This is a genomic window from Nonomuraea guangzhouensis, assembly GCF_019396345.1.
Taxonomy (GTDB): Bacteria; Actinomycetota; Actinomycetes; order Streptosporangiales; family Streptosporangiaceae; genus Nonomuraea; species Nonomuraea guangzhouensis.
On the sequence record NZ_JAHKRM010000025.1, the window covers coordinates 57,672 to 168,551 of the forward strand.

112 protein-coding genes and 1 pseudogene (1 of these 113 cut by a window edge) are annotated in these 110,880 nt (G+C 70.0%); 52 read left to right on the forward strand and 61 right to left on the reverse strand.

Going from position 1 to position 110,880, the window contains the following annotated elements:
- Positions 1-115 precede the first annotated feature (115 nt).
- From KME78_RS42220 to KME78_RS42245, 6 genes are read right to left on the reverse strand one after another with little or no spacing between them, the layout of a single operon-like run.
- The gene (locus tag KME78_RS42220) at positions 116-1,150 is read right to left on the reverse strand and encodes an ABC transporter ATP-binding protein (RefSeq protein WP_219535144.1); all 1,035 of its coding nucleotides are present in this window, start codon (positions 1,148-1,150) and stop codon (positions 116-118) included.
- Positions 1,143-2,135, reverse strand: a complete 993-nt coding sequence (locus KME78_RS42225; RefSeq protein WP_219535145.1) for an ABC transporter ATP-binding protein — start codon at positions 2,133-2,135, stop codon at positions 1,143-1,145. The genes KME78_RS42220 and KME78_RS42225 overlap by 8 nt, the downstream gene beginning before the upstream one ends.
- The gene (locus tag KME78_RS42230; protein ID WP_219535146.1) at positions 2,132-3,055 is read right to left on the reverse strand and encodes an ABC transporter permease; all 924 of its coding nucleotides are present in this window, start codon (positions 3,053-3,055) and stop codon (positions 2,132-2,134) included. Before KME78_RS42230 ends, KME78_RS42225 begins: the two co-directional genes overlap by 4 nt.
- Positions 3,052-3,978, reverse strand: coding sequence for an ABC transporter permease (locus KME78_RS42235; RefSeq protein WP_219535147.1), 927 nt, complete (start codon positions 3,976-3,978; stop codon positions 3,052-3,054). Before KME78_RS42235 ends, KME78_RS42230 begins: the two co-directional genes overlap by 4 nt.
- Positions 3,979-3,989: 11 nt before the next feature.
- On the reverse strand, positions 3,990-5,549 hold the full coding sequence (locus KME78_RS42240; RefSeq protein ID WP_219535148.1) for an ABC transporter substrate-binding protein: 1,560 nt from the start codon (positions 5,547-5,549) through the stop codon (positions 3,990-3,992).
- 45 nt (positions 5,550-5,594) lie between these two features.
- Positions 5,595-6,527 (reverse strand): 5-dehydro-4-deoxyglucarate dehydratase, encoded by a 933-nt coding sequence (locus tag KME78_RS42245; protein WP_219535149.1) that lies wholly within the window; start codon positions 6,525-6,527, stop codon positions 5,595-5,597.
- 93 nt (positions 6,528-6,620) lie between these two features.
- Between KME78_RS42245 and KME78_RS42250 the strand changes: the two genes are divergently transcribed.
- Complete coding sequence (locus tag KME78_RS42250) at positions 6,621-7,406, forward strand: IclR family transcriptional regulator (protein WP_219535150.1); 786 nt, start codon at positions 6,621-6,623, stop codon at positions 7,404-7,406.
- Here the strand turns inward: KME78_RS42250 and KME78_RS42255 are convergent, their stop codons facing one another.
- Positions 7,407-8,141 (reverse strand): NADPH-dependent F420 reductase, encoded by a 735-nt coding sequence (locus tag KME78_RS42255; protein WP_219535151.1) that lies wholly within the window; start codon positions 8,139-8,141, stop codon positions 7,407-7,409. It lies immediately after the preceding gene.
- Between the two features lie 92 nt (positions 8,142-8,233).
- Here KME78_RS42255 and KME78_RS42260 point away from each other — a divergent pair, with 92 nt between their 5' ends.
- Entirely contained in the window at positions 8,234-8,836 is a 603-nt protein-coding gene (locus KME78_RS42260) for a TetR family transcriptional regulator (protein ID WP_219535152.1), read from the forward strand.
- On the opposite strand, the gene KME78_RS42265 is transcribed toward KME78_RS42260, so the two are convergent.
- On the reverse strand, positions 8,833-9,615 hold the full coding sequence (locus KME78_RS42265; RefSeq protein ID WP_219535153.1) for a DeoR/GlpR family DNA-binding transcription regulator: 783 nt from the start codon (positions 9,613-9,615) through the stop codon (positions 8,833-8,835). The genes KME78_RS42260 and KME78_RS42265 overlap by 4 nt on opposite strands.
- Positions 9,616-9,853: 238 nt before the next feature.
- Between KME78_RS42265 and KME78_RS42270 the strand changes: the two genes are divergently transcribed.
- The 3 genes from KME78_RS42270 to KME78_RS42280 are packed head-to-tail and all read left to right on the forward strand — an operon-like array spanning position 9,854 to position 12,896.
- Positions 9,854-11,158, forward strand: a complete 1,305-nt coding sequence (locus KME78_RS42270) for an extracellular solute-binding protein (RefSeq protein WP_219535154.1) — start codon at positions 9,854-9,856, stop codon at positions 11,156-11,158.
- Between the two features lie 8 nt (positions 11,159-11,166).
- Positions 11,167-12,087: a carbohydrate ABC transporter permease gene (locus KME78_RS42275; protein WP_219535155.1), complete on the forward strand. Its 921-nt coding sequence runs from the start codon at positions 11,167-11,169 to the stop codon at positions 12,085-12,087.
- Positions 12,084-12,896, forward strand: coding sequence for a carbohydrate ABC transporter permease (locus KME78_RS42280; protein ID WP_219535156.1), 813 nt, complete (start codon positions 12,084-12,086; stop codon positions 12,894-12,896). The genes KME78_RS42275 and KME78_RS42280 overlap by 4 nt, the downstream gene beginning before the upstream one ends.
- Before the next feature lie 2 nt (positions 12,897-12,898).
- On the opposite strand, the gene KME78_RS42285 is transcribed toward KME78_RS42280, so the two are convergent.
- From KME78_RS42285 to KME78_RS42295, 3 genes are read right to left on the reverse strand one after another with little or no spacing between them, the layout of a single operon-like run.
- Positions 12,899-14,137 carry a metal-dependent hydrolase family protein gene (locus tag KME78_RS42285; protein WP_219535157.1) on the reverse strand — a complete coding sequence of 413 codons (1,239 nt, stop codon included), beginning with the start codon at positions 14,135-14,137 and terminating at the stop codon, positions 12,899-12,901.
- The gene (locus KME78_RS42290; RefSeq protein ID WP_219535158.1) at positions 14,121-14,561 is read right to left on the reverse strand and encodes a GAF domain-containing protein; all 441 of its coding nucleotides are present in this window, start codon (positions 14,559-14,561) and stop codon (positions 14,121-14,123) included. The genes KME78_RS42285 and KME78_RS42290 overlap by 17 nt, the downstream gene beginning before the upstream one ends.
- A complete protein-coding gene (locus KME78_RS42295) occupies positions 14,558-15,949 on the reverse strand; it encodes an MFS transporter (RefSeq protein ID WP_219535159.1) in 1,392 nt (463 codons plus the stop codon). Before KME78_RS42295 ends, KME78_RS42290 begins: the two co-directional genes overlap by 4 nt.
- A 143-nt stretch (positions 15,950-16,092) precedes the next feature.
- On the opposite strand from KME78_RS42295, the gene KME78_RS42300 reads away from it, so the two are divergent.
- Entirely contained in the window at positions 16,093-16,989 is an 897-nt protein-coding gene (locus tag KME78_RS42300; protein WP_219535160.1) for a MurR/RpiR family transcriptional regulator, read from the forward strand.
- Between the two features lie 6 nt (positions 16,990-16,995).
- On the opposite strand, the gene KME78_RS42305 is transcribed toward KME78_RS42300, so the two are convergent.
- A complete protein-coding gene (locus KME78_RS42305) occupies positions 16,996-19,032 on the reverse strand; it encodes a spermine/spermidine synthase domain-containing protein (RefSeq protein WP_219535161.1) in 2,037 nt (678 codons plus the stop codon).
- Positions 19,033-19,215: 183 nt separating this feature from the next.
- On the opposite strand from KME78_RS42305, the gene KME78_RS42310 reads away from it, so the two are divergent.
- Positions 19,216-20,580, forward strand: coding sequence for a S8 family peptidase (locus KME78_RS42310; RefSeq protein WP_219535162.1), 1,365 nt, complete (start codon positions 19,216-19,218; stop codon positions 20,578-20,580).
- A 53-nt stretch (positions 20,581-20,633) separates the two neighbouring features.
- Here KME78_RS42310 and KME78_RS42315 read toward each other — a convergent pair whose 3' ends face one another.
- The gene (locus KME78_RS42315) at positions 20,634-21,359 is read right to left on the reverse strand and encodes an ABC transporter permease (protein ID WP_219535163.1); all 726 of its coding nucleotides are present in this window, start codon (positions 21,357-21,359) and stop codon (positions 20,634-20,636) included.
- Entirely contained in the window at positions 21,359-22,099 is a 741-nt protein-coding gene (locus tag KME78_RS42320) for an ABC transporter ATP-binding protein (RefSeq protein WP_219535164.1), read from the reverse strand. Before KME78_RS42320 ends, KME78_RS42315 begins: the two co-directional genes overlap by 1 nt.
- A 67-nt stretch (positions 22,100-22,166) precedes the next feature.
- Between KME78_RS42320 and KME78_RS42325 the strand changes: the two genes are divergently transcribed.
- Positions 22,167-22,865, forward strand: a complete 699-nt coding sequence (locus KME78_RS42325) for a TetR/AcrR family transcriptional regulator (protein ID WP_219535165.1) — start codon at positions 22,167-22,169, stop codon at positions 22,863-22,865.
- On the opposite strand, the gene KME78_RS42330 is transcribed toward KME78_RS42325, so the two are convergent.
- Positions 22,800-23,105 (reverse strand): DUF4190 domain-containing protein, encoded by a 306-nt coding sequence (locus tag KME78_RS42330; RefSeq protein WP_219535166.1) that lies wholly within the window; start codon positions 23,103-23,105, stop codon positions 22,800-22,802. The genes KME78_RS42325 and KME78_RS42330 overlap by 66 nt on opposite strands.
- Before the next feature lie 92 nt (positions 23,106-23,197).
- Between KME78_RS42330 and KME78_RS42335 the strand changes: the two genes are divergently transcribed.
- A complete protein-coding gene (locus KME78_RS42335; protein WP_219535167.1) occupies positions 23,198-23,674 on the forward strand; it encodes a nitroreductase family deazaflavin-dependent oxidoreductase in 477 nt (158 codons plus the stop codon).
- A 54-nt stretch (positions 23,675-23,728) separates the two neighbouring features.
- Complete coding sequence (locus KME78_RS42340; protein WP_219535168.1) at positions 23,729-24,520, forward strand: ion transporter; 792 nt, start codon at positions 23,729-23,731, stop codon at positions 24,518-24,520.
- 24 nt (positions 24,521-24,544) lie between these two features.
- On the opposite strand, the gene KME78_RS42345 is transcribed toward KME78_RS42340, so the two are convergent.
- Together KME78_RS42345 and rpsD are read right to left on the reverse strand one after the other, a co-directional pair.
- Positions 24,545-25,765: a low temperature requirement protein A gene (locus tag KME78_RS42345; RefSeq protein ID WP_219535169.1), complete on the reverse strand. Its 1,221-nt coding sequence runs from the start codon at positions 25,763-25,765 to the stop codon at positions 24,545-24,547.
- A 2-nt stretch (positions 25,766-25,767) separates the two neighbouring features.
- A complete protein-coding gene (gene rpsD / locus KME78_RS42350; protein ID WP_219535293.1) occupies positions 25,768-26,382 on the reverse strand; it encodes a 30S ribosomal protein S4 in 615 nt (204 codons plus the stop codon).
- A 76-nt stretch (positions 26,383-26,458) separates the two neighbouring features.
- Here rpsD and KME78_RS42355 point away from each other — a divergent pair, with 76 nt between their 5' ends.
- Positions 26,459-27,160, forward strand: coding sequence for a DUF2470 domain-containing protein (locus tag KME78_RS42355; RefSeq protein WP_219535170.1), 702 nt, complete (start codon positions 26,459-26,461; stop codon positions 27,158-27,160).
- A gap of 89 nt (positions 27,161-27,249) precedes the next feature.
- Positions 27,250-27,759 (forward strand): hypothetical protein, encoded by a 510-nt coding sequence (locus KME78_RS42360; RefSeq protein ID WP_219535171.1) that lies wholly within the window; start codon positions 27,250-27,252, stop codon positions 27,757-27,759.
- A gap of 84 nt (positions 27,760-27,843) precedes the next feature.
- Here KME78_RS42360 and KME78_RS42365 read toward each other — a convergent pair whose 3' ends face one another.
- Positions 27,844-29,034, reverse strand: coding sequence for an ROK family transcriptional regulator (locus KME78_RS42365; RefSeq protein WP_219535172.1), 1,191 nt, complete (start codon positions 29,032-29,034; stop codon positions 27,844-27,846).
- A 142-nt stretch (positions 29,035-29,176) separates the two neighbouring features.
- On the opposite strand from KME78_RS42365, the gene zwf reads away from it, so the two are divergent.
- The 4 genes from zwf to eda are packed head-to-tail and all read left to right on the forward strand — an operon-like array spanning position 29,177 to position 34,310.
- On the forward strand, positions 29,177-30,652 hold the full coding sequence (gene zwf / locus KME78_RS42370) for a glucose-6-phosphate dehydrogenase (RefSeq protein ID WP_308127339.1): 1,476 nt from the start codon (positions 29,177-29,179) through the stop codon (positions 30,650-30,652).
- 58 nt (positions 30,653-30,710) lie between these two features.
- Positions 30,711-32,651: a phosphogluconate dehydratase gene (gene edd, locus KME78_RS42375; protein WP_219535173.1), complete on the forward strand. Its 1,941-nt coding sequence runs from the start codon at positions 30,711-30,713 to the stop codon at positions 32,649-32,651.
- A gap of 40 nt (positions 32,652-32,691) precedes the next feature.
- Positions 32,692-33,702, forward strand: a complete 1,011-nt coding sequence (gene glk, locus KME78_RS42380) for a glucokinase (protein WP_219535174.1) — start codon at positions 32,692-32,694, stop codon at positions 33,700-33,702.
- On the forward strand, positions 33,699-34,310 hold the full coding sequence (gene eda / locus KME78_RS42385; protein ID WP_219535175.1) for a bifunctional 4-hydroxy-2-oxoglutarate aldolase/2-dehydro-3-deoxy-phosphogluconate aldolase: 612 nt from the start codon (positions 33,699-33,701) through the stop codon (positions 34,308-34,310). The genes glk and eda overlap by 4 nt, the downstream gene beginning before the upstream one ends.
- A 228-nt stretch (positions 34,311-34,538) precedes the next feature.
- Here eda and tnpA read toward each other — a convergent pair whose 3' ends face one another.
- Positions 34,539-34,841 (reverse strand): IS200/IS605 family transposase, encoded by a 303-nt coding sequence (gene tnpA / locus KME78_RS42390; protein WP_308127347.1) that lies wholly within the window; start codon positions 34,839-34,841, stop codon positions 34,539-34,541.
- A 54-nt stretch (positions 34,842-34,895) separates the two neighbouring features.
- Between tnpA and KME78_RS42395 the strand changes: the two genes are divergently transcribed.
- The gene (locus KME78_RS42395; protein WP_219535177.1) at positions 34,896-36,212 is read left to right on the forward strand and encodes an RNA-guided endonuclease InsQ/TnpB family protein; all 1,317 of its coding nucleotides are present in this window, start codon (positions 34,896-34,898) and stop codon (positions 36,210-36,212) included.
- A 123-nt stretch (positions 36,213-36,335) separates the two neighbouring features.
- Positions 36,336-36,716 carry a hypothetical protein gene (locus KME78_RS42400; RefSeq protein ID WP_219535178.1) on the forward strand — a complete coding sequence of 127 codons (381 nt, stop codon included), beginning with the start codon at positions 36,336-36,338 and terminating at the stop codon, positions 36,714-36,716.
- Between the two features lies 1 nt (position 36,717).
- Here KME78_RS42400 and KME78_RS42405 read toward each other — a convergent pair whose 3' ends face one another.
- Positions 36,718-37,872, reverse strand: a complete 1,155-nt coding sequence (locus KME78_RS42405; RefSeq protein WP_219535179.1) for an RtcB family protein — start codon at positions 37,870-37,872, stop codon at positions 36,718-36,720.
- A 258-nt stretch (positions 37,873-38,130) separates the two neighbouring features.
- On the opposite strand from KME78_RS42405, the gene KME78_RS42410 reads away from it, so the two are divergent.
- Positions 38,131-39,867, forward strand: a complete 1,737-nt coding sequence (locus KME78_RS42410) for a serine/threonine-protein kinase (RefSeq protein ID WP_219535180.1) — start codon at positions 38,131-38,133, stop codon at positions 39,865-39,867.
- Here the strand turns inward: KME78_RS42410 and KME78_RS42415 are convergent.
- The 3 genes from KME78_RS42415 to KME78_RS42425 all read right to left on the reverse strand — a co-directional run bounded on the left by KME78_RS42415 (position 39,854) and on the right by KME78_RS42425 (position 42,292).
- Positions 39,854-41,137: an MFS transporter gene (locus tag KME78_RS42415; protein ID WP_219535181.1), complete on the reverse strand. Its 1,284-nt coding sequence runs from the start codon at positions 41,135-41,137 to the stop codon at positions 39,854-39,856. The two genes, KME78_RS42410 and KME78_RS42415, sit on opposite strands and share 14 nt — an antisense overlap.
- A 238-nt stretch (positions 41,138-41,375) precedes the next feature.
- Positions 41,376-41,783: a nuclear transport factor 2 family protein gene (locus tag KME78_RS42420; RefSeq protein WP_219535182.1), complete on the reverse strand. Its 408-nt coding sequence runs from the start codon at positions 41,781-41,783 to the stop codon at positions 41,376-41,378.
- Between the two features lie 26 nt (positions 41,784-41,809).
- Complete coding sequence (locus tag KME78_RS42425; protein WP_219535183.1) at positions 41,810-42,292, reverse strand: DUF3237 domain-containing protein; 483 nt, start codon at positions 42,290-42,292, stop codon at positions 41,810-41,812.
- 127 nt (positions 42,293-42,419) lie between these two features.
- Between KME78_RS42425 and KME78_RS42430 the strand changes: the two genes are divergently transcribed.
- The gene (locus KME78_RS42430) at positions 42,420-43,073 is read left to right on the forward strand and encodes a winged helix-turn-helix transcriptional regulator (protein WP_219535184.1); all 654 of its coding nucleotides are present in this window, start codon (positions 42,420-42,422) and stop codon (positions 43,071-43,073) included.
- A 69-nt stretch (positions 43,074-43,142) separates the two neighbouring features.
- Positions 43,143-43,730 (forward strand): maleylpyruvate isomerase N-terminal domain-containing protein, encoded by a 588-nt coding sequence (locus KME78_RS42435; protein ID WP_246653141.1) that lies wholly within the window; start codon positions 43,143-43,145, stop codon positions 43,728-43,730.
- An 18-nt stretch (positions 43,731-43,748) separates the two neighbouring features.
- On the opposite strand, the gene KME78_RS42440 is transcribed toward KME78_RS42435, so the two are convergent.
- From KME78_RS42440 to KME78_RS42455, 4 genes are all read right to left on the reverse strand, one after another.
- Positions 43,749-44,771 carry a WD40 repeat domain-containing protein gene (locus KME78_RS42440; RefSeq protein WP_219535185.1) on the reverse strand — a complete coding sequence of 341 codons (1,023 nt, stop codon included), beginning with the start codon at positions 44,769-44,771 and terminating at the stop codon, positions 43,749-43,751.
- Between the two features lie 117 nt (positions 44,772-44,888).
- Entirely contained in the window at positions 44,889-45,512 is a 624-nt protein-coding gene (locus KME78_RS42445) for a response regulator (RefSeq protein WP_219535186.1), read from the reverse strand.
- A gap of 67 nt (positions 45,513-45,579) precedes the next feature.
- Positions 45,580-46,587 (reverse strand): sensor histidine kinase, encoded by a 1,008-nt coding sequence (locus KME78_RS65180; RefSeq protein ID WP_219535187.1) that lies wholly within the window; start codon positions 46,585-46,587, stop codon positions 45,580-45,582.
- A gap of 10 nt (positions 46,588-46,597) precedes the next feature.
- Positions 46,598-47,542: a GNAT family N-acetyltransferase gene (locus KME78_RS42455; RefSeq protein ID WP_219535188.1), complete on the reverse strand. Its 945-nt coding sequence runs from the start codon at positions 47,540-47,542 to the stop codon at positions 46,598-46,600.
- A 134-nt stretch (positions 47,543-47,676) separates the two neighbouring features.
- On the opposite strand from KME78_RS42455, the gene KME78_RS42460 reads away from it, so the two are divergent.
- Positions 47,677-49,245: a serine/threonine-protein kinase gene (locus KME78_RS42460; protein WP_219535189.1), complete on the forward strand. Its 1,569-nt coding sequence runs from the start codon at positions 47,677-47,679 to the stop codon at positions 49,243-49,245.
- 166 nt (positions 49,246-49,411) lie between these two features.
- Here KME78_RS42460 and KME78_RS67525 read toward each other — a convergent pair whose 3' ends face one another.
- From KME78_RS67525 to KME78_RS42490, 5 genes are read right to left on the reverse strand one after another with little or no spacing between them, the layout of a single operon-like run.
- Positions 49,412-50,884, reverse strand: coding sequence for a PfkB family carbohydrate kinase (locus tag KME78_RS67525; protein WP_308127340.1), 1,473 nt, complete (start codon positions 50,882-50,884; stop codon positions 49,412-49,414).
- A gap of 55 nt (positions 50,885-50,939) precedes the next feature.
- Entirely contained in the window at positions 50,940-51,713 is a 774-nt protein-coding gene (locus tag KME78_RS42475; protein ID WP_443687881.1) for an amino acid ABC transporter ATP-binding protein, read from the reverse strand.
- Positions 51,710-52,360: an amino acid ABC transporter permease gene (locus KME78_RS42480; RefSeq protein ID WP_219535190.1), complete on the reverse strand. Its 651-nt coding sequence runs from the start codon at positions 52,358-52,360 to the stop codon at positions 51,710-51,712. The genes KME78_RS42475 and KME78_RS42480 overlap by 4 nt, the downstream gene beginning before the upstream one ends.
- The gene (locus KME78_RS42485) at positions 52,360-53,103 is read right to left on the reverse strand and encodes an amino acid ABC transporter permease (protein WP_219535191.1); all 744 of its coding nucleotides are present in this window, start codon (positions 53,101-53,103) and stop codon (positions 52,360-52,362) included. The genes KME78_RS42480 and KME78_RS42485 overlap by 1 nt, the downstream gene beginning before the upstream one ends.
- 46 nt (positions 53,104-53,149) lie before the next feature.
- Positions 53,150-53,956 (reverse strand): ABC transporter substrate-binding protein, encoded by an 807-nt coding sequence (locus KME78_RS42490; protein ID WP_219535192.1) that lies wholly within the window; start codon positions 53,954-53,956, stop codon positions 53,150-53,152.
- Positions 53,957-54,250: 294 nt separating this feature from the next.
- Between KME78_RS42490 and KME78_RS42495 the strand changes: the two genes are divergently transcribed.
- On the forward strand, positions 54,251-55,081 hold the full coding sequence (locus tag KME78_RS42495) for an IclR family transcriptional regulator (RefSeq protein ID WP_308127341.1): 831 nt from the start codon (positions 54,251-54,253) through the stop codon (positions 55,079-55,081).
- Positions 55,082-55,114: 33 nt separating this feature from the next.
- The gene (locus KME78_RS42500; protein WP_219535193.1) at positions 55,115-56,251 is read left to right on the forward strand and encodes a ligand-binding sensor domain-containing protein; all 1,137 of its coding nucleotides are present in this window, start codon (positions 55,115-55,117) and stop codon (positions 56,249-56,251) included.
- Between the two features lie 53 nt (positions 56,252-56,304).
- On the opposite strand, the gene KME78_RS42505 is transcribed toward KME78_RS42500, so the two are convergent.
- The gene (locus KME78_RS42505; protein WP_219535194.1) at positions 56,305-57,168 is read right to left on the reverse strand and encodes a PfkB family carbohydrate kinase; all 864 of its coding nucleotides are present in this window, start codon (positions 57,166-57,168) and stop codon (positions 56,305-56,307) included.
- Positions 57,165-58,190 (reverse strand): LacI family DNA-binding transcriptional regulator, encoded by a 1,026-nt coding sequence (locus tag KME78_RS42510; protein ID WP_219535195.1) that lies wholly within the window; start codon positions 58,188-58,190, stop codon positions 57,165-57,167. Before KME78_RS42510 ends, KME78_RS42505 begins: the two co-directional genes overlap by 4 nt.
- A 351-nt stretch (positions 58,191-58,541) precedes the next feature.
- Between KME78_RS42510 and KME78_RS42515 the strand changes: the two genes are divergently transcribed.
- Together KME78_RS42515 and KME78_RS42520 are read left to right on the forward strand one after the other, a co-directional pair.
- Positions 58,542-59,825 (forward strand): ABC transporter ATP-binding protein, encoded by a 1,284-nt coding sequence (locus KME78_RS42515; protein WP_219535196.1) that lies wholly within the window; start codon positions 58,542-58,544, stop codon positions 59,823-59,825.
- Positions 59,826-59,903: 78 nt separating this feature from the next.
- On the forward strand, positions 59,904-60,374 hold the full coding sequence (locus tag KME78_RS42520) for a hypothetical protein (RefSeq protein ID WP_219535197.1): 471 nt from the start codon (positions 59,904-59,906) through the stop codon (positions 60,372-60,374).
- 18 nt (positions 60,375-60,392) lie between these two features.
- Here the strand turns inward: KME78_RS42520 and KME78_RS42525 are convergent, their stop codons facing one another.
- A complete protein-coding gene (locus tag KME78_RS42525; RefSeq protein ID WP_219535198.1) occupies positions 60,393-61,007 on the reverse strand; it encodes a TetR/AcrR family transcriptional regulator in 615 nt (204 codons plus the stop codon).
- A 67-nt stretch (positions 61,008-61,074) separates the two neighbouring features.
- Here KME78_RS42525 and KME78_RS42530 point away from each other — a divergent pair, with 67 nt between their 5' ends.
- Positions 61,075-61,650 carry a DUF2867 domain-containing protein gene (locus tag KME78_RS42530; protein WP_219535199.1) on the forward strand — a complete coding sequence of 192 codons (576 nt, stop codon included), beginning with the start codon at positions 61,075-61,077 and terminating at the stop codon, positions 61,648-61,650.
- On the forward strand, positions 61,647-61,925 hold the full coding sequence (locus KME78_RS42535; RefSeq protein WP_219535200.1) for an antibiotic biosynthesis monooxygenase family protein: 279 nt from the start codon (positions 61,647-61,649) through the stop codon (positions 61,923-61,925). Before KME78_RS42530 ends, KME78_RS42535 begins: the two co-directional genes overlap by 4 nt.
- Positions 61,926-62,397: 472 nt before the next feature.
- On the opposite strand, the gene KME78_RS42540 is transcribed toward KME78_RS42535, so the two are convergent.
- Both KME78_RS42540 and KME78_RS42545 read right to left on the reverse strand, forming a co-directional pair.
- The gene (locus tag KME78_RS42540) at positions 62,398-63,105 is read right to left on the reverse strand and encodes a GNAT family N-acetyltransferase (protein WP_219535201.1); all 708 of its coding nucleotides are present in this window, start codon (positions 63,103-63,105) and stop codon (positions 62,398-62,400) included.
- Positions 63,106-63,181: 76 nt separating this feature from the next.
- Positions 63,182-63,422, reverse strand: a pseudogene (locus KME78_RS42545) (IS30 family transposase); the annotation flags it as partial.
- Positions 63,423-63,701: 279 nt separating this feature from the next.
- Here KME78_RS42545 and KME78_RS42555 point away from each other — a divergent pair.
- From KME78_RS42555 to KME78_RS42580, 6 genes are all read left to right on the forward strand, one after another.
- A complete protein-coding gene (locus tag KME78_RS42555) occupies positions 63,702-64,325 on the forward strand; it encodes an FMN-dependent NADH-azoreductase (protein ID WP_219535202.1) in 624 nt (207 codons plus the stop codon).
- 383 nt (positions 64,326-64,708) lie between these two features.
- Entirely contained in the window at positions 64,709-64,948 is a 240-nt protein-coding gene (locus KME78_RS42560; RefSeq protein ID WP_219535203.1) for a hypothetical protein, read from the forward strand.
- Between the two features lie 25 nt (positions 64,949-64,973).
- Positions 64,974-65,447 carry a DUF6879 family protein gene (locus tag KME78_RS42565; RefSeq protein WP_308127342.1) on the forward strand — a complete coding sequence of 158 codons (474 nt, stop codon included), beginning with the start codon at positions 64,974-64,976 and terminating at the stop codon, positions 65,445-65,447.
- A 15-nt stretch (positions 65,448-65,462) separates the two neighbouring features.
- On the forward strand, positions 65,463-66,314 hold the full coding sequence (locus KME78_RS42570; RefSeq protein WP_219535204.1) for a helix-turn-helix domain-containing protein: 852 nt from the start codon (positions 65,463-65,465) through the stop codon (positions 66,312-66,314).
- Positions 66,315-66,378: 64 nt separating this feature from the next.
- Entirely contained in the window at positions 66,379-66,756 is a 378-nt protein-coding gene (locus KME78_RS42575) for a hypothetical protein (protein ID WP_219535205.1), read from the forward strand.
- A complete protein-coding gene (locus KME78_RS42580) occupies positions 66,753-67,391 on the forward strand; it encodes a hypothetical protein (protein WP_219535206.1) in 639 nt (212 codons plus the stop codon). Before KME78_RS42575 ends, KME78_RS42580 begins: the two co-directional genes overlap by 4 nt.
- Before the next feature lie 253 nt (positions 67,392-67,644).
- Here the strand turns inward: KME78_RS42580 and KME78_RS42585 are convergent, their stop codons facing one another.
- Positions 67,645-69,588 (reverse strand): caspase, EACC1-associated type, encoded by a 1,944-nt coding sequence (locus tag KME78_RS42585; protein ID WP_219535207.1) that lies wholly within the window; start codon positions 69,586-69,588, stop codon positions 67,645-67,647.
- Positions 69,578-69,928 carry an effector-associated constant component EACC1 gene (locus KME78_RS42590; protein ID WP_219535208.1) on the reverse strand — a complete coding sequence of 117 codons (351 nt, stop codon included), beginning with the start codon at positions 69,926-69,928 and terminating at the stop codon, positions 69,578-69,580. Before KME78_RS42590 ends, KME78_RS42585 begins: the two co-directional genes overlap by 11 nt.
- A gap of 241 nt (positions 69,929-70,169) precedes the next feature.
- On the opposite strand from KME78_RS42590, the gene KME78_RS42595 reads away from it, so the two are divergent.
- The gene (locus KME78_RS42595) at positions 70,170-70,514 is read left to right on the forward strand and encodes a VOC family protein (protein WP_219535209.1); all 345 of its coding nucleotides are present in this window, start codon (positions 70,170-70,172) and stop codon (positions 70,512-70,514) included.
- 15 nt (positions 70,515-70,529) lie between these two features.
- Here KME78_RS42595 and KME78_RS42600 read toward each other — a convergent pair whose 3' ends face one another.
- The 3 genes from KME78_RS42600 to KME78_RS42610 are packed head-to-tail and all read right to left on the reverse strand — an operon-like array spanning position 70,530 to position 72,789.
- Entirely contained in the window at positions 70,530-71,774 is a 1,245-nt protein-coding gene (locus KME78_RS42600; protein WP_219535210.1) for an FAD-dependent oxidoreductase, read from the reverse strand.
- Positions 71,771-72,151: a hypothetical protein gene (locus KME78_RS42605; RefSeq protein WP_219535211.1), complete on the reverse strand. Its 381-nt coding sequence runs from the start codon at positions 72,149-72,151 to the stop codon at positions 71,771-71,773. The genes KME78_RS42600 and KME78_RS42605 overlap by 4 nt, the downstream gene beginning before the upstream one ends.
- Positions 72,148-72,789, reverse strand: a complete 642-nt coding sequence (locus tag KME78_RS42610) for a sulfotransferase family protein (RefSeq protein ID WP_219535212.1) — start codon at positions 72,787-72,789, stop codon at positions 72,148-72,150. Before KME78_RS42610 ends, KME78_RS42605 begins: the two co-directional genes overlap by 4 nt.
- Before the next feature lie 90 nt (positions 72,790-72,879).
- On the opposite strand from KME78_RS42610, the gene KME78_RS42615 reads away from it, so the two are divergent.
- Positions 72,880-73,653 carry a TetR/AcrR family transcriptional regulator gene (locus KME78_RS42615; protein ID WP_308127343.1) on the forward strand — a complete coding sequence of 258 codons (774 nt, stop codon included), beginning with the start codon at positions 72,880-72,882 and terminating at the stop codon, positions 73,651-73,653.
- A gap of 12 nt (positions 73,654-73,665) precedes the next feature.
- Here KME78_RS42615 and KME78_RS42620 read toward each other — a convergent pair whose 3' ends face one another.
- A complete protein-coding gene (locus KME78_RS42620; protein WP_219535214.1) occupies positions 73,666-74,571 on the reverse strand; it encodes an NmrA family NAD(P)-binding protein in 906 nt (301 codons plus the stop codon).
- 752 nt (positions 74,572-75,323) lie between these two features.
- Here KME78_RS42620 and KME78_RS42625 point away from each other — a divergent pair.
- On the forward strand, positions 75,324-75,878 hold the full coding sequence (locus KME78_RS42625; RefSeq protein ID WP_219535215.1) for an RICIN domain-containing protein: 555 nt from the start codon (positions 75,324-75,326) through the stop codon (positions 75,876-75,878).
- Positions 75,879-76,285: 407 nt separating this feature from the next.
- On the opposite strand, the gene KME78_RS42630 is transcribed toward KME78_RS42625, so the two are convergent.
- Positions 76,286-77,044, reverse strand: a complete 759-nt coding sequence (locus KME78_RS42630; RefSeq protein ID WP_246653143.1) for an IclR family transcriptional regulator — start codon at positions 77,042-77,044, stop codon at positions 76,286-76,288.
- Between the two features lie 75 nt (positions 77,045-77,119).
- Here KME78_RS42630 and KME78_RS42635 point away from each other — a divergent pair, with 75 nt between their 5' ends.
- The gene (locus tag KME78_RS42635; RefSeq protein WP_219535217.1) at positions 77,120-77,914 is read left to right on the forward strand and encodes a cyclase family protein; all 795 of its coding nucleotides are present in this window, start codon (positions 77,120-77,122) and stop codon (positions 77,912-77,914) included.
- Positions 77,915-77,927: 13 nt separating this feature from the next.
- Positions 77,928-79,328, forward strand: a complete 1,401-nt coding sequence (locus tag KME78_RS42640; RefSeq protein ID WP_219535218.1) for an MmgE/PrpD family protein — start codon at positions 77,928-77,930, stop codon at positions 79,326-79,328.
- Positions 79,329-79,402: 74 nt separating this feature from the next.
- Here KME78_RS42640 and KME78_RS42645 read toward each other — a convergent pair whose 3' ends face one another.
- A complete protein-coding gene (locus KME78_RS42645) occupies positions 79,403-80,248 on the reverse strand; it encodes an alpha/beta fold hydrolase (protein WP_219535219.1) in 846 nt (281 codons plus the stop codon).
- Between the two features lie 65 nt (positions 80,249-80,313).
- On the opposite strand from KME78_RS42645, the gene KME78_RS42650 reads away from it, so the two are divergent.
- A complete protein-coding gene (locus tag KME78_RS42650; protein ID WP_219535220.1) occupies positions 80,314-80,865 on the forward strand; it encodes a helix-turn-helix domain-containing protein in 552 nt (183 codons plus the stop codon).
- Positions 80,866-80,926: 61 nt separating this feature from the next.
- On the opposite strand, the gene KME78_RS42655 is transcribed toward KME78_RS42650, so the two are convergent.
- Positions 80,927-82,009: a slipin family protein gene (locus KME78_RS42655; protein WP_219535221.1), complete on the reverse strand. Its 1,083-nt coding sequence runs from the start codon at positions 82,007-82,009 to the stop codon at positions 80,927-80,929.
- A gap of 33 nt (positions 82,010-82,042) precedes the next feature.
- Positions 82,043-83,218, reverse strand: coding sequence for a cysteine--tRNA ligase (locus KME78_RS42660; protein ID WP_219535222.1), 1,176 nt, complete (start codon positions 83,216-83,218; stop codon positions 82,043-82,045).
- Positions 83,219-83,306: 88 nt separating this feature from the next.
- On the opposite strand from KME78_RS42660, the gene KME78_RS42665 reads away from it, so the two are divergent.
- Positions 83,307-83,828: a hypothetical protein gene (locus KME78_RS42665; RefSeq protein WP_219535223.1), complete on the forward strand. Its 522-nt coding sequence runs from the start codon at positions 83,307-83,309 to the stop codon at positions 83,826-83,828.
- On the opposite strand, the gene KME78_RS42670 is transcribed toward KME78_RS42665, so the two are convergent.
- Entirely contained in the window at positions 83,761-84,954 is a 1,194-nt protein-coding gene (locus KME78_RS42670; RefSeq protein WP_219535224.1) for an acyltransferase family protein, read from the reverse strand. The genes KME78_RS42665 and KME78_RS42670 overlap by 68 nt on opposite strands.
- Positions 84,955-84,997: 43 nt before the next feature.
- Complete coding sequence (locus KME78_RS42675; RefSeq protein ID WP_219535225.1) at positions 84,998-86,080, reverse strand: cation diffusion facilitator family transporter; 1,083 nt, start codon at positions 86,078-86,080, stop codon at positions 84,998-85,000.
- A gap of 49 nt (positions 86,081-86,129) precedes the next feature.
- Between KME78_RS42675 and KME78_RS42680 the strand changes: the two genes are divergently transcribed.
- Positions 86,130-86,486, forward strand: a complete 357-nt coding sequence (locus KME78_RS42680) for an ArsR/SmtB family transcription factor (protein ID WP_219535226.1) — start codon at positions 86,130-86,132, stop codon at positions 86,484-86,486.
- A gap of 10 nt (positions 86,487-86,496) precedes the next feature.
- On the opposite strand, the gene KME78_RS42685 is transcribed toward KME78_RS42680, so the two are convergent.
- The 3 genes from KME78_RS42685 to KME78_RS42695 form a co-directional block, all read right to left on the reverse strand.
- Positions 86,497-87,660 (reverse strand): acyl-CoA dehydrogenase family protein, encoded by a 1,164-nt coding sequence (locus KME78_RS42685; protein ID WP_219535227.1) that lies wholly within the window; start codon positions 87,658-87,660, stop codon positions 86,497-86,499.
- Positions 87,661-87,960: 300 nt separating this feature from the next.
- A complete protein-coding gene (locus KME78_RS42690) occupies positions 87,961-88,593 on the reverse strand; it encodes an ACT domain-containing protein (RefSeq protein WP_219535228.1) in 633 nt (210 codons plus the stop codon).
- Between the two features lie 194 nt (positions 88,594-88,787).
- Positions 88,788-91,901: a bifunctional cytochrome P450/NADPH--P450 reductase gene (locus tag KME78_RS42695; RefSeq protein ID WP_219535229.1), complete on the reverse strand. Its 3,114-nt coding sequence runs from the start codon at positions 91,899-91,901 to the stop codon at positions 88,788-88,790.
- 55 nt (positions 91,902-91,956) lie between these two features.
- Between KME78_RS42695 and KME78_RS42700 the strand changes: the two genes are divergently transcribed.
- The 3 genes from KME78_RS42700 to KME78_RS42710 all read left to right on the forward strand — a co-directional run bounded on the left by KME78_RS42700 (position 91,957) and on the right by KME78_RS42710 (position 95,112).
- A complete protein-coding gene (locus KME78_RS42700) occupies positions 91,957-92,514 on the forward strand; it encodes a TetR/AcrR family transcriptional regulator (RefSeq protein WP_219535230.1) in 558 nt (185 codons plus the stop codon).
- 101 nt (positions 92,515-92,615) lie between these two features.
- Positions 92,616-93,740: a S1 family peptidase gene (locus KME78_RS42705; protein ID WP_246653144.1), complete on the forward strand. Its 1,125-nt coding sequence runs from the start codon at positions 92,616-92,618 to the stop codon at positions 93,738-93,740.
- Between the two features lie 220 nt (positions 93,741-93,960).
- Positions 93,961-95,112 carry an NAD(P)/FAD-dependent oxidoreductase gene (locus KME78_RS42710; RefSeq protein ID WP_219535231.1) on the forward strand — a complete coding sequence of 384 codons (1,152 nt, stop codon included), beginning with the start codon at positions 93,961-93,963 and terminating at the stop codon, positions 95,110-95,112.
- A gap of 455 nt (positions 95,113-95,567) precedes the next feature.
- On the opposite strand, the gene KME78_RS42715 is transcribed toward KME78_RS42710, so the two are convergent.
- A complete protein-coding gene (locus KME78_RS42715; RefSeq protein WP_219535232.1) occupies positions 95,568-96,545 on the reverse strand; it encodes an aldo/keto reductase in 978 nt (325 codons plus the stop codon).
- 68 nt (positions 96,546-96,613) lie between these two features.
- On the opposite strand from KME78_RS42715, the gene KME78_RS42720 reads away from it, so the two are divergent.
- Positions 96,614-97,285, forward strand: a complete 672-nt coding sequence (locus KME78_RS42720) for an O-methyltransferase (protein WP_219535233.1) — start codon at positions 96,614-96,616, stop codon at positions 97,283-97,285.
- A 108-nt stretch (positions 97,286-97,393) separates the two neighbouring features.
- On the opposite strand, the gene KME78_RS42725 is transcribed toward KME78_RS42720, so the two are convergent.
- A complete protein-coding gene (locus tag KME78_RS42725; protein WP_219535234.1) occupies positions 97,394-98,290 on the reverse strand; it encodes a TetR/AcrR family transcriptional regulator in 897 nt (298 codons plus the stop codon).
- A gap of 98 nt (positions 98,291-98,388) precedes the next feature.
- Between KME78_RS42725 and KME78_RS42730 the strand changes: the two genes are divergently transcribed.
- The 3 genes from KME78_RS42730 to KME78_RS42740 all read left to right on the forward strand — a co-directional run bounded on the left by KME78_RS42730 (position 98,389) and on the right by KME78_RS42740 (position 100,288).
- Positions 98,389-98,913: a hypothetical protein gene (locus tag KME78_RS42730; RefSeq protein WP_219535235.1), complete on the forward strand. Its 525-nt coding sequence runs from the start codon at positions 98,389-98,391 to the stop codon at positions 98,911-98,913.
- 250 nt (positions 98,914-99,163) lie between these two features.
- Positions 99,164-99,415, forward strand: coding sequence for a peptidase inhibitor family I36 protein (locus tag KME78_RS42735; RefSeq protein WP_281429028.1), 252 nt, complete (start codon positions 99,164-99,166; stop codon positions 99,413-99,415).
- A 15-nt stretch (positions 99,416-99,430) separates the two neighbouring features.
- Complete coding sequence (locus tag KME78_RS42740; protein WP_219535236.1) at positions 99,431-100,288, forward strand: hypothetical protein; 858 nt, start codon at positions 99,431-99,433, stop codon at positions 100,286-100,288.
- A gap of 90 nt (positions 100,289-100,378) precedes the next feature.
- On the opposite strand, the gene KME78_RS42745 is transcribed toward KME78_RS42740, so the two are convergent.
- Positions 100,379-100,987, reverse strand: coding sequence for a nucleotidyltransferase domain-containing protein (locus tag KME78_RS42745; protein WP_219535237.1), 609 nt, complete (start codon positions 100,985-100,987; stop codon positions 100,379-100,381).
- A gap of 139 nt (positions 100,988-101,126) precedes the next feature.
- Here KME78_RS42745 and KME78_RS42750 point away from each other — a divergent pair, with 139 nt between their 5' ends.
- A complete protein-coding gene (locus KME78_RS42750; RefSeq protein WP_219535238.1) occupies positions 101,127-102,140 on the forward strand; it encodes a LacI family DNA-binding transcriptional regulator in 1,014 nt (337 codons plus the stop codon).
- A gap of 30 nt (positions 102,141-102,170) precedes the next feature.
- Here the strand turns inward: KME78_RS42750 and KME78_RS42755 are convergent, their stop codons facing one another.
- On the reverse strand, positions 102,171-103,781 hold the full coding sequence (locus KME78_RS42755) for a glycoside hydrolase family 43 protein (RefSeq protein WP_219535239.1): 1,611 nt from the start codon (positions 103,779-103,781) through the stop codon (positions 102,171-102,173).
- Between the two features lie 126 nt (positions 103,782-103,907).
- Between KME78_RS42755 and KME78_RS42760 the strand changes: the two genes are divergently transcribed.
- Positions 103,908-104,408, forward strand: coding sequence for a SigE family RNA polymerase sigma factor (locus tag KME78_RS42760; protein ID WP_219535240.1), 501 nt, complete (start codon positions 103,908-103,910; stop codon positions 104,406-104,408).
- A complete protein-coding gene (locus KME78_RS42765; RefSeq protein WP_219535241.1) occupies positions 104,405-105,529 on the forward strand; it encodes a hypothetical protein in 1,125 nt (374 codons plus the stop codon). The genes KME78_RS42760 and KME78_RS42765 overlap by 4 nt, the downstream gene beginning before the upstream one ends.
- Positions 105,530-105,569: 40 nt before the next feature.
- Here KME78_RS42765 and KME78_RS42770 read toward each other — a convergent pair whose 3' ends face one another.
- The 5 genes from KME78_RS42770 to KME78_RS42790 all read right to left on the reverse strand — a co-directional run.
- On the reverse strand, positions 105,570-105,740 hold the full coding sequence (locus KME78_RS42770; protein ID WP_219535242.1) for a hypothetical protein: 171 nt from the start codon (positions 105,738-105,740) through the stop codon (positions 105,570-105,572).
- Between the two features lie 79 nt (positions 105,741-105,819).
- Complete coding sequence (locus tag KME78_RS42775) at positions 105,820-107,064, reverse strand: right-handed parallel beta-helix repeat-containing protein (RefSeq protein ID WP_246653146.1); 1,245 nt, start codon at positions 107,062-107,064, stop codon at positions 105,820-105,822.
- A 56-nt stretch (positions 107,065-107,120) separates the two neighbouring features.
- Entirely contained in the window at positions 107,121-108,896 is a 1,776-nt protein-coding gene (locus KME78_RS42780; protein ID WP_219535243.1) for a glycoside hydrolase family 13 protein, read from the reverse strand.
- 6 nt (positions 108,897-108,902) lie between these two features.
- Positions 108,903-109,742 (reverse strand): sugar ABC transporter permease, encoded by an 840-nt coding sequence (locus KME78_RS42785; protein ID WP_219535244.1) that lies wholly within the window; start codon positions 109,740-109,742, stop codon positions 108,903-108,905.
- Positions 109,739-110,880, reverse strand: partial view of an ABC transporter permease subunit gene (locus tag KME78_RS42790; protein ID WP_219535245.1) — the 3' portion only. 427 nt of this gene lie beyond the right edge of the window; 1,142 of the gene's 1,569 nt are visible here — the last part of the coding sequence; its start codon lies beyond the right edge, outside the window — the gene reads right to left on this strand; its stop codon occupies positions 109,739-109,741. Before KME78_RS42790 ends, KME78_RS42785 begins: the two co-directional genes overlap by 4 nt.

Below are 110,880 nucleotides of genomic sequence, written 5' to 3' on the forward strand. Positions count from 1 at the left end.
ACTGTGCCGTCGCCGCCCGCCGCGCGGCAGGGCGAGCTGTGCCGGGGAACGCTGTTCAGGGGTGCGACACGGCCCCCCAGGATGCGCCGGCGCTTGGCGGCGCATCCTGGACACTTCACCGGGTGGCAGGCTCCTGGAGGGGGAAGTGGCAGGCGGCCGCGTGCCGCGGCTCGTCACCGGACGGCTCCAGGGGCGGCGCCTCCTGGGCGCAGATGTCCTGCGCCTTCCAGCAGCGGGTACGGAACCGGCACCCCGACGGCGGGTCGAGCGGGGAGGGCACCTCGCCCTTGAGCAGGATCCGGTCGCGCCGCGCTCCGGAGGTGACGTCGAGCACCGGCGCCGCCGACATCAGCGCGGCGGTGTAGGGGTGCCGCGGCTGATCGAACACCTGCTTCGTCGGGCCCGTCTCGACGATCCTGCCGAGGTACATGACCGAGACCCGGTCGGCGACGTGCCGGACGACGGACAGGTCATGGGAGATGAACACGTACGACACGCCCAGCCTGGCCTGCAGGTCGGTGAGGAGGTTGAGCACCTGCGCCTGGACCGACAGGTCGAGCGCCGACACCGGCTCGTCGCAGACGATGACGTCCGGTTCGAGGGCGAGCGCGCGGGCGATGCCCAGCCGCTGACGCTGGCCGCCGGAGAACTCCTGCGGGTAACGGCGGACGTCACTCGCCCGCAGCCCGACCATCTCCAGCAGTTCGGCCACCCGCTTGCCGCGCTCCTTCGCCGGCACCAGGTCACGGTGCGTACGCCATGGCTCGGCGATGATGTCCTCGGCGCACAGGCGGGCGTTCAGCGACGCGAACGGGTCCTGGAAGACCATCTGAACCCGGCGGCGCCACTGGAGCAGTTCCTTGCCGCGCAGCGCGAACGGGTCCGTGCCCTCGAACCTGACCTGGCCCTGGTCCGGGCGCTCCAGCATGAGGAGCACCCGGGCGAGGGTCGACTTGCCGCAGCCGGACTCCCCGACCAGGCCCAGCGTCTCGCCGCGCTCCAGCCGCAGGTCGACTCCGTCGAGCGCGCGCAGGCGGTTGCGACCGGACGGGCCGCGGGCCACGTGGAAGGTCTTGCTCAGCCCTGCCACGTCCAGCAGGGGAACGGCCGACTCCTTCGTGGCGAGGGCCGGCGTGGCGGGCTCAGTCATCGGTCAGCTCCCTCCAATGGTGACAGGCGGACAGGCGCCCGGGTCCGGCCTCGACGAGGACGGGGCGCTCCTCCGCGCACACGTCACTCGCCATCGGACAGCGCGCGCGGAAGGCGCAGCCCGACGGGATCGAGTGCAGGTCGGGCGGGCTGCCCGGGATGGACTTCAGAGTGGTTCCGCGCGCCACCTCGGCCGGCACCGAGTCGAGCAGCCCTTGGGTGTACGGGTGGCGGGGCCGGGCGAACACGTCCGCCACCCGGCCGGTCTCGACGATGTCGCCCGCGTACATGACGGCCACGTGGTCGGCCTGCTCGGCCACGACCGCGAGGTCATGGGTGATCAGGATCAGCGCGGTCTGCTGCTCGGTGCGCAGCTCGCGCAGCAGCTCCATGATCTGGGCCTGCACGGTGACGTCGAGGGCGGTGGTGGGCTCGTCGGCGAGCAGCACCTTGGGGTGCAGAGCCATCGCCAGCGCGATGAGCAGCCGCTGGCGCATGCCGCCGGAGAACTGGTGCGGATAGGCGCCGACCCGGGCGGCGGGCTCGGGGATGCCGACCCGTTCCATCAGCTCGACGGCCCGCTGTCGCGCCGCGCGGCGCGACAGTCGCTCGTGGATCCTGAACGGCTCGGCGAGCTGGGCGCCGACCGTCTGGACGGGGTTCAGCGCGGTGAGCGCGTCCTGGAAGACGATGGACAGGCCCGGACCGGCCAGCCGCCTGCGCTGCGCGGGCGACAGGGTGAGGACGTCGGTCCCGTCCAGGCGTACGGCGCCGCCGGCCACGTGGGCCACCGGGTCGAGGAGGCCGACGATGGCCTGCGCCGTCATGCTCTTGCCGCAGCCCGACTCGCCCAGGAGCGCCAGTGTCTCACCGGAGCGGACGGAGAAGCTGACCTCGCGTACGGCGCGTACCGTCCCCGCGGGGGTCCGGATGTCGACCGACAGCCGATCCACCTCCAGCACAGGGGACCCGTTCGACTCGCTCACGCCCGCACCTCCTTGATCTTGCGGCGCGAGCGGGGCAGGGTGAGCCGCCACCGCTGGCCGGGGTCCATGGCCAGGCGGGCCCAGGACGCGAGTACGGTCGCCGAGACGGTGGTCACCACGATGGCCAGGCCCGGGAAGACGGCGATCCACCAGGCGCTCTGCAGCACCTGCCGGCCCTGGGCGACCATCAGGCCCCAGCTCATGTCGGGCGGCTGGATGCCGATGCCCAGGAAGCTCAGCGACGATTCGGTCAGCATCACGAAACAGAAGTCCAGGGTCGCGACGGTGAACAGGGTGGGCAGCACGGTCGGCGCCACGTGCCTGGCGATGATCGCCCAGCTCTTGGTGCCGAAGGTGCGGGCCGCGTCGACGAACAACCGGCTCTGCAGCTCGGCCGACTCCGCCCGGGCGGCTCGCAGGTAGATCGGGATCCGCGCGATCGCCAGGACCAGGACGATGTTCCCGGCGCTGGGCGAGAAGACGTACAGCACGACCACGGCCAGCAGCAGCGAGGGGAAGCTGAGGATGACGTCGGCGACGCGCATGGAGACGTTCTCCCGCCAGCCTCGGTGATAGCCCGCCCACATCCCCCAGATCGACCCGACGACGAGGGAGACCACGACGGCCGGGACGGCGACGGAGAGCGTCGTGCGGCTGGCCACGATGAGCCTGGCGAGCAGGCTGCGGCCGAGCGAGTCGCTGCCGAGCAGGAACGCCCAGCCGTCGTCGAGGCTGAACGGCGGCCGGTTGACCGCCCGCAGGTTCTGCTTCACGGCCAGATCGCCGAGCAGCAGCGGCCCGATGAGGGCGGAGACGGCCACGAGCAGCAGGATCACCACCGCCACGCAGGCGAACCGGTCCCGCAGCAGCAGCCGCCACCAGGTGGCCCGCGAGACGGCAGGAGTGTCAACGGAAGTCATGTCGTCACCCCCTGGCGGACCCGCGAGTCCAGAAGCGCGTAACAGGCGTCGATGATGATGTTGAGCGCGAAGATGGTGATCGCGGTCACCAGGACCGCGGCCTGCAGCACCGCGAAGTCGCGCTGCAGGATCGAGGTGATCATCAGCTTGCCGATGCCCGGCCAGCCGAAGATGGTCTCGACGACCACGGCCCCGTTGACCAGCCCGACCGTCAGGTCGCCGGCCACGGTGAGCGCGGGCGGCGCGGCGTTGCGCAGCGCGTGGCCGAAGACCACCCGCAGCTCCCCCGCGCCCTTGCTCCGGGCGACCTTGATGTACGGCGCGGACAGCGCCGTGACCATCGCGCCGCGCACCACCTGGACGAGCACGCCGAACGGCCGGATCAGCAGGGTGAGCACCGGCAGCACCCACGCCGCCGCACCCTCCGTGCCCGAGGTGGGCAGCCAGCCGAGGGCCACGGCGAAGACCAGGACGCCCATGATGGCGAACCAGAAGTCCGGCATGCTGGCCGCGGTCGTCGAGGTGAAGCTGGCGACCCGATCGGCCAGGGAGTTCGGGCGGTAGGCCGCCCAGCTCCCGACGACGATCGCGCCGAGGATCGCCAGGATCATCGTGGCGCCCGCCAGCTGCAGCGTCGCGGGGAAGGCCCGCAGCACCGCGTCGGCGGCGGGTTCGGCGGTCCGCAGCGACTCGCCGAAGTCCAGCCGGAACACCTGGGCCAGGTAGTCGCCGAACTGGACGAGCAGCGGCTGGTCGAACCCGTGCCGGGCGGCGAACTCGGCCCGCATCTCCGGAGTGGCGCTGAGGGGCAGGTAGAGATTCGACGGGTCGCCGGTCAGGCGCGCCAGGTAGAACACGCCGAGGATCACGACGACCAGCGGGATCGCACTGGAGGTGATGCGACGCCGCAGGAAGGTCAGCACACCTGTTCCTTTCAGCCGGCCGGGTGCATCTCGGCGAGGCGCATCTCGTCGTTCGTGGCGGCGTTGGGCTTGTAGGTGACCTTCTTCGACAGGGCGAGGATGCCGGTCATGTGCGCCATGACCGCGTCTCGTACGACGTCCTTGTTCTGGTAGTCCAGTGCCTTGGCGAACGCCGTCTGGCGCTCCTCGCCCGAGGCCTGCTCGCCGGCGCTGATGAGGTCGTCCAGTTCGGGGGTGCCGAAGCTGCTCTGCGCGCCCTTGCTGCCGTAGATCTGGCCCATGGTGAAGGCCGCGTCACCGGCCTGGTTGCCGTGCTGGGCCTGCAGCAGGGTGGGGCCGGCGTCCTTGGGGAACGGGCGGAGCAGGTACTCCAGCCAGGCGTTCACGTCGAGCATCTGGATCTTCACCGAGAGCCCGGCCTCGTTCAGCGAGTTCTGCACGACCTCCATCGCCTCGGCGGCCTTGGGGTAGATCCCGTTCCGGCCGATGATCGTGATGGCGGTGTCCGTGGGGACGCCGGCCGCCTTGGCCTCCGCGATCAGCTTCTTGGCCTGCGCCATGTCGAACGGCCAGGGCTGGATGGCGGTGCTGTGACCGGTCACGCCTTCAGGAACGAGCTGACCGGCCGGCTTGCCGAGCCCGGCGAAGACCGAGGCGACGAGCCCGTCCTTGTCGATGGCGTAGTTGATCGCCTGGCGCACGCGCAGGTCGTTGAGCGGCGGCTTGGCGGCGTCGATGCGCAGGTAGGAGGTCTCGTTGTTGGGGAACTGCACGGCGGAGTCGCCGGCGCCGTCCTCGGGGGCGAGACCGACGGCGAGGTCCGCCTCGTCGCTCTTGACCATGGCCGCGCGGATGCTTCCCTCGCCGCGCCAGACGTACTCCGCCGAGGCGAACTCCGGCGCCTTCCCCCAGTACCCGGTGAACCGCTCCAGGCGCAGGCTGCGACCGGCGTCCCACTTGGCGATCTTGTACGGGCCGGTGCCGACGGGCTCGCGGACCTTGCCGGTCGCGCTCGTGGTGGCCGGCACGATCTCGACGAAGGACAGCCGCAGCGGGAGGATCGGGTCCGGCTTGGCCGTCTTCACCTTGAGGGTCGCGTCGTCCACGGCCGTCGCCGTGAGCTTGATGCCGCCGAAGACATAGCCGTTCACGTTGCAGTCGACCTTGGCGCCGACGGCGCGGTCGATGGTGAAGGCGGCCGCCTTGGCGTCGAACGTGGTGCCGTCGTGGAACTTCACGCCCTTGCGCAGGGTGAAGGTCCACTCGGTCGGCGAGTCCTGCTTCCATTCCGTGGCCAGCGCCGGCTGGAGCTGCCCGGTGCTCGGGTCACGCTCGGTGAGCGCCTCGGTGATGTTCGCCCGGGTGACGCGTCCGGTCGCGGTGAGGGAGGCGTCGCACGGCTCCAGAGTCGGGGGCTCTTCGGGCAGCACGATGCGGACGGTGTTCGCCGCCGCGCCGGACGCCTTGGGCTCCGGGCCGCTGTTCGCGACCGAGCAGGCGCCGGCCGACAGCAGGGTGCCGAGCGCCAAGAGGGCGGACGCCGCCTGACGGCGGCGGGGGGTGGTGATCATGATTCCTCCGAGATCGCCTGCTCCGGGTGCCGGGCAGGCGAGGTGTTAGGCGACAGGCGTCGCGCTGAGAGCGGCGAGGCCGCGGTCGATGATGCGGGCGAGCTGCTCGCGGTGCTCCGGGGTGACCTGCGCCAGTGGCGAGCGGACGGGCCCGGCGGTGCGGCCGCGGATGTCCAGACCCGCCTTGACGAGGGAGACGGCGTAACCGGGAGTCGTGCGGCGCAGTTCGGCGAGGGGGGCGTAGAACTCGCGCAGCAGGAGCTGCTGGGTCGCGTCGTCGCCGTTCTCGAACGCCTCGAAGAACGCGACCGCGACCTCCGGGACGAAGGCCAGCGCCGCCGAGGAGTAGGCGCGGGCGCCGAGGCCGGCGTAGGAGCGGGCGAAGACCTCGGCGGTGGGCATGCCGTTCAGCAGGGGGAGCCGGCCGCCGGTCGCGGTCTGAATGAGCTGGAGCAGCTCCATGTCGCCGTGCCCGTCCTTCAGGGCGACGATGTTGTCCACCTCGGCGAGCTCGACCACCGCGTCAGGGGTGAAGACCGCCGTGCCCCGCTGGTAGAGGATCACGTCCAGCTCCGTGGCGGCGGCCACCTCGCGGTAGTGCGACACCAGCCCGGCCGGCGGCCCGACCTGCAGGTACGGCGGCAGCGCCAGCAGGCCGTCGGCTCCGGCGGCCCGCGCGGCACGGGCGAACTCCACGGCCGTCCGCGTGCCGCCGCCGATCCCGGCGAGCACGGGGACCGCTCCGGCCACGTGCTCGGCGGCGGCCTTGACCACCGCCTGGTGCTCGGTGCCCGTCAGTGACGCCAGCTCCCCGGTCCCGCAGGCGACGAAGATCGCGGCGGGCTTCGCGGCGAGCACGTCGGTGAGGTGCGTCCTGAAGCGGGACAGGTCCACGTCCCCCGATTCCGTGAACGGCGTGACGGGGAAGGCGAGCAGGCCGGACAGGGAGGCGGCGACTCGCGTGGGGGTGGCGGACATCAACAGCAACCTCTTGTCTACATATGGAGACGGCGTCTATATTTGTAGCCGAGACATTAAGTCTGTGTTTCCGTACACGTCAAGAGGTGATCGATGACGCAACCCGTCCTGGAGTCATCGCATCCGTCCGCCGAGACCGGCGGAGGCGTCCGCAGCGTCAAATCGGCCGAGCGGACCATCGCGGTGCTCGAATATCTGAGCTCCGCCCCGCGGGCGTGCTCACCGCGGGAGCTGACCACCGCCCTGGGCCTGCCTCGGGCCAGCGGTTACGCGCTGCTCACCACGCTGGTGAGCACGGGCTGGGTCGAGATCGACGGCGCCGGCGGCTACCGCATCGGCATCCGCGCGCTCCGCGCCGGGGCCTCGTACGTCGAGCGGGACGACGTCGTCCAGCGGGCGCAGCCGGTGATGAACGAGCTGAACGACCAGCTCGGCGAGACCGTCCACCTGGCCCGCCTCGACGGCGCGGAGATCGTCTACCTGGCCACCAACATCTCCCGCCACTCCCTCACCGTCGTCAGCCGGCCCGGCCGGCGCCTGCCGTCATGGGCGACCGGACTCGGCAAGGCGATCCTCGCCGGACACCCCTGGGAGGAGGTCGACGCGCTCCTGCCGGAGACCCTGGAGGCGCGCACCGTCCACACCTTCACCGACCGGGCGGCCCTGCGCGCCGAGCTCGAGGAGACCCGGAGGCGCGGCCACGCCATCGACGACCAGGAATCGACCATCGGCCTGCGCTGCTTCGCCGTCGCCCTCGACTTCGCCGCACCCCCGAACGAGGCCCTCAGCTGCTCCGTCCCCATGGTCCGTCTCGACCCCGACCGCGAGGAGGCGATCGTGTCCGCCCTGCTCCGCGCCCGGGCGCGCATCATCCGCTGATCAGCCGCGGACGGCCGCCTCGGCCAGCTCCTTGATCCGGTCGGCGGGCACCGGGGCTCCCGGGGTGTCCAGGAACCAGCGGAACGCCTCTTCCTGGCTCGTCCCCTCGGGCCGCCGCGCCGGGAAGTAGGGCTCGACGTAGACCGGGGTGCCGGGTTCGCTGCGCCAGCTGTCGGCGAGCGTGCCGATGTCCACCGCATCGTAGCCGAGGGTGTCCATCAGCCGCGCCACCCGCTCCTTCGCGGCGTCGTCGTCGCCGGCGATGGGCAGGGCGGCGCGGCCGGGGGCGCCGGAGGGGCGGGCGAGGGTGAACAGGCGGTGGAAGTCGATGTTGTTGAACGCCTTGACCACCTGGGAGCCGGCCAGGTGCCGCTGCACCAGGGCACTGGAGGTCGCCGTCCCGCCGTCCAGCTCGGCGAGGCGGCCGTCGCGGTCCGGGTAGTAGTTCATCGTGTCGATGACGACCTTGCCCGCCAGGGCCGTGGCGGGCAGCCGGTCGTAGGCGTGCAGCGGGACGGTCGCCACCACCAGGTCGCCCGCCTGCGCGGCTTCGGCGGGCGTGGCCGCCCGGGCGTGCTCGCCGAGTTCGGCGACCAGCTCGGCGAGGGTCTCGGGGCCGCGGGAGTTGCTGAGGACGACGTTCAGGCCGGCGGCGACGGCGAGGCGGGCCAGCGCGCCGCCGATCATGCCGCTGCCGATGAGGCCGAGAGTCTGGGTCATGGTGCTCTCTTTCATGAACCAAGGGTTCGATTGTGAAACTAAGTGTCATATTAGCGTCCGTGCTTCATCCCTGCGATCCAGGGTCACGTGCGCGGTAGAATCGCGGGATGAGCGGAGCAGCGCGTACGAGCACGCGAGACATCGCACGGGCCGCCGTCCGGGTCGAGCTGGCCCAGGTGGCCTTCGACCTGTTCCGCCGCGAGGGCTTCGACCAGGTCACCGTGACCGACCTGGCCGCGGCCGCCGGCGTGTCGCGCAGCACGTTCCTGCGCTACTTCGGCAGCAAGGAGGAAGCCGTCCTCGGCGCCTTCGACGCCCAGGCCGCACAGGTCGCCGACGCGCTGCGTGCCCGCCCCGCCGACGAGGACGACTGGACGGCGCTACGGCGTGCGCTCGACACGGTCATCGAGCACTACCACCAGGACCGAGGCGGCGCTCTGGCGCTGACCCACCTCGTCCGGGGCACCCCGGCCCTGTGCTCGCGGCAGTTGGAGAAGCAGCACGGCTGGTGCCCCACCCTGGCCCAGGCCCTCGCCGAACGCGGTGGCTCCTCGCGACCGGTGACCCTGGCGCAGTCCGTACGGGCCACCGCCGCACTCGACTGCCTGAACGTCGCCCTCGATCACTGGACCGCCTCCGAGGGCGAGCTGGACCTGGTCGACCTCCTGGACGAAGCCTTCGCCGCGCTGAGCGCCAACGGACCCGGCTAGCCCGCCACCTCGACGTTGTACCGCCGTTCGCGCAGCCGCTGCACCGTCTCGGCCGGCGCCTGCGCGTCGACCACGATGACGTCGAACTTCTCCAGCGGCGCCACCCGGTGCAGCGCCACCCGGTCGAGCTTGGTGTGGTCGACCGCCAGGACGCAGCGCGTCCCCGCGGCCACCATGGCCCGCTTCACCAGCACGATCTCCTGCTCCTGGTGGAAGGCGTGCCGGTCGGAGATGGCCGAGGTGGAGACGATCACCGTGTCGGTGTTCATCGCCTCGACCGCGTCGACGCAGCCGACGCCCAGGAACGAGTCGTGCGTCGGATGGTATTCGCCGCCCAGCGCCATGAGCCGGATGCCGGGCACGGGAGCCAGCAGCTTGATGGCTTCGAGGAAGTTCGTCACCACGGTCAGCGGGGCCACCTCGGCGAGATGCCGGGCGACGGCCAGCGCGGTCGTCGAGTCGTCGATCATGACCGAGCTACCCGGCTCGATCAGCCCCACCACGTGCCGGGCGATCGCCTCCTTCTCCGCGATCTGGGCCGTCAGCCGGTAGGCGATGTTGCTCTCGAAGACGCTCGACGCCTGGGCGCTGGCGCCGCCGCGGTATTTGCGCACCATGCCCTGGAGTTCGAGCTCGTCGAGATCGCGGTGCACAGTCATCACACTCACGTGGAAGACCTCCGCGAGCTCGCTCACCGAGGCAGAGCCGTGCCGCATGAGATGCTCCGCCATCGCCTGGCGCCTGGCGACTCCCCTGTCCGCGTGCTGACGTGATTTCACCTGCGCTCTCCCCGTGTCGACGCCAGCGCATCGTAGCGCGGCCCACACCCTTGACACCCCTGCGGAACGACTCGTAGTCTCCTCGCACCTTCACAACTTCACACGATTTAACGTTAGATATAACGTACTTCACGACGTCCGTTATTAAAACGTTCGCATTCGTGTCCGGCGATCAGATCCGCCCCGCCGGGTGCCCTCGGGGGACCCCCCATTTCGAGTTAGACCGAGGAGACAGAGCATGACCGAGCTGCGCGATGCCAGGATGAGCCGCGTCCAGTTCTTCCGCATGATGGGCGGTCTCGCGGTCGCCGCCGCGGCGACCGCGTGTTCGACCAAGCCGCAGGCCACCGGCTCCACCGGTCAGGGGCAGGCGTCCGCCGTCGAGCTGAGATTCGTCGGCGTGGCCGACCAGAAGGCGCCGATGGACGAGTTGGTGGCGGCCTACAAGCAGGCCAAGCCCGGCGTGACGCTGGCCACCTCGTTCGCCCCTACCGACCAGGTCATGACCTCGGTGCGTACCCAGCTCGGCGCGGGCAACTCGCCCGACCTGCACGTGGTCTACCCGGGCAACGGCAGCGCGATGTCGATGGACCAGATCGCCGGGGCCGGGCTGCTGGCCGACCTGTCCGACCAGGCGTGGACGCAGACGATCCCGACCGGTTTCAAGCCCGCCTTCCAGAAGGACGGCAAGACCTACATCTACTCGGCCGGCTCCTCGGTCATCGGCGCGATCTACAACAAGAAGGTGTTCCAGGAGGCGGGCGTCGACGCGCCGCCGACCACCTGGACGGAGTTCCTGGCGGTCTGCGACAAGCTGAAGAAGGCCGGCAAGGCGCCGATCGCGCTGGGCGCGCAGACGCCGTGGGTCACCCAGCTCATCACCTACGCCCTCGTCCCCTCGACCGTGTACGCCAAGGACCCCACCTTCGACGACAAGCAGGCGGCGGGCCAGACCAGCTTCGCCAAGTCCGGCTGGCGCGACGCGATGGAGATGTACCTGGAGCTGCAGAAGCGCGGCTTCTTCAACGACAAGCCCAATGGCACCACCTTCGAGCAGCAGATCTCGATGGTGGCCACCGGCAAGGCGGGCATGGCCATCCAGGTGTCCGCGGTGCTGCCGGACTTCCGCAAGGCGGCGGGCAGCCCCGACGACCTGTCGATGTTCCCGGTCCCCGGCGCGGACGACGCGGCGCAGGTGTGGATCCCGGCCGGCGTGGTGGTCGGCCTCGGCGCCGCCGCCAAGGGCAAGAACCTGGCCGAGGCCAAGGCGTTCATCGACTTCCTCGGCAAGCAGGAGAACATCAACCGCTGGGCCAAGGCGATCGCGGCCATCCCGCTCACCCAGGACGCCTCCTCCACCATCGACCCCGCGGTGCAGTCGTTCCTGCCCTTCACCAAGGACAAGGCCGTGCCGTTCATGGACCAGCGCTGGCCGAACGCCGAGGTGCAGCCGGTCCACTTCGCGGTCATCCAGGACCTGCTCGCCGGCAAGATCAAGATCGACGAGGCGTTGCAGAAGATGGACGAGGCCTACGCCAAATGACCCGGCAGATGACCACGACAGCGACGCCTGTCGGACGACACACCGCCGCGGCCGGCCGGCCGCGGCGGCGGTTCGCCTCGCTCTCGCCCTCGTGGCTGTTCGCGGCGCCCGCCCTGGTGGTGTACGCCGCCGTCGTGCTCTACCCGAGCCTGGCGGGCATGCTGTACGCCTTCACCGACTGGAGCGGCATCGGCGCGGACAAGTCGTTCGTCGGTCTGGCGAACTTCCAAAAGCTCCTGCACGACGACCAGGCGATGGACTCGATCGGCAACACCCTGCTGCTGACCGTGGCGATCGTCGTCGTGCAGAACGGCGTGGGGCTGCTGCTCGCGCTCGGCGTGCACGTCAAGCTGAAGAGCAGGGCGCTGCTGCGGGTGATCTTCTTCGCGCCGGTCGTCGTCAGCCCGGTCATGGTGGCCTTCCTCTGGAAGTACATCTACAACCCCGACCCGTCCGCCGGGCTCAACGGGCTGCTCGGCCTGAAGATCGACTGGCTGGGCGACCCGTCGCTCGCGCTGTGGTCGATCGCGGGCACGGTCGTGTGGCAGTACGCCGGCTACTCCATGGTCATCTTCCTGGCCGGGCTGGAGGGCGTGCCGAAGGAGCTGCACGAGGCGGCGATGATCGACGGCGCGGGAACGCTGCAACGCTTCCGGTACGTCACCTGGCCGCTGCTCGCCCCGGCCCTGACGATCAACCTGATGCTCTCCACGATCGGCGGTCTCAAGCTGTTCGACCAGATCTTCGCGGCGACCAACGGCGGCCCCGGCTACGCCACCGAGACGCTGTCGACCGTGCTGTACAAGCAGGCGTTCGTGTTCGGCAAGTTCGGCTACAGCACGGCGATCGCCCTGGTACTCGCCCTGTTCGTGGCCGCGGTGTCGCTCGTGCAGGTCTACTACCTGCGCGGCCGGGAGGTGGCCCAATGAGGCGGACGTTCCTGCTGGAAATCGTCATGATCCTGGTGGCGGTGGCGTTCCTCTTCCCGGTGTACGCGCTGATCACGCTGTCGCTGAAGGACCCGGCGCAGATCTCCCAGACACCGCTGGCGCTGCCCGCCCCGCCCACGACGGCCAACTTCACCAAGGCGTGGTCGGCCGCCGCGCTCGGCCCGTCCCTGATGAACAGCACCGTGATCACCGCGGTCAGCCTGGTCGCGCTGATCGCCCTCGGCTCCTTCGCCGCCTACTACCTGGCCAGGGTCAAGAGCCGGCTCGGCTACGGGCTGTACGTGCTGTTCCTGCTCGGCATCGTGCTGCCCTTCCAGCTCGGCATGATCCCGCTCTACCAGATGGTGACCGACCTGGGGCTGATCGGCACGCACGCGGGGATGATCCTGTTCTACACGGGGATCCAGCTGCCGTTCACGGTGTTCCTCTACACCGGGTTCATCCGCGCGCTGCCCCGGGACTACGCCCACGCCGCCCAGATCGACGGCGCCTCGCATCTGACCGCGTTCACCCGGGTCGTCTTCCCGCTGCTGCGGCCGATCACCGGCACGGTGCTGATCCTCAACGCCGTCTTCATCTGGAACGACTTCTTCACCCCCCTGCTCTACCTGGGCGGATCGGGGTTCGAGACCGTGCCGGTGAGCGTCTTCGCCTTCGTCGGCCAGTACGTCTCCGACCACGGTCTCGTCTTCGCCGGGCTGGTGCTCGGGGCGCTGCCGATCGTGGTGATCTTCCTGCTGCTGCAGCGCTATGTGATCAAGGGCTTCTCCAGCGGCCTGAAGGGCTGAGGTCAGCCGGAGACGACCTGGCCGCCCTGGACGACGTGGCGGATGTGCTTGGGCTCGGCGAGCACCCCGAGGTCCCGCAGGGGGTCTCCGTCGAGCACGAGCAGGTCCGCCCGCGCGCCCACCGCGAGCGTGCCGATCTCGCCGGCCAGCCCGACCAGGTCGGCCGCGTTGACCGTGGCGGCGCGCAGCACGTCGATCGGCTGCTGCACCTCGCCGCGCAGCCGGAACTCCTGGTTCTGGTGCCGCTGCATGCCGCCCAGGAGGTCGCTGCCGTAGGCCAGCCGCACACCCGCGCGGGCGGCCCGCTCCAGCGCCTGGAGCCCGGCGCCGAGCACGTCGTCGACCTTGCGCCAGTTCGACTCCGACAGGCCGAAGCCCCGGCCCTCCTTCTTCAGCGCCCAGTACGTCACCAGCGTGGGCACCAGGTAGGCGTCGTGCCGCAGGAACAGCTCCACGCTGCGGTCGTCGAGCAGGTTGCCGTGCTCGATCGACCGTACCCCCGCCTCCAGGGCGCGGTTGATCGCGCGGGCCGTGTAGGCGTGCGCGGCCACGTAGCGGTTGGCGGCCTCGGCCTCCTCGACGATCGCGCGGAGCTCGTCCATGGAGTACTGGGTGGAGTCGACGCGGTCCGTGGGCGAGGCGACGCCGCCGGAGGCCATGACCTTGATGTGGTGGGCGCCCTTGCGCAGCTCGTCCCGCGCGGCGGCGCGCACGGCGTCCACGCCGTCGGCGATCCGGCCGACACCGGCGCAGCAGGGGTGGTCGTCGCGCCCGTTCTGGCCGCGTCCGCGCTGGTCGCCGTGGCCGCCGGTCTGGCTCAGCGCCTTGCCGCAGAACAGCAGCCGCGGCCCGCGGATCAGCCCCTCCTCCTGGGCGTCGCAGAGCCCGTAGTCCGCTCCGGAGGCGTCGCGGACCGTGGTGAAGCCGCGGTCCAGCATCTGCCCCATCAGGCGGGCGCTGTGCGCGGCGACGTACGAGGGCGACATGGCGGACAGGCTGCCCAGGTCGGCGGTCGAGGCGGTGACGTGCACGTGCGCGTCGATCAGCCCGGGAACGACGACACCGCCGCCCACGTCGATCACCCGCCCGTCCGCGGGCCCGGTCAGCCCCGGCCCGGCCTCGACGACGCGGCCCTCTTCACAGCGCAGGTCACCTTCGGCGTACTCGCCGGTGACCACGTCGAGCATCAGGGCGTTACGCAGCAGCAGACTCACTTGGTTCCTCTCATTCGGCGGCTTCATGAACGGCGGCCCGCAAAGCGGGCACCGCGAGCGGGGCCAGGGACTGGGCGACGACGACGGACTCCTCGTCGTAGCGCCCCTCGGCGTCCAGGATGTTCAGTACCCCGAGCACCTTGTCCCCCTCCACCACGGGCACGTTGATGATGGCCCCGCACCCCAGGCTCTCGATCAGCTCGTGGTCGGCGAACACCGCCCGCACGGCGGCCCGGTCCGGGCCGAGGTACGGCTCCCCCGCCTCGATGCAGCGGGCCAGCCAGCCGCGGGCGACCTCGACCGTCTTCTCCCCGCCCACGGGATAGCGCGCGGGATCGCTGCTGTGCACGCGGCGCAGCGCCTGCCGTTCGGGGATCCAGGCCAGGACCGTGAACAGCCGCACGCCCAGCGACTCCCGGACCTTGTTCTCCACATCCGCAAGGTCGGTCATTTCGCCATCTCCCCCGCGGTGTCGGCGGGATCGCCCCGCTCGGTCAGCTCCTCCAGCGAGCGGCCGGCCGTGGCCAGGCCGAAGACGACCACGCAGATCACCCCGGCCACCAGCACGGCCGTGGTGAGGCCGAACACGCCGGCGAATCCCCAGCTCGCGGCCGTCAGGCCGATGATCGTGGGCGCGAGGATGCTGCCGAAGCGGCCGAACGCGCTGGACAGGCCGGTGCCGGTGGCCCGGATCCAGGTCGGGAACAGTTCCGGCGTGTAGGAGTAGACACCCGCGTACGTCCCGTTGAGGAAGAAGGACAGCACCGCGCCCGCGGTCGTGATGGCGACCGGCGTGTCCACCTGGGACAGCCAGAGCGCGCTGATCGCCGCGCCCGTGAGGTAGAGCGCGATGGTGTTCTTGCGGTCCAGCCGCTCCAGCAGCCAGGCGCCGGAGAAGTAGCCGGGGATCTGCGCCAGATAGATGATGATCGAGAACTCGAAGCTCTTCGTCACCGTGATGCCGCGGTCCACGAGCAGGGTCGGGATCCAGGAGAAGAACCCGTAGAAGGAGAACGTGATCACGAACCAGATCAGCCAGATGACGGCGGTCCGCTTGGCCATGGCCGGGCTCCACAGGAACCGCAGCGCGCTGAGCAGGTTCACCTTGGGCGTGGCCGTCGCGGGCTGCACGGTGTCTTCGGGCACGGGCGGGAGGACCTGACCGGTGGCCCGCTCGACGCGGCGTTCGAGATCGACGACCACCGCCTCGGCCTCCGCGTGGCGGCCCTGCTGGAGCAGGAAGCGCGGCGATTCGGGCAGCGAGCGCCGCCACCACAGCAGCATCACGACCGGCACGGCGGTGATCAGCTGCGCGACGCGGAAGCCGTCGTCCATGGTGGGCACCACGAAGCGGCCGATCAGCGCGGCCATGACGAAGCCGAAGGAGAAGAACCCGGCCAGCGCGCCGATGAACCAGCCGCGCCGCTTGGCCGGGACGAACTCCGACAGGAACGGCGCGATGATCGCGCTCTCGGCCCCGGCGCCCGCCCCGGCGAGGACCCTGGAGCCCAGGAACGCCTCGTAGTTCGGCGCGAACGCGGCGACCACGGAGAAGAGCGCGTAGAAGGCCAGCGCGTACATCATGACCTTCTTGCGGCCGATGCGGTCGCCGAGCATGCCCGCGGCGATCGCGCCGAACAGGAACCCGAACGGGGTCGCGGACCCGATCAGCCCGAGCTGGCCGGCGTCGAGGCCCCACTCCGCCCGGGCGCTGGGCAGCAGGAAGGCGACCACGGCGCCGTCCATGCCGTCGAAGGTGTAGCCGAGTCCACCGATGAGAAGCAGGAGATAGTGCGGACGGCTCAGGGGGAGCCGGTCCAGACGGGCCAACAAGGTCATGCCAACGCACCTTCCCAAGGTCACAGCCCTGCAGAACGATTGCCTGGCAACGTATAGTGCAAAACACTAAAATTGCAATGTTCTTTGCACATTCTTCCTGCCGAGCACGCGTAGCATGTCTGCCAGCCATGGGAGAGGAACACGTGACAGAGGACGCCGCCGACAGCTTCCAGGACTGGCTGCGCGAGCGGGCGCCCGAGCGCGGGCTGCGCCCCAAGTCGGCCGCGGTGCTGCGGATGCTGCTGTCGCAGCCGCGACGGGCGTCGTTCGGCTCGGCCGCGGAGCTGGCCCAGCTCGCGGGCGTGAACGTGGCGACCGTGACCCGCACCGCGCAGGCACTGGGCTTCGCCGGGTGGCCGGCGCTCCAGCAGGAGCTGCGCGCCCGCTACCTGTCCTCGCTGAGCGCGCCCCAGGTCGCCGCCGAGCACAGCGGTGAGGGCTCGCCCAGCTCCCGATCGCTCCGGCACGACCTGGACAGCCTCGCGCAGCTGAGCAGGCGCCTGGACGAGGACGCGCTGCGTACCATCGCCGAGGCCGTCGCCGCCGCGAGACGCACGGTGATCATCGCGGACGGCAGCTACGCGGCGGTCGGCATCGCGCTCGCGCACAACGCCCGGCTGGCCGGATACCCCGTCGCGGCGATCACCAGCGGCGACGCCGAGCTCGCGAACTCCGTCGCGGCGATCGGCCCGGGCGACGTGCTGATCGCCATCAGCTTCTGGCGGCTGTACGAGAGCACCGTGCTGGCGGCCAACGAGGCGCGGGCCCGCGGCGCCCGCGTCTTCGCCCTGACGGACGTGGCCGTCCCCGCCCTGGCGAACCCGGCCGAGGAGGTGGTGATGGTCCCGGCCGAGGGGGTGGCGTTCTTCCCGTCACTGACCGCCGGCATGGCCGTCGCACAGGCGCTGGTCACACAGCTCGCCACCGTGGATCCGGCCCGGACGAGCGCGTCCATCGAGAAGGCCGAGGCCATGTGGTCGAAGTTCGGCCTGCTGCACCGCCGCCCCGCCCCGCCCGCCCCCGGCGACGAACCCGGCTGACCGTCGTTACGTCACCGCCGCCTTGCGCGGCAGCAGGAGGAAGGCGCCCAGGTACAGCACGGCGGCCACGATGAGCAGGCCCTTGTAGCCGATCACCAGCGCCAGGTACTCCAGGCAGCCGCCCACCATGGCCCCCAGCAGGTTCGCGCCGAAGGACGTCGTGGCGTCCGCCGAGTCCGAGAAGCGTTTGGCGAAGACCACGTTCGCCGCGAAGATCGGCAGGAACGCCACCGTCACCGCCGCCACCGCCCGCAACGGGAGCGGCAGCGACAGCAGCCACGTGTTCGGCACCAGCCAGGCCAGCAGCAGCCCGCCGAACAGCACCGCGTACATGACCGGCAGCGGCGGGGTGCGGAAGCGGCGGGTGATCTCGACCGCGGCGAGCACGGCGACCAGCACCCCGGCGAACACGATCGCGTTGACCACCCACGTCGTGCCGAACAGCAGCGCGAAGCCCGTCACGCTCTTGGTCTCCAGCAGCAGGAACGCCACCCCGAGCAGGAACAGGTCGGCGTACGGGCGCATCCGCCGGTAGGGGCCGGCCACGACGCGGACGGCGATCAGGCTGACCGCGAGGATCAGGCCGAGCGTGATGAGGTAGAGCGACGGGATGTCGCCGTCCTTCAGGTAGAGGAACGGCCGGTCGTCGCCGGTCGGCGGCGGCGTGCCGGCCGCGGCGCCCGCCCACTCCCCCGCGCACCGCTGCGCGGCCGGCGTCGCGCCCGCCGTGATCACGGCCTGCTGGCCCGCCGTGCTGACCACGTCGACGCACGGCTTGTGCCCGAAGGCGTTCTGCATGGTCGAGGCGAGCCGGTCGACGAGCCAGCTCTCGCGGTAGTAGTTGTACATCGAGAAGGTTCCGGTGGGCTTGAGGTGCGCGCGGGCGGCCCGCATGGCCTCCTCGGTGAACAGGTAGCTCTCCAGCCGCAGCGAGCTGGCCCCGGACACGAGCGTGAGCGAGTCGGGCAGGGCGAACAGGATCAGGTCGTACTTGTCGCCGGTGCGTTCCAGGAAGGCGCGGCCGTCGGTGACGTGGGTGGTCACCCGGGGGTCGTCGTAGGGCCGGTCGGGATGCAGGGAACCGCCCAGTTCGCGAAGCTTGGGGTCGATCTCGACGGCGTCGACGTGGGCGGCGCCCTTGGACAGGGCGATCGCCACGTCCGTGCCGCTGCCCGCGCCGACGATGAGCACGTCCTTGGGCGGCGTGCTCGCCCGCTCGTACGGCAGGCCGTACTGGCGCTCCCACTGCAGCCGGGCGGCGGCGGGCACGGCCTGCTGGTGCGGGATGCCGTTCACGGAGATGTCGGTGACGGGCACGCCGAGCTGCAGGAACTGCTTGTAGGTGACCTTGTAGTAGGGCGACCAGAACGCCCCGGCGGTCAGCGTCTCGGCCAGCAGCAGCCCCACGACCGCCAGCGACGGCACGGTGACGAGCCCGAGGTAGATCACCCGCGGCCGGGGCACCAGCAGCACCCCGTAGGCGATGGCCGCGATCAGCCCCCAGAACACCGGCGGCGCGCTCAGGAACGACAGCGCGGTGAACAGCGCGATCCCCGAGAGGCTGCCGATCAGGTCATAGCGGTAGGCCTCCAGGCGGGGCAGCTCGGGAAAGCAGCGCCCGACCAGCTCGGCCGGGCCCATGAGCACCAGCGCGGCCGCGCCGAAGATCACCGGCAGGATCAGCCACGCGGGCGGTCCCGTGGTCGACAGGCTGGTCCAGTACAGGACGCCCTCGGTGTTGCGGTCGACGGTCACGGGGAAGGTCAGCACGATGAAGACCAGGCCGAACAGGATGACCGGCGAGTAGTACGGCTGCCGCCGCGCCCGCCCCACGCGCAGGAACCCCAGGCCGATGCCGAGGAACGAGCCGAGCAGCACGAAATTGGTGAAATAGCTGAGATGCACGATGTTCGAGCCGGTCCACCGGATCAGCGCCAGCTCCAGGAACAGCATGAACCCGCTGGCGAGAATGAGCCTCGGTCGCACCGCAAGCCAGTGGCCGCCGTCCTCGCCTGCGACCGTCTTCTGTTCCTGGAGCGTCATGCCGCCTCACGCTAGTGAACGAACGGGGATCAAGGAAGCCTGGCAGCGGGAATGAATATCGTCCCCTTGGCCCTTTTTACGGCATTTCAGCAGGTCAAAGCCTATGAGATGCGCTGGACACGCCCGGACAGATGAAGGAATCTTGGGAGGTTCAATTCCCTCCGAACATCCCGGTGGTGCCCCATGCGCGTTCTGATCCAGCTGCGCCCCTCCCCCGATCTGGTCACGGCCGTCGCCGATCCCGGCCAGACCGCCACCACTGCCGACGTCGCGGACGGACTGCCCGGAGTCGAGCTCGACACCGCCTTCACGCCCGTGGCGCTGCCCCGGCCGGTCCCCGCGGCCGGCGGCGACCCGCTGTCGCTCAACCAGCCGCTGGACTTCTCCCTGGCCGCCGAGGACGCCTCGGTGCTGGTCCGCGGCACGATCTCGGACGACGAGCTGACGACCCGCGTGGCCCTCCTGCCCACCCTCCGGCCCGACGTCGTCGGCGTCTACTCCGATCCGGTCGTCGAGTCCTCGCTCACCTGCGGCGGCGACGCGCCCTTCGGCGACTGGCATGACGTCGAACGGCTGCTCAACGTCCCCGGGCTGCACGCCGAGGGGCTCGACGGCACGGGGGTGACCCTGGCCGTGCTCGACACCGGCATCAACGCCGCGCACGTCGCCCGCCAGCTCGGCCGGGGCGTCACGCTCGACGCCCAGCGGAGCTGGAACCCCGCGGGCGTCGACGGCCGGCCGGGCGAGTTCGAGGTCGACCACGGCACGATGTGCGCCTTCGACACCCTCATCGGCGCGCCGCAGGCGTCACTGATCGACATCCCGGTGCTGCGCTCCACCCGTCCAGGGGGCACGGCGCTGGACGGGCTGCTGTCGGACGCCGTGGCCGCGTTCGCGCACCTGCGCCTGGTGCTCGCCCTGCAGCCCGAGGCGTCGAGAGCGCTGGTGATCAACAGCTCGTGGGGGTCGTTCTCCCCCGAATGGGACTTCCCGGTCGGCCATCCGGGCAACTATTCGGACAACGCGGCGCACCCGTTCAACCTGATGGTCGCCAGCCTCGACAACGCGGGCGCAGACGTGCTGTTCGCGGCGGGCAACTGCGGGCGCGAGTGCAGGGACGGCCGGTGCGCCTACCCGAACCGGCCGATCGCCGGCGCCAACTCACATCCCCGGGTCCTGTCGATCGGCGGCGTCGACGTGAGCGGCAAACGGGTCGGCTACTCCTCGCAGGGGCCGGGACGGCTGACCGCCCGCAAGCCCGACATCTGCGCCTACACCCACTTCTCCGGGTCCAAGGCGTTCGGCGACACCGAGCCCGACTCGGGCACGTCGGCCGCGACCCCGGTCGCCGCCGGGCTGGTCGCGGCGATCCGTACGCTCTGGCCGGCCTCGCGGCTGCGGCCCGCGCAGCTGCGCGCCCTGCTCCGCCGTACGGGTGAGGACCGCAGTGAGGTGGGGTTCGACTACGACTACGGCTACGGGATCGTCGACACCGCCGGGATCATCGCCGCGCTCCAGCGCCGGGCCCGGGCGTGTCCTGACGCCTAGCGGATCGAGGCGGCGAGCGCGGTTGTGGCCGCGCCCGCCGCCCGGCGCGGTGTCTAGGCGTTCTCCCGGTTGAAGACCCGTGTCCCGATCGTGACGCTGACCAGGGCGAAGACCACGGTCACCGCCACGCCGACGCCGACCGTGCCGGTGGCGTAGTGCCCGGCGAACAGGTCGCGCAGCGCCTCCAGGACGTAGCGGAACGGGCTGATGTGCGAGAGCGCGTCCAGCCAGCCGGGCGCCATCGACATGGGCAGGAACGCGCCCGACAGCAGGACCAGCGGCACCACCACGGTGCTCATCACCGGCGCGAAGAGCTGGTCGCTGAGCGTCAGCGCGATCGCGTACGACAACGCCGCCAGGCTGAGCCCGAGCACGATCACCAGGACGAGCCCGGCCAGCACCCCGGCGGCCGGGGCACGCAGGCCGAAGGCGTAGCCGACCGCGACCAGCAGCACGGTCTGCAGGATGAGCGTGACCGCGTTGTTGAGCACCCGGCCGAGCAGCAGAGCCAGGCGGCTGGCCGGGGTGACGCGCATCCGTTCGAGCACGCCCGAGCGTTTCTCGAAGACCACCCCGAACCCGGCCATGCCCGTGCTCATCAGGCCGAGCTGGACGATCAGGCCGGGCACCAGCGTCTCCCAGGTGCCGATCGTGGCGAAGATCGGCCCGAACAGCACGAGGAAGAGCAGCGGCTGGATGACCCCGAAGATGAGGGCGACCTTCTGCCGCAACGTGAGGCGGAAGTGGTAGCGGAACAGCAGATAGGTGTCGCGCGGCATCAGACGCCCGCCTCCTCGCGCAGGGACCTGCCGGTGATGTCCAGGAACACGTCATCGAGCGTGCGCCCGCCGGTCTTGAGCTCGGCCGGGGCGCCCTCGGCCACGATGCGGCCGTGATCGATGATCAGCAGCCGGTCGCACAGTGCGTCGGCCTCGTCGAGGTAGTGCGTGGTCAGGAAGACCGTCACGCCGTGCTCGGCGCGCAGCGCCCGGATGTGCTCCCACAGGTTGGCCCGGCTCTGCGGGTCGAGCCCGGTCGTCGGCTCGTCCAGGAAGAGCAGCGCCGGCCGGTGCAGCAGACCGAACGCGATGTCGAAGCGGCGGCTCTGACCGCCCGACAGTGCGGCCCCCGGCCGCGTCTCCAGGCCCTTCAGGTCGAGCTGGGCCAGCACCTCGCTCACCCGGGTGCCGGCCTCGGCGCGGGGCAGGCCGTACAGCATGGCCTGGAGTTCGAGTTCCTCGCCGAGCGGCGCGAACGGGCTGATCCCGCCGCTCTGCGACACGTAGCCGATGCGGCGCCGCACCTCGCGGGCGTCGGCCAGCAGGTCATGGCCCGCCACCGTGGCGGTGCCCGACGTGGGCCGGAGCAGTGTGGTCAGCATGCGCATGGTCGTGGTCTTGCCGGCGCCGTTGGGGCCGAGGAACCCGACGATCTCGCCTGCCGCCACCGATATGTCCACGCCTTTGACGGCTTCCACGCCGCCTTCGAAGGTCTTGCTCAGACCTGCGGTCTTGATCATTTTCATCGCCTCCAAAAATAGAGTAACCACAAGTTTGGTGCGACTGCAATATTGGTAGCATGGAGGCATGGAAGAGGGGCTGCGCGAGCGGAAGAAGCGTGAGACCAGGCAGCGCATCGCCGACGTGGCGATGGGGTTGTTCATGATCCACGGGTTCGACAACGTCACCGTCGCGCAGGTGGCGCGGGCCGCCGACGTGTCGGTCAACACGGTGTTCAACTACTTCGGCACCAAGGAGGACCTGTTCGCCGACCGGCAGAACGAGGTGGTGGACCTGTCGAGCAAGGTGGTGCGTGAGCGGCGGCCCGGCGAGAGCATCGTGGCCGCCTTCCGGCGCGACTTCGTCGACGCGCTCGAGACCGGCGACTGGCGCTACGGGATGAACGAGGGCGCCGAGGTGTTCGGCCGGGTGGTCGAGGAGAGCCCGGCGCTGATCGCCAGGATGCGCGAGGTGGAGAACCTGTCCGGCGCCAACCTGGCGGCCGTCATCGCCGAGGAGACCGGCGCCGGGCCCGACGACCTCACGCCGCAGCTCGTGGCGGACCAGATCCTGAGCACGACGCGGCTGCTGGCCCGGCACGCGATACGGCGCAAGATGGCGGGCGAGCAGTGGCCGCAGATCTGGGCGGACGTACGCGCGCAGGCGGCAGGGGCGTTCGACCTGCTGGAGTCGGGGATCGGCGGCTACGGCCGCCGATCGCTACTGGCTGAGGCTGCTCAGCAGGGCGAATCCGCCGAAGAGCACGACGAAGCCGAGCGTCGCTAGGAACAGGCACGTGCTGACGATGCCGCAGACGCGCCCGGCCTGCACCATGCCGCGGTTCTCATAGACATAGCCGCTGTTGTCGATCTCCCGCAGCGCCTTGTTGCCCATCGCCCAGGCGAACGGGCCGAGGATCGAGCAGATGACCAGGCTGAGGATGCCCATCACCAGGATCGAGGTGCCGTTGGGATGGGTCTGAGGTGGCGGCCCGTAATAGGAGGGACCGTAGTTGGGATAGGACATCGGTGCTCGCCCCCGCTTGTCGTTTCAGCGGCTTTTTATACCACAGGCCGACCCCGGGCCGCAGTTGACCAAACGCTTGCTACACTCGCCGCATGCTCCGGGTTCTGAGGCTCTTCCTACAACGGCTGGCGGCGGCCGAGTGGTTCATGAGAGCCGGCCCCAAGTTCATGCCGCAGCTCGATCGGACCGTGCACCGGCTCACCAGGGGACGACTGCTCAGCAACAACCCGGTCATCCCCACGCTGGTCCTGGTCACCACGGGCGCCAAGTCCGGCCTGCCGCGCAGCTCGCCGCTCGCCTGCCTGCCCGAGCCCGACGGCACCCTCCTGGTGGTGGGCAGCAACTTCGGCCAGGCGCACCACCCGGCGTGGAGCGGCAACCTGCTCAAGACGCCCACGGCCACGGTGAGTTTCAGGGGTCACGACTTCCCCGTCACCGCCGCGCTGCTGACCGGCGCCGAGCGGGCGGCCGCGTGGCCGTCCCTGATCGAGCGGTGGCCGCTCTTCGACCGCTACACGGAGAAGTCCGGACGGGAGCTGCGGGTCTTCCGGCTGACGCCAACGCGCTGATCAGCCTGCGTCATCATGGTGGGGCAACTTTTCCCTCCTGAGGAGCCCCTTCCCGTGCGTGAACGCGCCCGAGCCTTTATCGAGCACCCCCGCTTCCAGCAGTTCATCGTCGGCGTCATCGTGCTCAACGCGGCCACACTCGGCCTCGAAACCGTGCCCGCCGTGGTCGAGCACTACGGTCACCTGCTGACCGCGGTCGATCATGTGGCGCTCTACGTCTTCGTGGCCGAACTGGCCGCGAAGATCTACGTCGAGCGGTCGCGCTTCCCGCGCGATCCGTGGAACATCTTCGACACCGTCATCGTGGGGGTCGCCCTGGCCCCCTTCGCGGGCGGCCTGTCGGTCCTGCGCTCGCTGCGCATCCTGCGGGCGCTGCGCCTGCTGTCGGTGGTGCCCAGCCTGCGCCGGGTCGTCTCGGCCCTGCTGCGCGCGATGCCCGGCATGAGCTCGATCGTGCTGCTGCTCTCCCTGGTCCTGTACGTGGCCGCCGTCATGGCCACCAAGTTGTACGGGGACACGGCGCCGACCCGCTTCGGCAGCCTGCCCACCTCGCTGTTCACCCTCTACCAGACGATGACGGGCGACGACTGGGGCAACATCGCGAGAGAGGTGATGCGCAACCACCCCAGCGCCTGGGTCTTCTTCACGATCTTCATCCTGGTCTGCACGTTCGTCGTGCTCAACCTGTTCATGGCGGTCGTGGTGAGCGCGATGGACGAGGAGTCGGCCGCCGAGCGCGCGGAGCAGCACGACGACAACGCGGCCTCGACCGAGCTGATCCTGTCCGAGCTGACGGCGCTCCGCAAAGAGATCGCCGAGCTGCGCGAGCAGAAGGTGCTCGACTAGAGCCGCCGGCGCGCCTGGAAGGCCTCACACGCTATCGGTCCGGGCGATCACGGCCGCCTTGGGCTTGTAGGCCACCCGCCAGAGGGTGACGGCCAGCAGCAGCGCCACCACGCTCCACGCCGGCACCAGCCCCGCGAGTCCGGCGATCGCCGGCGGCAGCACGATCGAGGGCACGGCCCAGCCCCAGATCCAGCGGCGTCCGGCGCCGCTGGCCAGGCCGAGCACGGTGGAGGCGGCGAAGTAGATGGCCAGGCCGCCGCACAGCACCCACTGGACGCCGCCGTGCAGGTGCTCGGCGGGCTCGGCGGCCACCGCGCCGAGCCCCGCCGCCGTCGCGATGATGCCCGCCGTCATGGCGTAGTGCGCGGGCAGCGCGACGAACGGCTTGAGCCCCCGCTCGTGGATCTCGGGCACGGCGCTCAGGCCGTACTGGAGGGTGAGCCACCACAGCGACACGATCAGCCCGAAACCGGCCACGGCGGCCAGGCCGAGATAGCGGTCCCAGCTGAGCCCCGAGGAGGCCATCACGACCTGCATGACCGCCTCGCCCAGCACGATGATCACGAACAGCCCGAGCCGCTCGCCGAGGTGGCCAGGGTCGAGCACGGCGGCCTTCGGCTCCTCCAGGTAGCGCGCCTCCAAGAGCCGCCCGGACCTGGCGGCCCGGCGCAGCTCGCGCGCCCTGAGCCGCCCCGCCTGCGCCTTGAGCTCGCTGACCAGGCGTTCCGGCCGCCGGCTCTGCGCGATGGAGAAGGCGATGTCGAGCGCGATGCCGATACCCCACAGGTAGTAGCGCCACTCGTCGTCCATCCCGAGCGAGGCGATCCACGGCGTGATGCCCGCGCCGAGCTGGGCCGCGGGCCAGGAGGTCATCACCGTGCCGGCCGCCTGGATCGACCGGGAGGCGCTCATCCGGCAGGTGACGTAGGCGGCGATGAACCACTCGTCGTGCGTGCCGACACCGGGGATCGCGTGCGCGACGTCGGGGGCCGCCGCCGCCATGACCGCGATGCCGAACATCCCGATCAGCATGCTGCGCAGGTGCGTCTTCTCGGCGCGGACGTTGGAGTAGAGCGTCAGGGACGTCCAGACGCTCCACACCGCGTAGTAGAGGATGGCGAATAACGCCACGTCACCCCAGGTCGGATGCTGGAGGCGGTGCGCCAGCTGCGCGACCGCCACCACCACGACGAGGTCGAAGAACAATTCCAGCCAGCTGGCGTGCCGCTCACCCGCATCACTCACGGCTAACGAGAATAGAACTCCACGACCAACTGCTCGTCCACCGGGACGTTGATCTGCTCGCGCAGGGGCCTGCTGACCAGCGTGAACCGCAAATCAGAGTGGTCGACGGAGAGATAGGGCGCGATCCGCTCGTCGGCGTGCACGCCCTCCTTGGCGGCCACGAACGGCTGCATCCCGCGCGAGCGCTGCCGCACGCTGACGACCTGGCCGGGCTTGACCAGATAGCTGGGGATGTCCACCTTGCGGCCGTCGACGGCGATGTGGCCGTGGTTGACGTACTGCCTGGCCGCGTAGATCGACGGCGCCAGCCCGGCGCGCAGCACCAGGGAGGCCAGGCGGGTCTCCAGTAGCGCGACCAGCTCGGCGCCCGACGCGCCCGGCTTGCGCAGGGCGAGGTCCCAGTAGCGGCGCAGCTGCCGCTCCGACACGTCGTAGTACCAGCGCAGCTTCTGCTTCTCCAGCAGCCGCATCCCGTAGTCGCCGGAGTTGCGGCGGTTGGTCTTACGGCCGTGCTCGCCCGGCGGGTAGGGGCGCTGCTCGAAATAGCGGACGGCCTTCTTGGTCAGCGGGACGCCCGCGCGACGTGACAGTCGCACCTTCGGACCGGTGTAGCGCACGTTCACCTCATGTGATTAGGTAGTCCTTACTTAGGCAAGGCTAACCTACTGCTGGCTGTGATCTCAAGGAGGCGCCATGCTCACGATCCCCGAGCGGATCCGCACCCTCGCCGCGTCGGCGAGCGTCGCCCGGCTGTCCGTCGACGGCACCCCCTCGCCCGCCCGCGGCGGGGTCGACGAGCGTGGCCGCCCGGTGCTGCTGGTGCGGCCGGGCGAGGCGCTGCACGGGCTGCGCGACGACGCCGTCGTGGCGGTGAACCTGACCGCCATGCGCGTGCTCGGCCAGGTGGAGCATCCACGCGGGCTGATCGAGGTGCAGGGGTGGGCGCAGGCCGTACCCGAGAGTGAGGCGCGCGGGGCCGCCGTCGCGGTCGCGGCGCACACCGCCGACGAGGCCCTGTTCGACGCGCTGGAGAGGTACGGCCGGCCGGACGCGCCGCGGCTGCTGCGGCTCGACGTCGGCCAGGTGGTGTACCTGACCGGGCGCGACTCCGGGGTGCTGGACGCCGACGACTATCTCGAAGCCACCCCCGATCCGCTGGCCGCCACCGCCGAGCGCGTGCTGGCCCACGTCAACGCATCGCACCGGGCCCAGCTCACGGGCGGGGTGTCCAAGGCCCTGGGCGAGGACGCCGGTGACGTGTGGCTGTGGGAGCTGGACCGCTACGGCGCGACGGTCCGCGTGGACGACCAGCTCCTGCGCTTCCCCTGGCCGACGCCCGCGCACACCGCGCTCTGCCTGGAGACGGCGCTGCGCGGCCTGCTGTGCGCGTGCTGATCGTCACGGGTCCGCGCGCCGCGGGAACTTGATCACGATTCGCTGGGAGTCGCCCGGGATCGGGCGCCGGATCACTATCATCGGCGCCTGTGGATCATACAGAGCGGCGCAGGCGGATTCTGATGGTCACCGGATTACTGGCCGGTGGCCTGATGCTGGCCATCGCGGCGATCCTGGTCGGCGGCGCCTTCACCGGCACGCAGCTCACCATGGCCAGCCTGCCCGACCACGGCCACCCGGGCCCGCACCGGCGCGAGCCGGGGGTGATCGAGTCGAAGCTGGCCCGCTACCGCGTCCCGGTCACGCGTCCGGTCCGCACCACACAGCCCTCCACGAATCCCACGCCCACCCTCCGCACCAGGAAGACCGTCAAGGCCACGCCGACGGCCACCCCCGCCTCCACCCGGCCCACCGGCACCCGGGTGAGCCCCAGCAGCGGCCTGTCACCGGCTCCGTCGCCCCATCGCGGCGCCAGGCCCACTCCGCTCGTGCTGTCCGAGGCGGCCACGGGACGCACTCCGCCGCCGAGCAGCACTCCGCAGAGCCAGAGCCCGTCGCCGCGCAAGACGAAGAAACGCTGGCCCGGCAAGCGCCCTTGACGCCGCGCCGAGATGAACCGGTCTTTGCCTCTTCGCGGCGCTGGGACCGCAACCCAGTCGCGGCGGTCAGCCCGGCGCTGACCGTCAGGAGCTGACTTTGAGGCGGGTGATCATGCTGTCGTCGACGGCGTCGGGCGAGAGCACGTGGTCGAGGACCATGACCGCGCACCCGCTGATGCCCGCCCCGGCCCCCAGCCTGCTGGGCTCGATGCGGAGCCGGCGGGTGGCCAGCGCGGTGGAGCGGCGGTAGACGACCTCGCGGATGCTCGACACCAGTGGCCCGAACGCCTCGGCCACGTCGCCGCCGAGCACCAGGACCGCCGGGTTGAGGATGTTGACGGCGCTGGCCAGGACCTCGCCGATCCGGCGGCCCGCCTCGCGGACGATCGCCATCGTCTCGGCGTCTCCGGCGCGCACCAGGCTGGTCACGTCGGCGATGGTCTTGACGTCCTTGCCCGCGGCCCGCAGGTCGCGCAGCAGCGCGGTGCCGCTGGCGACGGAGTCGACGCAGTCGGTGTTGCCGCAGCGGCAGAGCACGCCGCCGCCCTCGCGTACCGGGATGTGCCCGATCTCGCCCGCCGCGCCGAGCGCGCCGCGCAGGATCTCGCCGCCCGCGATGACACCCGCGCCGATCCGGGTGGACACCTTGACGAACATCAGGTCGTCGAGCTCGGGATAGGCGCCCCGATGCTCGCCGATGGCCAGCAGGTTGACGTCGTTGTCGATCAGTACGGGCACCGGGAAGCGCTCGTGGACCAGCGGCGGGATCACCACGCCCGTCCACGAGGCCATCACCCTGGCGCTCTCCGTGCGTCCCTGCGCGAACTCGACCGTGGCGGGCACGCCCATGCCCACACCGCGCAGCAGTGAGCGCGGCCGGTCGCCGAGCAGTTCGTCCCAGGTGTCCATGACGAGCGGCAGCACCACGTCGGGGCCCTGCTCGACGTCGATGGCGAAGTCGCGGCCCGCCAGCTCGCGGCCCGCGAGGTCGCAGACCGCCACCCGGGTACGGCTGGCACCCAGGGCGGCCACCAGCACCACGCCGCCCGAGGCGTTGAACTCCAGCCGGACCGGCGGCCGGCCGCCGGTGGACGGCGCGTCGGCCCGCTCCACGACCAGGCCGCGCTCCAGCAGCTCGCCGACGCGCAGTTGCACCGCGGGGCGGGACAGGCCGGTCACCCGGCCGAGGTCCGCCCGGGTCACCGCCTCACCGGTGCGGATGAGGCGGAGCACCTCGCCACTCGTGGCGAGGGTCGCGGCGGTACGTCGAGGCATCCGCCAAGTGAATCACAGGAGGTTAGGTAATGAAAAGTCATGACTTTTGCATCTCAAATAGCAAAACTACGCTTGCACACGTACGCAACTCTGGCTAGTGTCCGTTCTGTCCCTGCTTGGCTGATCATCGGAGTTCCCAGCCGTGTCCCCCACCTCAGCTCCCACCGCCGCTTACACCGCCGACCTCGTCGTCTTCGGCGGAACCGGCGACCTGTCCATGCGCAAACTGCTCCCGGCGCTGTACCACAGCGACGTGGAGGGCCGCCTCTCCCCCGAGACGCGGATCATCGCCATGTCCAGGGGCGGGCTGACCGACGAGGACTTCCGCGGCAAGGTGGACGCCGAGGTACGCGACCAGGTCCCGGCCGACCCCGGCGCGTGGCAGCGCTTCCTCGGCCGCCTGCACCACGTGTCCGTCGACGTGGGCGGCGAGAACCGGTCCGGCTGGAGCGCGCTGACCGCGCTGCTGGGCGGGCACGAGCAGCGCGACCGGGTGTTCTACCTGGCCAGCCCGCCGATGACGTTCGGCCCGTTCTGCCGCGACCTGGACAAGGCCGGCCTGGTGACGCCGCGCTCGCGGGTGGTGCTGGAGAAGCCGCTCGGGCGTGACGGGGCCAGCGCGCAGCGGATCAACGAGGAGGTCGGCGCCATCTTCGACGAGGCGCAGATCTTCCGCATCGACCACTACCTGGGCAAGGAGACCGTGCAGAACCTGCTCGTGCTCCGCTTCGCCAATGCCTTCCTCGAGCCGATCTGGAACTCCCTCTGGATCGACCACGTGCAGATCACCGCCGCCGAGACCGTCGGCACCCCCGGCCGGCGCGGCTACTACGACCAGGCCGGCGCGCTGCGCGACATGGTGCAGAACCACCTGCTCCAGCTCCTCTGCATGACCGCGATGGAGCCGCCGGCCCGCAACGACCGCGAGGCGATCCGCGACGAGAAGGTGAAGGTGCTCCAGGCGCTGCGGCCCATCACCGGCACCGAGGTCGACCGCTTCACCGTGCGCGGCCAGTACACCGAGGCGGACGGGATGCCCGGCTACCTGGACGAGCCCGGCTCCACCGCGCCCACCGAGGCCTCGCGCCGGGTGGAGACGTTCACCGCGATCCGCGCCGAGGTCAAGAACTGGCGGTGGGCCGGAGTGCCGTTCTACCTGCGCACCGGCAAGCGGCTGCCGCGCCGGGCGTCGGAGATCGTGGTGCAGTTCAAGGACGTGCCGCACTCCATCTTCCCCGGCGGCTCGCCGAACCGCCTCGTCCTGCGGCTGCAGCCGGAAGAGGGCATCGAGCTGCACATCATGGCCAAGGAGCCGGGAGCGGGCGAGGTGGCGCTCAAGCCGGTGCCGCTGAGCCTCAGCTTCGGCAAGACGTTCACCGCGCGCGTTCCCGAGGCCTACGAACGGCTGCTCACGGACGTGCTGGCGGGCAACCCGACGCTGTTCATGCGGCGTGACGAGGTGGCCGCCGCCTGGCAGTGGATCGACCCGATCCTGGCCTCCTGGGAGTCGTCGGCCGAGCTGCCCGAGCCCTACCCCGCCGGGTCCACCGGTCCCGCGGGCGCCCACGAACTGCTCGCCCGCAGCGGCCGCGTGTGGCACGAAGAGGACCAGGCGTGAGCGAGCGCACCACCGAACACCGCGATTCTGGGTTTGAGGACCCGACGAAGGAGGGTCTGTGAACCCCGTCATCCAGGAGATCACCGACAGGATCACCGAACGCAGCCTGGCCAGCCGCACCGTCTACCTGGCGCGGATCCGGCGCGAGGGGGAAGCCGCCCGCGCCAAGGGCCCGGCGCGCGCGCACCTCGGCTGCGCGAACCTGGCCCACGGCTTCGCCGCCGCGCCCGCCGCCGACAAGCCCCTCCTGATGGGTACGGCCAAGCCCGGCGTGGCGATCGTGACCAGCTACAACGACATGCTCTCCGCCCACCAGCCGTACGAGACGTACCCGGCCGAGCTGAAGGCGGCGGTGCGCGCGGCCGGCGGCGTGGCGCAGGTGGCGGGCGGCGTGCCGGCGATGTGCGACGGCATCACGCAGGGCCGCGCCGGCATGGAGCTGTCGCTCTACAGCCGCGACGTGATCGCCATGGCGGCCGCGATCGCGCTGTCGCATGACATGTTCGACGCGTCGCTGCTGCTGGGCGTCTGCGACAAGATCGTGCCGGGCCTGCTGATCGGGGCGCTGCACTTCGGGCACCTGCCCGCGATCTTCGTGCCCGCCGGTCCGATGACGTCGGGACTGCCGAACAAGGTCAAGGCCCGCACCCGGCAGCTCTTCGCCGAGGGCAAGGTGGGCCGCGACGAGCTGCTCGACGCCGAGGCCAAGTCGTACCACTCCCCCGGCACCTGCACCTTCTACGGCACCGCCAACTCCAACCAGGCGCTGATGGAGGTCATGGGCCTGCATCTGCCCGGCTCGACGTTCGTCAACCCGCACACCGAGCTTCGGCACGCGCTGACCGAGGCGGCCGGGCGCCGGGCGGTGGAGATCACCGCGCACGGCCCCGAGTACACCCCGGTCGGCGAGCTGGTCGACGAGAAGTCGATCGTGAACGCCTGCGTGGCGCTGCTGGCCACCGGCGGCTCCACCAACCACACGCTGCACCTGGTCGCCATGGCCGCCGCCGCGGGCATCGTGCTGACCTGGGACGACCTGGCCTGCCTGTCGAAGGTCGTGCCGTCGCTGACCAAGATCTACCCGAACGGCCAGGCGGACGTGAACCACTTCCGCGACGCCGGCGGCATGCAGGTGCTCATCGGCGACCTGCTGGACGAGGGTCTGCTGCACGCCGACGTGCTGACCGTGGCGGGGCGCGGCCTCGACCACTACCGTTCGGCTCCGACGCTGTCCGACGGGAAGCTGACCTGGTCGCCGGTGTCCGACGGCAGCGCCGACCTCGACGTGCTGCGGCCGGTGGCCGCGCCGTTCGCCGCCGACGGCGGCATCCACATGCTCGAGGGCAACCTGGGCCGGGCGGTCAGCAAGGTGTCGGCGGTCAAGGCCGAGCACCTGGTGATCGAGGCTCCGGCCAAGGTGTTCGACGACCAGCTCGACCTGCTGCGCGCGTTCGAGGCGGGCGAGCTGGACGGGCAGGACTTCGTGGCGGTCATCCGCTACCAGGGGCCGAGCGCCAACGGCATGCCCGAGCTGCACAAGCTAACGCCGCCGCTGGCCGTACTGCTCGATCGGGGGCAGCGGGTGGCGATCGTGACCGACGGCCGCATGTCCGGCGCGTCCGGCAAGGTGCCCGCGGCCATCCACCTGTCGCCCGAGGCGGCGGACGGGGGGCCGATCGCGCTGGTCCGCGAGGGCGACGTGATCAGGCTCGACTCGGCGGCGGGGACGCTGGAAGTGCTGGTCCCGGCCGAGGAGCTGGCCCGGCGCACGCCCGGCGGCCGGCCGCTGAGCGACGCGCAGTGGGTGGGGACGGGGCGCGAGCTGTTCGCGACGTTCCGGCGGATGGCCGGGCACGCGGAGCAGGGCGCGGGGATCTTCGGGATCAGCGGCGCCGAGTCCCCGCACCACGGCCCCGGCCTGGGCTTCCCCGCCGAGGCGGGCGCCTCCCACCTGGAGTCCGGCACCCCTCTCGGCCAGCACGCGGGCGTCGCGGGATGACCGCGCTCCGGACGCCGGGACAGTGCGCCGGTGACCTGACGTGAGCGCGTTCGATCTGCCGTGGCTGGTCGCCGACATCGGGGGCACCAACGCCCGGTTCGGGCTGGTCACCTCGCCGGGAGCGCGGCCGTCGCACGTCGCGGTGCTGGCGGGGGCCGAGTACGACACCCTCCCGGAAGCCGTAGCCGCCTACCTCGCGGAGCACGCGGGCGGAGTGCGGCCGGGGGCGGCGTGCCTGGCCGTGGCGGGGCCCGTCGAGGGTGACCGCTACACGCTGACGAACTCCGCCTGGAGCGGCTCGGCGAGTGACCTCGGCCTGCCGTACGCGGTGCTGCTGAACGACTTCGAGGCGCTGGCCGTGTCGCTGCCCCATCTGGAGCCCGGCGACCTGGCGTCCCTGGGCGGCCCGGAACCCGCCCACGGCGTCAAGGCCGTGCTCGGCCCCGGCACCGGGCTCGGCGTCGCCGGGCTGGTGCCCGCCGACGGCGGCTGGACGCCGGTCCCCGGCGAGGGCGGGCACGTCACGGTGCCGGTGTTCGACGACCGGGAGCGGGAGATCGTCCGGGCGCTCCGTGCCGGGGGCCTGGACCACGTGGTCGCCGAGCACGTCCTGTCGGGACCGGGCCTGGTACGCCTGCACCGGGCGCTCGCCGAGGTCAACGGCGTCAACCCGCCCAGCCTGTCGGTCTCCGACATCGTGGCGCGGCTGGACGACTCGCTGTGCGCGGAGACGGTCGAGGTGTTCTGCGGGATGCTGGGGAGTTTCGCCGGGAACGTGGCGCTGACCCTCGGCGCCAGGGGCGGCGTCTATCTCGGCGGCGGAGTGCTGCCCCGTATCGTGGAGCGCGTGCGTACCAGCGACTTCCGCGCCAGATTCGCCGACAACCCGGACATGGCCGGCTATCTGTCGGCCATCGCGACCACGCTCATCGTCGCCCCGCAGCCGGCGCTGACGGGCGCCGCCGCCTGGCTGGCGCAGCGCGCGGCAAGGGAGCTGGGGTCCGCGCGCGAGCGTATAGAGCTTCACCCGATGAGGAGAGAACTTTCATGAGCCTGCTCGATCTCGCCCCCGTGATCCCGGTCGTGGTGATCGACGACGTGGAGACGGCCGTGCCGCTGGCGCGGGCGCTGGTCGCGGGCGGCCTGCCGGTCATCGAGGTGACCTTGCGTACGGCTGACGCGCTGGAGGCCATCGCCAGGATCGCCGCCGAGGTGCCGGAGGCCGTGGTCGGCGCCGGAACAATCCGGACTTCTGATGATATTGCGGCGTGCTTGACGGCTGGGGCGAAGTTCCTGGTATCGCCAGGGACGACGCCGGCGCTGGCCGACGCGATGGCGGCGAGCGGGCTCCCCTACCTGCCGGGCGCGGCCACCGCCACCGAGGTGATGGCGCTGGCCGAGCGGGGGCTGAAGGAGCTGAAGTTCTTCCCGGCCGGGCCCGCGGGCGGCGTACCGTACCTGAAGGCGCTGGCGGGGCCGCTGCCGGACGTGCGATTCTGCCCGACCGGCGGCATCAGGCCGGCCACCGCGCCCGACTACCTCGCGCTGCCGAACGTCGGCTGCGTCGGCGGCACCTGGCTGACCCCGGCCGACGCCCTGGCGGCGGGCGACTGGGGCCGCGTGGAGAAGCTCGCCGCCGAGGCGGCCGCCCTCCGCTAGCGCATCCCGCTGACGCTCTCTTCAGAGGCGCTCGTGCCTTCGGTCGGGAGGCGAAGGCTAGCGCGGGAAGGCCCCCGGGACCTGAGCGTGCCCTGACCCGTACTTTGGGGCCGAGCGCAACCATGGCGCGCTTGGTCTCTATTTTTGGGTCGGCCCTGAGCCTAAAAGGTAGTTGCGGATCGTGGCCGGGTTCGCGTCGCCGATCAAGCCCGCGTAGTAGGAGCGGGATCAGGGGTGTCCGTCCCCCGGATATGTGCGGGCGTGATCGCAGTATTCCTGGCGCAGGTAGTGGGTCGAGACGCGTTTGAGGGAGTTCACCAGGGCGATCTTGGGCGGGTAGTGGACAAGGAGATGGAAGTGGTCGTCGGCCCCGTTGCACTCCGACAGTTGGAATACGGACTTCTCGCACACGTCCCGCATGATCCGCTCGCAGCGTTTAACCATGGGGTCGGTGCAGACGTTGCCCCGATATTTGATGATGAATACCAAATGTGCGGTGAGCTCGTGAACGCAGTGGCATCCAGTTCTGATCTCGGGGTTTGTTTCCCATCACGGTGACATACACCAAACGATAGGGTCGGCTTCGTGGAACTGGAGAAACGTTCGCGTGCTCATGTCGCGCGCCTGCTCCTGGACCAGCGGCAGATCGCCGTACTGGACGGTCAGGCGCACAACGCTCGCGTGCTGTGGAACCTGCTGCACGAGTACTTCACGTTCCGTCAGGGCCGTCTGGCCTCGCTAAAGGACTGCGATCAGGCGATCCGGGCGGCTCGCAAAGAGATCGACTGGCTCAAGGCTCTGCCCGCCCAAGCCGCGCAAGCCGTGCTGAAGACCTACCAGCAGGCGTGGAAGAACTTCTTCAACCCCGACCACCCGGCCGAACGTCCCACGTTCAAGAGCCGGTTCGGCTCCCGGATGGCCGTGGACGTTCCTCAGGGGCGGGACCTGAACATCACCCGGATCAACCGGCGGTGGGGCGCGGTCACCATCCCCAAACTCGGCCAGATCCGATTCCGGTGGGCCAAAGACCTGCCAGGGGTCACGAAGGGCGGAGGTGCGGGGAAGATCACGGGGGCGCGGTTGGTCAAGGAGACCACCGGGTGGCACATCGTGTTCCGCACCCAGACCCTGCACGCACCCCCCACCCCGCACCAGGGGCCGCAAACCGCGATCGACCGGGGAATCACCGTCCCCCTCGCCCTGGCCACCGGGGAGAAAATCCGCCACCGCAAACAATGGCTGACAGGCGGAGAACAACAACGCCTGCTCCGCCTGCAACGCCAAGCCGCCCGGCAGAAACGAGCGGCCAAACCCGGACAACCCACTAGCAAACATCTGAAAACAACCTACGGCCAGATCGCCCGCCTGCGCGCGAAAGCCAAGCGCCGCATCATCGACTGGCAGCACCAGACCACCGCCAAGCTCGCCGACCAGTTCTCCGTCATCGTGCTTGAAGATCTCAACGTCAAGAACATGATGGCCTCCGCGTCGGGCACCATCGAGGCGCCGGGCAGGAACGTCGCCCAAAAGCGCGGCCTCAACCGCGCCATCGCCGGTCAGGCGTGGGGGCGCACCGCCGAGTTCCTCACCTACAAGGCCATCGACAAGGGCGGGAAGGTCGTCTTCATCCCGGCACCGGGCACCAGCCAGGAATGCCACGCCTGCCACACGATCACCGAGGGCTCCCGCGAGAGCCAGTCCCGGTTCGTGTGCAAGAACAGAGCATGCGGGTGGATCGGCAACGCCGACGTCAACGCCGCCCGCACCCAGATGTACCGGTACAACAACGCCGCCGGACAGGCGGTAACCGGACGTGGAGGCCCCGCACCACTGAGGCCGGTGAAGCGTCAAGCAACTCATGGCGGGACTACCCCCACCGCCTCGCAAGGGGCGGCAGCGTAGCGGCCACGAGAATCCCCCCAGCCATTGGGAGGAGCATGTCAATCAGGCCGGATGAGTACGAGGACCGATGCCGGGAAGGTCCATCGGCGATCAGGATGGACTTCACACCTCTTTGGGAGTCGCATGTCCCGTTCCGTCATCGCCTGGGCCCTGATCCTCGTCATCGCGGGATCCGTCGCCGTAGCCCTCTGTATCGCCACCGCGCCCGTGGCCTCCGCCGACGCCCCCCGCGACTTCTTCGACTCGCCGTTCCTGCTGCCCGCGTTCCTCGTCCTGGCGGTCCTGGCCGGTCTGGCCGGGTGGTTCGTCCCTCAGGTGGGCGTCCTGTGGGGGTTGGTGGCCGCCGCTCCGTTCTATGTCTCCTTCGCCCCGGCCGTGATCAAGGAGCTCCGGGAGGGCGGGCAGGGGCTGTGGCCGGTCGGGCTGCTGTTCCTGGTCGGTCTCACGCTCATCCCCGTGGCCGCCGCCCTGACGACCTCACTGGTCGTCAGGGCACGCGGATAGCTCAACCCTTGTAATTGAAGATCTGGCGGAGCGTGTGCTGAATCGCCACCAGGTCCTTCTGGTCGGCCATGACCTGATCGATGGACTTGTACGCCGCGGGATGCTCGTCCACCAGGGCGGCGGCCCGGTCCGCGTTCCAGGTCCGGCCGCTCATGGCCGCGGTGAGAGAGGTCGCCGACAATTCCCGCTTCGCCTTCGTACGGGACATGCGGCGGCCCGCACCATGGGAGCAGGAATGGTACGACTCGGGGTTTCCGCGACCGCGCACGATGTACGAGCACGTGCCCATCGAGCCGGGGATCACTCCCTCATCTCCCGTGTCGGCCTTGATGGCTCCCTTGCGGGTGATCCAGAGGGACTTGCCGTAGTGGGACTCCTGCTGGGTGAAGTTGTGGTGGCAGTTGATCGTACGGACCCGCTGACCCTGGCCGGCGACCTTGAACAGGGCGTTGATCAGCACCTTGTCCATCCGGGCCCGCGAGGCCATGGCGTAGCGCTGCGCCCACAGCATGTCCTCGATGTAGGCGGTGAACTCCGGCGTGCTCTGCACCAGGTAGGCGAGGTCCGGGTCCTCCAGGGCGACGGCCTGCTTCTTCATCAGCTTCTTGGCGCCGACGATGTGCATCGTGGCGAGCTGGTTGCCGACGCCGCGCGAACCCGAGTGCAGCACCGTCCACACCCGGTCGCGCTCGTCGAGGCAGACCTCGACGAAGTGGTTGCCGGAGCCGAGGGTGCCGAACTGGTCGGCCACCTTCCTGGTCATCCTGGGGTCCAGGTCGGTGTGGGGAAGTCCGAGGTCACCGAGGGCGCGGTCCATCGCCGGGTCCTGGTGGCCCTTGCCCACGCCGGCCGGGATGCGGTGCTCCACCATCGGCATGAGGGCGGCCAGGGTGTCGGGCAGGTCCGCGGCCGTGAGCGTCGTCTCCGTGGCCACCATGCCGCAGCCGATGTCCACACCGACGGCGGCGGGGATGATGGCGTTCTCGGTGGGGATCACCGAGCCGACCGTGGCACCGATGCCGATATGCGCGTCGGGCATGAGAGCGACGTGGCCGGAGACGAATGGCAGGCTTGCGGTGCGTGCGGCCTGCTTGATCGCGCCTTCGTCGATCTCGCTGGCCCACGACAGCAGGTTGGGTGCGGGCTGGGTCGGCATGAATGAAATCTCCTCACTGGTTCGTGATCAGCTTGGCCTGCCCAGAGAGGAATTCCCACTCATTTTATCGAACGTGGGTTTCATGAACGCGCCTGACCCCCCGCACCAGGCGTTCAGCTACAAAGGTGCCACAACCCGTCCAAACTCAGTCGCCACCAGGCAGCCCGTTCCTCCGTTAGAGTCTTGGGGAACGGGCATGCCGGGCGGAGGATCGGTCGGTTGAGGCAACGCGGCAACGAAGGCGAGAGGACAGCGACGTTGGGGCAGCAGGGGCGCTCCGCAGGCACTCCGCTGACGTCGGACGACCCGCCGGCGATCGGCCCCTATGAGCTGATCAGCCGCCTTGGCTCGGGCGGCATGGGCACCGTCTATCTGGCCAAGGCCGCCGACGGCGTACAGGTCGCGCTCAAGGCGATCCGCCGCGACTACACCGCCGACCCGGTCTACCGGGCGCGCTTCCACGAAGAGGTGGTCAACGCCCGCAAGGTCGCCTCGTTCTGCACGGCCCGCGTCCTGGACCACGGCGAGCACGACGGGGTCCTCTACCTGGTCACCGAGTACATCGAGGGCATCTCCCTCGAGAACCACCTGATCGAGCACGGCCCGCTGACGCCGTCCGTGCTGCACTCGGCGGCCGTGGGCGTGGCGGCGGCGCTGACCGCGATCCACGCCGTCGGCCTGGTGCACCGCGACCTCAAGCCGGCGAACGTGATGCTGACGCTGGGCGGCCCGCGGGTGATCGACTTCGGGCTGGCCCGCTCGACCCACGTCTCCTCCCGCCACACCAACGCGGGCATGGTGATGGGCACGCCCGGTTGGATCGCTCCCGAGCAGGTCTTCGAGGGCCGCACCAGCCCGGCGGGCGACGTGTTCGCCTGGGGGTCGCTGATCGCCTACGCCGGGCTCGGCGGCCACCCGTTCGGCGAGGGCGACGCCTACGTCATGGCGGCTCGCGCCCGCACCGCCCCGCCCGACCTGCGCGGCCTGCCCGCGCCGCTCGACCGGCTGGTGGCCGCGGCCATCCATCCCGACCCCGCGCGCCGCCCCGCGGCCAAGCAGCTCCTGCTCGAACTCGTCGGCGCGGCCGACGAGCCGGCCGCCCAGCTCGCCGCGACGCGCCACCTCAGCAGCTCGTGGAATCCGTCGGAGTTCCCGCCGCTGGCCGAGTTCCCGAACAATCCGCAGGTACGACCGGCGCCGCCCGGCTGGACCCCGCCGCCGCAGTCCCGTCAGCAGCAGGTGCACCCGCCTCAGCCCCACCCGTCGCAGACGCACCAGCCGCAGTCCCACCAGGCCCAGCCCCACCAACCGCAAGCCCACCAGCCTCAGGCCCATCAGCGGACCGGCCCGGGGCCGTTGCCGGGACGCGGGCCGATGCCCCGCCCGGCCGCCCAGGTGCCGCCACCACCCCGCCAGGCGCCCCTGTCTCCTCAGCAGACAGGACAGGTGCCGCTTTCGGCGCATCAGACGGGGCAGGCGCCGCTGCCGCCCGGGCCGAGGGGCCCGGCGTTCCCGGCCAAGCCGAAGAGAAGCGTGTTCGCCAGTTGCCTGACCGCCATCGTGGTGGCCATCGTGCTGCTGGTGCTGCTGCTGGCCGTACTGGCGTGGGCGCTCAGATCGCCCGACCCGGTCGGCGCGGACAGCCCGGTGCAGGACGGGAAGCTGAAGTTCGCGGTGACGGGCACCTCCTGCCCCAAGCCGGCCAAGGGCGCGAAGCAGCGCACCTGCCGGGTGAGCGTCAAGGTCAACAACGTCGGCCAGGAGGCCCGGGTCCTCTACCCGGGCCAGCAGAAACTGGTCGACGAGGACGACGACTTACACGGCGGCACCAAGCTGCTCGACAAGGCGGGCTCGGAGGTCACGCCGGTCCGCATCGGGCCGGGCCAGTCCTTCAGCGGCGCGCTGCTGTTCGAGCTGCCGAAGGAGGCCCAGCCCGCGGGGCTGGAGCTGCACGACTCCGGCCTGAGCACCGGAGTGCGGGTCACGCTCGACTAGTGCCGTAGGCGGCGGGGTCGGAGATGTCGATCCTCGAACGGTCGGGCAGCGCGAGCGTCGCGCAGAAACCGATCACCGCACCGATGATCATGAACACGGAGATGGCCTGCCAGCCGTAGTCGTGCAGCAGCCAGGTGGCGATCAGCGGTGCCGGCCCGCCCGCGATGACCGAGGCCAGCTGATATCCCAGCCCGGCTCCGCCGTACCGCAGACCGGTCGGGAAACTCTCCGCGATGAGCGCCGCCTGCGGGCCGTACTCCATCGAGTGCTGGAGTTGCGTGATCATCATGGTGAGCAGGATGACGACGGCGATACCGGTGTTGAGCAGGGCATAGTAGGGGAAGGCGATCACCGCCAGCAACGCGGCCCCGATGAGGTAGATCCTGCGGCGGCCTATTCGATCGCTGAGGTGCCCGAAGTACGGGATCGCGAAGAGCTCGACGGCCGCCGCGGCGCTGACGGCGGCGAACGCGAACGTACGCGACATCCCGATGTGCGGGGCCGTGATGTAGGTGATCACGAATGTCGTGTAGAGGTAGAACGGCATCTGCTCGGAGACGCGCAGGAGCGCGCTGAGCAGGACCTCCTTGGGATGCTTCTTGAGCACTTCGACGACCGGCAGCTTGGCCACCTGCCTGGTCTCCAGGAGCCGCGCGAACAGCGGCGTCTCCAGGACCCGCAGCCGCACCCACAGACCGACACCGACCAGCACGAGACTGGCCAGGAACGGGATCCGCCAGCCCCAGTCCTTGAACGCGTCGCCCGCCGCGAGGGCCACGAGCGACATCGCGCCCGTGCCGAGTATGAGACCGATGGGCACGCCGACCTGTGGCCAGCTCGCCATCAGGCCGCGCCTGCGCTGGTTGCCCCACTCCATCGACAGCAGCACCGAGCCGCTCCACTCGCCACCGACCGCGATCCCTTGCAGGATACGCAGGATGACCAGCAGGACCGGCGCGGCCACCCCGATCGATTCGGTGCTGGGCAGCACGCCGATGAGCGCGCTTGATACGCCCATCATGACGAGGGTGATGATGAGCGTGGCCTTGCGCCCGATGCGGTCGCCCCAGTGCCCGAAGATCGCCGCGCCTACCGGTCTGGCGGCGAAGCCGACCGCGTACGTGGCGAAGGCGGACAGGGTGCCCGCGTACGGGCTGGACTTGGGGAAGAAGACGTCGGCGAATACGGTCGCCGCGGCCGTGCCATAGAGAAAGAAGTCATACCACTCGATGGCAGTGCCGACGACGCTCGCCGTCGCCGCCTTCCTCACCTGGGATTGATACTCCGCCGCTGGTAACCCGTGATCGTGCGTCACCCGCGCCTCCTCAGCCCGGACCGGGACTCCCAGTGTGATCCGGCTCACACGTCACCCGGCTTGCGCCATGCGTACCCGGCCGACGGGGGGCGAACACGTGATTTGTCAGATCATTGGCGACAAGTGGTGTCTTTCTGGTGTCGGATGCCGCCTGGGAGGAATCGCGTTACGGTCTCGTCGTCGGAGGTGCTACTTATGCGGCGGTGACCGCGGCCTGGGCCTGGGGCAGGTCGATGAAGGTGTCCTTACGTTCGACCAGCCCGTTCTCGTCGAGCGTGACCACGTCGAGGCAGTCGAAGCGGATCGGACGCCGGTTGCCGTCGGGGCCGGTGAGGACGGCGGTGAGCGCCCAGTCGAGCACCCAGTGGCGGTCGCCGATGATCGTCCGGTGGATGTCGAACCCCATCTCCGGCCACTGGGCGAACATCGCGGCGAAGGTGTCGCGAAGCGCGGGCCGGCCGTGGACCGGCTGCTCGCCGTTGTGCAGCCAGAACTGGGTCGCGGGCGCGTGCAGCGCGACGATCGCGTCCACGTCGCGGGTGGCGAAGGTCGAGACGTAGGTGTCGAAGACGTCGTGTGCGGGCGGTGCGGTGGGGGGCATGGCTCATTCTCCTGTCACTGGCTGGATTACTGAATGCTGTAGACGCGGTAGGTGACGTGGTTGAGCGACAGCTCGTTGAGGGCGATGGCGACGGTGGAGTTCAGCCACGCGTAGCGCTCCGCGCCGGTCTCGAACAGTGGCGCCGACCGTGCGTGCATCTCGTGCCAGCCGATGGTCTCACCGGCCCACAACCGGCCGATCGCCTCGTCCGAGAGCGCGGCGCGACCGGTGACGGTGACGAACACCAGCTCGTCGTCGTGGGTGCGCATCGTCGCCCGGACGTCGAGGCGGGCGACGCGATCGGCACCGACCATGATCCAGTCACCACCACCGGGCAGGAACTCGCCGCGCAACCGCGGCCCCTCGACGGTTCCGCGCTCGACGACCGCGATCATGCGCGTGCCCAGCGGGGTGGACAAGGTCTGCATGGTCTGGAACGTGATGGCGAAGTCGCACAGGTGCTCGACCGCGACCGCGGTGATGGCTGGGTCAGCGCTGAGAAGGGTCATGTGGTCCTCCGGATCCGGGTTCCTGCTGTGACACCACCTTGAAACGATCACTTGGAAAAGTCAAGTGACAGCTCTGAATTTCAGATCATGTGCTTGGACTTGGCGTGATGTGCGGTAGGCTGCCGTCATGGCATCGCGTTCGTACGGTCACTACTGCGCGGTGGCCAAAACGCTCGACATGGTGGGCGAGCGGTGGACCCTGCTGGTCGTCCGCGAGCTGCTGGACGGCCCGAAACGCTACGTCGACCTCCTCGGCGGGCTCGTGGGCATCTCCACCGACATGCTGGCCGCCCGCCTGAAGACGCTGGAGGAAGCGGGGATCGTCAGCCGCCGCACGCTTCCCGCGCCCGCCGCGTCAAAGGTCTACGAGCTGACGCCGCTCGGCCTGGAGCTGCGACCGGCGATGACCGAGCTGGCCAGGTTCGGCCTGCGCCTGCTCGGCGAGCAGGGCGACGACGACTCCTTCCAGGTCCACTGGATCACGCCGTCGCTGTGGGCGATGTTCCAGCCGGAGCGGGCCCAAGCCCTGTCCCTCACCGTCGAGTTCAGGGTAGGCGCCGACGCCATGCACGCCCGCGTCGCCGACGGCGCGCTGCACACCCGCCCAGGCCACGCCGACGCTCCCGACGCCGTCCTGACCTTCGCCGATGCCGCGACCCTCACCGAGATCGGGCGCGATCCCGCCGCGTCACCCGCCGCTGTCGCCACCGGCCGCCTCCACGTTCAGGGAAGGCCGGACGCCGTTCAGGCCACGAGAGAGCTCTTCGGACTCAACCGCTAGACCAGCCGCGCTCGGGATTGCGCTTGCCCCAGGATGGGTCCACCATGATCAGCGATGGTGGACACAAACATGATCATGAAATCGGTGGCCGAGTGCCAGGCGTTCCTGGAATCGGCCGCCGACCAGGACTGGTCCCGCCCGATCCCCGGCCTGCGGTGGACCGTGGCGCAGGCCGTGGCCCACACGGCCGACGGCCTCCTGTGGTACGCCACGGACTTCGCCGCCGGAAGCCGGGAACTGAGCACCATGGACCTCGCGGTACGGCCGGAGAACTCTCCGCAGGAGCTCATCGCCACGCTGGAAGCGTTCGCCACCGTGCTGGTCAGGGTCGTGGACGGCGCACCACCGGACGCCCGGGGCTGGCACCCGTACGGGCTGGCGGACGCGTCTGGCTTCGCCGCCATGGCCTGCGACGAGCTGCTCGTCCACACCTACGACGCCTCGCTCGGCCTGGAGCCGGACTTCGTCCCTTCCGAGGAGCTCGCTCTGGCGACCCTGAGCCGCCTGTTCCCATGGGCTCCGCCGGCCGGGGCTTGGGAGGCCCTGCTGTGGGCCAACGGACGAGCCGACCTGTGGGGCCAGGAGCGGCAGACAGGTTGGCGATGGCACTGCGCACCGCTGTCGGAGTGGGACGGGACCAACCCACGGACGGGTTGAGGCAGGCACCGGTGGAGATCACGGGAGCCGGAACAACGCCACGCCGCTCCCTTCCTCGCGGCTGTCACCTGCCGCTTCGACCGCGAGCACCCGTTCGTCGGGAGACCAGGCGCTGCGGGTGCGCAGCAGGGGCGAGGCGAGGTTCAACAGCCGGCTGCCCGACCCGACGTCCCAGACGCGCAGGGCCGCGTCGTCGCTTCCCCGCAGTGTGGCGATCATGGACAGCCGCCTGCCGGACGGGCTGAAGTGGAACCAGGGGCCGATCACATCCGCATCCGGCCCCAGGTCGCCGGGCAGCGCGCGCAGCACCTTTCCGGACCTCGCATCCGACAGTGTCACCTGCCCGGCCTTGCTGTCCCAAGCCGCCTTCACCGTGCCGTCCGCGCTGGCCACCTCCCGCGCTCCCCACCGGCGCCCCCATGCCTCCTGGTCCCGCGATTGCAGCCGTTTGCCCGTTCGCACGTCCCACCACAGGCCGGCCGCCTCGACCGCGGTCTCGTCGAGAGAGAAGATCATCCCCTGGACCCGGGGCAGCTCCATCACCGGCGATTCCCAGCCGCCGGGACGACCGTCCAGACGCCACAGGCGGACGCGTCCCTTGGGCAAGGTGCCGTCATCCTCGGACGCGGTGCCTCGCCAGCCGGGTTCGAAGAACACCCCCGCGGCGTACCGGCCCGTCCAGGAGACGCCGAGCGTTCCGGCCAGGCCGCCCCGAAGATAGGAGACTTCAGCGGTGTGACCGGTGAGCGCCCCGCTGGCCGCGTCGATCGTCACGAGCGCCGTACGCTGAGGCGGCGGCTGCTTGTCATCCTCGGGCCGGTCGGTCCGCTGCACCTCGGTGCCGACCATGCTCAGGTGCTTCCCGTCGGGTGCGAAGGCGATCGCCGGAAAGCTCCTCAAGGCGTCGTTCCCCACGAACCCCGGCACGTGATGTACGGCCACACACCCGCTGCGATCCAGCCAGCGGTCGAGCCGCTCACATGGCCGTAACTCCCGGCTGGACCACCAGGCGACGGCCGCCACGACGACGATCGCGCCCACAACCGCCGCACTCCACCGCGAGAGCCGACGATTCCTCCAATTGATCACAAATCGAGGCTACTGCCGTACCCCGCCGCCGTCGCGGCATGGCGATCAACCCGTTCGCTTCTCCGCCTTCTAAGCGGTCCCCGAGTTCCAGGCCCAGGCCGCGATCCCGACCCGATTCGCCGCTCCCACCTTGCGCTGGACATTGGCCACATGTGTCTTCACCGTGCCGGCGCTGATGAACAACTCGGCGGCGATCTCAGCATTGGTACGCCCGTGCGCGACCAGGCGCGCGATCTCCACCTCCCGCTCGGTGAGCGGTTCCCCCGGCGGCACCGCCTTGGAGCCGCGCAGGTGGCGCAGCAGCCGCACGGTGACCTGCGGGCTGATGAGCGTGTCCCCGGCCATGGCGGCGCGAATGGCCTCGATGAGCAGCGTCGGCCCCGACCGCTTCAGCAGGAACCCGCAGGCGCCGTTGCGCAGTGCGGTGTGCACATAGTCATCGAGGTCGAACGTGGTCACCACGATCACCCTCGTCTCCTGCGCGAGCACCCTGGTGACCTCGAGTCCGTCGAGCTTGGGCATCCGGATGTCGGCCAGGACGACGTCGGGCTTGAGATGCCGGGCGAGCTCCACGGCCGCCCGCCCGTCGGCCGCCTCCCCCACGACCGTCATGTCGGGCTGCGAGTCGAGAATGAGCCGGAATCCGATCCGTACATCATCCTGATCATCCGCGATGAGAACCCGTGTCGTCACGGACCTTCCCCCTTCCAGCCGCGCGTACGTCAGACCACCCTGCCACCTCCGGCCCGCGGCTCCGGACTCAGACGGGGACGACCGCCGTGACGCGCCAGCCCGCACCGTGGGGACCCGCGGAAAGGGAGCCGCCGACCGTCTCGAGCACCTCGGCGAGGCCCACCAGGCCGAAGCCGCCGTTGCGGCCGAGCTCGGCGAAGCGACTCCCGCGTTCGTCGGCCTCCGGCCGGCCGCCGCCGCCATCGTCGTCCACCCGGATGTGGACCATGTCCCGGTCTCTCGTCACCGCGATGTCGACCGTGGTCGCACGCGGCGCGTGCCGGCGTACGTTGGTCAGCGCCTCCGTCACCACCCGGTAGGCGGTCGCCGACGCCTCGCGCGAGATCTGCTCCGCCTCGACGAGGAGGTTCACCCGGACGGTCGGCGAGAACCCGTCGGCGAGGTCCCGCAGCCCGTCGATGCCGGGTGCGGGACCTCTGGCGGGTTCGTTGAGCATGTGGACCGTACGGTCGAGCGAGGCCAGGGCCCGCTGGCCGCCGTCCTCGATGCGCCGCAGGGCATCCTCGATCTGCGGCGGCAGCCCTGGCGCGAGCCGCGCCGCCTGGGCTTGCACGAGCATGCCGCTGACATCGTGCGCAACGAAATCGTGCAGGTCACGAGCCAGAGCGAGCTGCTGATCCCGTACGGCCCGCGCCACCGCCCGGCGCCGGTTCCCATCGAGTGAGCGCAGGTAGAGCCCGGCCGCGGCGGCCCCCACCGCCCCCAGCGACCAGCCCGTACAGCCGGCCAGAATCAACGACAGCGGCCCGGGCCAGACCATGCGCAGCAGGATGACCGAGACCGCGAGACCGGGTGCGAGGGCTGCGGCAGGCGCGCGGCGGGCCGCGAGCATGGTCAGGGCGAGCAGCGCCGGAACCTCGATCAGCAGCCAGAACGTGGCACTGCCAAGGGTGCCCGTCAGCGGATAGGAGGCGGTGATCGCCAGGGAGACCGCTCCCCCGCCCACAGCCAAGTAGGCGGGCGGGACACGCGGCGTGGCCGCCACCACCCGCCCCCACAGACCGATGAGGTTCACGAGTCCGACATTAGAGCGCCTCGGCCGGCATCCCGCAGTCCTGTCCCGAAAGCACTTTGCCGCGAATCTGCTCTTCGACCCGGTAATCAAGAGTGGCGTACAGTTGCACGGCCGACTCGTTGGCGGGGAAAACGTTCAACGCCAGCAGGTGATTGCCGTGCCGAGCCGCGACCCGCTCCCCCACTCGCATGAGCGCGTGACCGTACCCGTGGCCGCGGCAGGCTTCCTCGACCCATACCGAGAAAACAAAGGCGCGGCCCGCCCAGCGATCGAGTTGAATCCAGATGGCCGCGATGGCCTCGCCCTCGGATTCGATCACGTGGAAGGAGTGGCCGGGCGTGTCCACACCCTCAGGCAGCTCCCGGTCAAGGGCGAGACGAGCCACGTCCCGCGCCTCCTGAGGCGACAGGCCTTCGCTCTCCAGGCTCTTGCCGTATGCGACCGCCTCGCGCTCCAGCCATATCCGGAACTCATCCGCTCGCGGTTTCCGGTCAAGCGGGCCATCGGCAGGAGAAGGGCAGGCACCGATGGTTTTGGTCATGGTCTGCACATGCACGGAATAATCGCGGAACAATGCCACGTGCGCCGGGTCCGAGCCGTTGAGACCGGCATTCAATACCTTGACGCCACGGTCGGCACACCAATTCTCCGCGTGCTTCAACGCGGTCGTTCCGTACCCTTGCCCACGATCGGTTTCGGCGATCCAGATGTCATGCACGAATCCTTCGCCGGCCGCCGCCTCCACCGCGACGAAGCCCACTGCACGGCCGTTCGCCATGATGGCGAAAAGGGCGGAGTCAGCTGCGTCACGCCATCTGACAACGGAGGTCTCGACGGCCTCGGCGATATCGTCGGCGCGATATCCCCAGCCTTCATATCTGGCATGGAGTCGATTTTCCCAGTCCAGGCGCCACATATTGACGAGATCCGGCGTGGCCGGATGAATCTCCACCATCGTGCCTTGCTCCAACCGGGCGCCCAGAGGTTGATCATCGAAACACGGTGGAAGCGCCGGTGTCAACACAAACCTGACGCGGCGTCTCCGCCGACACCGCATCACGCGTGGACGGACACGCTACGCTCTCGCGCGTGTCCGAAATATCGGTTCCCGGGTATGAGATCCGGGGCGTCCTGGGGCAGGGTGGCTTCGGGATCGTCTACCTCGCGCTCCAGTCCGCCGTCGGCCGGGAGGTGGCGCTCAAGGTGGACAACCGGGTGCTGCTCTCCGACCGCGACCGGCGCCGCTTCCTGCGTGAGGTCACCGCGGCCGGCGCGCTGTCGGGGCATCCCCATGTCGTCCCCGTCTACGACGCCGGGCTGCTTCCGGACGGCCGGCCGTACATGGTGCTCGAACTCTGTCCCGGCGGGTCCCTCTCAGGGCAGTGCCTGCGGCCGGACGCGGTGCGGGACGTCGGGGTGCGGATCGCCGACGCGCTGGCCGCGGCGCACGCCCAAGGCGTGCTTCACCGCGACGTCAAGCCCGCCAATCTGCTGCTCAACCGCTACGGGCAGGTGGCGCTGTCCGACTTCGGCCTGGCCACGATGCCCGACTCCGGGCCCGACGCGTCGGTGACGCGGGAGTCGCTGACGCCCGCCTACGCCCCTCCGGAAGCGTTCGAGCTCGCCGAGCCGAGCGCTGCCGGTGACGTCTACTCACTCGCGGCCACGCTGTACGCGCTGCTGTCCGGGCGTCCGCCCCGTTTTCCGGAGAGCGGGGTGCCGAACCTGGCGATGGTGCTGGCGATGCATCGCCTGCCGGTTCCCGACATTCCGGGTGTGCCGCCGGCGCTGACGGCGGTTCTGCGTCAGGCGCTCGTCAGCGACCCGCACCAGCGGACGCCGAGCGCCGCCGCCTTGCGTGACGCGCTGACCGCCCTGCGACTCGACGCCGGTGAGCCGGCCGATCCGTACCAGATGGAGTACGCCGCATCGCCGTCTCGGCCCGGCCATGTCGGCACCGTCGACGACCGGTCCGTCAGCCGGCCCGTGGGGCATAGACGGCGGAGTGGTGGCGGCGGCCGGGATGTCCGGCGGGACGACACCGTCGAGCCGGCCGCCCCCCGAGGCGTGTCCAGGGTGTTCCTGGTGATCGTGGCGGCCTGTGCGCTGGTGCTGGCGACCGGGGCGGGGGTGGTCATCTACGATCACTTCACCCGCGCGCCAGAGACGGACCAGACCCCGCAAGCGACGGGAACGACCGCGCGGAAGACCCCGGCGGCTGCCCGGGTCGTCGGCGTGGAGACCTACACCAAGGGATGCCCCGCCTCCGCTGTGCGCGGGGCGAACGCGTCGTGCGTCAGGGACTCCGAGTGCTGGGCCGGCCTGGTCGTCTCCGCGGGCGACACGACGGCGAGGCGGCTTGGTTGCGAGGAGACCCATTCCTGGGAGACGTTCGCGATCGCCCCGCTTCCGGCCGACTCCCTCACCTACGACCAGCGTGATCTGGCGAGACATCCCCTGGTGAAGAAGGTCTGCTCCACGGCCGTCCTGCTGGCCACGCGGTACGGCGCGGCCAAGAACATCGCCGGCGACAAGTGGCTCGCGGATGTGATGCCGCCTTCGTCGGCGCAGTTCGATGACGGCGTACGGGTCTACCGGTGTGTCGGTGCCCTGGCAGGTGCGGAGAGCTCCGGCTCTGTCTTCCGGCCTTCCTCATGAGAGGCAGACTGGTACTCGTCACCTTGGCGGCGGTGCTGACATCGGCCGGATGTACGGCCGGCTCGCAACCGGTTTCTGATGAGACCCACGCGGTGCAGGCGAGCGGCACCCCGGTCGCCACCCGCCCCAACCCGTCCGATGTCCGGGGTGTGCCACGTCATCATGTTCATGGTCCGACGACGGCCTGGGCGTCGATCTCGACGAGCATGACTTCATGTGGCAGTTCGACGAACACCGTGGTGCGGCATGGCTTCGGGCCGTCCTTGACGTGCTCTTCGATGAACTCGGCGTAGACCTCGTTCATCGCGGCGAAGTCCGCGCGCTGGGTCAGGTAGACACGGAACATCACCACGTCGGAGACCTGAGCTCCGCCTGCTTCGAGGATGGCGCGGACGTTCTCCAGGGTGCGGCGGGTCTGGGCCCTGACGTCGCCTTCGTGGAGGTAGGCGCCGGTGGCCGGGTCCTGGGGTCCCTGGCCGGAGACTTGCAGAATCGGTCCCTTGCGCACGCCCTGGGAGAAGACCCAGGCGGGTGCCGGGGCCTGGTCGGTGCGGATCTCGCGCGTCGGGATCGCGGTCTGGCTCATCGTGGGTGCTCCTTGTGGGGAATGGGGGAATGGTGGGGGGGTGCAGGTCAGGCGAAGGGCGGACCATGCTGCGTTGTCGAGTGCGAGGTGGCGGTCGAGGGTGTCGCGGGTCGGGACAGCGGGGACATCCTCCCGGGTGCTGAGCGTCGCGGCGGCCACGAGATGGCCCAGGCGAAGTCCGTTCGCCGGGGTGCCGCCTTCGAGGAGTGCTGCGAGGTAGCCGGCAGCGAAGGCGTCGCCGGCTCCGACGGGTTCGACGACCCGCGCGGCGGGGGTGGGGACGAAGGTTTCCGCACCGTCGGCGTTGTACGCCGTGGCTCCGTGCCCGGCGTCCTTGACGACCAGCACTGGGCGGGGGCCGAGCAGATCGCGGACTTCTTGCGCCGTGCGGGTGTCCCACAGGGTCTCGGCTTCGTCGCGTCCGACGAACACGAGGTCTGCGCCGCGGGCCAACTCCAGCAGCAGCGGAGCGGCCTCGGCCGGGCGGTGCCGCCACAGAGCCGGGCGGTAGTTGACGTCGAAGGAGATGACCGGAGCTGGGACGGCCCGCCGGGAGATGATGCCGGTGACCAGCTCGGCGCAGCTGTCCGAGAGTGCGGCGGTGATGCCGGAGAGGTGCAGCACCCGAGCCCGGTGCAGCAGCGGAAGGCCCGCCAGATCAGGATCCATGGCGGTTGCCGCGGAGTCCCGGCGGTAGTAGTAAGTGCCGGTTCCTTCGGGACCAGTGTCCTTGAAGTAGACGCCGGTCGGCCGCACCGGGTCGGTCTCGACGGCGGAGACATCGACGCCGCGGGCGGTGAGGTCTTCCAGGACGCGCCGTCCGAGGGGGTCGTCGCCCACTCGGCCCAGCCAGGCGGCGCTGTGCCCCAGGGCGACGAGAGCACAGGCCACATTGGACTCCGCTCCGCCCACAGCCAGCGCCAGTACTCTCTGGTGTGCGAGAGGCCGGGCATCTGGGGGGCTGAGAACGGCCATGGTTTCCCCGATGCACACCACGTCGGTTTTGGACGCGGAGCCGGAGGGCGCGTGGGGAGAGGCGGGTGGGATGAGCACGAAGGTTCCTTCTGCGGGTACTCACAAAGAAGTGTCGGGACGGAAGGAGTGCCTCTCACGTGTCCAGGACACGGTGCAGGAACTGCTGGGTGCGCTGTTCCGTAGGACTGCCGAAGACCTGCTCAGGGGAGCCTTGTTCGAGGACGACGCCGCCGTCCATGAACACGACCCGGTCGGCGGTGTCCTTGGCGAAGCGCATCTCGTGGGTGACGACGACCATGGTCATGCCGTCCTCGGCGAGAGAACGCATGACGCCGGTGACCTCACCGACGAGTTCGGGGTCGAGGGCGGAGGTCGGTTCGTCGAAGAACATGATCGCGGGGTCCATGGCGAGGGCGCGGGCGATGGCGACGCGCTGCTGCTGGCCTCCGGAGAGCTGTGCGGGATAGGAGCCGGCCTTGTCGGCGAGCCCGACCCGCTTCAGGGCGGCCCGGCCGCGCTCCTCGGCCTCCGCGCGGGACAGCTTTCTGACCTTCAGCAGGGCGAGCGTGACGTTGCCCAGCGCGGTCTTGTGGGGGAAGAGGTTGAACTGCTGGAAGACCATCCCGACGTGCCCGAAGATCTCAGGCGCGCGCTTGCGGTCGTGCAGTGGGACACCGCCCACCCACACCTCGCCGCTGTCCGCGCGCTCCAGGTCGCACATGATGCGCAGCAGGGTGCTCTTGCCCGAGCCACTGGCGCCGATGAGGACGACGACCTCGCCCGGCTCCACGTCGATATCGACTCCCTTGAGGACCTCCAGGTCACCGAAGCGCTTGTGCACACCGGACAGAGAGATCCGCGAGGTGGTCACCGCCTTCTGTTGGGCGTCGAGGTCGATCATCATCATGCGGTGACAGCCTTTCGCTCCATGCGCCGCACGAGCAGCGACAGGGGGTAACAGGTGACGAAGTAGAGGACGGCGACGGCGATGTAGGACGTGGCGGGATCGCCCACGCGGTCGATGACGGCCTGTCCCTGGCGGACGAGTTCGACGTAGCCGATCACGACGGCGATGGAGGTGTCCTTGATCAGGGAGAGGTACTGGCCGACGAGCGGGGGAAGGACGATTGCCCGGGTCTGGGGAAGGATGACGCTGGCAAACGTCTGGATCCGGGGCAGGCCCAGTACCCGTGCCGCCTCCCACTGGCCGCGGGGCACCGCCTCGATGCCGGCCCGGAAGATCTCCGCGATGTAGGCGCCCTGGTAGAGCGTCAGGGCGAGCAGGGCCGCGCCGAAGACAGTGATGCCGGGCAAGCCCAGGTAGGCCGCGCCGAAGTAGAGGAAGAGCATCTGGATCAGCAGTGGCGTGCCGCGGAAGACCTCCAGATAGCTGCGGGCGAGCTGGGCCAGGACCGGGATGCGGCTGGTGCGCACGGCCGCGACGACCAGCCCGAGCAGGGTCCCGGTGGCGATCGCCGCGAGCGAGAGCAGTGCAGTGGCCCACAGGCCGGAGACGTACAGGTCACGGTTCGACCAGATGATCGACCAGTCCATCAGACCTCCGTCTCGACGGGGCGCGCGGAACGCGCCGGCAGCAGCCGGCGTACGGCACTGAGGGGACGGGGCCGCTCGGAGGGACGCAGTGGGGGCTTGAACGCGACCCGCCCGACGAGTCCCGCCACGAAGACGACCGCGTTGGTGAGGACCAGGTAGAGCACCGCGGCGATGCCGAAGACCTGCACGGTCAGCAGCGTGCGGGAGTTGATGACCATCGCCGTGCCCGTCAGCTCAGGGACGGAGATGGCGGACAGCAGCGACGAACCCAAGATGATCTGCACGAGCTGGTTCACCACTGCGGGGTAGACGTTGCGCAGGGCCTGCGGAAGCACCACATGCGCGAACGTGCGCAGCGGGCCCAGGGCCAGTACCCGTGCGGCTTCACGCTGACCGCGTGGGACGGCCTGGATGCCGGCGCGGAAGATCTCGGCGAGGTACGCGCCGACGTTCACGCCGAGGGCCAGCACTCCCGCCTGCACCGGGCTCAGCCGCAGACCGGCCGACGGGAGCGCGAAGTAGGCGACGAACATCTGCAGCAGCACCGGCGTGTTGCGCATGACCTCGACGTAGACGGCGGCGGGCGCACGCAGCACCGTGTAGCGGGATCTGCGGGCCAGGGCGCCGAGCAGGCCGAGGACGAGGGCGAGCGCGAAGGCCGCGAGCGAGAGCTTCAGGGACAGCCAGGCCGCGTCGAGATAGGTAGCCCAGTCCCGGAGGGCGTAGGTCCAATCAACGAACATGGGACTCCTCCATGGGGCGGCGGCAGGGCCGCCGCCCAACCGGGACTCAGTAGGACGGGTTGAGCGGGAAGACTCGGTCGACGCCGAACCACTTCTTGTAGAGGGTGTTGGCCTGCCCGGAGGTGTTGAACTCCCGCAGCCACGTGTTGACCCACTGCAGCCAGGTGGCGTCGCCCGGCGGAACGCCGATGCCGTTGTACTCCAGCGGCACGACGGAGTCCTTGGTGACCTTGAGGGAGGGGTCCTGCTTGGCCTGGAAGTTGAGGAAGTTGGAGTCCTCGACCATGGCGTCGGCCTGGCCCTGCTTGACGGCGAGCACGGCGGCGGAGGAGGTGTCGTACTCCTGGATCTTCGCCTTGGGGTTGCCGGTCTTGACCGCGTCGCCGTTGGTGGATCCCTTGGTCACGGCGACCGTCTTGCCGCCGAGGTCGTTCAGGGTGGAGATGCCGCTGTCCTTCTTCACCAGCATCACCTCACCCGCGACGATGTAGGGGTCGCTGAAGGCGACCTGCTTCGCCCGCTCGGCGGTAGTGGTGAAGTTGCAGACCACCGCATCGACCTTCTTGGTCTGCAGGTTGGGAATGCGGTTCGCGGACGTGGTGTCGATGATGTGGACCTTGACACCGAGCGCAGTGGCCATCGCGGTGGCAACGTCGACGTCGAAGCCCTGTGGCTTGTTGCTCTGGTCCATCGAGCCGAACGGCGGAAACGTCAGGCAGCTGGCGACGTTGAGGGTGCCGCGCTTGATGACGTCCTGGAGCGTCGAGGACTGCTGGTTCGCAGCCGAGGTGCCGCTGCTGGACGTGCAGGCGGCGAGGGATGCGGCAGCGGCCACACCGATACAAGTGATCATCAGAGCGCGGGTACGGTGACGAAGTCTCATCACGTGCATTCCCTTCCGGGAGGGTTGAGGGCGAGCCTGGGCGACCGGAGAAGGGAAGATCACCATCGATGGCCTGCTACGTTATGCTATGCAGAATGGCATTCCACATAATGTTGGGGAGATTAGCCCGGCTGTCCCGCCGCCGTCAACGGTCGATTTCAACATATGACACTTCATCTTGCTATGCAGTACGGTAGGGTGCCGGTGGTCCCCGCAGTGGACCCGTGATCGCCCTCGCAACGCATCTCCCCAGGAGGAACCGGCGTGCCTTCGCTCGACAGCGCGAACCAGAACCCTGACATGCCCGGGACCCGTCGCAACGCCTCGACATCCCTGCGACGTGCGCTGAGCATCCTGATGTACCTGGCCGAAGATGACAGTCATCCGCAGGGGACCTCGCTCACCGACCTCGCCACCGGTCTCCAGATGAGCAAATCCACCGTGCTGCGGCTCCTCGCCCCGCTACGCGAGACGCGGCTGGTGGACCAGGATCCGGAGAGCGGCCACTACCGGCTCGGGCCGGAGAACGCCCTGCTCGGGCAGCTCTACCTGGAGCGCCTCGACATCCGGCGCACGGCGTCGCCGCTGCTGCACCAGCTCGCCCAGGACGTGCGCGAAGCGGTTCACCTGGTCAGCTTCGATCCCCCCGAGATCGTCTACATCGACAAAGTCGAGAGCCCCCAGGCCGTCCGCATGCATTCCCGGGTCGGCGGGCGCCAGCCGGCCTACTGCACCGCCACCGGAAAGGCCTTCCTCGCTCACGCCCCAGACGATGTCGTCGCCAAGGTGATAGCGGCCGGCATGCCCGCCCGCACACCGGCCACCATCACCTCGCCCGATCAACTGCGCGCCGAAGTCGCCCGCATCCGCGAGCGCGGCTACGCCATCGACGACGTGGAGAACGAACTCGACATCCGCTGCGTGGCCGCACCGGCTTTCAACCACAGCGGGGCCGTCGTCACCGCAGTCAGCATCTCCGGCCCGGCCTCCCGCGTGACGCACGACCGCCTCGAAGAGATCGGAAGGCAGGTCATCAAGACGGCGCAGGCCCTGACCGACCGCCTAGGCGGAATTGCTCCGACATCTCAGGCTTAGGGATCGGCTCGTAGGGATCAGCGAGGAGGCGGGATGGGCCCGCGACACGTACTCGTCACCTTGACGGTGCTGACAGTGGCCGGATGTACGGCCGCCTCGCCCACCGGGCTCGACCAGCCCAGCCCTGCTGAGACCCCCTCGGTGCGGGCGAGCGGCACCCCGGCCGCCACCCGCCCCCAGGGACGCTGGCGGGTGGTCTACCGGCAGAAGGGCCTGGACTACGGGGCCGACTTCTTGGACATCACGGCCACGAGCGAGCGCGACGCGTGGGCGGTCGGCGAGCGGACCTTCGGCACCGACGGCCACGAGGCGTTGCTGGTCCGCTGGGACGGCAAGCGCTGGCGACGGCTGGCGAAGGAGCTGCCGAAGCAGGCCCGGGACGTCACGCTCACCAAGGTGGACGCCTCCGACCCCGGCAATGTGTGGGTCATCGCCGAGGACAAGGAGGGCGGCGAGTCCGGACTGCTGCACTTCGACGGCCGGCGCTGGTCGTTCGTCCCCGATCCGGTGGACACCTCTGACGAGGCCGCGAGTCCGTCCGAGGTGATCGCCCTGGGGGGTGGGCAGGCGTGGACGTTCGGCGACGGGTGGGCGCGGCACTTCGACGGGCGACGCTGGACCAGCCAGGCGATCCCCATCGTCACGCACGCCGCCTTCGCCCGGTCGCCCCAGGACATCTGGGCGGTCGGGGAGGCGGACCCGGTGCCGGACGACGCGTCCGCGCAGTCGGAGCCCGCCGTCGCCCACTTCGACGGCCGGTCCTGGCAGCGGATGCCGCTGCCCGCGCCGTCGCCGCCCGGCTCGTTCGAGTCGCGGCTCGATGCCGTGCTGGCCGTGGCCGCCGACGATGTGTGGGCGGTCGGCGGCTACGAGACGGGGGACGGCACGTTCCGGCCGCTGTCATACCGGTGGAACGGCACGGCCTGGCGAGCGGTCGCCCTTGACGGCGGGCGGTTGACCGGGATCGCCCGCGACAGCGGCGGCGTGGTGTGGGTGGCCTCCCATCGGTTCAGCTCCGAGCCCGGGAAGGACACCTACCGGCTGCTGGCGGAGGCGGGCGGGCGTTGGTCACGGGTCACCCCCGCCGCCCCGGTGACCACGATGACCGCCCTCCCCGGCGGGAAGCCCCTGTGGGCGATCGGCCAGAACGCGATCACCGAGTATCGCTGAGACGGGGACGGCATCAGGCGTCTCCGCCAGGCCGCCCACCGGGGCCTCGGCTCCTACGCGCGGCTCAGCAGGACCGGCTCGGTGATCGGGGACTCGTGAGTGCCGAGGACGGTGCAGGCGTGGGCCCCGGCGGTGGCGCCGAGCCGTACGCACCGCTCCAGCGGCAGCCCGCGGAGGCTGCCGTACAGGAAGCCGGAGACGAACGCGTCGCCCGCGCCGTTGCTGTCGGCGACCGGGCCGGGCAGCGGCGCGGCCGGGAAGGCGCGCAGCGGTGTGTCGCGGGTCAGGACCAGGCAGCCCTCGGCGCCGCGCGTGCAGACGACCGTGTGGGCGCGGCCGCGTTCGATGATGCCTGCCATGGTCGCGGCCGGGTCGGCGAGCGCGGCGGCCGAGAGGAAGACCAGGTCGGAGCGGTAGGCGAAGTCCTGGTGGTAGTCGTCGACGCCGTTCCAGTCGTGGAGGTCCGTGGAGACGGGCATGTCGAGGTCCGGGTACACGTGGCGGCAGAAGTCGGTGATCGACACGTGCGCGTGCCGCGCTTCGACACCCGTGTAGAGGTGGCGCGGGAGCCGCTCGCCGGGCGTGGCCCTGGGGTCGAACAGCGAGGTGCGGCGGCCGTCCGGATCGACCAGCAGGACGCTGCGCCGGGTGCCCGCCGCCGCCGGCGCCCAGGCGAAGTCGAGGCCGCGCAGCGCGTCGCGGATCAGCGCGCCCTGCGGGTCGTCGCCGATCAGGTCGGCGAACGCGACGTCGAGCCCGAGCGCCGCGCAGCCGAGCGCGACACCGGCGCCGGTGTTGCCGATCCGGTCGATCACGGGCGGCACGGAGTAGGTGTCCTCGTACGGCAGGGGCAGCGCGGGCACGTACACGGTGGTGTCGACCCCGGCACCACCGAGGACGAGGACGTCGCGGATCATCGATTCACCAGCGGGCCGGAGCCCGTGGAGCCGCGGACGACCAGTTCGGGCTGGAAGACGAGCTCGACGTGCTTGGCGGGAGCGCCGTTGACCTCTTCGAGCAGGGTCTGCACCGCGGCCGTGGCCATCGCGCCGATCGGCTTGCGTACCGTCGTCAACGGCGGATCCGTGAACGCGATCAGCGGCGAGTCGTCGAAGCCGACCACCGACACCTCGCCCGGCACGGCCAGCCCCTTCTCCCGGCAGGCGCGGATCGCCCCCAGCGCCATCAGGTCGCTCGCGCACACGATGCCGGTGCAGCCGCGGGACAGGAGCTGCATGGCCGCCGCCTGCCCACCCTCGACGGAGAACAACGAGTGCGCGATCAGCTCGTCGACGGCGCTCGTGCCGAGGAGCTGGGCCATCGCCTGCCGGTAGCCCTCGATCTTCCTGATCACGGGGACGAACCTGCGCGGCCCCAGCGCCAGCCCGATCCGCTCGTGCCCGAGGTCCACCAGGTGCTGCACGGCCAGCCGCGCGGCGAGCCGGTCGTCGGGCGAGATGAACGGCGCGTCGATGTGCTCGCTGTAGCCGTCGACCAGCACGATCGGCAGCCCCCGGTCGGTGAGCCTGGTGTAACGGTCCATCCGGGCGGTGGTGTCGGCGTGCAGCCCCGACACGAACACGATGCCGCTCACCCCGCGGTCCACCAGCAGTTCGGTGAACTCGTCCTCGGGCGCGCCGCCCGGCAGCTGGGTGCAGAGCACGGGCGTGTAGCCGTGCTGGGTCAGCGCCTTCTCGATGGCCTGGGCGAACGCCGGGAAGATCGGGTTGTCGAGCTCGGGCGTGACCAGGCCGACGAGCCCGTTGCTGCGCTGCCGCAGCCGGGGCGGCCGTTCGTAGCCCATGAGGTCGAGTGCGGCCATCACGGCCTGGCGGGTGGCGGCGGAGACGCCCGGCTTGCCGTTGAGCACCCGGCTGACCGTGGCCTCGCTCACCCCGGCCTGGGCGGCGATGTCGGCGAGGCGCGCATGACCGGTCATGGCCGCCACTGTACTTTCCACCGGGCCGCCGGCTGTGGCGCGCGCGGGTCGTCACCGCCGGCGAAGCCGCGCCTGCGCGCATGATAGGCCACGGCCTCGCGCCACCCCCTGATCATGCTCCGTAACCCTAGACGGTCCCGACCATGAAAGCCCTTGCCGCAAGTTTACGCAAGCCCTTCCAGGGCCCTGTTTTTCCGGAAATTTTCACCAGCGGATGTCCCAAACCCATGACCGAAACGCGATTAGGCAGAGATCTTTTATGACAAGGGTGGACATGTGACGTTAAGGCGCGATGTACTACCCCTTCAATCAGCCCCGTCACAGGTGACACGTGCGCAAGGTGTTGGGCCCATGAGCTCGGTCGTTCTCGACAAAGTGACCAAGGTGTATCCGGGTGACTACCTGGCAGTCGACCGACTGAGCCTGAAGGCCGAAAATGGCGAGTTCCTCGTTCTGCTCGGACCCTCGGGCTGTGGCAAGTCCACGCTACTCCGGATGATCGCCGGGCTCGAGGAGATCACCGAAGGGGACCTCTGGCTGGACGGGCAGCTGGCCAACCACCTGGCCCCGCGTGACCGCGACGTCGCCATGGTGTTCCAGAACGGCGCCCTCTATCCGCACAGGACCGTACGCGGCAACATCGCCTTTCCCCTGGAGATCGCCAAGTCCGACCCGGCGCAGGTGCGCGAGCGCGTCACCGAGCTGTCCAAGGCGCTGCACATCGACGAGACGCTGGACCGCCGCCCGGGCACGTTGTCCGGCGGCCAGCGCCAACGCGTCGCGATGGGGCGGGCGATCGTCCGCCAGCCCAAGTTGTTCCTCATGGACGAGCCCCTGTCGAACCTCGACGCCGGCATGCGCACCGAGCTGCGCATGGAGATCTCCGCCCTGGTCAGATCGCTGAACGTCACCACCATCTACGTCACGCACGACCAGGTCGAGGCGCTCACGCTGGCCGACCGGATCGCCATCCTCAACCGCGGCGTCCTGCAGGACGTGGGCACCCCGTCGCAGATCTACAACGACCCCGCGACGGCGTTCGTGGCGGCGTTCCTCAACTCGCAGCAGCTGAACCTGCTGGCCGCGAGGGTGCACACGCCGCAGAACCAGTACGTCCTGCTCGACTTCGGCCCGCACCGGCTGACGATCCCGTGGAGCGATCCCCGGGCGTACGCCATCTCGCAGCACACGGGCGGCCAGGTGCTGGTCGGCATGCGCCCCGACGGCCTGGCGCCGGTGCCCGAGTCGTACGAGGGGCCGTCGTTCTTCGGCCGCGTGCGGGCACTGGAGTACCACGGTCACGAGTGGCTCGCCTACATCGAGTGCGGCATGCCCGCCGTACCGGTGCCCGAGCCGCCGGACAGACGCGCGAAGACCAACGGTGACAAGAACGGGTCCGGCGGGCTCGGCGGACTGGTCCGCCGGATGTTCTCCTCCCGCGACGAGGAACGGGAGCAGCAGGAACAGGTGGGGCAGAACGTCGGCAGCGGCACCCACCGCCGCTCCGACATCATCGTCCGCCTGGGCGGGCGCCCGGCCTGGCGGGCCGGCGACGCGGCCAAGGTGGCCGTCGACCAGGCGCGCCTGATGATCTTCACCCCGGACGGCGCCCGCATCGACCCACCCCGCCGCTGACCCCCTCCCCCGTGCGGGGGAAGGCAATGGCTCACGGTGGGGAAGCCACCCGTCGCCGCCGTCGGCACGCTTGGTGGCATGACTTACTGGACTTCTCGTTGGGCCGGTTACGCGGCGATCGGCTGGACGCTCCTGTACGTGGCGTCGAAGGTGCACTTCGCCGTCGAAGGGCGGATCGGGGTCACCGGCGGCCCGCGCGTGGCCGCTGCGGCCTACCGTGACTACGGGCCTGGCGAGGTCGCCCAGGCGCAGTGGGCCAACGCCGGCAGCGGCCTGCTCATCGTCCTGCTGATCGTGATCTCTCTGCTGCCAGTGCGCCGCCGGTTGCCACGCGTGGCGCTGCTCGTGCTGCTGTGGGCATGTGTGGTCATGGCCGGGGCGGGCGCGGTCGGCATGCTCGGAGGGGTGGCATTCACTGAGCGCGGCGGCGCGATCTTCGGCGGTTACTGTGCCGTCTGGGCGGCCCTGCTGATGATCGCCGCTTTCGGGTTCCAGCGCCGCACCAGACCGGCGCGCGTTCCGCTTGTCGAACTCGGTGACCCTCGGTGACTTCGAGGTTCTCCGGTACTAACCAGGCGGAGCGGCGGCCTCCCCCGTTCGGTGGAGATCGCTTTCGGCCGGCAGGATCCCGGCCACCAGCGCGCTGAGCGCGGCCAGCGCCTGCTCGGCATCGACCCGCCCCGGCGCCAGCAGCCACTGCTGATGGATGCCGATCCCGGCGCCGATGATCGCGACGGCCAGCGCCTCGGCCGACACCCCCGGCGGAAGCGGCAGCCGTTCCAGCCAGCGCCGACAGTGCTCGCGCAGCGTGTCGTGGATCTCGACGTAGCGGCCGCGGATGGGTGAATCCGGCTCCAGCGCCTCGACCAGGAGCGTGACGAAGAGCTTGGTGGTCGGGAGCGCGAACATCGCACCGGCCGCCAGGTGCAGCTCTTCGAGCTTCGCCTCCGGCACCTCGGTGAGGCTGTCGCGGACCATCGCCACCGAACGTTCGAGCACGGCCAGCAGCAGGCCCTCCTTGCTGCCGAAGTGCCACGGGATGGATCCCCTGCTGATCCCGGAGCGCTGGGCCACGTCGATGAAGGTCGTCTGCCGGTAGCCCTTCTCGGCGAACAGCTCCGCCGCCGCGGCGAGGATCAGCTCGCGGCTCTCGCCGCTGGTCTGCTCTCGTCGTGTTGTCACGCCCACCTCCCCTATGCTAACAATCATATTCTATGTTGGCTGACACAGAGACGGAGGCCACCTGCTCATGAGACTCCCGGACACCGCCCACACCTCACACCCCTGGCGGATCCACGCCCTGACACCCGACTTCCGGCTCGAGGACGTATGGGAGCTGCCCACCCCCGGCGGCCCCGACGACCTGGAACGTCTGGTGCGGCAGATGGTCACCGGCGAAGGCCGCTTCTCCGGCGCCACCCGGGCCCTGTTCGCGCTGCGCTGGAAGATCGGCGAGCTGCTCGGCTGGGACCGGCCGGACACCGGCGTCGGCGTACGCGTGGAGACGTTGCGCAACCGGCTCCCCGCCGACCTGCGTGCCGCTCCGCCCGCCCCGGACCCCGTCGCCGTACCCCTCACCTCGGTCTATCTGACCGACACCGAGTGGGCGGCGGAGCTGGCCAACAAGACCGTGCACACCGTCATGCACATCGGCTGGGTGCCGGACTCCGCCGGCGGCCACCACGGGCAACTGGCCGTGCTCGTCAAGCCGAACGGCCTGTTCGGCAGGGCCTACATGGCCGCGATCAGGCCCTTCCGCCACCTGATCGTGGACCCGGCATTGATCCGGCTGATCGGCCGCGGCTGGCAGAGGAGTGCGGCATGAACGTCGGAATGATCGCCAGCCACTATCCGCACGCCTCCCACCGGGAGGAGTTCATCGCCCGGGTGCACCGGGTCGCCGAGGTGTTCCGGGGCACGCCAGGATGCCTGTCGGCCGAATGCTGGCTGTCCGACGACGCGGTGATCTCGATCGTGCGGTGGGAGTCGGACGAGGCGTTCGCCACGTCGCTGGCCGCGGTGCAGGAGGCGGACCTCGATCTGGCCTATGACGAGCGCGAGGTACGGCCGCGCGAGATCGTTCGGGTCGTGGCCGGCTAAGAACCGTTTCCGAAGCGGGGCTCGTCGGTCGTCGCCTCACCAGGCCGGCGCGGTGCCGACCGTCACCGCTGGGCATCCTTCCGCGGGCGACAGGTGAGCCCCGGAAAGGATGCCCGCCATGCCTGTCACTCGGTCTCCCGGCCGGGTAGCCACCGCGGGGCGACGCGCGACCTTCCTCCCCTCTTGGCGTCAGGCTCGGGCATTCCGTCCAGGTGGCGGCGCATCCACTGTGCGAGGATGTCCGAACTGGCTCCGAGCAGCGCGGCGATGGCCGCCCGCCCCTGGCATCGAGGGGGCGAGCGGCCTTTTCGTTTGCCTGCTCATGCGATGCGGGCCGCGACGATGCGATTCTTTGGGGATCGGCGGGTGATGTGTCCGGTCTGCTACCGGCCGCTCAGGGGCAACGCGGTGATCTCGAGGTGGCCGGGAAGCCTGCGGCTCTTCATGTCCGCGACAGGATGAGCGGATGGCGTTAGAGGCCGAACATCGGACGACACGCTGTCATCCCGTCAACCGTTACGGGGTGCCGGTTCTGCTGAGTCCACTTCTGCCTGGTGAGCCGTAGACGATCGGACACGAGGGCCTCGTCATCGCGGGCGTCCACCGAGACGCCGTCGTGCTCGTAGCCGAGCTTGCGGGACACGCCCTGAGAGGCGTGGTTGTCCTGGAACACCTCGGTACGCGCAGCACGTGCGTCGAGGTGGTCGAAGGCCAGGGTGAGCAGGCCGACCCGAGCCTCGGTTCCATAGCCCTTGGCTTGGTGCTCGATGCCCAGCCACGAGGACGTTGTGACCTCCCGAACGACGAGGAAATCGCGTGCTCGAAGCGTGACCACGCCAAGCGGTTGGCCGTGGTGGAAGACCCCGAGTCCGAGCTGCCACGCTGCCACGCTCCATCCTGCGAGCTGGCTCCAGTGTCCTTGGAGCACAGACCGGACGCGATCCTCGGGACCGCCGTCGGTCCACGGAGTCAAAAACGGGCGCTCGTCTGCCCGGTGCACGCCTTTGCCTGCCAGATGTGCGAGTGCCGCCAGTTCTTCCTCCCGAGGCAGGCGGAGTTCAAGTCGTGGGGTGAAAATGGTCAGGCCGTATTGGGGCCACAGGTCAGAAAGCACGGGCGGGATCATGACGACTAAATCCACGCCACGCAACTGAATTACTGCCCAGATCAGGATTGTCATCGGCATGTCAGTGCCTCGCCATTGGGTGCGCCCTTGCCCCCTTGAGTCGCGGTGCCGCGAACCACGGCCCGCCAGGTCAGACGCAGGTTGCCAGGAGCTCCGCGAGACGCTCCGCCAGGCTGTCTGTCCCAGCCGAGCGTCTTGCGAGGTCGAGAGTTCAGCTCGGCGGCGACGGCGTCGAGCTGGGCGCGGGTGTGGACGGATAGGTCGGTGCCCTTCGGGAAGTACTGGCGCAGCAGCTCGTTCGTGTTCTCGTTGGAGCCGCGCTGCCAGGGGCCGGCCGGATCGCAGAAGTAGACGGGCATGTCGGCGGCGACGGGTTCTGGCCGATCTTGCTCGGTTTGGGGCGGGGCCGGCGGGCGTCGGCGCGGGCCTGGGCCGCGTGCGGGCGGTACTGGCCGCCTGTGGGGTGCCGATTGCGGCGGATCTCCCGGCTGATGGTCGAGGGCGCACGGCCCAGTTCGCGCGCGATCTCCCGGATCGAGGCCTTCTCCCGCACTCGGTCGGCGATGTCGAGCCTGATGCGCGGTTGACCAACCGGACCATGGTCCGTATTGTTCTCTTACAAGCGGACCGCAGTCCGGAAAGGGGCAACTATGAAGCCGATCCTGCACATTTCCGCCTCCCCCAGAGGAGCGGAGTCGATCTCGCTGGCCATCGCCTCGACCTTCGTCGAGGAGTACGTCGCCACGCATCCCGGGGCGCAGGTCGACCACTTCGATCTGTGGGATGGAAGTCTGCCGGAGTTCGGGCCCGCCGCGGCGAAGGCCAAGATGACCGTGTTCGGAGGGGGTGTGCCCGACGGAGAGGAGGCGGCGGCCTGGGAGGCGGCCGTGCGGGTGTTCGAGTGGTTCGACGCCTATGACCGGTATCTGTTCAGCGTGCCGATGTGGAACTCTGGCGTGCCGTACAAGCTCAAGCAGCTCATCGACGTGGTCAGCCAGCCGGGCATGGTGTTCGGGGTGGATCCGGAGACCGGCTACCAGCACCTGCTGAGCGGGAAGCGGGCCGCGGTCGTCTACACCAGCGCGGTCTGGGGGCCGGGGGTCGGGGCGGAGTTCGGGAGCGACTTCCAGTCGACGTTCTTCGGCGGGTGGCTGCGCTGGGCCGGGATCGACGACGTTCAGGAGATCCGGCACCATCCGACGTTGACGGGGTCGTATGAGGATGAGCGGAAGCAGGCGGACGAGCGAGCCCGAGAGATCGCCAGGCGCTTCTAGCGAATTTCCGCCGATCGGCAAAAGGGTGCACTCCCCCGCCCTGCTACATATGACCCGATGGCCACGAGGGGCGCCATCGGCCGCTGACCCACCCTTCAGCCCCCAGACACTGATGACGCTGAACTCGCCCTCAGCGCAGGTGCGGCGGATGCTCTCCTGGGAGGGCGGCATGAGGAAGTGAGAGGTCTCGACGTCCGCGAGAAGGACGTCGGGATCATCCACTTCACGCCAGTAAGAGATGGCGATGATCTTGGTTTCCTTGGCACGGACGCCAACAATCACATATGAGGGCATTCGGGATCGGCGCCTTGACTCGGTGTGGCTGCGGCATCACGCTCAGGTGATGTAGAAGTTCGTACACACTCGAAGGCCAGGAGCGGACCATGGCGCTACGGTTCTGGGGCAAGGGTGGGAGTCACACCGACAGTTGCCCCTCCGTTCACAGCGACGACTCCGACGGCAGTCTCGTGATCGTAGGCTGGCCTGTCGATGATCCCGAGATACTCGCGAAGATCCGCGAAGTGGCTCATATCGAGCCTCACGAGGCGGCCTTCCGGGTACCGAAGGAGCTGAAGAAGGCCCTATGGGAGGCGTGTGGCGGCCATGATCCAAGTTCTGACTGACTTGTTCGAGCAGACGGAGCGCTCGGTGACGCACCTGGAGCTTCGGGACACCTACGGCACCTCGCACCCGGACTTCCAGGACTGGGCGGACGGAGTTCCTATCGCGGGCATCGCAGGCCGAGGGCGTCTCGACGCCTGGAATGATCTCACCAGGTTCCACGTGGCCCGTGGCGTCGTCTTCCGGCGAGCCAGGGTCATCTCGGTTCCTCCGAGCGACTACATCCGCTTCGAGCACGCGATCACGCCGTGGTCGAACCTGGCAGGCGGTGAACAGGTCCGCTGGCTGGAGAGACCGAAGGCGCGGGACATCCCTGTGTCTCCCTGCGACTTCTGGCAGTTCGACGACCACCTGGTGTGCTGGGTCTACCAGTCCGGGCACGGCGAAAAGGCCGGCTACGACCTCTCCGAGGACGCTGCCGAGGCCAAGCTGTGTTCCGCGGCCTTCGAGGCCGTATGGGAACGGGCGACGGACCACCAGGAGTTCGCGCTGCCTGCCTGACAAACCGACCCGCACGTGGCTACCTCACCGTCCTCAAGCGTCCAGGATGCGCGCAAGGCCATCGCCGCCCGGCTCCGCGAGATCCTCCGAGATGCCGGGCTGACGAACCGCGCCTTCGCGCGGCAGTCCGGATGGGAGGAGTCGAAGGTCTCTCGTCTCGTCACTGGGCGAACCCCGCCCAGTGACACGGACATCCGCACCTGGTGCCAGATCTGCGCGTCCCCGGAGGAGATTCCGAACCTCATCGCGGCCAGCCGCAACGCCGAGAACACCTACATCGAATGGCGCCGGGTTCAGCGCAGCCAGAAGCGCATGCAGGAGCTGGGCAAGGCCCTGTTCGAGAACAGCAGCCTGTACCGCTTCTACTCCTCCAACCTCGTGCCGTGGCCCTTGCAGGTGCCGGCCTACATGCGGGCGATCATGACGCGCTTCTCGGAGTTCCATGAGGTCCCCGTCCCGGACATCGAGGAGGCCGTGAAGACGCGGCTGGCCCGCCGACGTCTCCTGGACAGTCCCAGCCGTCGCTGTGTCCTGATCATCGAGGAGTCGGTGCTGCGGGACCGCCCCTTCTCGGACGTCATCATGCGTGAGCAGCTCTCCCACCTGCTGATCGGCATGCACCAGCCCAACATCTCCCTCGGAATCATCCCCAGCGGCGTCTCCCGGGTGCAGAAGGTCACCGAGAGCTTCCTCATCTACGACGACTCCACGGTGGTGATCGAGCTGGTGTCGGCCATCGTGAACCTCACGCAGCCGCGCGAGATCGGCCTGTACGTGAAGTGCTTCGGGGATCTGAAGAAGGATGCCGTCTTTGGGAACCCGGCACGGGCCCTGATCGACTCCGCGCTTGAAGCGCTGCTGGACTGAAGTCGCGTAGAAACTTGTACATACTCGTTGGGCCGCCGATCGCGCAGAACCTAGCGTCGATGGCATGTCACCGAAACGTGCTGCCGAGCCCCGCCAGGCCCCGCACAACGGGGTAACCGCCGATACAGCCAGCCAGCTGTATGAGGCGCTCGGGCCTGTGCAGCGGGAATTGAAACGGCGGCATATCCCGTGTCTGAGGGTGTCGATGATCAGCCTGGAGTTGTGGGGACGGCAACCGCTGGCATTCCCCGAGTACCACACGCCCGCCATCGAGGTGTGGGACCGACAGGGGAAGATCGTGGCTGCCATCACGGTGAGCGTTGATTTGAGCCACTTCTGCGTGGCCCTCCCTTCGCAGCAGAGCCGACCTCATCTTGTACCTGCCCAGGCTCCCGAACTGGTGGCAGCGCTCATTCCTGGCTATGACCGGGAGGGGCTGTGAGTCTGGTGGCGAAGACGGGCGAGGCCGGGTTTCGCTATCCGTACGTGATCGGGTGGACGGGGGAAATCCAGACTCACCCGTTGAAATGGATACCGCACCGTGGCGGTTTCCAACTCGGCTACGCCATTCCGAGTCGTGGCGACTACAACAACGGCGTCTTGCGGCTGCGGCAGGGCAAGAAGATGACGGGACGGCCCGACTTCACGTCGGTGAACACCAGGCGGCAGTGGCGTTGCATGGATAATCGGCTATGCCAGGTGTGCGCTTGTTCGGCGGTAGACGCAGAGACGGGTCGGATCTGGTGGTTGCTGTCATCTGACTCCGGTGATGGTGGCGACGGCTATACCAACGCACCGCCGACGTGTCGGGGGTGTATTCCGGAGGCGATCGCGCAGTGTCCGCACCTGCGGCGTAACGCCGCAGTCTTCACCGTGGGCAACTGCTCGCCGTTCGGTGTGCGAGCTGATGTGTTCTTGCCCTACCTGCCGCCGCTGGTCCCGTACGAGCGCAACGTGGTGCTCACGTTCGACGACTACGACATGTGTAACGCGCTTGGCCGGGAGTTGCTGATGCGACTGCATGACGTGCAGCCGGCTGCCCTGATCGGTGATGCTCGGGCCTGGGACAGGCCGTAGGAGTCGGTGCCGGTCTCGATGGCGTTGCCGCCACGGTCAAGCAGCCGGCCCGGCGAAGCGTTTTTGGGAAGGCGGTCCGAGCGGAGCGAGGCCCTTCAGGGGGCGGGCGCCAGCCCGCCTGGAAGGACGTCCGGAGCGAAGCGGAGGGCCGTTGTGGGCGGGCGGGCATCAAACAGCCAACCACCCAAACGGGTAAGGGGTGGGAAAAAGGAACGCCCGGAGCGAAGCGGAGGCCCTTTGAGGGTGGGCAGCGTCAGAGGCGGCCCGTCGTAGCGTCCAGGGCGTACACCTTGCTGTCGGTGCTGCCGACGTACACAAGCCCATCGACCACCACGGGACTGGACCAACTGATGTCGCCGAGGGTGGTGTGGCTCCAGCGCACCCTGCCGGTGGTCGCGTCCAGCGCATGAACCTTGTCGTCGAAGCCGCCGATGTACACCACGCCGTCGGTCACCGCTGGACGGGCGTCGATCTTTTCGCCGGTGGTGTAGGTCCAGTGCACCCGGCCAGTGGTCGCGTCCAGTGCGTACACCTTGCCATCGGTGCTGCCGACGTACACCACTCCCTTGGCCTCCGCAGGGCTGGAGAGGACGGCGGCGCCGGTGGTGTAGGTCCAGCGCACCCGGCCAGTGGTCGCGTTCAGGGCGTACACCTTGCCGTCGCCGCTGCCGACGTACACCATTCCGCCGGCCACCGCCGGATTGGAGTCGACGGCGCCGCCGGTGGTGTAGGTCCAGCGCACCCGGCCGGTGGCCGAGTCCAGCGCGTACAGTTTGTCGTCGTCGCTGCCGATGTACACGATTCCGTCGGCCACCGCCGGGCTGGAGAGGATGGCGCCGCCGGTGGGGCGGGTCCAGCGCGCGCGGCCGGTGGCCGCGTCCAGGGCGTACACCTTGCCGTCGCGACTGCCGACGTACACCATTCCGCCGGCCACCGCCGGATTGGAGTTGACTTCGCCCTTGGTCGCATGGGTCCAGCGCGCGCGGCCGGTGGCCGCGTCCAGGGCGTGCACCTTCTTGTCGCGACTGCCGACATACACCATTCCCTCAGCCACTGCTGGACCGGAGTAAACGTGGCCGCCAGTGGTGTAGGTCCAGCCCACCCGGCCGGTGGCCGCGTCCAGCGCGTACACCTTGTGGTCGCTGCTGCCGATGTACACGATTCCGTCGGCCACTGTCGGGCTGGAGATGATGAAATCGCCAGTGGTGTACGTCCAGCCGATCGCGCGGGTCGGTGCGCTGGGAGCGCTGGATGCGGCAGGCGTACTGCCGACGGAGCCGGGCGTTTGCGGCCCTCGTGAAGCCAGCAGCAGGCTGGCGATGACGACAGCAGAGGTCGCGGTGGCGGTCACCGCGATTCTCCATCCGGTCCGTGCTCGTGACTGAAGGGCGGCGCGACCGGATTCATGGGGAGGTGGAGTAGCCCATGAAGAGGACGCCTGGCCTTGGGAAGCCGGGTTGCGGGTGAAGACGAGCCGGCCGGCGGTGTCGGTGCCTCGCTGGTTGGGCTCCGGCAGGCCCCGGCTGTGGAGACGCTGGCGCAGATGCGGGTAGAGCAGGTCCAAGGTGAGCCACATCGGGCCGTCGGGCAGGCCGGTGCGGACCAGGTCCAGGAGTTCGCCGGTGAAGGACGTGCAGGCGTTGGCCTGCCGGCCCAGCGGAGGAACATGAGCGGTATGGTCGCTGGCCGTCAGCGTGTAGGCGCCACGGATGCCGGCGCTGTCGGCGACGCCCTCGGCGGACAACGCCTGGACGGCACGGCCGGAGTAGCAGCAGTCCAGGATCACCACTTTGACCCGTGCGGGGCTGTCCAGCAGCGCTTGACGCAGGCGTTCGTACTCCAGGCCGGTGACGTCGGGATCGCCCTCGTCGGTGCCGGTCAGCGGCAGGCACAGATGCCCGTTCTGCAGGATGATCCCGTGCCCGACGAAGTACACCAGCAGCACGTCGGTTGTGTCGCGGGCCAGCCGCCGCAAGGTCCGCACCAGGCCGGCCACGTCGGCGGGGTTGGGGATGAGGGTGATCTGCTCGGCCGGCCAGCCGCACAGGTTGGGGTCTGTCAGGACTTGGTGCAGTCCGTCAAGGCTGTTGGCCGCAGCGGGTAGCGGGCGGAACGCCTTGTCGTCGTACGCCGAGACACCGATCAGGATTGCCCGGGAGCGGGGGTGGTCAGGCGAGCGGGGCGCCTCAGGACTCATCGGGCGCCCGCAATACTTGGCGCAGCAGCGGCGCGATGTCCTGGTCCTTGACCCGCCGGGCGTCTAGCTTCACCTCGCCGGAGGCCTTGACGGTGATGGTGACGTCCGCCCGGCGGGTGGCCAGCCAGGTGGTCAGCGCCCGTGACAGGGCCGCGACCGCGCCTGCTGAGCTGAGTGCCAGGACGAGCGTGTCCAAGGCCCCGCCCAGCTCGTCCTCCGCCGCGGGCCTCCGTACGACCTTCACCGTCCCGGCCAGCGCCCGCTCGCTGGTCAACCATTGCCACAACGCGGCGAACTCCGCCGTCTCATCGCCACCTGTGAGCTGGATCTGTGTCTGCATCAGCCGCCCCTCCACCGATGGGACCATCGCTCCAAGCAAAGCAGGGGAGGGAGTTCTGCGCTGCGGATTACCGCAAAGAGTGACCAACTGACAACAAACCGTCAACGGCCGCAACGCCTTCGCTAAGACCGCCGACTACCAACGTCCCGCCACCGGGCATCGAACCCGGCGAACAGGACGCCGATGAGTTTCAGTCGCGGCAGCGGTCTCACTTTTGAATCGACTGGAAGGAGTGGTTCCGGTGGACCTGTACAGCGTCGTGTGCGTGCGCGACCGGGTGACATCGCAGAAGTGGTTCGAGGCGTTCTTCAGGCGGCCGGCGGACGAGATCATCGGCGAGGAGTATCTGTGGCAGGTCGGTGAGAACGCGTGGGTCGTCATCGACGACCGGCCCGTGCGGGCCGCACGGGTGGGTGGCACCATGATCACCCTCGGCGTGTCCGACCTCGACGACATCCTGGCCCGGCTGGCCGCGCACGGCATCGAGCACGAACCCGTGGAAACCTACGGCAACGGCGTGCGCCACGTGGAAGTCCTCGACCCTGACGGCAACAGCCTGTCTCTCGCGGAGGCGCCCGCCCGGTGATCCTTGCTTGCTGCGCTACGTACGGTCTGGACGGGCGAAGGCCGGAGCATGTTCGGGGCGGGGCCCGAAGCCGACGAAGCGGGCGGGTATCTTGCGAAGCCCCGGGAACGCGCGGGTGAGGAAGAGCATGGACTTCGGCGGGCCGGAACGTTTGCCCGCGAACTGCTTCTCGAACATCACCCGCTGCAGCAGCCGCTGAGCATTCTGCACGATCACGGTGGGGCGATACCTGCGCCGTTGCACGGCCGCGAGATCTGTGAGGGTGACGGTGTGCCGGCGCAACGGCTCGGCCAGGAGGGTGCCGGCCGCCACCGCGTCCTGGATGGCCAGGTTGATGCCCACTCCGCCGGCCGGTGACATGGCGTGCGCGGCGTCGCCGATGAGCAGCAGTCCGTCGAGGTACCAGCGCTTGAGCCGGTTCAGCCGCACGTCGAGTACGTGCACGTCGTCCATGCTCGCCAGCCCGCCGACCCGGTCGGCGAAGTCCGGCCGCAGGTGGGCGATGCGCTCTCGGAAGCGCGCTGTTCCTTCGGCCCGCAGTCGCGCGTCGGCGCCTTTGGCGGTGAAGTACGCCACTTGGTAGTAGTCGTCGCGGGCCAGGGAGATCAGTGCCTCGGGACCCCGGGCGACCGGCGTCACGCCGGCGGGCACCGCCCGCTCGTCGGCCGGCCGGGGCAGGCGGAACCACCAGACGTCGAACGGTACGCGGAATTCCTTGGGCGTCAGGCCCGCGTCGCGGCGCAGCGTGGAGTGCCTGCCGTCGCAGGCGACCGTCAGCTCGGCGCGGATCTGCCCGTCGCGGCCGTCCGCCGTACGATACCGGACGCCGGTGACCTTCTCGCCGTCTCGTAGCAACGCGGTCGCCTCGGTGTTCATGCGCAGGGTGAAGCCGGGCTCCTCGTCGGCCGCCTTGGCGAGGAAGGAGAGCAAGTCCCATTGCGGCACCATCGCGAGGTAGTTGTACGGCTCCGGCAGCGCTTCGAAGTCGCCCAGGGTCACCATGCTCCCATCGGGCGCGGGGAGCGACAGGTTGCCCAGGCGGCTCTGCGGCAGGGCGCGAAAGCCGTCGCCGAGGCCGAGCTCGTCCATGAGCCGGATGGTGGCGGGATGCACGGTGTCCCCGCGGAAGTCGCGCAGGAAGTCGCCGTGTTTCTCCAGCACGGTGACCTCGATCCCGGCCCGGGCCAGCAGCAGGCCCAGCATCATGCCGGCCGGGCCGCCGCCGCACACCAGGACGCCGGTGCTTTCGGTGATCGTCATGACTGTCCCTTTCCGCGTAGTCCGTACTGGATGAACAGGGCGATGACCACCAGGCGCAGGGCTACGTTGGCCCAGATCGACGGGTCCACCGCGGCGCGGGCGAACGCGTACGCCTCGACCGCGGCGGTGCAGGCGTGGAACACGATCATGGTCCGCGTGAGAAGACGCGCCGCCTCGGGGTCCCGCAGGCTTCTGCCGGCGAACGACAGGAACGCCACCGCCAGTTCGGCGGCCCCCAGGAGGTAGCACACCAGGTAGTCGTCCGGCGCGACGCGCACGCCTACGGCGCCGGGAATCAGGCCGGGCGCGGCGATGAGCACCACACCCGCAGCCAAGGTGACCAGGGCGTGGAGGGTGAGGAGGATGCGGAGGTTCACCTCGGCTCCCGTAGGCGGGTGAGGGCGGACTGCCGGTCGTTGAGTCGCGGGTAGGGCTCGCCAGGGACGGGCACGCCGAGGAAGTCGCATAACGGCTCCCAGCCCTGACCGGTCTCGTAGATCAGGACGCGGTCCGCGGGGAGCGCCCCGGTGACGTCGGCGGTGTGCCGCCGGAACATCTCCACGGCGTGGCTCTCCGCAGGCATCGGGTCGGCCGGTGTCGTGCCGAAGGTGTCGCGCCAGATGTGGTCCAGCAGCGGTCGCATGCCGGTGACCACGGGCTGGAGTTCGGCAGGTGCCGCGGCGGGGTCGTGCAGCAGCGCGAAGACGGTGTCGCGGAGGCTGACGTACCAGGCGTGGGGGTCGCGCACGGTCAGAATGACCTTCGCGTCGGGGTAGGCCCGCGCGAGCGGGCGCCAGAAGTAGGCGCTCGGCCAGTCCACCGCGGCCTGGTAACCCCGCAGCAGACCCGTCCAGTCGACCGGCTCCTCGAGGGCCTGCCGCCACCGCGGCGCCTGCTCTGGATGGGCGCCGATCTCCTGCATGTGGTGGCAGGGACCGAAGCCGAGCAGCTCCAGCGCCGCCTTCAGCGACGTGGTCCCGGTACGCGGCAGTCCCGCGCCGATCACGCTGATCATCCGTACGCCTCCTAATTCATCAGAGGATGAGACTCTTATGGAGACAGTACACATATGAGGGTCATACCGGAAGCGGTACCATCGCACCTCGTGGACCGAAACCTCGTGGAGGCCGCGCTGGCAGCCGCCGAGCAGCACGGCAAAGACGTGGCCGACCTGCCGCTGAGCGCCATCGCGGCCGCCGCGGGCATCTCCCGCAGCACCCTGATCAGAAGGCTCCACGGGTCACGGGCACAGCTGGACGAGGCGGTCCGGGAGGCCGGAATCGACCCCGGCGGGCGCCCGCCGGTCCGGGAGCGGGCCATCGAGGCCGCAGCCACGCTGATCGCCCGCGACGGGCTCGGCGCGGTCACCATGGAGGCCGTCGCGGCCGCCGCGCGCTGCTCCCCGACCAGCCTGCACGCCGTCTTCGGCAACCGTGATGGCCTGCTCGCCACCATGTTCGACCGGTACGTCCCCGTGCCGGATCTGGAAGCGCTGGCCGCCGAACCGCCCGAACGCCTCGAGGACATGGTTCACGCCGTCTACGCCGCGCTGGCCGAGGCGTTCGCCCGCGAGCCACGGGTGCTGCCGGCCATCTTCGGCGACCTGTTCACCCGTCCCGACGGCACCGCCGCCCGGATGCTCAAGGCCAATCTGCCCAGAATGTTCGCCAGTCTCAGCACCCTGCTGACCACACAGATCCAAGCCGGTCGGCTACGGCCCCTGCCTCTGCCGCTCCTCATCCAGCTCATGATCGGCCCAATGGCGGGGCACATGCTGCTGCGTCCCGTCCTGCAGGACGGGCTGGGGGAAGGCCTGCCCCCTGTGGAAGCGGTCGCGCGGACCTTCGCCGAGGCGTTCATCCGCGCCACCGCCCCCTGAGCCTGCCACGGTTCAGCCCAGGTAGAAGTCCCTGCGAGCGGCCACGAACGCCTCGATCGTCTGGGCGGGTACGTCCGTCACCCGTTCGACGTCGTCGGAGGCGCGGTCGTAGCGGTTCTCGCGATGCAGCCGGGCCATGGTGGCGATGTGCTGTTCGGTGTGCGGCGGCAGGCCCGCCTTCGCGAGCACCTCGGCCCGCCACCGGTCCAGCGGCACGTCCACATAGGACACCGGACGCCCCAACGCGCGTGAGAACTCCTCGGCCATCTCCGTCATGTCGACCGTACGTGGCCCGGTCAGCTCGTAGACGTACCCGATGTGCGGAGCCGGGTCGCGGAGTACGGTGGCGACCACCCGGGCGACGTCGTCCGCGGCGATCGGCGACGTGCGCCCAGCACCGAACGGCAGCGCGATCGTGCCGTTCTCCCGGATCGATCGCGCCGCCAGCGTGGTGAACAGCGGATTGTTGAGGAACGTCGTCGGCCGGATGTGCACCACCGGCAGGGCCGACCAGTTCAGCATCTGCTCCGTCAGCCAGTGCAGCCGCTGCTGGTGCGACTCCGCGGTGCTGGTGGCGGTCATCTGCGACACCGTCATCTGTGACATGTCGACCAGGCAGGCCAACTCCCCCTGCTCCCGCGCCACGGTGGCCACCACGGTCGCCGCCAGCAGCTGGTCCGGCGACACGGGCATCCCGAAGTACATCCGCCCGACACCCTCCAGGGCGGGCGCGACGGTCTCGGGCCGGGTCAGATCGCCGACGACCACCTCCGCGCCGAGCGTACGCAACTCAGCCGCACGATCATCGTCATGGTGGACCATCGCGCGCACCGGTACGTCCCACGCGCGCAGCTGGTCGAGGACTGAACGGCCCACGTCACCGACCCCGGCGATGAGAACAAGGTTGCTGGCGGCCATCGGTCGATCTCCTTCTGCGTAGCCGAGTACCCGATCAGCAGGTGTACCCGCGCCCGAGCGTCACGAGGTGAGCGAACGCATCCTGTTTGGGTCATCGGCGTGGCAAGCGTCTGCCTCGTCCCCGAACGCCCGGACCTCACGGTGGGCGACTGACTGTGGCCTGCGGCAACGCTCTACTCTGCGGCGCGTCTCACTCTGCTCGCGACACCGACCTGCTCGCCCCGCCCCGGCCCGTCAGGTGCTGGGTCGGACAGGCGGGCATCAGCGCGTTCAGGGCCTGCTGTTCGGCGGTGTCGATACTCAGTTCTTGATCGCGGCCCGCTCGGCGGCATTTGTCTTAGCGCTTGATCTTGTCTCACAGGTTTGGCACATCTGCGTCGAGGCCGGGGTGTCCCGCGCCTCCTACTACCGCTCGCCGGCCACCGTCGTCGCTGAGGAGCTTCTGGCGGCCCGGCGGTCGCCCGGCCGGAGGTCGCCCGGCCGGAGGTCGAGGAGTTACGCGCGGAGGTCGCCCGGTCGAAGAAGGCCGAGCGCGAGCTGCGTTCGGACAAGGCCGCCGATACCGCGAGCTGACCGACACGGTGAACAGCCGGTGAGCGGGTGGTTGGTGCTGGGATGCCTGCCTGGCCGATCGGACGCGACCATCCAACTACTTACTGTCACATTGTCGTTACTGATAGTGACTGATCGTCGCGGTGTTGAGAACATCACTTTGGCAGTCCGTAGTCGATCAGTTACACAAGGAGGATGTGTTGTTGAAGACACACCGAGGTCGCGGCACACGCGGCCTCATCAGGACCACCCTGGCATCGGCCCTGCTGCTCAGCTCCTGGGCGATGAGCGGCCTGACCACCGCAGCCACCGCCAACAGCGCCCAGACCGCAGCTCTGCCGGCCACCTACCGGATCACCAACGTCGCCTCGCACAGCACGCTGCGCGCCTACACCGCAGGCGGGGAGGTCTTCGTCTCCAGCACCCGGGAAAACCCAGGCCCGTTCGAACTCTGGACGATCAAACGGAACGAAAGCGGCTACACGCTCCAGAACGTCGGCCTCGGCATGCTCCCAATGTCCGACAGCTACGCCGCAGCGCGGCAGGCAACGGAAGGGGAGGCCGTCACCACCAGCCGCAACGCCGGCACCTGGTCCATCGCGCCGGCCGGCGAGGGCACCTACGTCATCAAGGTTCCCGGCGAGGACCTGCTCTGGAATGTCGAGCCTCCAGTGGTCCCGCGAGGCGAAGTGAAACTGCGCGGCGCGAACGGGTCCGACACCCAGCGCTGGACCCTCGTCCCAGTAGCGGAATGAAACGTCCGCGCACCCTGCCCTGACCCCCCGTCTTCCAGCTACCCCTGACGAGCTCTGGCCCGCCCTCTCACACGAGGAGGCGGGCCATTGTCACGCCAGACCCAGGAACGCTCTGCCGATCGCTCACGCATGAGACACAGAGGATTGAGACGGCTTGACAGATCACATAACGGCATACCGGCGGCGGTGCCGGTGTCGATCGTCTCCCTCGAGGTGTGATCTCTCTGCCGACGTTTCCACCAGGCCATGCGGGCGCTGCCGGGCATGGAGGGAAGACACCCGGATGCCAGATGACCCGGCGAAGCGTTTTGGGGAAGGGGGTCCGAGCGGAGCGAGGTCCTTCAGGAGGCGGGCGTCAGCTCGCCTGGAAGAACGTCCGGAGCGAAGCGGAGGGCCTTTGTGGGCGGTCAGTGGTGACCAAGGTGGGCGGACAAGCGGTCGGTGGTCTGCAGGAGGGCGGCGGCGCAGGCGTCGGCTTCGGTCATGAAGCGTTCGGCCGGGCCGCAGACGCTGATGACCGCCGTCGGCCGGCCATGGTGGTCCAGGATGGGGGCCGCCACCGAGGCCGCGCCGCTCTGTCGTTCGGCGATCGACATGGCGTACCCCCGGCGGCGGATGAGCGTCAGGTCGGTGCGCAGGCGGTCGGGGTCGGTGACGGTGGCGGGCGTCAGGCTCTCCAGGGAGCGGTCGAGATAGCGGGCGATATCCGCTTCTGGGAGGAACGCCAGGAACGCCTTGGATGATCCGCCCGCGTGCAGGGGATACGGCACGCCGAGCGAGACCGACATGATCACCTCTCGCTCGGGTGTCGCCTGGTCGATGTAGACGCGGGTGTCGCCGGTCCTGATCGACAGGGTGGCGGTCTCACCGGTGAGCCTCGACAGGGCGGGCAGTTCGGGCGCGGCCAGCCGGCGGACGTCGATGCGGTCGAGGTAGGCCAGGCCGAGCCGCATCGCTGTCAGCCCCAGCGAGTAGCGCCTGCTGTCCTCGTCGAGCACGACCAGCCCGCGGCTCCTGAACGACGCCAGCACCCGATGCACCGCCGCCTTCGACATGCCCAGACTCTCGGCGATCTCGGTGACGCCGAGCGTGTCCGTGCCCGCCTCGGCGAACCGGACGAGGATGTCGGCGGCCCGTTCGACGGTGGCGGCGGTCTGGCTGGGCATGGTGCGCCTTTCGCGGCGAATCGTGTGTACTGTCGGAAACAGCATTCCTACTATTGGAACACAAGGAGCCGTCGAATGTCGCTGTGGAAGGCTCTGGAGGGATCGCGCGTGCTGGACCTGGCGCAGCCGATGCGCAAAGGCATGCCGCAGTCCCCCAACCACCCGCCGTTCCGGATGGCGCTGGAACGCCGGCACGGCGACCTGGTCAGGCCCGACGGCGGCTCGGCCGCCAACGAGATCATCGTCACGGGCGGCCACGTCGGCACGCACGTCGACGCCCTCGCGCACGTCTCTCAGGAGGGTCTCCTGTACGGCGGGCGGCCCGCGGCCGAGGTGATGTCGCACGCCGGGTTCAGCGACATGGGCATCGACGGGTTCGAGCCGTTCGTGGGCCGGTGCGTGCTGCTCGACGTGGCCGCCGTGCACGGGGTGGCCACGCTGCCCGCCGGGTACGAGGTCACCCCGGACGACCTGGAGCGTGCCGCCGGGGAGCTGGAGATCCGCGCGGGCGACGCCGTACTGGTCGGGACCGGGTGGTCGCGGCTGTGGGAGTCGGGGGACGACTTCGCCGGTCAGCGGAACGGCGTTCCGGGTCCGGGCGCCGACGCCGCCCGCTGGCTGGCCGCCCGCCGGCCGCGCGTGGTGGGGGGCGAGACCATCGCGTTCGAGCACATCGCGGCGGGCCGCGGCCATGCCACGCTCCCCGTGCACCGGATCATGCTGGTGGAGTCGGGCATCAACATCGTGGAGACGATGCGGCTGGCCGAACTGCTCGACTCGGGAGTACGCGAGTTCCTGCTGGTGCTGAACCCGCTGCCGATCGTCGGCGCCACCGGCGCCCCGGTCCGCCCGCTCGCCGTCATCGCCTGATCAGGGAGCGGACTTGACCACTTTTGTGCAGCGGCTGGCGGAGTTCGCCGTGGATTGCCGTGATCGGGGCGTGCCCGCCGAGGTACGCGACGACGTGACGGGCCGGGTGCTCGACGTGCTCGGCAACTGCCTGGCCGCCTATGCGGAGCCGGAGGGTGACGCGGGCCCCGCCGTGCTGCGGGCCGTACGGCGCTGGCAAGGCAGCGGGGAGGCGACCGCGATCGGGAGCGGCGACCGGCTGCCCGCGCCGTCGGCGGCGCTGGTCAACGGCACGCTGGCGCACGCGCTCGACTATGACGACACGCATCTGCCGTCCGTACTGCATCCGAGCGCCCCCGTGGTGCCCGCCGCGCTGGCCGCGGCGGAGGCCACGGGCGCCTCCGGCGAGCGGCTGATCGCGGCCGTGGCGGCCGGCGTCGAGGTGTGCAACCGGCTCGGCATGGCCTCCTACCTGCCGGAGGCCGGCAACTCGCTGTTCTTCGAGAAGGGGCAGCACGCCACGTCGATCTGCGGCACCCTCGGCGCCGCGGTCGCGGCCGGGCTTCTGTACGGCTTGGACGCCGACGGCATCGCGCACGCCGTCGGGGTGGCGGCCAGCATGGGAGCCGGCCTGCTCGAGGCCAACCGCACGGGCGGCACGATCAAGCGGGTGCACTGCGGCTGGGCCGCCCACTCGGGTGTCACGGCGGCCGTGCTCGCGCTGGAGGGCTTGACGGGGCCGCCCACGGTGCTGGAGGGCCGGTTCGGCTTCTTCCAGGCGTGGCTCGACGGCCGATTCGACGCCGAGGCGCTGCTGTCGGGCCTGGGCGAGCGGTGGGAACTTCTGCGTACGGTCTACAAGCCCTATCCGACGAACCACTTCACCCACCCGGCCATCGACTGTGCCCTCGCCCTGCGCGCCGGCGGCCTGTCCCCCGCCGACATCGAGTCCGTCGAGCTGGGGGTCGCGGCTCCGGTGCTGCGTACCATCGCGGAGCCCCGGGCCGACAAGGTCAAGCCGAGCTCGCCGTACCACGCGAAGTTCTCGGGACCGTACACGGTCGCGGCGGCGCTGCACGGCGGCGGCGGGCTGGGGCTGTCCCTGGACGACTTCGCCGCCCTCGATCCCGAACGGCTGGCGCTGGCCGAGCGGGTGCGCTGCGTGGCGGACGAGCGGGCGACGGAGATCTTCCCGCACGCGTTCGCGGCCGTGCTGCGGGTACGGCTCCACGACGGCTCGCTGCTGGAGCACCGGGTGGACTCGTCCCGCGGCGGCCCGGAACATCCGCTGACGCCGGAGGAGCTGGCGGTGAAGTTCCGCACGAACGCGGGGCGGGCGCTGGGCCCCGACCGCGTGTCGGCCCTGGTTACGGCCGGGCGCACCCTCGCGGAAGCCCTCACCGTGGCACCCCTCCTCCAACTGACGATCGCCTGACCGCGCCGGAGGAGCAGTGCCGGCGACAAGTAACGCCGAACGGTCCTCTGTGTGCCAAGGACGTGGCCTGGCAATCAGCGGTCGCGGCTGAGGAGCTGGCATATCCGGTCGGCGACGAGATGTGGCTGCTCGGCCTGGATGAGGTGCCCCGAGGCGACTTCCTCATGGCACCCGTCGGGCAAGCTCTGGGCGTAGCGGCGCTGATGCTCGCGGATGGCGGCGTTCTGGCGCTCCCGTCCTTTGGCGGCGCGGGCCGCGGACAGCACGATGGTCGGGCATTTCGGGAGTTGGGGCGGTCGGGCGCGTAACTGCGGGATGGCGGCGGCCACCATGTGCATCTCCCGCCGCGTCTGGGAGACCCCGGCAGGGGTGAAGTCCTCCGTGAGCATGGTCTGGTAGGTGCCGGCGGAGAACAAGCGCCGGACGTTGCCGCTGAACAGCCGTGCCAGGGGACGGAAACGGCTGAGCGCCTGCGTCACGGCCAGCATACGGTCGATCTTCTTGGTGGTCTGGTCCCAGGTGTCGTACACCGGAGAGGTCTCCGGTGTGGGGTCGACCAGCAGCAGGCCCCGTAGCCGGGATCCCAGGTGCTCGGCGGCGCGGCGGGCGACCAAGCCGCCCATGCTGTGCGCAACGAGCACGAACTCGCCCGGGACGACGGCCTGGGTCATCTCGACCAGGTCGGCGGCCAGGTCATCGATGCTGAGCTGCCGGGTGGTGCGGCCGCTGAGAGCGCGCCCGGCGCGGTCGTAGGCGACCAGCCGCGCCTGGTCGGTCAGCAGCGGCGGCACCGGGTCCCAGCAGGTCCGGCCGCAGCCTCCGCCCGCCTCGAAAACCACCCAGTCCTGCCCCTGCCCGGACTCCTCTACATAGACGTGCCGGCCGTTCACCGGCACCGTCCGCCCTGGGATCTCGCGCACGCCGATCACCTCCGACTCAACGTTTTCATTTTTGATAACGGTATCGCATGTGAAATTGTTTGGCCATGGACCCTGTCGAGCAGCTGTTGCACCCGGTCCGGCTGCGCATCGTGCACGCCCTGTCCGCAGCGGACACTCTGACGATCGCGCAGCTGTGCGCCCGCATGCCGGAGGTCCCGAAGATCACGGTGTACCGCCAGGTCGCACAACTGACCGAGGGAGGGTTCCTGGAGGTGGACGGCGAGCAGCGGGTACGCGGCGCCGTCGAGCGCCGCTACCGGCTGCGTCAAGACCGGCCCACCATCGACGCCGACGCGGCCGCCTCGATGTCCCTCGACGACCACCGCCGGGGATTCGCCGCCGCCATGGCCGTCCTGATCGCCGAGTTCAACGCCTACCTGAACCGCGACGGCGCCGACCCAGCCGCCGACTCGGTCTCCTATCGGCAGGGCACCGTGTGGCTCAGCCCGGATGAGCTCACCGCGATGACGGCCGACCTGCTCGCGGTCCTGCGCGACCGGCTGACCAACACACCCGGCCCCGGCCGCGCACCGTACCTCCTCAGCGCGATCTTGTTCCCTGCCGAGCAACCGCCGCCGCCCGGAACCAGTCATTAGCCGTGCGTCGCCCTCGGCCACGCGACGGCGCCACCCATTGTCCGAGGGCGCCTGCTGTGGCTCACTCCTTGCGGAGACGCACGCCGTGCTCCGCCACCTCCGCGGACTCCACCATCTCGGCGCGGTCCGCTGTCTTCGAGCGATCCGAGGTCGCTGTTTCCGGCAACGCCGTCTCCTGGAACGCGGCCTCTGAGGACACCACCTCCGAGGGAGCCGGCGACATCACCTCGCGCGGGTCGTGGAACGGCGGCAACTGCGCGGGTTCCTCGCGCTGAGCAGACCCCAGCGAAGCCGCCTCCTCTCGCGCGGACACCTCATGAGAAGACACGTCGCGGGCGGTTTCTCCCTGGGAGGTCGCGGCGGGAGCCGGCTCCTCCCCCGGCGCGACGTCACGGCCCATCCGGTCGAAGAAGCGCAGCAGCTCGACCGGCAGCGGCATGATCAGTGTCGTCGTCTTCTCCGCCGCCACCTCGACCACCGTCTGCAGCAGGCGCAACTGTAACGCCGCGGGCGTCTCGGACATGATGGCCGAGGCGTCGGCCAGCTTCTGGGCGGCCTGGAACTCCCCGTCGGCGGTGATGACGCGGGCCCGGCGCTCGCGTTCGGCCTCCGCCTGCCGAGACATCGAGCGCTTCATCGACTCGGGCAGCTGCACGTCCTTGATCTCGACCCGGTCGATGTGGATGCCCCAGCCGAGCGCCGGGCTGTCGATCATGAGGGCGAGGCCCCTGTGCAGCTCTTCGCGGTTGGACAGCAGGTCGTCGAGCTCGCTCTTGCCGATGATCGATCGCAGCGACGTCTGCGCCACCTGTTCGACCGCGAACAGGTAGTCCTGGACCTCGATCGCCGCCCGCAGCGGGTCCTGCACCCGGAAGTAGACGACCGCGTCGACCCGGACCGAGACGTTGTCGCGGGTGATGCCTTCCTGAGTGGGGACCGGCATGGTGACGATCTGTACGTTGATCTTCTTCATCCGGTCCGCGAACGGGATGAGGAAGGCCAGTCCCGGCTCTCGGACCTGTCTTTGAGCCCGGCCGAAGCGGAAAACGATGCCCCGTTCGACCTGGTTGACGACCCTGACGAAGCTGAAAGCGGTCCATAAAAGGATCACGGCGAGGACGGCGAAGAGAATGCTGCTGACCATGATGGTGTCCCTTCCACATCGAGCGTAGGCCGGTTATGGCGAGGCGGTCCACCGCGGCCCGTCCGGGGTGTCCTCGACGAGCACGCCGCCGCTGAGCATGGCCGCCCGCAGCGCGTCGGCGTCCCCATAGCGGCCCTGCCCGCGCAGGTCGTCGCGGAACGACAGGAGGGGCTCGACGAGAGAGCGCAGGTTCGCGGTGGTGGACACCTCGGCCAGCCGGGCGATCAGCAGCCGCAGCAGCTCCCTCGCCTCGTCGACGCCGCCCGCGTCCTCCTCGGTGTCGGCCGCCCACTTGACCAGCTCCGCCTCCAGGTCGAGCACGGCGCGGGCCGCTGCGACCAGGTCGGGCTCCGCCGCCGCGCACTGGAAGCGCCGCTCGCACGAGCGGGCCGTCTCCTCCAGGGTGATCTGGGCCGGCGCCGGAGCGGTCGCGGGGCGGGGCGGCGGAGCGGCCGCGGCGCGGCCGCCTTCGGCCAGGTGGCGAAGCTCCCCCAGGTCGATGCGGGTGCCCGCGGGCAGAACCACCTGCGAGCCCGGACACCGTACGGTCAGCCCGCCGCGGCCCGCGACCTCGACGGTCTCGGCGTCGAGGTCGAGGACGACCGCGGTGTGCTCGTCGATGCCGAGAACGGCCGTGCCGGGCGGCAGCTCTCGTTCCATCCGGGACAGCCGCCGCTCGCCCAGGTAGCAGTAGCGGGTGTCGTGGGTGCCGCCTTCGGCGTTGTCGAAGTGCGGGATCAGGACCGCGCGCAGGCCGAGCGCCGCCAGCAGGTCGAGGCCCTCGCGCCAGTGCGGCTCGGCGCCCACCTTGTAGATCTCGTAGACCGGCACCGTCGCGAGCCCGGCCGTGCAGGCGGCGGCCGAGGCCAGCACGGTGACGCCCTGGCGGGCGCGGACGCGGGCTCGCAGGTCGCCCGCCGTGGGCGTGGCCGTCCAGCGGTCGAGCGCGTACGTGGGACTGCCCGGACCGGAGAACACCCAGTCGGCTCCGGCCGCTCCGGTCGCCACCTCGACCTCCAGGCCGACGCTCCGGGCGAAGTATCGGCGGGCCCGGGCGGAGATGTCGGCCGCGTTCTCCTGAAAGGCGTAAGGGGTGTCGAGCAGCACGGCCCGGGCGCCCGCGCGCAGCCGCTTCGCGGCCGAGCGGTGGACCTCCACCATGGTCGGGCTCGTCTCGCCCGAACCCATGAGCACCAGCAATCCGGGCATGCTGTCCGCCTCTCTCTTCACGCCCCACCGACCGTCAATCAGTGCGATCTGATCGCTTTTGCACATGACTGGCAGTAAGTTGTGGACGGTGACGGGAAGACACGTGGTCTCGGTCGAGACGCTCATGCTACGGGCGAGCACCGACAGTAGGTGGGCCTATCGGCGGGCCACCACCCTGCCGGGCCCCGGAGAGGCTCCCGACCAGGCGGCGCGGCGCGTCTGCGGAGTCGCGGCCGACGCACCCGCGACCGTCGTGCACTCCACGAGCTGGCGTTACCGGCCCGACGGAGAGATCGTCCTCACGTACGCGGTATGCCCCGATCCGGAGCCCGAGTTGCCGGCCATCGAGCTGCCCGCCCTGGAGATCGTCGGCGGCGACGCGCCCGCGACGCCCGCACCGGACCGGATCGAGGTGGCGAACGTCGTCGCGCACGCCATCCGGCACCTGGCGTTCCTGGTCGCCGAGGACCCGGTCGTGAGGCAGGCGCTCGCCCACCACCCGGACGTGATCACGGCCCTGAACCCGGCGTTCAACCGAGCCTTCACCCCGTGGACCCAGAGGTACGCCACCGCCTTCGGCGGCCGAACGCCTGCATCGGTTTCTCGATGAAGCGGTACGCCAGGGCGCTGGCCAGCAGGATCAGCGTCATCGCCAGCACGGCCAGGCCGAGCTGCAGCGGCAACGGCGACCGACGCAGGTCGCCGCTCACCTCGACGAAGTACTTCAGCAGCGGATGGTGCACCAGGTAAAGCGAGTAGCTGATCAGCCCGAGCCAGGTCAGCACCCTCGGCAGCCGCCGGCCGCGCAACGCCATCCCGCCCGCGAACGTCACACCGGCCAGCACGATCGTGGTGATCCACACATCCGGCTCGACCCACCACCAGCCCGACTCGATCGCCCAGACGGGGGCCAACGCGACCAGCGCCGCGGTGGCGGCCACCGGCCACAAACCGCCCGTGCCACGTTCCCACCGCTGGATCGCGGTCCCGGCGAACATGACGCTCAGCACGGCCACGCCCATCCAGGGCACCCGGCCGCCGAGGATCAGCAGCGCCACCGCCATCAGGCCCAGCACGCAGGCGGCCTGCGTACGGAATCTGCCGGAGATCACGCACGCCAGCCCGGCGACGAACACCGCACCCGAGGCGTAGGCGAGCCAGCCGCCGTCCACCAAGGCCCCCGCGAGCAGCAACCCGACGATCACCGAGCCCGCGGCGAACAGCACCGCGAACAGGCCGCTCCGCTCGTGCTGCCGGGTCACGAACAGCGCGGTGACGATCAGGTAGAACACCATCTCGTACGAGAGCGTCCACATGGTGTCGGCGACACCGCCGACGCCCACCACGTCGAGCAGCATCGTCACGTGCCCCGCCACCGCCGCCCCGTCGCGGGGCACCTCTTCTCGCACCGGCACCCACCAGGCCGCCGCCAGCACCAGGGCGGCCACGGCGAGGTAGAGCGGGTAGAGCCGGAAGACCCGGCTGACCCAGAACGCCCGCACATCGCCGTGCCGCTCCAGCGACGTCGGGATGATGTAGCCACTGACCAGGAAGAACACCAAAATGCCGTAGACGCCCAGATTGAACCAGTACGGCCGGAGAGCCGGCAGGAACCAGGGCAGCAGGTGTTCGGCCACCACGGCGAGCGCCCCGATGCCGCGCAGGGCGTCGAGCCAGGCGAGGCGGGCCGGGGCAGGGGTCGTGCTGGACTGAGGTGTGGCGGGGGCGATCGACACCCGCCCCAACCTACCCGCACCCGAACCAGTAAGGCCCCGGGATTCAGCGGTGGCTGGTCAGCGGGGCGTGGTGGTCGGCGCCGGCCGGGCCGTGCGGGTCGGTGTGCACGGTGGCGGCGCGTAGTTTGGGCAGGTCGTGGATGAGGCGGTGTTCGGCCGCCACCGCCACCGCGTGCGCGTCCACGAGCGACAGGTGGTGGCTCACCAGGATGTCCACCTCGGCGTGCAGCGCGTGGCCGATCCAGCGCAGCCGTACGGAGCCGACGCGTTCGACCCCCTCGACGCCGCCCAGGATGGCTTCGGCCTCGTCGACGAGGGCCGGGTCGACGGCGTCCATCAGCCGGTGGTAGATCTCGCGGGCGGCGTCGCGCAGCACGAAGCAGATGGCGACGGTGATGAGCAGGCCGACGATCGGGTCGGCGAGCGGGAAGCCCAGCGCCGCGCCGCCCGCGCCGATGAGCACGGCGAGGGAGGTGAAGCCGTCGGTCCTGGCGTGCAGCCCGTCGGCGACCAGCGCGGCGGAGCCGATCTGCCTGCCGACCCCGATCCGGTAGCGGGCCACCCACTCGTTGCCGAGGAACCCGACCACGGCCGCCGCGGCGACCCACCCGACGGCCCGCATGTCCCGCGGATCGAACAGCCGCGTGATCGCCTCGTACCCGGCCAGCCCGGCGGAGGCGGCGATGATCAGCACGATGGCGATGCCGGCGAGGTCCTCGGCCCTGCCGTACCCGTAGGTGAAGCGGCGGGTGGCGGCGCGGCGGCCGAGCGAGAACGCGATCGCGAGCGGCACGGCGGTGAGCGCGTCGGCGACGTTGTGCAGCGTGTCGCCGAGCAGCGCGACGGAGCCGGACATGACGACGATCACGGCCTGGACGGCGGCGGTGACCAGCAGCACACCGAACGAGACGGCCAGCACGCGCAGCCCACGACTGCTGCCCTCCAGGGCGGCGTCGGTCTTGTCGGCGCTGTCGTGGCTGTGCGGCGCGAGGGCATGCCCGACCTTCGAGACCAGCCCCTTGATCCCGCGCTTGCCCTCAAGCTCATGCCCGTGCCCATGACCGTGGCCGTGCCCGTGCCCGTGCTCGGGTCCGGCTGAAGCGCTGGAATCGTGCTGCCCGGTCATGGCGCTCCTCACTTGCACGACGAATCCGCGCAAGCCACTATATGTAGTCATGTACGCACGCGACAACGTCTCAGGTGCCACCCAAACGCAAGAGCAACCCACTTCCGCGCAGGTGAACAGCGCCGTCGACGCGTTCCGCATGCTCAGCGACGCCACCCGGCTCAGGCTCATGTGGCAGCTGGCGTCAGGCGAGCTGGACGTGAACTCGCTCTCGGAAGCGGTCGGCGTGGCCCGTCCGTCGGTCTCCCAGCACCTGGCCAAGCTCCGCCTGGCGGGCCTGGTCGACACCCGCAGGGACGGCCGCCGCGTGCTCTACCGCGCCCGCGACGGCCACGTCCGCGCGCTCATCGCCGAGGCCCTCTTCCACGCCGACCACGAGGTCTCCGGGCTACCACCGCACGACTAACCTGCGGGCATCACCAGCCGATGTGGTTCTTGCCGGAGACGAGCGAGCGGGCGATGACCAGCCGCTGGACGTCGTTGGTCCCCTCGCCGATGGCCATCAGCGGCGCGTCCCGGTAGAGCCGCTCGACGACGAACTCCTGCGAATAGCCATAACCACCATGAATGCGCATCGACTCCAGCGACGCCTTCAAGGCCACCTCGGAGGCGAAGTATTTGGCCATCCCCGCCTCCATGTCGACCCGCTTCCCGCTGTCGGCCTGCGAGGCCGCCCAGTAGGTCAGCAGCCTGGCGGCCTGGATCTCGGTCGCCATGTCGGCCAGTTTGAGCTGTACGGCCTGGAAGTCGGCGATGGGCTGGCCGAAGGCGTTCCGCTCGCGGGCGTAGCCGATCGCGGCGTCGTAGGCGGCCTGGGCGACGCCGACCGCGCGGGCGGCAATGTTGATCCGCCCGATCTCCAGCCCGCCGAGCACCTGCTGCATGCCGCGCCCCTCGACCCCGCCGAGCAGCGCGTCCACGGGCACGCGTACGCCGTCGAGCACGACCTCGCACGTCTCGGTCCCCTTGTAGCCGAGCTTGGGCAGGTCCCGGCTGACCCCGAAACCCTCGGCCGCCGGATCGACGAGCAACACCGACATCCCCTTGTGCGCGGGCTCGGTGACGGACGTCTTCACGAGTACGGGCAGCGGGTCGGCATGGCGGGCGTTGGTGATCCATGTCTTGGTGCCGGTCACCACATAGTGATCGCCATCACGGACCGCCCGGGTCTGGATCCCCTGCAGATCCGTCCCGGCACCGGGCTCGGTGAGCGCGATCCCGGTACGGCGGGCCCCGGTGGCCAGATCGGCGAGATGGCGCGACTTCTGCTCCTCGGTGCCGTGGCGGGCGATCATCCAGCAGGCCAGCGAATGAGACCCGATGGTCCCGGCGACCCCCATCCAGCCCCGGGCGATCTCCTCGAAGACCAGGGCGAACGACACCATGTCCGCCCCGAGCCCGCCGTACTCCTCGGGCACCGTCAGTCCGAAGAGCCCCATCGCCTTCATCTTGTCCACGATCTCGGTGGGGTAGCGACCGGAGTGCTCCCACTCGATGGCGACGGGCATGATCTCTTTGTCGACGAACGCCCGCAGGGTCTCCCGGAAGGCCCTCTGGTCATCGTTCAGCTGGAAATCCACCGGCTCCTCCTCAGAAAAACCACGGCCGGGGCCAAGAATACGCGCGTCGAAAACCCCGGCCCCGCCCACCGGAGGAGCGTTTCCCTGGACAGACCTCAGCCCTGTACGGCGGGTGGGGTCCACCGGGCCGGCCGTACAAGAAAGGGCTTGTCGTTGAAGACGCCGATCAGCGGAAAGGCCCGCCGCCAGAGACGCCGATCGGCGGCCGACCACAGAAAAGGTCGCCCCCCAAACGCCGATCAGCGGCCGACCACAGAAAGGGCCCGGCCGCTGATCAGAAGGTCTGCCGGCAGGGAGCGGTCACCGGCCGACTTCGGAGATCGGTGTGGGGAGCACAGGGGAGAGTTTGGAGACGACGGCGACGATGCGGGCCGCGCGTTCGAGTTCGGCGCGGTGGAAATGCGGCCCCTCCGCCCGTGCGACGACCACGTGCAGCCCATGGGTGGCCACCGGCAGCAGCATCAGCCGCAGATCGTCGGCCGCCCGCGTGGCGGCCCTGAGCGGCGGCGGTTCGGACAGTGCGAACACCGCCGGCGCGGTCACGCTGGCATGGCGGACGACGTCACCCGCCAGCGCCAGCGACCACTCCGCGCCGCAGAGCCCCGGCAACGCGTCCACCAGGGTCGCGATCCCCCGCGACGGCTCCGACGCGACGTGCATCAGCAGGTCGTAGTCAGGTGCCGCGCCCGGTATGTCCTTGGTCGGCCAGGCGCCCTCGACGCGTACGCCCGGCACCGCGGAGAGCCGGTCGCGTACCTCGTCCGCGGTCACCGTCCCCGGCCAGGACACCGTGAAGTCGTCCACCGCCCGGCCCGTCTCCCGTTCCAGCACGGTGACCTGCAGGATGTCGGCGCCCAGCGCGCCAAGCGCCCGCGCGACCTGGCCCAGGCCCCCGGGCCGGTCCGGCAGCGACACCCTCACTCTGAGCAGCATGACCCGCCCCCTTTCAAGAGGCTCTCACAGTGCCCGCGGAAGGTTTCCAGCATGTTCCACGCATATGTCATGCATGCTGCGGTTATATCCAAGGATCGACCGCTAATCCGGCATTGACGATAAAGGTTCGCCCAGCGCCACCTGCGGCTTTGCGCAGGCGGCGCCCAAGAGCGTGGAGATCAGCGGAACCCGGATCAGGCGAACACGTCCTGCTGGTAACGGCCCTGCTCCTCCAGAGCGGCCAGCCAGCCCGCTCCGTCCGCACCGGTCTTGTCCCGGTGGATCGCGAGCAACGCCCGCCGCACCGCGGGCGCCATGCGCAGCCCGTCGCCGCAGACGTACACGTGCGCCCCCGCCTCCAGCAGTTCCCACACCTCGTCCGCCCGCGCAGCGACCGCGTCCTGCACGAACCGGTACGGATGCCCGGGCACCGCCGAGTAGGCCATGCTCACGTGCACCCCGTCAGCCGCCGCCCAGTCCTCCACCTCGGCCCGGTAGAGCCAGTCGTGCTTGGGATGGCGGCACCCGGGGAACACCTCGGCCCGCCCGGTGGCCCCGGTCAGCGCCCGCTCCTCCAGGAACCCCCGCAACGGCGCGAACCCGGTGCCCGGACCGACGAGGACCACCGGCGTGGCGGGGTCCTCGGGCAGCCGGAACGGCGGCGCGGGCACCCGGATGTAGCCGTAGAAGGTCTCTCCGGGAGCCAGCCCGGCCAGGTAGGCCGAGCACATCCCGCGGTACTCGCCGCTGCCCGACCAGGCGGGCCCCTCCACCAGCCCGACGGTGATCCGGACCAGCCCGGGGTCGGCCAGCGGCGAGGAGGAGACGGAGTAGTAGCGCGGCCTGATCGGCCCGGCCATCTCCAGGAAGACCGGCAGCGGCAGCTCGATCGCCGGGAAGCGGTCGAGCAGCGCCAGCGGCGAGACCCGCTTGGCCAGGATCTCGTCGGCGTAGTCGGTGGTCAGCGCGTCGAGCTGGCCGCGCGTCCACGGGCACGAGGTGTGCGCGGCCAGGGCCTCCAGGTCCGACCTGGTGGCCACCTCCTGGAGCTCGGCGAACTCGGTCAGCAGCAGCCCGGCCGTCACCGGCGTGTCCACGGGCAGGTGCGTGGCCCCGCTGGTGCGCAGCCGTACCACCTGCTCGCGGGGGACGCGCAGGCAGCGCAGCGCCCACTCCACCAGTTCCGGGTCGTTCTTGGCGAAGGCGGCCACGTGGTCGCCCGCCGAGTAGGTCACGCCCTCGGGCAGCCTGGCCACGATCGACCGGACGCCGGGCCGCGGCGCCTCCAGCGAGAAGTCCCACAGCCCGGCCGGGTCGCCGGTCAGCTCCTCGTTGGACACCACGGTCAGCGGGAACGCCCGCGCGGAGACGACCGAGGGCCGCACCTCCGCCTCGCTGAGCACCTCCATCTGGTAGCGCGGCCCCGCGTCGGCGGCCGAGGCGCTGTACTCCTCCGCAGTCGCCGCCCACAGCTTGGCGGTCCACGCCGACACGTCGCCGTCGAAGTCGCCGTCGGCGTCGGCCTCGCCCCGCTCGATCAGGGGCACGGCACCGGCCGCCGTCAGCTTGGCGAAGGCGCGGCGGGGGAAGTCCTGGTACGTGGGCCACTGGGTGTTGCCGCAGCCCAGCAGCGCCAGCCGTACCCCCGACAGGTCGGGCAGCTCCGCCAGCGCGTCGAAGCGCTGGGCGTTGTCCGGCGCCTTGCCGTTGTAGGAGGAGGCGACCACCAGGAGCAGCCCGTCACTGGGCGGGTCGAGCTCGTCGAGGGTGGTCAGCGTGGTCGCGAAGCCGGCCCGCCCGGCGCGCTCGGCCAGCCGCTCGGCGATGTCGGCGCAGGTGCCCAGGTTGGAGCCGTAGGCGATGGTGAGCGCGACGCCGGTGACGGCGATGTCCTGCTGCTCGGCCACCTCGACCGGCTGCTCCAGCACGGCGGCGCGCTCGTGGGGCCGGCGCTCGCGGACCCGGACGGTGAACCCGTCGGGCTTCAGGGTGAGTGTCTGCTTGATCTTCATCTTGTAGACGGCCGGGTCGGAGACGGCGAAGCGGCGCAGGACCATCGCCAGCGCCAGCCTGGCCTCGGTGAGCGCGAACTGGCGGCCGATGCAGGCCCGCTCGCCGTTGCCGAACGGCTTGTAGGCGGCGGGGTGGTGGTGGTGCTTGTTCTCGGGCAGCCAGCGGTCGATGTCGAACTCGTCGGGGCGCTCCCACGCCTTCGGGTTGCGGTGCAGCGACGGCAGCAGGATGACGACCGGCGTGCCCGCCGGCACCGCGTACTCGCCGCCCAGGGTGGTGTCCTCGATGGCGTTCACGCTGATGGCCGGGATCGGGGACCAGGAGCGCAGCGTCTCCTCCAGGATCCGGGAGATCACGTCCAGCTTCATGACCGTCTCGTAGGACGGCGGCTCGTCGCCCGGCAGCAGCCGGTCGACCTCGTCATAGGCCAGGGCGAGGGTGTGGGGGTCGCGCAGCAGGTTGTACAGCGCGAAGGAGAGCAGGCCGCTGGTGGTCTCGTGCCCGGCGATCAGGAAGGTGAGGACCTGGTTGCGGATGTTCTCGTCGGACAGCCGGGCGCCGGTCTGCGGGTCGGACGCCTCCAGCATCAGGCCGAGCAGGTCCTTCGTGGCCGCGCCGCCCTCCGCGCGGCGCCGCCTGATCACGTCGTCGACCAGCTCGCGCATCAGCTCGATGTCGGCCCGGTAGCCGACCTCCTGCTTACGCTTGAGCTTGGTGACGACGGGGAGCTGCTGGTTGCGCAGCATCGCCTCGGTCAGGGCGCCGCCCATCGCGGTCAGGAACGGGTGCAGCTCCGGCGAGTCGAAGGAGTCGAACCGGTAGCCGAACCCGGTCAGCGAGATCGTGTCGAGGGTGAGCCGGGTCATGTCGTCGGCCACCGGCAGATCCTGCCCCGGCCGTCCCGCCCAGGACTCGACGAGCTGCTCGGCGACCTCCAGCATCTGCGGGTAGTACGCCTTCATCGACCGCTGGCTGAAGGCCGGCATCAGGATCCGGTGCGCATGGCCCCAGACGGGCTCGTCCGGCCGGGCGGTGAACAGCCCGTCACCGGCGAAGTCGCGGACGATCGACAGGGGCGGGTTGATCTCCTTGCGGAAGCGCGTCTCGTCACACGCCTCGGCCACCAGGTCCGGATCGTGGATCACCACGATCCGGCGGCCGATCAGGTCGAGCTGGAAGATGCCCTCCGGATGTGCCCGCGCGACCTGCTCGAAGTAGGCGATGGGCGAATGCGAGGGGATCTGGAGCGCGTTGCCGAAGACCGGGAGCCCTCGTGGGGCGGGGATCTCTCTCATTGCGTACTCCCATGGGGTAGCCATACACCGTATGGCAGACGCTACCATACGGCGTATGGCAGTGAGCGCGCGCAGGGGCACCCCGCTGACCCCCGAAGAGATCTACAACATGGCGTTGCGCCTGGTGGACGAGGTCGGCGTGGAAGGGCTGTCCATGCGGAAACTGGCCGCCGAACTCGACGTCAATCCCATGTCGCTGTACCACCACGTGGAGAGCAAGACGGCGCTGATCTCGCAGATCTGCGCCTCGCAGGGGCTCCGCATGGAGTTGCCGGGGGAGGATCTCCCCTGGCGGGAACGGGTACGCCTGCTGGCGCACGCCTACCGCTCGCTGTCGCGCGACCACCCGAACATGTGGCGCTACGTCCACTCACATCCGGAGATCATCGCCAGCCGGACGGGCGGACTGTGGGACGTACTGTTCTCGATCCTGGTGACCGTGGGAGTGCCGGAGAGCGAGCTGCGGCGGACGGCGGACGTGCTGTACGGGTTCGTGACCGGCCTGGTGTTCGCCGAGTCGGCCGGGCACATCGGGCAGGGCCAGGACCCCAGGGAGGCCGACCGGACCTTCGAGACGGCGATCGACCTCATCATCCGCGGCCTGGGCGGCTGACCGGACGCCGGGGGCCATACCACCGTGATAGGGGTCGTTTGCCATCTATGCCAATCCCTAGCAACCGCTAGCTTGACAAGCACCCCCACAAAGGAGTGCACATGCGGAGTAAGCGTTGGCCTCTCTTAGGCGCCACCATCGTGGCAGCCTGCCTGGCCACCACCCCCCTCACCCCCGCCGCGGCATCGCCCACTCCCGTCCCCTCGGACTCGACCCCGCCGTCCGTGATCGACTCCCTGGAACGTGACCTCGGTCTGTCCGAACAGCAGGTCATCACGCGCCTCGCGAACGAGCAGCGCGCGGCCGCCACCGAAGCCGCCCTGACCTCCTCGCTCGGCACCGCCTTCGGCGGAGCCTGGCTGAACGGCGACGCCTCCAAGCTCCTGGTCGCCACCACCGACCCCGCCACCACCGCCGCCATCGAGGCGAAGGGCGCGCAACCCGTACTCGTATCGCGGACGCTGGCCCAGCTCACCGCGGTCAAGGACCAGATCGACCGGGCGTCGGACCAGGCCAAGGCCGGCGCGTCCCTGTGGTACATCGACGTGACCACCAACAGCGTCGTCATCGTCGCCGGCCAGCAAGCGGCCGGTGACGCGCTCGCCGCCGCCTCCGGCGTCGACCGGAACGCGGTCCGCGTGACCGTCTCCAGCGAGCAGCCACAGACCTTCATCAACATCATCGGCGGCGCCCCCTACTACATCGGCTCCTCCCGGTGCAGTGTCGGCTTCGCCATCACCCGCGGCACCACTCCCGGCTTCGTCTCCGCCGGGCACTGCCGGGTCGCCGCCAACACCACCAACCCGACGGGCACCTTCCAGGGCTACTCGTTCCCCGGCAACGACTACTCCTGGGTCGCGGCCCCCGGTAACACCGCCACGCCGTACGTACGCGGCTCCGGCGGCGCGAACGTCACCGTCCGCGGCTCCACCGCGGCCGGCGTCGGCTCCTCCATCTGCCGTTCCGGTTCGACCACCGGCTGGCACTGCGGGACCGTTCAGCAGCTCAACGCCACCGTAAGGTACGCCCAGGGCACCGTCACCGGCCTCACCCGCACGAACGTGTGCGCCGAGCCCGGCGACTCCGGCGGCCCGTTCATCTCCGGCAGCCAGGCCCAGGGCGTCACCTCTGGCGGCTCCGGCAACTGCTCCAGCGGCGGGACGACCTACTTCCAGCCGGTCAACGAGATCCTCAGCACGTACGGACTGACCCTCCGAACGGGCTGACGACGCCTCTCCCCCGCGTGCCCGGCGCCCCTCGGTGCCGGGCACGCTTCTTGTGTGCCAAACGACTACGACCCGCGACGGTCACGGCCATTGGCACGCTGATGGTGCTGTTCGCCGCGGTCGCGGTCGTCGTGATCGAACGCTTCGTCGGCGTGGCCCGGCTGTTCGGCGCCGACGCCGAACAGAATCACTGAGCCGTCCCCAACCGAGAGGAGTCAATGTGCGAGTCGTCGTCATCGGTGCGGGGGTGGTCGGATCCGCGATCGCGGCCGGGCTCACCCGGCGCGGCGCGCAGGTCACCGTCCTGGAGGCACGTACACCGGGATCCGGTACGACGTCCACGTCGGTGGCCTGGATCAACGCCAACAACAAGACGCCCAAGGCGTACTTCGACCTGAACCACGCCGCCGTGTGGGCGCACCACCAGCTCGCGGGCGGCTCGGGCGACTGGTTCTTCCCGACGGGCAACCTCGAGTACGCGGTGGGCGGCGAGCATCGCGAGCTGCTCGAACAGCGCGTGCGGCGGCTGATCGGCATGGGCTACCCGGTCGAGCGGGTGACCGCCGGGCGGGCACGGGCCCTGGAGCCCGACCTGGTGCCGCCGCCCGCCGGCACCGAGTACGTGTTCTTCCCCGTCGAAGCCTACGTCCAGCCGGCGCGGCTGCTCGGGCGGCTGCTCGGCGAGGCGCGGGACCGGGGGGCCACGGTCAAGTGCGGGGCCGAGGTCACCGCCATCGACACGACGGCGGCGGGTGCGAAGGTGACGCTGACCGACGGGCGTACCTTCGTCTGTGACGTCGTCGTCACCTGCGCCGGCCGCTGGACGCAGGGGGTGGCGGCGCTGGCCGGGGTGGACATCCCGATGCTGGATCCGGCGGTGTCCGGCAAGATCACCAACGGGTTCCTGGTCACCACCGCGCCGCTGCCCGCCCGGCTGTCCCGGGTGCTCCACACGGCCGGGCTCAACCTGCGGCCCGATGGCGGCGGCCGGGTGCTGCTGCAGTCCCTGCACCTGGACGACCGGGCGGACCCGGCGACCGCCGTGCCGGGCGAGGTCCTGGACGAGATCATGGGGCTGCTGCCGCATGTGCTGCGCGCGACCGAGGGGGCGGCGGTGGAGCGGGCGGTCGTTGGTCAGCGGGCGATGCCTGGTGATGGGCTGACCGTGGCCGGGTTCGCGGATGCGGGGCGGCGGGTGTACACGGTGGCCACGCACAGCGGGGTCACGCTGGCGCCGCTGCTGATGGAGGAGGTGGCGGGCGAGGTGTTCGGCGAGGAGTCGGCGCTGCTGGCGACGTTCCGGCCGGGCCGCTTCGCGGACGGCACCGCCGGCCCGGCTCCCACCCCGGCCCGCCGTCCCGGCCAGCAGTAACCCCTCGGCTCCTGCCTGCATGGACGGGCTCCCGCAGCCTGTGCTTCGCTCTCTGGGCTCGTGCCCCCTTGGTTGCGTGGTCCGGGCTCCCGCAGTCCGTGCTTCGCTCTCTGGGCTCGTGCGGCCTTGGTCTGCGTGGTTCGGGCTCCCGCTTCCGCTCGCCCTGCTTCTGCGGCCCGGACCTCCGCTCTTCGTATTCCCGCGGCACTTACCACGGTGGCTCGTGGGCCCGGGGGCCGGATTGCCGGGAGTCGGGCGGCCGGAGCCGGACCGTCGGAAGTCGGACCGTCGGAAGTCGGACCGCCGGGGCCGGACCGCCAGGAACCGGACCGCCGGAAGTCGGACCGCCGGGAGTCGGGCGGCCGAATCCGGACCGCCGGGAGTCGGACCGCGTGGGTCGGACGGCGGGCGGCGGTGGCCCCGGAGAGCGGTGGTTTGTTACCAGCGATGGTTTCTTACCAGCGGGGGTGGACCTGCGGGCGGATCAGCTCGTCGTAGACGGCGGTGACCACCGCCCGGGTCTCCTCCGTGAGCGCGGGGAGCCCGGCCGCGGCGGCGTTGGCGGCGGCCTGGCGCGCGTCCCGGGCCCCCGGGATCACCACGCTGACACCGGGCTGGTCGATGATCCACCGCAGCGCGAACTGGGCGGTCGTCATCCCCTCCGGCACCAGCGGCTTGAGCCTCGCCACTGCCCGTAGCCCGGTGTCGTACTCGACCCCCGAGAACGTCTCGCCGACGTCGAACGCCTCCCCGTGCCGGTTGTACGCGCGGTGGTCGTCGTCGGCGAAGTGGGTGTGCTCGTCGTACCGGCCCGACAGCAGCCCGCTGGCCAGCGGAACGCGGGCGATGATCCCGACCCCGGCCTTGATCGCGGCCGGCAGCACCTCCTCCAGCGGCTTCAGCCGGAAGGCGTTGAGGATGATCTGCACGCTGGCGACGTTCGGCCGCGCGATCGCGGTCAGCGCCTCCGCGCAGGTCTCCACGCTCACGCCGTAGGCGGCGATCCTGCCCTCCTCGACCATGGTGTCGAGCGCGTCGTAGACCGCCTGGCTCGCATAGACGGGAGTCGGCGGGCAGTGGAGCTGCACCAGGTCGAGGGTGTCCACGCCGAGGTTCTTCCTGGACCGGTCGTTCCAGGCCCGGAAGTTGTCCAGGGCGTAGGCCGACACCTCCTGCGGCACCCGGCGGCCCATCTTGGTGGCCACCGTCAGGCCGGGCCGTTCCTTGATCAGCTGACCGACGATGCGCTCGCTGCGCCCGTCGCCGTACACGTCGGCGGTGTCGATGAACGTCACCCCGGCGTCGACGGCGCCGTGCAGCGTCGCCAACGCCTCGTCCTCCCCGACCTCACCCCAGTCGGCGCCCAACTGCCACGCCCCGAGGCCGACCACGCCGACCTGCCTGCCTGTTCTGCCCAGCTCACGCTTCTCCACATTCCCGATCGTACGACCACACACCTCCCCGCTAGACAAGACGCAACGGTAAGTCTAGTCTTTCGGCCATGCCCAACACTTTGCGCTCTTCGCTGGTCTGTACCGTGCTCGACCGGCTGTTCGCCGCGGCGGATCACGACGACGACACACCGCACGGACCCATCCCCGGCGGCTCCCTGGCGACCGCCACCGCACAGGAACGCGCCGACGCGCTGGCGGCCCACTACCTGCCGATCTCCGCGCGGGGCGGCGACCTGCTCTACGCGCTGGTCCGGGCCGGTCGTCCGTCGACCGTCGTGGAGTTCGGCACCTCGTACGGGATCTCCACCCTCTATCTGGCCGCCGCGGTCGCGGACAACGGCGCGGGCCAGGTGTTCAGCACCGAGATGAGCGCTACCAAGATCACCGCTGCACGGGCCAACCTGGATGAGGCCGGGCTCGGCGGCCTGGTGACGATCCTGGCGGGCGACGCCCTGGACACTCTCGCCGACGTACCGGGGCCGATCGGGCTGGTGCTGCTGGACGGGTGGAAGGAGCTGTGCCTGCCGGTTCTCCGGTTGCTGGAGCCCCGCCTGTCGCCGGGGGCGCTGGTGGTGGCGGACGACATCACGATGCCGTCCATGGCCGACTACCTGGACTATGTACGCGATCCGGCGAACGGGTACGTCAGCGTCGCCTTTCCGGTGGAGGACGGCATGGAGATCAGCTGCCACACCGGCGCCAGAACCACGGAGAGCTGACCGACGCTTCTGAACGGACCGCTTGACGGCCGAGACGGCTGACCGGCACCCCCGAACGGACCGTCTGACGGCCCTGGTGGCGTTCGTGGCCGGGGCGACTGACCAGCGTCAGTGCGGTGCGTCGGCCTCGCGGGCCGGACGGAGAAGGGCGGCCTCGATACCGGCCAACAGCAGCGCCACCACCGACTCGAACAGGACGTCCGGTGGCTCCACCGTGGCCTCCTCGCTGATCCGCCGCAGGTGCGGCCGGCTTTCGGCGGCCAGACCACCGACGCCCGACCTTCCGCCGCCCGACTTCCCGGTATCCGGCCTCTCGGTATCCGGCCTCTCCGCAGACGGTCCCCCCGCAGGCGGCTCCATCGTGGACGGCTTCTCAATACGCGCGACCTCGACGTACGGCCGGTCGGTGGGCCGGTCGGCGGGCCGGTCGGCGGGCCGGTCGGCGGGTGGCGTTGGAGGGATGAGTGGCACAGCGGCGGGGACCAGCCCGGCAGGCGGGCGGTCGTGCCAGGTGTCCCAGACCTCGGCGAACCCGGCCACCTGGAGCACGGTGATCGTCCAGGCGCGGTAGGCGTTCTGCGGGCTCAGCCCGAGTTCGAGGAAGAAGCCCACCAGCGCGTCGTCGGCGTCGAGCAGGCCAGGGGCGGCCAGGTGGGTGAGATTCTCGGCGTGGGCGAGCGCCAGCAGGCCGGGGTGCGCCCGGTACCAGGAGCGCAGGTCGAGGCAGTACTGGCGCAGGCTCTCGCGCCACCGCCCCGGATCCAGGCTCGGTTCGGGACGGTCGGCGTGGCAGATCGCCATCACCTCGCGCAGCAGGTCGTCGCGGTCGCTCACGTAGTTGTACAGCGCGCGCGGCGAGACCTGGAGGTCGGCGGCGACATTGCGCATGGTCAGCTCCGTGGGACCGGCCCGGCCGAGGACGCGTAGCGCGGCGCGGGCGATCCGTTCCCTGGTCAGCGTGGGCCGGCCCAGGCGAGCTTCGGGGCGTCGGCGGCGGGCGGGCACCGGGCCATGCTAGCCGGATCCCTTGAACTTCACACACCGTTGACTTTAAGGCGACTCCCCCATCACACTTAGGCGACCCTTACTAAGGAGGAAACGTCATGCGGTGGTCCTTGGTCGTCGGATACGGGGTGGGGTTCGGCCTGGTGATGAGCGTGCTCTTCACCGTGGCGATCTTCGCCGGGGCGTTCGCCAGCCGCGACTTCCTGCTGAACGACTACCCGCCGGCCATCCAGGAGCGTTACGCCAAGCCCAAGAGCGCGCGCGGCCGCCGGGTGGCGGTCTGGGTGGGAGTGCTCTTCTGGGGAGTGTGCTGCGTGCCCCTGACGGTCGCGGCGATGCTGCGCCTGCGCGCGGACCTCGGCACCGACCTGGGCTTCGGTCCGGCTGCCGTGGCGGGCGCGCTCATGTTCCTCACCTTGTCCCTGTACGACCTGGTGGTCCTCGACTGGATCGTCTTCGCCGGACTGCGCCCCCGCCTGCTGGTGCTACCGGGCACTGAGGACATGCGGGAGTACCGGGACCTGCGCTTCCACGCCGTGGCGGCGCTCAAGGGCAGCCCGTTGATCCCGATCGTCGGCCTGCTGACCGGAGGCGTGGTCGCGGGGCTGGAGGCGTTCACCTGACGTCCTGATCGCCAGACAAACCGAGTCAAGTCGGCCCGTCGGCGGGATCCGCACGACTGACCGCTGGATGGCCCGGACCTGACTATGATCTTAACAATTTCGGTGCCACGAGAATGAGGTGTCCATGAAGCGAGCGACGGTGCGCAGCGTCGGCATGGTGGCGCTGGTCCTGGCCGGCCTGGTGGGAGTCGGCTCCACCGCGCAGGCCGAGACGAGCCGGGCGTCAGGCCCCTGCTAGCTGGACTTCTGCCTGTACGAGCACGACAAGTTCAAGGGCGCAGAAGAGAACTTCATGTTCGAGGGCTGGAACCTGTGTTACAAGGCGCTCAAGGTGAAGAACGCGGCGAGCTCCATGTGGAACAACACCGCTGCCAGGGTGCAGTTCTACGACTCCGCCAACTGCTCCGGCGCGTACGGCTACGCGGCCAAGCCGAGTTCCTCGGACGGCGACCTGACGAACAACGGGTTCGACAACAAGACCAGCTCCATCAGGTACCCGTAACCCGGAGGAATCAGAGTGTCTGTTCGGCTGTGGGGAGCGGTTGGGGTCCTCCTGACCGTGGCGACAGCCGCCTGTTCGACGGCGGCGGCGACGGAACCGCAGGTCTCGGTGCCGCCGCCGGGGGTGGAGGCGCGCGAGCTCTCGATCCCCTTCGACCGGTACAACTTCTCCGCGTCGGACATCAGCATCCTTGATCGCGCCGAGGAGCTGCTCATCGGCGACTGCATGCGGCAGCGAGGCATGGCGTGGGCGGAGCTGCCGCCCAGCGCGGCGGAGGACCTGGAGCCGCAGAACCGCCGCCGCTACGGCGTCGTCGAACCGGAGATAGCCCGCCTCTTCGGCTATCACACCCCGCCGGACCGCCCCACGGTCGCCCAGCGCGCCGCCGCACGCGACAGCCGTGCGCGTAGCCTGTCGGCGACGGAACAGCGGGCCGCGTCCGCCGAGAAGGACGGCTGTCTGGGCCAGGCGCGGGCCCACCTGGAACAGGGCACCCCGCAGGTCGACGAGGCCCTGTTCAACAGGCTCATCTCGGAGACCTTCAACCAGTCCCAGCGCGATCCCAAGGTCGTCCAGGTCTTCCAGGCCTGGAGTACGTGCATGCGCGAGCAAGGCTGGCAGTACGCCGCTCCGCTCGCCGCCATCACCGACGAGCGGTGGATGAAGGACGGCCCCGCTTCCCCGGAGGAGATCCGCGCGGCGCAGGCCGACGTGCGGTGCAAGGTGAAGACCGGCCTCGTCGCCATCTGGTCCGCCGCGGAGAAACGCATCCAGGACGCCGCCGTCAGCGCTCACCCGGCCGAGTTCAAGGCGCTGCAGGCGACCAAGGACCAGCAGCTCGCGGCTGCCCGCGCCGCCCTCGCCCGCGGCTGACCGTCACTGGCACGACCGCTCGCGCCGTCCTGCCCGCGGGTGACGGTCACTGGCGCGGCCGCCCGCGCCGTCCTCGCTCGCGGCTGACGGTCACTGGCGCAGGCGCTCACGCCAGGGATGTGTGGGGTGCTCGATCGCCAACGCCCCCTCCAGCCAGCGCCGCTGCTCGTCGCTCAGCACCGGGAGGACCGCCTCGAAATCGGCCTCATCCTTCGGCCGTAGGCCCCTGGACTTGTAGAGCAACTGCACCTCGGGGGCAAGCCGGTGGAAACCGTCCTCCTCCACGGTCAGCCCGGCCAGCGGGCGCCGGATCTGAGCATCACGCCGGTAAATCCATTCCGCTCCGTCGGCCTCGTCCAGCATGAGCTGGAACCGCCATGGCCCGTCCGGATGCTCGCGTACCCAGATGTCGTGCGCCTGCTCGGGCAGCACCTCGTCCAGCGCCCATGGCCGTAGCGTCCCGGGCACGACCGCGGCGTGGACGTCCCAGCCGTCCAGCAGCCGCCGCATCGCGAGCTGGTCCCGGCGCAGCAGCGCGATATCCACGTCCCCGTGCTCGCGATAGGCATGGCCTACGGCCAGCTCGATCGCGTACCCACCGGCCACCCACCACGGCACCGCCAGCCCCCGCATCAGCGCGACGACCTCGCCGAGCGGCGCAGCCTCCCATGGCCCCCATGGCGTCTCGATCCTCATCATTCGGAAATCATGCATCGTCCTCACGATCGCCGGCGAGGCACCTCCGGAGGCGGCGACAGATCGCCCCGGCTGCGGATATCCTCTTTGAAAAGGTTTTCTCACCCACATCCCGAGCGAGTTGCCCGAAGAAGGACGGCGCATGGCCAGGAGCGCGAGCGGCCGGCCGGTGACCATTATCGAGGTCGCGAAACAGGCCGGAGTCTCCATCTCGACGGTGTCCCGGGTGATGAACGGCAACCACCACGTGGACCCGGAGATCGCCGGGCGAGTCCGCGCCGTGGCGGCCGAGCTGCGCTACTCGGCCAGCCCGCTGGCGCGTTCTCTCGTGCTGGGCCGCACCCAGCGGGTCGCCATCATGGTGCCGGACCTGGAGAATCCGACCTTCCAGAGCGTGCTGCGCGGCCTGACCCGCGCCGCCGCCAAGGACAATTACCACGTACTGGTGGCCGACTCGCTGGAAACGGCCGGCGAGGAGACCACCTTGGCTTCGGAGGCACGCCGCTGCTGCGACGCGATCGTGCTCTGCGCGCCCAGGATGCCGGAGGACCAGCTCAGAGCCTTGCTGCCCGAGCTGGCGCCGGTCGTACTGATCAACCGCGAGAGCCCGTACGTCCTGGCGCCGACCCTCACCGCCGACTACGAGGCGGGCATCCAGCCGCTCGCCCGGCATCTCCACCAGCTCGGCCACCGCCGGATCGCCTATCTGGAGGGCAATCCCGACAGCGCGTCCAACACCCAACGGCTCAGCGGGCTCGCCCGGTTCGGCGCCGAGCATCCCGACGCCGATGTGATCGGGATCCCGTGCGGCGTCACGTTCGAGCACGGGCACGCCGCGGCGGACGCGGTGATCGCGTCGGGGGCGACCGGGGTGCTCGGATTCAACGATCTTGTGGCGATGGGTCTGCTCAGCGCGTTGAACGAGCGCGGCGTACGCGTGCCGGAGCAGCTGTCGCTGACCGGGTTCGACGACATCCCGTTTGCGAAGTACATGACGCCGCCGCTGACCACCGCGTCGGTTCCGGTCGTCGAGCTGGGCGAGGAGGCGTGGAAGCGGCTGCACGCGCTGCTCAGCGGCGAGAAGCCGGATCACGACCTCAGCTTCCGCCCACGCATCGAGGTCCGCGGCAGCACGGGTCCCGCCCCCGCCCCCTGACGCGTGGGGCCTGGCTGCGGAGAGTGGCCTTTAGCGGGGGCGGATGGTCACCGGGCCGAAAACGGCCGTGCCCTCACCCGCCGATCCGGGCGGGGCCGTGGCGAACAGGCCGAGCTCCGCCGAGATCCAGCGCCCCTGCTCCGCCCGGAACCCCTCGAAGCCAGTGACCCAGCCATCGCCAGCACTGTCACCGACACCAGCGCCGGTGGCGAGGGCGGGGGCGGGGGCGGTGGCTGAGGAGTCGGAGTCGGTAGCGGTGGCGTGGCGGAACCGCAGTGTGCAGATTCCGTTGTCATCGGAGGAGATCCGCAGCCCGACGGTCGCGACTTCATCGGGCAGCCGCGCGCTGAACCGCGTCACCTCACCCTCATCACCCGCCTCGTACGTCCGCACCTCGACGCACACCCCATCGCCGTCGCGAACCAGCCCCACATACGCATAACAGGCACCGAGCACGACCACCCCGGCCCGAGTCCCCGGCTCATCCGCCGCCAACCGGAGGGTGGTGGTGAATTGCGCGGCCACCCCGGGCAGCTGCTGCCCGAGCACCTGAGGCAGGTCCCGCAGATTGCCCGGGTCGGTCGGCACCGCACGCAGTCTCGCGTGACCGTCACCGTCCAAGCGCAGCACCCCAGGCACCGGATTAGCCTGCCAGTACCACTGCGGCCCGAGCTCCCCCGCACGGAAGTCGTCGTCCCGCCGCGGCTTCACGGGATCCCCCGTCTGAGCCCCCGAGACACGCGCCGGCACCGGGTGCTCCAGAACGGGACGTCCGCCCGCCCCCATCACCGGCCACCCGTCGTCCCCCCAGCGCATCGGCTGCAGGTGGACCACCCGCCCGAACACCCCACGGTCCTGGAAGTGCAGGAACCAGTCCTCGCCCTCCGGCGAGGTCACCCACGCCCCCTGATGCGGCCCGTTGACCGGCGTGTCACCCTGCTCCAGGACGATGCGATCCTCGTACGGCCCCGCCAGCGACCGTGACCGGAACACCGACTGCCAGCCGGTGGCGACACCACCGGCGGGAGCGAAGATCCAGTACCAGCCGTCGCGCTTGTAGATCTTGGGCCCCTCCAGCGTGGAGTAGCCGGGCAGGTCGTCCCCCTCGATCACGGTGACGGGCGTGCCGATGATCTCGCGGGCGTCGGGCGTCATCTCCACCAGCGACAGCCGGTTGCTGATGCCGCTGCGGCTCTTCGCCCATCCGAACACCAGCCACGCGCGCCCGTCGTCGTCCCAGAACGGGCACGGGTCGATCACGCCCGGCCCGGGGAGCAGGAAGTGGGGCGCCGACCACGGCCCCGCGGGGTCAGTCGCGGTCAGCACGTGAACGCCCTGGTCAGGGTCGGGGTAGAAGATCCAGAACAGGCCGTCGTGATGCCTGATGGAGGGCGCCCACACCCCGCCGCCGTGCCGGGGCACCAGGAACCGCTCCGCCGGCGGCACGGCGGGCAGCGCACGCCCGATCAACTCCCAGCGCAACAAGTCCGGTGAGCGCAGGATGGGCAGCCCCGGCGCGCGGTTGAAGCTTGACGTGACCAGGTAGTACGTCTCGCCGACGCGGATGACGTCGGGATCGGGCCAGTCGGCGTTGAGGATGGGATTGCGGTACGTGAGCCGCCCGGCCGCGTCGTCTGCCATAGATCCAAGCTCCTGAGAAAACGTTTCTTCACTATTCTCGCACGCACCGTGACGCCTGAGCCGCGTTCAACAGTTCGGGCGCCTGGTCCGTCTATCTCGTGACGGACCAAGGAAAGGCACAGGCCATTGCATGAAATATCCCGCTTCGAGGACTTCGTCGCGGAACGGGCCGATGCCCTGCTGCGCTACGGATACCTGCTCAGCGGCAACCCGCACGACGCGGCCGACCTCACCCAGGAGGCGCTGATCCGGCTGCATCGCGCCTGGCCGCGGGTGCGCCAGAAGCAGGCCCCGGAGGGCTACACCAGGATGATCATGGCCAGGCTGCACATCAGCATCTGGCGGCTGCGCAGGCGCGAGCGGCTCGACTGGGCGCTGCCCGAGACCGCCCAGCTCGACGTGCTGCCCTCCGGCATCGAAGAGGACCTGTGGCGGGCGCTCGGTGCCCTGCCGCGCAAGCAGCGAGCCGTGCTCGTGCTGCGTTACTACGAGGACCTGACCGACGCGGAGATCGCCGACGTGCTCGGCGTCTCCCGGGGCACCGTGCGCAGCCACGCGTCGCTCGGCCTGGCCAAGCTCCGTTCCGCCGTACCCCATCCCTCAGAGATCGACGGGAGCTCCCGGTGACCGATCAGTTGGAATCCCGCCTGCGGACGACGCTCGGCCACGCCGCCGAGCACGCGCCGAAGGCGCCCTCCGAGCTGCGTGCCCACGTCGTGGCGCGGTCGCGACAGCGCAGGACGCGCAGGCAGGCGCTCGTCGCGGCGGTGGCCGTCGCCGCGGTGGCCGTGCCGCTCACGTTGACGACCGCCGGCGGGCAGGAAGGTGACAGCGTCGCGACCGGGACCATCGACCCCCACCACCGCATTCCGGGCGTCATGGACGACAAGACCCCAATGGGTGATCGCCTGGTGATCGACAACCCGTCCGAGCAGCGGCCCTTGACCATCTGGTACGCCAAGGGAAAGACCGGAACGGTCCTCTGCCGGGCCTACGAGAGCAGAAACGGCGGGGGCAACGAGGGGTGCGGGGAGCCGATCGACGACCGGAAGGCCACTGAGCAGGGCTCGACCGAGTCGTTCCCAGCACCGTCCACGGGCGTGGTGCTGTACTACGGAACCGCGCCGACCGAGGTCGCCCGAGTCACCGCCGTGATCAAGGGTGGCGACCGCGTCACCGGGACGATTCATCGGCCGAAAGGGGCTCCCCAGAGCATCTGGACCGTGTCCGCACCCGCGGGCAAGGCGGTGACGACGTTCGAGTTCGCGGACGCCGAGGGCCGGACGAAGTCACGGTTCCCCAGAAAACCCGCCTTCTTCCCCGAGACCGAGGCCGAGCCGATCGGTCCTGCCGTGCGGATGCCAGAAGGTCTCTCCGTGGATCTCTACAAGGTGCCGGGCGAGGAGCTGCTCTGGAAGCTGGACGGACAGGTTGTCGGCCTGGATATCGTCGACCCCGGCCACCTGATGACCGACCTCGGCGGCAACAAGTTCCCCGTGGAGCTGCACGAGCACGGCAAGCGCTGGTTCGGCCTCGCCAGCGCGAAGACCGCCCGGGTCACCCTGGTCTTCGCCGACGGCCGGTCCGTGTCGGCAGACACCCAGCCGGACCCGTGGCACCTCGACGTCAAGCTGTTCGCGGGGATGTATGACCGTACCGGCGACATCTACCGCGAAGGTTTCCAGGTCATCGGCTACGACGACACGGGCGTGGAGATCTGGCAGGACAAGCACGCCAAGCAGAAATGAGAAAGGCCCGGGCGGGCTCGCCCGGGCCTTCCCTTTCAGGTCACAGATGCTCGGCGGGGTTGGCGGGCAAGTAGTAGTTCCAGCTCCTCGATCCCGTTCCGTCGTGTGCCCCACCGGCGGGGCACACCCCGTTCGTGGGGGACCCGTTCCACCACAGCCCGAAGCACTTGCTGCAGTGCCGCCAGTTGTCCTGCTCCGTCGTCGCTGACATGTCGCCTCCTGCGCTCGATCGACTCCTCACAGTGTCGGGCGCGGTGGCAGGCGGGCGGCATCCCGCATTCTGGGGAGATTCAGCGCTGGTAGGCGCCGGCGTTCGGGGCGGCGGGCGGGCCGGCGATGCCGACGCCGGACGACCTCCGGCCGAACCACGCCGGCCCCAGCCGGACCCCATGACCCAGGGCCGGAGAACCGGGCCGCAGGTGCAGGTCCGTACGGGAGACGAAGCGGGGGTCCGCCTTCACCGACTTGGGCCCCAGCTTGAACCCGTACGTCCGCCCCTTGTACACACCGCCCGCGTCGTCGGCGCCCTTCCCGTCCTCGTACCCGGCCTGGCCGCCGACCGAGATCGCGTTGTTGCGCAGCTTGAGTATCGACGGCGAGCAGCCACCGTGGCAGGACCAGCCGATCGTCACCCGTCCGGGCAGATATACCGAGTTGTGCACCGCGATGGTGCCCGTGACGGGGCCGACGACATGCTCGGGACCTCGGGTGACCAGGAACGATCCATTCTTGTGGGAGGAGGTGACCACGTTGAAGGCGAACACGTTCCCGGTGGCCGTGCTCCCCTTGCGGGCGCCGAGTTCGGTGAACGCCTCGTTGTCGCGAGCGGTGTTGTGCGTGATCAGGTTGCGGTCGCCGTTGAAGATCTCGACCGCCGCCCCGTCGAAGCCGTAGTCGACGCTCGGCGCGTAGCTGCCGGTGATGGTGTTGCCCGTCACCGTGTTGTCGTCGCCGTTCAGCAGGACGCCGAACGCCCCGGAGTCGTTGTCGGGCTCCGAGTCGTTCACGCTCATCCGGGCGTTGGCCGTGAGCCTGCTGTCCCTGATGACATTGCGGGACCCGCTGGGGGTGACCAGGACGCCGGCGATGTTGTGGTCGGCCCCCACACCGACGAGCTCGTTGCCGTCGCCGCTCAGCTCGAACCCCGCCCACTGGCAGCCGGAGGCCCGCAGGCCGCTGATGCGCCAGTGGTCGCCGCTGACGACGACGCAGTTGCCGTCCATGCCGGAGATCTTCGCCATCGGGCCGGTCCCGTACGGCTGGATGACGATGGGCTTGGCCGCCGTGCCCTTGGCGGTGAGGGAGAGCGAGCCGGTCCATTTGCTGCCGCGTTTGACGCTGACCGCGTCGCCGGGTTTGAGGTCGGCCGCGCCGATCTTGTCGAGCGACTTCCACGGTTTGGTGGCGCTGGTGCCGGCCGCGTCGTCGTCGCCCGCGCGCGAGTCGACGTAGTAGGTGGTGCCGGCACGGGCGAGAGCCGGTAACGGCAGGCCGGGCACGAGTGAAGCGATGACGGCCACGGAGAGCAACCTCATGCGAACACACCACTATCTAGTTTAAATCTGAACGATGAGGCGCCCACGCTAGCGCGTCAGCGCGTGAGGCGCCAGACACGGAGCGAAGGGCCATCACCTGGCAACACATCGGTGTCAGAAGCGTTATAAACGCCCGCCGCCCGGGTGGGCAACGGCAGGGCACGGCCCGGCGCCCTACGCGCGCACACTAGCAGCGACTCGGCAGCGGTTTCCCGGAGAAAGACCAGGCAGTCCGTATCGGCATGCAACCACCGCAGCCCGCCGTGGCGCAGCGCGGGCTCGGCCCGGCGCAGCCCGAGCAGTTCCCGGTAGGCGGCCAGCGTCTCCAGGTCCTGGTCGGCGGGGCGGTCCCAGGGCATCGGGGTGCGCGAGTGCTCGCCGTTCACGCCCGTCAGGCCGTACTCGCTGCCCGCGAACACCATCGGCGTGCCCGGCAGCGTGGCCTGCAGCCCGAGCGCGACGAGGTGGCGGTCGGCCGAGCCGGTCACGGTGCGGATGCGCGGCGAGTCGTGCGAGTCGAGCAGCTGCCAGGAGTTCGCCTGTGAGCGCCACGACAGGTGGGCGGCGAAGGCGCGGAACGTCGCGTGGGTCTGGAGCCCGTCACGCGACGGCACGCCGCCGGGCACGCCGAGGAAGTTCGCCAGGTCCAGCTCGGGCGAGCGCAGCCAGGTCCACACGGGCCGGGTGAAGCCGCCGTAGTTCATGGTGCCGTGCCAGCCGTCGCGGTCCAGGTCGGGTGAGGCGTCGTGGCAGTGCTCGGCGATGAGCGCCGCGCCGGGGCCGATCTCGCGCCGCAGCAGGGCGGCGATCTCGTGGTTGTGGTCGTCGGGGCCGCGCCGGCCGGTCATGTTCGCGACGTCGACGCGCCAGCCGTCGAGGGGGCCCAGCCATTTCTTCAGTACGGCCGGTATCCGCTCACGCACCAGGTCGCTGCTCCAGTTGAGCTTGGGCAGCGACCTGACCCCGTACCAGGACTCGTAGTCGCCGGTGCCGGGATCGAAGTAGAACATCTCCCGCTCGGGCGCGCCCGCGTCGGACAGAGCGGCCGTGAACCAGGGGTGCGTGCGGCCGCAGTGGTTCGTGGTGATGTCGCCGATCAGCCGCATGCCGCGCGCGTGCAGCGCGCCGGCCAGCCGGCGCAGCGCCTCGTCGCCGCCGAGCAGCGGGTCGATCCGGTCGAAGTCGGCGGCGTCGTAGCGGTGGTTGGAGCGGGCCGGGAAGATCGGCGTCATGTAGACGGTGTCCACGCCGAGCGCCTGTACGTGGTCCAGCCGCTCGACGATGCCGTCGAGGTCGCCGCCGTAGAACTGCTGGGACGTGCCGGGGCCCGACGGGGTGACCGGATCGCGGTCCCAGTCGCGCGGCAGCGCCCAGTCCGGCAGCTCCCGCATCAGCCTGGACCTGGCGAAACGGTCAGGGAAGATCTGGTAGACGATCGCGTCGGCCAGCCACGGGGGCGGCGGCTCGTGGCAGACCAGCCGGAAGTCGGTGGCGTCGGTGACGTCGTGCGTGACGAGCCCGCCGGCGGTCAGCCACGCCTGCCCGCCCGTGGTGTGCAGGAGGAAGCGGTAGGGGGTGACCGGGTTGGCGGCGACGATGTCCGCGTGCCACCAGACGTCGCTCTCGCCATAACCGCCCACGGCGCCCGGGACAAAGGGCGACGCGGCGGTGAAGCGGGGTTCGCCGTCATGGACCGTACGGACATGCACGCCGGTGATCCCGGCGGACAGGGGCGCCCGCACCCGGACCGTCACCGTCGAGCCGGGTGACGGCGCCTGGGTGGAGACGTACAGAGCGGAGCCGTCGTGATGCGGCTCGCCGAGGAAGCGCAATGAGACCTATCCCTTGACGGCTCCGGCCGTGAGCCCGGAGACGATGTACTTCTGCAGCCATAGGAACACGCCGACGGTCGGAATGGCGGTGAGCAGCGTGGCCGCGGCGAACATGCCGAAGTTGGCGTTGCGCTGGTCCCCCGCGATCATCCCGTACATGCCGACGGCCAGCGTCTTGCTCTCGGGGTCGCGCAGGAAGACGTTGGCCATGATGAACTCGCTCATCGTGCCGATGAAGGCCAGCAGCGCCGTGACCGCGAGGATCGGCGTGACCAGCGGCATGATGACCCGCCAGAAGATCTGCGCGTGCGTGGCCCCGTCGACGGTCGCCGCCTCGTCCAGCTCCTTGGGGACGGTGTCGAGGAAGCCCTTCATCAGCCAGGTGTTCACGCCCAGCGCGCCGCCCAGATAGAGCAGCATGAGCCCCCACACGGTGTTGAACCCGAACGCCGGGTAGAGCTCGGTCACCCTGGTGAAGATCATGAAGATCGTCACGATGGCCAGGAACTGCGGGAACATCTGGATGAGCAGCAACGCCAGCAGCCCGACCCGGCGCCCGCGGAACCGCATCCGGCTGAAGGCGTAGGCGGCGAACATCGACAGCAGCAGGCTGGCGAACGACGACGACAGCGCGATGAACGTCGAGTTGAGGAACCACCGGGCGAACGGATACCGGTCGGAGGTGAACAGATCGGCGAAGTTCCCGAGGCTGGCCCCGGTCGGCAGCAGGTCGGTGGAGGCCAGCGTGCCCAGCGGGTTGATCGCCGCGGAGATCACGAACAGGATCGGGAACACCGCGAACGCGCACACCACCAGCACGAACACGTGCCGCAGCGCGAGTCTCATGCGTAGACCTCCTCCTGCTTGCGGGTCCGGCGGAAGGCCACCGCGGAGATGAGCGCCACGATCGCGAAGATGAACACCGAGATCGAGGCGGCGAAGCCGAACTGCGCGCCATAGGTGCCGAACGCCAGCCGGAAGGTGTAGGTGATCAGCAGGTCGGTGGCCCCCACCTGCGGGCTCTCCGCCGGGAACGGGCCGCCCTCGCTGGTCAGCGCGATCGCGTTGAAGTTGTTGAAGTTGAAGGCGAACGACGAGATCAGCAGCGGCGTGAGCGCCACCAGCAGCAGCGGCAGCGTCACCTTGCGGAAGCCGTGCCACGGCGACGCCCCGTCGATGGAGGCGGCCTCGGTCAGCTCGCGCGGGATCGCCTGGAGCGCGCCCGTGGTCACCAGGAACATGTACGGGAAGCCCAGCCAGAGGTTGACCAGGATGACCGCCAGCCGGGCGGTGGCCGGCTGTCCCATCCAGTCGACGTCCAGCCCGAAGAGCTGGTTGATCAGCCCGAAGTCGCGGTTGAACATGTCCCGCCAGACCAGCAGCATCGCGAAGGCGGGCATGGCGTAGGGCAGGATCAGCGCGATCCGGTAGGCCTGGGTGCCGCGCATGCGCGGGTGGTGCAGCGCCAGCGCCACCGCCATGCCGAGCGCGAACGTGGCGGCCACGGACGCCAGCGCGAACACCACGTTCCACCCGAAGACGCCGATGAAGTAGCCGGAGATCGTGGGGTTCGTCAGCACCCGGGCGAAGTTCGCGAAGCCGACGCTCACCTGCCAGCCCTGCGCGAGGTGCGCGCCCTTGGCGTTGACGAAGTAGCCCTGCCCCTCGTCGGCCGTCCACCGGTCGCCCTCGCCCTGGACGCAGTCGCAGCGCGCGTCGTAGACGAGCGCCGCCCGCCCCTCGACCGCGCGGCTCAGCCCGTTCGCCTTGATCAGCCCGCCGCGGGTCGGTACGGCCAGCGCCGCGATCTGCTGCGCCCTGGCCGCCGCCTGCGGAGCCGTCAGCACGGTGAAGCCGGGCGCCGTCAGCACCTTGCCCGTCACGCCCACCTGGGCGCCGGTCACCGGTGCGAGCCCGGCCTGGTCGCCCGACTGGACCTGCTTGGTCTCCGGGTCCACCAGGAGGAAGACCAGTTTGTCGCCCT

What these genes read in the sequence shown, in the direction of transcription:
- KME78_RS42680 (WP_219535226.1), top strand. Translation starts at nt 86,130, where the DNA reads ATGTACGCACGCGACAACGTCTCAGGTGCCACCCAAACGCAAGAGCAA.
- KME78_RS42220 (WP_219535144.1), bottom strand. Translation starts at nt 1,150, where the DNA reads ATGACTGAGCCCGCCACGCCGGCCCTCGCCACGAAGGAGTCGGCCGTT.
- KME78_RS42720 (WP_219535233.1), top strand. Translation starts at nt 96,614, where the DNA reads ATGCCCAACACTTTGCGCTCTTCGCTGGTCTGTACCGTGCTCGACCGG.
- KME78_RS42540 (WP_219535201.1), bottom strand. Translation starts at nt 63,105, where the DNA reads ATGACAATCCTGATCTGGGCAGTAATTCAGTTGCGTGGCGTGGATTTA.
- KME78_RS42285 (WP_219535157.1), bottom strand. Translation starts at nt 14,137, where the DNA reads ATGAAGCCGCCGAATGAGAGGAACCAAGTGAGTCTGCTGCTGCGTAAC.
- KME78_RS42315 (WP_219535163.1), bottom strand. Translation starts at nt 21,359, where the DNA reads ATGCCGCGCGACACCTATCTGCTGTTCCGCTACCACTTCCGCCTCACG.
- KME78_RS42730 (WP_219535235.1), top strand. Translation starts at nt 98,389, where the DNA reads ATGCGGTGGTCCTTGGTCGTCGGATACGGGGTGGGGTTCGGCCTGGTG.
- KME78_RS42560 (WP_219535203.1), top strand. Translation starts at nt 64,709, where the DNA reads ATGGCGCTACGGTTCTGGGGCAAGGGTGGGAGTCACACCGACAGTTGC.
- KME78_RS42325 (WP_219535165.1), top strand. Translation starts at nt 22,167, where the DNA reads ATGGAAGAGGGGCTGCGCGAGCGGAAGAAGCGTGAGACCAGGCAGCGC.
- KME78_RS42305 (WP_219535161.1), bottom strand. Translation starts at nt 19,032, where the DNA reads ATGACGCTCCAGGAACAGAAGACGGTCGCAGGCGAGGACGGCGGCCAC.
- KME78_RS42480 (WP_219535190.1), bottom strand. Translation starts at nt 52,360, where the DNA reads ATGGACTGGTCGATCATCTGGTCGAACCGTGACCTGTACGTCTCCGGC.
- KME78_RS42365 (WP_219535172.1), bottom strand. Translation starts at nt 29,034, where the DNA reads ATGCCTCGACGTACCGCCGCGACCCTCGCCACGAGTGGCGAGGTGCTC.
- KME78_RS42330 (WP_219535166.1), bottom strand. Translation starts at nt 23,105, where the DNA reads ATGTCCTATCCCAACTACGGTCCCTCCTATTACGGGCCGCCACCTCAG.
- KME78_RS42230 (WP_219535146.1), bottom strand. Translation starts at nt 3,055, where the DNA reads ATGACTTCCGTTGACACTCCTGCCGTCTCGCGGGCCACCTGGTGGCGG.
- KME78_RS42310 (WP_219535162.1), top strand. Translation starts at nt 19,216, where the DNA reads ATGCGCGTTCTGATCCAGCTGCGCCCCTCCCCCGATCTGGTCACGGCC.
- KME78_RS42520 (WP_219535197.1), top strand. Translation starts at nt 59,904, where the DNA reads ATGACTTACTGGACTTCTCGTTGGGCCGGTTACGCGGCGATCGGCTGG.
- KME78_RS42700 (WP_219535230.1), top strand. Translation starts at nt 91,957, where the DNA reads ATGGCAGTGAGCGCGCGCAGGGGCACCCCGCTGACCCCCGAAGAGATC.
- KME78_RS42785 (WP_219535244.1), bottom strand. Translation starts at nt 109,742, where the DNA reads ATGAGACTCGCGCTGCGGCACGTGTTCGTGCTGGTGGTGTGCGCGTTC.
- KME78_RS42630 (WP_246653143.1), bottom strand. Translation starts at nt 77,044, where the DNA reads ATGCCCAGCCAGACCGCCGCCACCGTCGAACGGGCCGCCGACATCCTC.
- KME78_RS42600 (WP_219535210.1), bottom strand. Translation starts at nt 71,774, where the DNA reads ATGACGATCACCGAAAGCACCGGCGTCCTGGTGTGCGGCGGCGGCCCG.
- KME78_RS42320 (WP_219535164.1), bottom strand. Translation starts at nt 22,099, where the DNA reads ATGATCAAGACCGCAGGTCTGAGCAAGACCTTCGAAGGCGGCGTGGAA.
- KME78_RS42485 (WP_219535191.1), bottom strand. Translation starts at nt 53,103, where the DNA reads ATGTTCGTTGATTGGACCTACGCCCTCCGGGACTGGGCTACCTATCTC.
- KME78_RS42475 (WP_443687881.1), bottom strand. Translation starts at nt 51,713, where the DNA reads ATGATGATGATCGACCTCGACGCCCAACAGAAGGCGGTGACCACCTCG.
- KME78_RS42620 (WP_219535214.1), bottom strand. Translation starts at nt 74,571, where the DNA reads ATGGCCGCCAGCAACCTTGTTCTCATCGCCGGGGTCGGTGACGTGGGC.
- eda (WP_219535175.1), top strand. Translation starts at nt 33,699, where the DNA reads ATGAGCCTGCTCGATCTCGCCCCCGTGATCCCGGTCGTGGTGATCGAC.
- KME78_RS42435 (WP_246653141.1), top strand. Translation starts at nt 43,143, where the DNA reads ATGATCATGAAATCGGTGGCCGAGTGCCAGGCGTTCCTGGAATCGGCC.
- KME78_RS42430 (WP_219535184.1), top strand. Translation starts at nt 42,420, where the DNA reads ATGGCATCGCGTTCGTACGGTCACTACTGCGCGGTGGCCAAAACGCTC.
- KME78_RS42515 (WP_219535196.1), top strand. Translation starts at nt 58,542, where the DNA reads ATGAGCTCGGTCGTTCTCGACAAAGTGACCAAGGTGTATCCGGGTGAC.
- KME78_RS42750 (WP_219535238.1), top strand. Translation starts at nt 101,127, where the DNA reads ATGGCCAGGAGCGCGAGCGGCCGGCCGGTGACCATTATCGAGGTCGCG.
- KME78_RS42675 (WP_219535225.1), bottom strand. Translation starts at nt 86,080, where the DNA reads ATGACCGGGCAGCACGATTCCAGCGCTTCAGCCGGACCCGAGCACGGG.
- KME78_RS42280 (WP_219535156.1), top strand. Translation starts at nt 12,084, where the DNA reads ATGAGGCGGACGTTCCTGCTGGAAATCGTCATGATCCTGGTGGCGGTG.
- KME78_RS42530 (WP_219535199.1), top strand. Translation starts at nt 61,075, where the DNA reads ATGAGACTCCCGGACACCGCCCACACCTCACACCCCTGGCGGATCCAC.
- KME78_RS42505 (WP_219535194.1), bottom strand. Translation starts at nt 57,168, where the DNA reads ATGATCCGCGACGTCCTCGTCCTCGGTGGTGCCGGGGTCGACACCACC.
- KME78_RS42245 (WP_219535149.1), bottom strand. Translation starts at nt 6,527, where the DNA reads ATGTCCGCCACCCCCACGCGAGTCGCCGCCTCCCTGTCCGGCCTGCTC.
- KME78_RS42405 (WP_219535179.1), bottom strand. Translation starts at nt 37,872, where the DNA reads ATGCCGACCCAGCCCGCACCCAACCTGCTGTCGTGGGCCAGCGAGATC.
- KME78_RS42705 (WP_246653144.1), top strand. Translation starts at nt 92,616, where the DNA reads ATGCGGAGTAAGCGTTGGCCTCTCTTAGGCGCCACCATCGTGGCAGCC.
- KME78_RS42610 (WP_219535212.1), bottom strand. Translation starts at nt 72,789, where the DNA reads ATGATCAGCGTGATCGGCGCGGGACTGCCGCGTACCGGGACCACGTCG.
- KME78_RS42260 (WP_219535152.1), top strand. Translation starts at nt 8,234, where the DNA reads ATGAGCGGAGCAGCGCGTACGAGCACGCGAGACATCGCACGGGCCGCC.
- KME78_RS42655 (WP_219535221.1), bottom strand. Translation starts at nt 82,009, where the DNA reads ATGGTCAGCAGCATTCTCTTCGCCGTCCTCGCCGTGATCCTTTTATGG.
- KME78_RS42425 (WP_219535183.1), bottom strand. Translation starts at nt 42,292, where the DNA reads ATGACCCTTCTCAGCGCTGACCCAGCCATCACCGCGGTCGCGGTCGAG.
- KME78_RS42335 (WP_219535167.1), top strand. Translation starts at nt 23,198, where the DNA reads ATGCTCCGGGTTCTGAGGCTCTTCCTACAACGGCTGGCGGCGGCCGAG.
- KME78_RS42575 (WP_219535205.1), top strand. Translation starts at nt 66,379, where the DNA reads ATGTCACCGAAACGTGCTGCCGAGCCCCGCCAGGCCCCGCACAACGGG.
- KME78_RS42490 (WP_219535192.1), bottom strand. Translation starts at nt 53,956, where the DNA reads ATGATCACTTGTATCGGTGTGGCCGCTGCCGCATCCCTCGCCGCCTGC.
- KME78_RS42650 (WP_219535220.1), top strand. Translation starts at nt 80,314, where the DNA reads ATGGACCCTGTCGAGCAGCTGTTGCACCCGGTCCGGCTGCGCATCGTG.
- KME78_RS42775 (WP_246653146.1), bottom strand. Translation starts at nt 107,064, where the DNA reads ATGAGGTTGCTCTCCGTGGCCGTCATCGCTTCACTCGTGCCCGGCCTG.
- KME78_RS42695 (WP_219535229.1), bottom strand. Translation starts at nt 91,901, where the DNA reads ATGAGAGAGATCCCCGCCCCACGAGGGCTCCCGGTCTTCGGCAACGCG.
- KME78_RS42585 (WP_219535207.1), bottom strand. Translation starts at nt 69,588, where the DNA reads ATGAGTCCTGAGGCGCCCCGCTCGCCTGACCACCCCCGCTCCCGGGCA.
- KME78_RS42420 (WP_219535182.1), bottom strand. Translation starts at nt 41,783, where the DNA reads ATGCCCCCCACCGCACCGCCCGCACACGACGTCTTCGACACCTACGTC.
- KME78_RS42635 (WP_219535217.1), top strand. Translation starts at nt 77,120, where the DNA reads ATGTCGCTGTGGAAGGCTCTGGAGGGATCGCGCGTGCTGGACCTGGCG.
- KME78_RS42270 (WP_219535154.1), top strand. Translation starts at nt 9,854, where the DNA reads ATGACCGAGCTGCGCGATGCCAGGATGAGCCGCGTCCAGTTCTTCCGC.
- KME78_RS42455 (WP_219535188.1), bottom strand. Translation starts at nt 47,542, where the DNA reads ATGGTGGAGATTCATCCGGCCACGCCGGATCTCGTCAATATGTGGCGC.
- KME78_RS42240 (WP_219535148.1), bottom strand. Translation starts at nt 5,549, where the DNA reads ATGATCACCACCCCCCGCCGCCGTCAGGCGGCGTCCGCCCTCTTGGCG.
- KME78_RS42355 (WP_219535170.1), top strand. Translation starts at nt 26,459, where the DNA reads ATGCTCACGATCCCCGAGCGGATCCGCACCCTCGCCGCGTCGGCGAGC.
- KME78_RS42690 (WP_219535228.1), bottom strand. Translation starts at nt 88,593, where the DNA reads ATGCTGCTCAGAGTGAGGGTGTCGCTGCCGGACCGGCCCGGGGGCCTG.
- KME78_RS42745 (WP_219535237.1), bottom strand. Translation starts at nt 100,987, where the DNA reads ATGATGAGGATCGAGACGCCATGGGGGCCATGGGAGGCTGCGCCGCTC.
- KME78_RS42500 (WP_219535193.1), top strand. Translation starts at nt 55,115, where the DNA reads ATGGGCCCGCGACACGTACTCGTCACCTTGACGGTGCTGACAGTGGCC.
- KME78_RS42255 (WP_219535151.1), bottom strand. Translation starts at nt 8,141, where the DNA reads ATGAAAGAGAGCACCATGACCCAGACTCTCGGCCTCATCGGCAGCGGC.
- KME78_RS42290 (WP_219535158.1), bottom strand. Translation starts at nt 14,561, where the DNA reads ATGACCGACCTTGCGGATGTGGAGAACAAGGTCCGGGAGTCGCTGGGC.
- KME78_RS42755 (WP_219535239.1), bottom strand. Translation starts at nt 103,781, where the DNA reads ATGGCAGACGACGCGGCCGGGCGGCTCACGTACCGCAATCCCATCCTC.
- KME78_RS42510 (WP_219535195.1), bottom strand. Translation starts at nt 58,190, where the DNA reads ATGACCGGTCATGCGCGCCTCGCCGACATCGCCGCCCAGGCCGGGGTG.
- KME78_RS42400 (WP_219535178.1), top strand. Translation starts at nt 36,336, where the DNA reads ATGTCCCGTTCCGTCATCGCCTGGGCCCTGATCCTCGTCATCGCGGGA.
- KME78_RS42250 (WP_219535150.1), top strand. Translation starts at nt 6,621, where the DNA reads ATGACGCAACCCGTCCTGGAGTCATCGCATCCGTCCGCCGAGACCGGC.
- KME78_RS42555 (WP_219535202.1), top strand. Translation starts at nt 63,702, where the DNA reads ATGAAGCCGATCCTGCACATTTCCGCCTCCCCCAGAGGAGCGGAGTCG.
- KME78_RS42295 (WP_219535159.1), bottom strand. Translation starts at nt 15,949, where the DNA reads ATGACCTTGTTGGCCCGTCTGGACCGGCTCCCCCTGAGCCGTCCGCAC.
- KME78_RS42770 (WP_219535242.1), bottom strand. Translation starts at nt 105,740, where the DNA reads ATGTCAGCGACGACGGAGCAGGACAACTGGCGGCACTGCAGCAAGTGC.
- KME78_RS42535 (WP_219535200.1), top strand. Translation starts at nt 61,647, where the DNA reads ATGAACGTCGGAATGATCGCCAGCCACTATCCGCACGCCTCCCACCGG.
- KME78_RS42590 (WP_219535208.1), bottom strand. Translation starts at nt 69,928, where the DNA reads ATGCAGACACAGATCCAGCTCACAGGTGGCGATGAGACGGCGGAGTTC.
- KME78_RS42660 (WP_219535222.1), bottom strand. Translation starts at nt 83,218, where the DNA reads ATGCCCGGATTGCTGGTGCTCATGGGTTCGGGCGAGACGAGCCCGACC.
- KME78_RS42275 (WP_219535155.1), top strand. Translation starts at nt 11,167, where the DNA reads ATGACCACGACAGCGACGCCTGTCGGACGACACACCGCCGCGGCCGGC.